This is a genomic window from Enterobacter sp. UPMP2061, assembly GCF_053709615.1.
Genome location: NZ_JBSKJP010000006.1, coordinates 114,356 through 216,707 on the forward strand (window position 1 = coordinate 114,356; position 102,352 = coordinate 216,707).

The following is a 102,352-nucleotide window of genomic DNA, read 5'->3' on the forward strand; positions in this document are numbered from 1 at the left end:
AGCCCCATAAAGGCGCCGAACGCGCAGCCCATGACCAGCACCAGCGGAAAAGCCAGCAGCGGCGAAATCCCCCAAAAGCCAATCGCCTTGGCAAGGAACACGCCGGTAAAGGCGATCACCGACCCAACGGAGAGGTCGATCCCGCCGGAGAGGATCACAAACGTCATGCCGACGGCGATAATGCCTAAAAAGGCATTGTCGGTCAGGATGTTGCAAATCACCCGCGTGGAGGCGAAGCCCGGGAACTGGGTCAGGCAATAGAGGTACCCCAGCACGAACACGCCCAGCGTGATCATTAACGGCAAATTACGTTTTATCATGACCGCGGTTCCCCTTAATGAGAGTGATAAAGCGCGGCGACTGCACGATAAGTACGATAAGCACCACGACCGCTTTGACGACCTGATTCAGCTCCGGCTGGAACCCGGAGAGCAAAATACCGGTATTCATACCCTGAATAATCAACGCCCCCACCACCGAGAGCAGCAGATTAAAACGTCCGCCCATCAGCGATCCACCGCCGATAACCACCGCGAGGATCGCATCCAGCTCGAGCCAGAGTCCGGCGTTATTGGCATCCGCTCCGCGAATATCGGCGGCCACGATCACCCCGGCAATCGCAGCACAGACGCCGCTCAGCACGTAAGTCAGCATCACCATCAGCCGCGTATTTACCCCGGCGTTTTTCGCGGCCCGAATGTTAATCCCCACCGCTTCGATGAACATCCCGAGCGCCGTTTTGCGGGTGAAAAGCCAGAACACCACCAGCGTCACCAGCGCGACGATCACCGGCGTCGGGAAGAACAGAAAATTACCGCTGCCGATCCACGCCAGGCTCGGGGAGTTAAAGGTGACGATTTGACCGGAGGTGATAAGCTGCGCCACACCGCGCCCGGCCACCATCAAAATCAACGTCGCGACAAACGGCTGGATCTTGAGCACTGCGACCAGAATGCCGTTCCATAGCCCGGCTAATACACCGGAGCCCAGCGCGGCCAGCAGGACCACCGGCAGGCTGTGCCCGGCGACGGTCATCGAGGCGGCGGTGGCGCCCGCAATCGCCATTACCGCACCGACGGAGAGGTCGATCCCGCCGGTGGCAATGACCAGCGTCATACCAATCGCCAGCAGCGCCACGGGCGCGGCACGGTTTAAGATGTCGATCGGGCTACCAAACAGGCGGCCATCCTGCACGACGATCTGAAAGAAATGCGGAGCCACCAGGCTATCCACCAGCAGCACCAGCAGCAGCGCCACGATTTGCGGCGTGCCGGTCGGCCAGGTGAAGCGGCGCTTCGCTTCGCCAGTTTGCGAAAGAGAACGGGACATCACATTTGACTCCTTACGCCGCGATGGCATTCATGATCGCCGGTACCGACAGTTTATCCAGCGGGATCTCTGCCACCTGCCTGCGATCGCGCATGATGATGACGCGATCGGCATAGCCGACCAGCTCCTCCAGCTCGGACGAGATCACCAGCAGCGCCAGACCGTCGGCGCAGAGCGTTTCGATAAGCCGGATGATTTCGGCGTGCGCGCCCACGTCGATACCGCGCGTGGGCTCGTCGAGGATCAGGAATTGCGGCTTGGTGAGCAGCCAGCGCGAGAGGAGAACCTTCTGCTGATTACCGCCCGAGAGGAACTCGATGGGCTGTTCCGCGCTCGGGGTACGTATACCGAGCTGGCGGATGAAGCGCTCGGCAATCGCGTTCTGCTCGCGCTTAGGGATCGGACGCAGCCAGCCGCGCTGGGCCTGTAGCGCCAGAATGATGTTTTCCCGCACCGAGGCGGCGGCAATAATCCCGTCCGTTTTCCTGTCCTCCGGACAGAAGCCCACGCCGAGGCACGACGCCTGATGCGGTGAACGTAGCGTTTGTGGTTTGCCTTTGATCAGCGCCGTTCCGCTGTCGGCAGGTTTGATCCCGAAGATGACTTCGGCGGTTTCGGTGCGCCCGGAGCCTAACAGCCCCGCCAGACCCACAATTTCACCGGGGCGTACCTCGAGGTTAAACGGCGCGATGGTCCCTTTTCTGCCGTAATCGTGAAACGCGGCGATCGGTTTTTCGCTCAGCAGCGTACGGCCCGCGCGCTGAAGCGCGTTGGTCTCGAGCTCGCGGCCCAGCATCATTTTGACCAGCTCTATCTGCGGCAGCTCGCGGGTTTCCCGGCAGCCGACAAAGCTGCCGTTGCGCAGCACCGTTATACGGTCGCTCACCTCGTAAACCTGATCGAGGAAATGCGTCACGAAAATCAGGCTGACGCCCTGATTACGCAGCTGGCGCATCAGGGTAAAAAGCATCTCCACTTCCTGGGTATCGAGGCTGGCGGTGGGTTCATCGAGGATCAGCACTTTCGCCGAGAGATCGATAGCGCGACAGATCGCGACGATTTGCTGCATCGCTACGGAAAAACGGTTCAGCGGTTCGCGCACGTCGAGAGAGAAGCCATACGATTCCATCAGCTTCGCGGCGCGCCCTTCCATCTCTTTGCGGCGCAGCAGGCCAAAACGTCTGGGTTCGCGGCCAATAAACAGGTTATCCGCTACCGACATGTTTGGCAGCAGGTTCACTTCCTGGTAGACCGTGCCGATCCCCAGTTGCTGGGCATGCGCGGTGTTTTTGGGCGAAATGGCGTTACCTTCCAGCCAGATAGCGCCGCGATCGGCGTGATAGACCCCGGTCAGGGTTTTAATCAGCGTCGACTTCCCCGCCCCGTTTTCGCCGAGCAACGCCATGATCTCCCCACGCCGCAGGCTGAAATCAACGTTATCCAGCGCCTTAACGCCAGGGAAAAATTTACTCAGGCCCTCTGTGCGGAGGATTTCCTGGTGTTGTTCGGTGGTCATGGTTTCCCCCTGCATCAGGCCGGATGACGCTACGCTTATCCGGCCTACAAAAGAGCGTATCGTAGGCCGGGTAAGCGCAGCGCCACCCGGCAATTTCACTGGATCAGTAGCCCATATTTTTCTTCTTCTCTAACTCTTCTTTCGCCGTGTCCGGCAGGTAGAGCGTGGATTTGGTGATGGTCAACTTCTCAGGCTGGGTGCCGTCTTTCTTGAATTTCTCCAGCGCATCGAATGCCGGGCCCGCCATATTTGGCGTCAGCTCCACGCTGGCGTTTGCTTCGCCGTCAATCATCGCTTTGTAGATGTCCGGTACGCCGTCGATCGAGCCGGTGAGGATATCTTTGCCCGGCTTCAGGCCCGCTTCTTTGATGGCCTGGATGGCGCCGATCACCATGTCGTCGTTGTGGGCGTAAACCATGCAGATATTTTTGCCGTTATTTTCTGCCTTGATGAAGCTTTCCATGACCTCTTTACCCTTGCTACGGGTGAAGTCGCCGGACTGAGAACGGATGATTTTGATGTTTGGTGCTTTGGCGATGGCCTCCGCGAAACCTTTCTTACGGTCGATAGCCACGCTCGCTCCGACGGTGCCCTGCAACTCAACCACGTTACACGGCTTGCCATCCACCTGCTTCACCAGCCAGTCACCAATCAGTTTGCCTTCCAGCACGTTATCGGCGGTGACGGTGGTCATATAGAGAGATTTGTCTTTTACGTCGATGGAACGGTCGAGCAGGAAGACCGGAATTTCAGCATCTTTGGCTTCCTTCAGCACCGGCTCCCAGCCCGTGGCGACAACCGGGGCAATAAAGATGGCATCCACGCCCTGAGCGATAAACGAACGCACCGCTTTAATCTGGTTCTCTTGCTTTTGCTGACCATCGGCGATTTTCAGCGTAATACCGCGCTTTTCGGCCTCACTTTTCGCCACATTCGTTTCAGCGGCGCGCCAGCCAGATTCAGATCCGACCTGCGAAAATCCAACGGTTAAGGGTGCGGCCATCGCCATAGACGACATGGCTGCCGAAACTGCTGTAACAAGAAGTAAGCGCTTCCACATATGAACGTCCTCGTAGGGTAGGTTATTGTTGGTTAAAAGATGTTCCGCGGATGAACTATAGCCAATGGAATATGTTACGGATTGCGTTACATCACACTTCAGAAAAGTGAATAAAACGTTAATCACAAGTTTGTAATCGCTTTCATTTCAACATTTAAAATGCGGCTGAGTTTATGGATTATCCTGTCATGGAAACGGTCTGAAAAGTGAAGGCGCGAGGGAGAGAAGACGAAAACAGGCGGAGACTTTCAGCGCCAGTTGGCTATAATACCTGCCACTTGTTTACCATCCATTTTAAAGGACACCGACATGAGCTTACTCAACGTCCCTGCGGGTAAAGAACTGCCAGAAGACATCTACGTTGTGATCGAAATCCCGGCCAACGCAGATCCAATCAAATACGAAATCGACAAAGACACCGGTGCGCTGTTCGTTGACCGTTTCATGTCTACCGCCATGTTCTATCCGTGCAACTACGGCTACATCAACCACACTCTGTCTCTGGACGGTGACCCGGTTGACGTACTGGTCCCAACGCCATATCCATTGCAGCCAGGCTCCGTCATTCGCTGCCGTCCTGTTGGCGTGCTGAAAATGACTGACGAAGCGGGTGAAGATGCGAAACTGGTTGCCGTACCGCACACCAAGCTGAGCAAAGAGTACGATCACATTAAAGATGTGAACGACCTGCCAGAGCTGCTGAAAGCGCAGATCGCCCACTTCTTCGAGCACTACAAAGATCTCGAAAAAGGCAAATGGGTTAAAGTTGAAGGCTGGGATAACGCAGAAGCGGCGAAAGCAGAAATCATCGCCTCTTTCGAGCGTGCGGCTAAGAAGTAATTCTTACTGCTGAGACTAAGCCCCGCGCGTCGGGGCTTTTTTGTGGCTGTCGCTCCAGGTAACCCGTGCGATTGGGGAGTATCGCCCGGCGGCGCTACGCTTGCACGGGCCTACGGCGCAAAACGACAACGCCACCTTACGGTGGCGTTGTCGTTTTTCAGAACTGGTCTCTGTCTAACCAGTTACCGCTTTCAATCAACGTTAACCCGTCGACCGAACGTTGGTACACGTACATCCATGCACTGCCGTAAGGCGTCTGGATCAACTGGCGAGCGTATTCACCGCCCCTGGTGCGCAAGGCATCAAGTTCGGCCAGCGTGGCATTATCAATACGATAAACCTCACCCTGTACCGTTCCGTTCCCCGGAACCGCGCCTGGATAGTGGCCCAGACTGTACAACTGGTAGTTTTCGATTGTGTAATTTCCCAGCAACTGGGCGTTGGTCATCCAGTGGCTGTTGCCTTGCCTGGTTCGTAAACTGCCGTAAACAAATATTCGCATTGCTAAAACTCAAACTGATAGAGCAGATCAAGTGCCTGGTCTACGCCGGACACTGCTTCCAGATATAGCTTAGGCATCAGGCGATAACGTAACGTGAGTGTAGCCAGTGAGTCAAAGATCCCCACGCCATATTTTACCTGTAGACCCGGCAGTACATAGCCGCTGACCACTACCTGCGAAGAGTCACCCACGCCCTGAGTGTCCAGCGCCAGATTGCTTACGCCAAACGTCTCGCCGATTTTACCCACAACCTGACCACTTTGTGCAACCCCCAGACCGACTAACATTGATGTCATTGCCGCACCATCGCCCTGTTGGCTATCCAGACCCTGGCCGCGAAGGAGGTAAGAGAGCGCTTCCTGTTGCGACATGGCCGGGTCAGAGAAGATCTCTGCCTTAGGTTCATCGGCGGAGCCCGTCACGCGCACGCCTGCAATCACATCATCTTCGGTGGCTTCCGGGTTACGGATCGCTTCGATATTGAGTACTGGCTGATCCGGTGGACCGGAGAACAGCAGCTCGCCTTTACGCACAATCAAATCCTGACCGTAGGCATGGAAGCGCCCTTCAGGAATATTGATTTGTCCATTGAGGCCAAGTCCCTGTTGATCCTGCGCCACTTTCAGGTCACCCGTGAGTCTCGCCTTCAGCCCAAACGCGTCCAAACGCACGTTATTCCCCACGTGCACGATAAGATTACTATTGATCGGTATGCCAGCGCTCTTCTGTTCAACAGGTTTCAGATTTTCATTGAGCATAACTTCGTCACTGGAGACGCCAACCGCGCTTTCCGGCACCTCGTGAACCACGATGCGCGCCCACGGTACGTCAACACGGCCGTCCAGGGTGAAGAGACTCGGCGTTGCCTCAAAGACCACGTCTGGCGACACGTCCAGGCGCACCATCGGCGGTACCGTGATACGCACCCTGCTGCCCTTGGCCGCAATACGGGCGCGCCAGTTGTCGAGCTGGCTCCAGTCTGCGTCACCGCTCAGGTTGATTTGTCCCTGCTGCGTCAGTACTGAGCCACTGAGGGTTGAGCTTTGGCCGTTAAAGTTCATCGCCAGCTGGCTTGGCTGCATATCGAACGGCATAAAGTTACCGTCAATGTCCACGCCGTTTAACCGCATCTGGCCAAACAGCTGTGGGCTTTGCGCATCCCCCGCCAGACGCAGGTTGGCGCTGAGCATCCCCGCCGCCTTTTCTCCCCGCGAGAAGATCGGATTCACCATCGCCAGGTTGAAGTTGCGAATATTGACGTTGCCGCCGAGATTGCGCCGCCCTTGCGGATCGGTAATTTGCACCTGTCCGTCAAACTGACCGTTGTTGGTCAGGCGGATCAGCCATCCCAGTTCCGCACGATTGTTACGCAGGTCAGCGTTCACATTCAGGGTGTCGAACGCCACCGGCAGCGGCGCGTCATTGACCTCCTGCGTCACCTTCACGTTACGTCCGGAGAGGGTAACGCTGCCCTGCGGCAGTCCCTCTTTGGTGGTGTCCCACGCGACGTCCGCTTTGCCGCTGAAGACCCCGCTGGCCTGGGTGGTTTCCGGCATAAACGGTTTCAGCATCGCCAGGTCGAAACGGTTGAGGTTGATCTGCGCGCGTCCTTCCGCGCCCGCATCAATGGTCTGCGGCACGCACAGCTCAGCATTCGGGTTGGTCCAGCAGTGTGGCCCAATGCTGATCTTTTGCTCCGCGTTGCGGTAATCCAGCGCGACAGACCGCGACAGCACCAGCGGGCCGACCGGCGTGCTGAAGCGGGTGTTATCCAGCACGCCTTTCCAGCGCGTCGCCTGGCGGTCAAAACTGCCCGTCAGGTGCAGCTGCCCGGAGACCGGCTCGCCCTGCACGCGTAGCTGGAGATCGTGCTGCTTTTCGTTACCTTTTGCCGCCAGCGTGACCAGACTGATGTTCACGTCCGGCTGAGAGATACGCTCCACGCGCAGATCCAGGTTTCCGCCGATCTGATCGGTGGATTTCACGTCTCCCTCGACACGCACGCGGGCAATAGAAAGTTCCTGCCAGCGCAGGTTATTGGCGGTGATGTCCGCCAGCAGCTGCGGCGCCTCCACCGTACCGCGAACCTTCACTAACCCCTTCGCCGTGCCGCCAAGACCCGGCAGGGCGTTATCGAGATTTGGCGCGTCGATGGTGGCATCCAGATTGAGGTCTTTTACGCCCAGCTCGCCTTTGATATCCGCCGTGTTGCGACCCAGCGCCACGTGCAGGCCCGGGATCACCCACTGGAGATAGCTGTTGCCCTTAAGCGAGCCCTCTACGTTGACTTTGTTCTGCTTCACGTTGCCGGTGAGCTTGAGTTCCGGCACGTCCATCTGCCAGGTGCCACCGTACAGGCTACCGCGGGTTTTGATCAGGCCATCCAGTTTTGACGGCCAGTCCGGGACCTCTTTAGCGGTGTTGATCCCGGTCAGCTTCAGCTCGCCGCGCCAGCTGATCGCCTGCTGCCAGTCGAGCAGCGCGGTCAGCTCGGTTTTTCCTTCCAGCGCCGCCACGGTCAGCTTGTCGAGGTTAACCTGCAACTCGTTACCCTTCGCATCCAGGGTGATATCGGCGGGCGGTACCCCCTGCCCCTTCACTGCCGTGCGGAACGACAGCGTGTAGTCGGTCATTTTGCCACTCAGCTTCAGCTTCAGATCGTCAGCCTGGAACTGTTTTTCGCCGGTGAACGGCCAGTAAAGCTGCTTGCTGACAACCTCAAGGTTGAGCGGTAAACCGGCCTCTGCCAGCTGGGTTTGCCCGCGCAGCACCATATCCACCGGTCCGGAGAGGTTCACGCCGAACTCCAGCTTCTCGCGCAGCGCGCCGCCGACTTTCACCTTCACCTTTTCGCCTTTCAGCGGATCGATGTTCAGGGCGCTGTTCAGCGTAATATCTACCGGCCAGTTGTCACGCAGTAGCGCATTGCCTGAGGCGTTGACCGACCCCTGGTTAGTATCAATATCCAGCGCGTCGAGCTTCATGTTGCCGTCGATACTGCTGACTTTAAGCAGCATGTTGAAGACCGTCAGATCGGTATCGCCGGTCAGACGCAACTGCTCGCCCTTAAACTCTTCGATATTGAGGTTCAGCGGCAGATGCACGTCGGTCATCTCCGGCAGAACCGGTTTCGAGAAGAGATCTTTCAGCGTTTCGCCCAGCGGTTTTTCTTCCGGCTGCGGGTTCTGGATCTTCGGCTCGACGATCTCTTCCTGCGCCACGTCGGCCACCTTCGGTAGCGCAATCAGCAGCCCTTGCAGGGAGGTTGGGGTCAGAGTGAGGTTTTTCTCCTGCCAGCGCAGACCAGAGGTGAAATCCATCACGGATACCGTCGTGTCGTCGATTTTGATATTCACGTTATCCAGTGCGACCCGGTAAAGCGCAATCGGGTACGGCGTGGAGAGGTTCAGCGGGCCGCTGTCCTCTTCTTCGACAGGCTCGGACTTCGGCATTTTTTTGGAATCTATCGCCACGTTAACGTCTTTTAGCGACAGATCGTTTACGCACAGCTGGCTGTCCCGCAGGCAGCCGAGCTTGACCGCCAGATGAAACTCGCCCGCATTCACCGCCACACCGGGCTGTTCATAACGGATATTTTTCAGGCGCAGATCGCGCCAGCCGCCCGTTACCTGGCCGATTTCCAGCCCCGGCACCCAGCGGTTCGCGGCGTTAAACAGCAAATGCAGGCCCGTGGTGGTGCCCACCAGAAACGCCACCGTACCGAGCAGTAATACGATAAAAATCAGCACCCCGAGGCTTATCTTCTTCCATAAACTCATAATTCAGGCCCCAGACCGATGTAAAACTGTAAACCGTGTTCGTCTTTGTCGCCCACCGGAACGGCGAAATCGAGCTTGATGGGCCCGACCGGTGACTGCCAGCGCACGCCTACGCCCGCGCCGGTTTTGAAATCGCTGCGGCGGATATCGTTCACCGCTTCACCGCCGTCAACGAACATCGCTCCCCACCACTTGCCGCTGACGTTGTACTGGTACTCCAGCGAGCCAGTCGCCAGTTTTGACGCCCCGGTCAACTGGCCTTTGTCGTTTTCAGGTGAGATCGATTTATACTTATACCCGCGAATGCTGCGGTCGCCCCCGGCGAAGAAGCGCAGATCCGGCGGGACGCGTTCGAAGTCACCGGTTTCGATCCAGCCGAGATTACCGCGCATCACAAAGCGGTGTTTGTCGTACAGCGTGCGGATCCAGACGTTTTGCGCCTGAAAGACGGAGAAGTCTACGTCGGAGCCCCAGGCGGTGTTGGAGTAATCGATGGAGTAGCGCTGAGAATCGCCCCAGGTCGGCATCAGGCCACCGCGCGAGCGGGTACGGCTGATCATCACGCCCGGATAAAGCAGCATGGTGGTGTTGGTGACGTTTGCCTGGGTAAAGTGGTCGAGGCTCCAGCGCAGGTTAATGGCGCGCTGCCAGCCGCTGGAGAGATCCCAGAAGCGTGATACCGCAAGCGTCGTCGAGTCCTGCTCGGTATCGTTCAAATCGGTACGCTTAAAGCCGCCCTGCACGAGGTAGTATTGCTCAAGCGGATTTTTCAGCAGCGGCATTTTATAGCTGAAGTCCAGCTGCTGTTCAGGCGCAGACAGGCTGACGCTGGTGGTCAGGCTGTGGCCGTAGGAGTTCATCCACGGTTTTTTCCATGAGGCTTTCACGCGCGGGCCGACGTCCGTGGAGTAGCCAACACCGGTCTCAATGGTGTTCTCGGTGCGCGGAGAGACCACGCCATGCAGCGGTAACACTTTCGTTTTACGGGATTTATCAAATTCCGGCGCTACCACCACGGAGTTAAACCAGCCCGTCGCGGACAAACGACGGTTCAGCTCGCCCAGGTCGCTGGACTGGTAGTAGTCGCCCTTTTTAAACGGCACCAGATTTTGCAGATACTCGTCACGGATTTGCGATCCTTCGAAGGTCACATCGCCAAACCGGTAGCGCTCGCCGCTGTCGTAATCGATATCCCAGAATGCCTGACGTCGCTCAAGCGCAACGCCCAGCTGGCTTTTGTTGAACCGGCTGTCGAAGTAGCCTTTGCGCAGCGAAACGCTGGTTAAGGATTTTTTAAAACGATCGTAATCCCCGTGATTGAGCACGGTGCCCACTTTCGGACGGGTGCTGAGCAGATCCAGGTAGTCCCGATCGGTGCGCGCACCGCCGCGCAGCACCACGTTCGTGCCGCCAATCAGGACGGGTTCGCCCGGCGAGACGCGGGCAATCAACACCTGGCGTCCTTTCGCCGGCGGCGGGCGTAAATCGAAATCGATGGTGGGTTCGTAGTACCCCAACGCCTTTAAGCCTTCGCGGATGGCGTCATCCACGCGCGCGCGAAAACGCCGATCCGGCGTGACCTCATCGCTCTGGATGGTAGAAAGCTGCGCACGCACGTTTTTTTCCAGCGCCCCGGATAACCCCTCAACCTGCAAACGGACATTCGCCGCGCTGGCAATCCCGCTGGTCAGCATTAAACTGACTAAACATAACTGGCGGATCTTTGTCACGTTTTCTCCTGAATATCCCTGTTTCCACCCTGGAAGCAAATGCAGTGCCGCTCCGCGGCAAAATACGGCCTGAAAGCCAAAAACCCAAATTACGGGTTGAAAAAGGGTGTAACACCCAAATATTTCTTATGATTAAATCTAGACTCATTCATCGCATTTATTGTGTTCAATTAAACGCTTCGTGACAACCTTAACCGAAACAACGCTACCCGGGAGGCCCCACCGTGAGTTTATTCGATAAAAAGCATCTGGTATCACAAGCCGATGCGTTACCGGGACGCAACACCCCTATGCCAGTGGCAACATTACACGCCGTAAACAACCATTCAATGACAAACGTTCCTGATGGAATGGAGATCGCCCTGTTTGCCATGGGCTGCTTCTGGGGCGTAGAACGCCTGTTCTGGCAACTGCCGGGCGTGTACAGCACCGCTGCGGGCTACACCGGAGGATATACGCCTAACCCAACCTACCGCGAAGTCTGTTCCGGTGAGACCGGTCATGCTGAAGCGGTGCGTGTGGTGTATGACCCGAGCGTCATTAGCTATGAACAGCTGCTCCAGGTGTTCTGGGAAAACCATGACCCGGCGCAGGGCATGCGTCAGGGTAACGATCACGGCACCCAATACCGTTCGGCCATCTACCCGCTCACCCCAGAGCAGGAGGCCGCCGCCCACGCCAGCCTGACGCGTTTCCAGGAAGCGATGCAGGCGGCCGGTGATAAACGTCAGGTCACGACGGAAATCGCTACCGCGAAACCGTTCTACTATGCCGAAGACGACCACCAGCAGTACCTGCATAAAAATCCGTACGGCTACTGCGGTATCGGCGGCATTGGCGTTTGCCTGCCTCCCCAGCAGGCCTGATTACTGCAACAGCGCCACGCGAGCCGCGTGGCGCGTGGCATTACTCACCGAACCGTAATCAATGACTTTCCCCTGCAACAGCAGGTTAAACACTGGCGCCTGTGGTCGGTTGAGCCGCGTTTGCAGCAAATGCACCGCTTCTATACCCAAATCCCGACAGGGCACCGTGATCCCCGTAATGGGCTTTTCAAGCCGGTTTGCTAAATTCCACGCAAAATCGGTGGTGATGATGGAGATGTCTTCCGGCACGCGCAGCCCATGCCGCTGTAACGCCTTCAGCACACCCTCGGTCATGCTGGTGCTGTTGGGAAAAATGACCTCAGGCCACTGCGCTCTGTCGTGACGTAACAGCCACGCATCCAGCTCGCGCTCAGCCTCTTCAGCGGTAAACCACTCCGTGACCAGTAAATCCCGCTGCGGCTCAAACGCCACATGAAAATGCCGGTACGCTTCTTTAATTCCATCCAGCCGGGCATAGAGCGTGTCCCGGCGTAAACAGGTGATGGTCAGCACCCGGCGATGCCCCTGCTCGAAAAGATATTGCATCGTGGTAAAGCCGATTGCGCGATGATCGGGGGAAACCGAATCCAGCACCCGGTCCCGGTCAACGGAATTAATTAATACACAGGGTTTATTCAGCGTGCTGGCCAGCTTAAATATGGTGGAATCATCCGTACCAATGATAATTATTGCGTTAATATTTTTATGGCTTGCCTTTTCCATAAATAATTTCACGTCCGCATTCTGTTCCTCTAATCCGCAATAACTGATCCAGACATTATGTGGCGCGCTGGCTTCCGCAATGCCTTTGGTCACTTCCAGATAAAAAATATCCCCACGCCCCTGAAACGTTCTTTCAGGCGCAAATACAGCGATTCCGTTAATTAAAAGCCGTCCGCTCGCCATCGACTCCAGCACGCCAAGCTCCCGTGCGATGCGGACAATGGCTTCCCGGGCCTTATCGCTGGTATAAGACTTGCCGCTCAACACCCTGGAAACCGTGCTCACGGAATATCCCGTCAGGGATGCGATCTCCTCCATTTTTAACTTGCCCGGCATAGTGTGACCTCGCTCTCAATCAGTTTTTGCAAATATTTGCAGAAACAGCGCTTTGATTTTAAAACCAAATTTCAAAATGGTTGGAGTTTACTTATTCACCTTGCGAGTATTCTCACAAAAACACATTGTCGCTACGTCTCGCCTTTCCTATTTTTCGGTCATCACGCTTTTTGACTGAAATTAAGGTGAGACATGGAGAAGGTACGTTTTGGCATTATTGGTATAGGTAATATCGGTACGGTCCACGCACGCTATTTACTGGCCGGAACCGTCAGCGACGCCTGCCTTACGGCGGTGTGTGATAACGCGCCGGAAAAGCATCCGGCCATTCGGCAGCTGGTTGGCGGCATTCCGCTGTTCAGTGATGCGCAGGAGATGCTCCAGAGCGGGCTTATCGATGCGGTCATTGTCGCCACGCCGCATTACGATCACCCGCACCTGTCGATGCTGGCGATGCGCCACGGCATTCATACCCTGTGTGAGAAGCCAGCAGGCGTCTACACCGCGCAGGTCCAGGAGATGAACGCCTGCGCCCGGGAGTGCGACGTGGTGTTCGGCATCATGTATAACCAGCGGCCCAACCCGCTGTATCAGAAAGTGAAAGATCTGATCGACAGCGGCGAGCTGGGCGAGATCCGCCGCTCCAACTGGATCATCACCAACTGGTATCGCTCGCAGAGTTACTACAACTCCGGCGGCTGGCGCGCCACCTGGAAAGGGGAAGGCGGCGGCGTGCTGCTCAACCAGGACCCGCACCAGCTCGATCTCTGGCAGTGGCTGGTGGGCATGCCGGTTCGTCTGCGCGCGTTTTGCCAGTTCGGTAAGCATCGCGATATCGAAGTGGAAGACGAGGTGACAGCCTACGCCGAATATGCCAGTGGCGCGACCGGCGTGTTCATCACCACCGTCGCGGAAACACCGGGTACCAACCGCCTGGAGATTGTCGGCGATCGCGGCAAAGTGGTCGTCGACGAGGGCAAACTGCGCTACTGGCGGCTGCGCGAATCGGAAACCGAGTTTAACGCTCGCTGGCAGAATGGCTTCGGTGAGCCGGAATGCTGGGAGGTTTCTGTCCCTGTTGCCCCGGAATACAGCGAGCACCACGTCATCACCGCCAACTTCTGCGCCGCCGTGCTGCGCGGCGAGCCGTTGATTGCACCGGGTCTGGACGGCATTCGCGGTTTAACCCTCTCTAACGCCATGCACCTCTCCACCTGGACGGACGACTGGGTTGAGCTACCGCTGAACGAAAAGCAATACCTGCGCCTGCTTCAGCAGCGCATCAGCACCTCTGTAGATAAAGGAGCCACCAGCATCACGCTGGATGCCGCGGGTACCTGGTAACACCGGAGAAAATCGATGTTAAATGTCGCCATTGTGGGAACAGGAAATATCTCCCATAACCATATTCAGGGTTATTTGCAGTTTGGACAGCGCTGCCGGATCGTTGCGCTGGTTGATATCTATCCGGAGAAAGCGGAAGAGAAAAAAGCGCGTTACGGCCTGACGGACGCCCGCGTGTACGCCAGCCACCGGCAGTTGCTGGAGGATGCGCTTCCCATCGATATCGTTGACGTCTGCACCCCGCCCTATGTCCATGCGGAGATCAGCATCGATGCGCTTCATGCCGGCTGCCATGTGCTGTGTGAAAAACCGATGGCCGCCTCGCTGGAGGAGTGTGATGCGATGATCGCCGCCCAGCAGGCCAGCGGAAAAACGCTCTCCATTATTGCCCAGAACCGCTTTACCGATGCCTTCTGGCGCTTAAAAGCGGCGCTGGATTCCGGCCTCGCCGGAAAAATATGCCATGCGCAGGTGGATTCCTTCTGGTGGCGCGGACATTGCTACTACGACCTGTGGTGGCGCGGCACGTGGGAAAAGGAAGGGGGCGGCTGCACGCTGAACCACGCGGTGCACCATATTGACGCCATTCAGTGGATGCTCGGCTTCCCGTCTGAGGTGGTGGCGATGATGACCAACGTGGCCCATGACAACGCCGAAGTGGAAGACCTTAGCGCCGCGATATTCAAATACCCCAACGGCGCACTCACCCAGCTTACCGCCTCGGTAGTACACCACGGGGAAGATCAGAAGATCATTATCCAGGGTGATAAAGCGCGCATCTCCGCCCCATGGCAGGCTTATGCCAGCGTGAGTGCTGACAACGGCTTCCCGCAGGAGACCAACGATATTGAGCGAGAAGCCCGGCTTGATGCCGTTTTCCAGGCGACGCCCAGGCTCGAATGGACTCTGCACACCGGGCAGATTAACGACCTGCTTCAGAGCATTGAGCGCGGTACGGCCCCGCTGGTGGACGGCGTGCAGGGTAAGCGCTCGCTGGAGCTGATTACTGCGATGTATAAATCAGCCATTACCCGCAGTGTCGTTTCCCTGCCTGTTGGTCGCGATGATCCGTTTTACCGTACCGGCGGGACGAACGCTCTCGCCCCCCGTTTTTATGAAAAATCCGCAAGCGTCGCCAACTTCAGCGAAGTGGGCGCTATCCCTCTGGGTAAAGATCTGGATCGAGGACTGTAACCATGAACAAGAATGACGGAATGAACTACGCGCCGGTGGGCAAACCGCAGCCGGTGGTGCAGGCGGGTGAATTTGTATTTGCCGCCGCCGCGCTCGACCACGGCCATATCTACGGAATGTGTAATGGCCTGATTGAAGCAGGTGCCACGCTGAAGTGGGTTTACGATCCCGATCCGGCGAAAGTGGACACGTTTGTTCAGCAGTACCCGCAGGTGAAGGTGGCTGATTCCCTGGACGTTATTCTCGCCGATGGCGACGTGCGCCTGGTGGCCGGGGCGGCCATCCCCTCCGAACGCTGTGCGCTGGGGCTGAAGGCGATGACGGCTGGCAAAGACTACTTCACGGACAAAGCGCCGCTCACCACCCTTGAACAGCTGGCAGACGCCAAAGCGATGGTGGAGAAAACCGGGAAAAAATACGCGGTCTACTACAGCGAGCGTCTGCACGTGGAAAGCGCGGTCTTTGCCGGGCAGTTGGTACAGCAGGGCGCCATTGGTCGCGTGGTGCAAACCCTGGGCATGGGGCCGCACCGGGAAGGGACTGGCCGCCCGGACTGGTTCTACGATCGTCGCTATTTCGGCGGCATCCTGTGCGACATCGGCAGCCACCAGATCGAGCAGTTCCTGTTTTATACCGGCAACCGCAACGCTACCGTGGTCGCCAGCCAGGTGCGCAACGTTAACCACCCGCAGTATCCCGCATTCGAAGATTTTGGCGACGCCATGCTCAAAGGAGAAAACGGCGCCAGCGGCTATTTCCGTTGTGACTGGTTCACTCCTGACGGGCTCTCTACCTGGGGCGATGGTCGCCTGACGCTGCTCGGTACCGACGGGTATATCGAGATCCGTAAATATGTCGATCTCACCCGGGGCGAGCAGGATGTCGTCTACCTCGTCAATAACGAGGGCGAGTTCCGCTATCCTGTGGCCGGGCAGGTTGGGTTCCCGTACTTTGGCGAACTGATCCTCGACTGCCTGCACCGCACCGAAAATGCCATGACTCAGGCGCACGCTTTCAAAGCTGCCGAACTGTGCGTGAAAGCACAAATGCTCGCAAACGCAGCTGACTAAGGGGACGACATGAACATCCTGAACACGGCGATTATCGGTGCCGGGGCTATTCACAGTTGCCATGTGAATGCCCTGAGGCAAATCCCCAATGTCGCGCTGCGCGCGCTGGTCGATATCGACAGCGTCAAAGGACTGAAGCTGGCGATGAACTATCAGTGCCGCTTTTATCAGGATTACCGGGAAATGCTGCTGGATGACAGCATCGACGTGGTGCATATCTGCACGCCCCACTTCGAGCACAAAAACATGATTCTGGCGGCGCTGGCCGCCGGGAAACATGTCTTTTGCGAAAAACCGGTGGGCATGAACAGCAGCGAGCTTGCCGACATTGCCTCTGCCGCCGCGCAGGCACCCGGCAGGCTCGGCGTCTGCTACCAGAACCGGCTCAATCCGACCAGCCTGCGCATTCGCAAGGAGCTGGCGGAAGGCGTACTGGGAAAGATGTTAAGTATCAAAGCTGTGCTGACCTGGTCCCGCTCGGGGGCGTATTACACGGAAAGCCCGTGGCGCGGGCAGCTGGCAACGGAAGGCGGAAGCCTGCTAATCAACCAGGCGATCCATACCCTCGATCTGATGCAGTGGTTCGCGGGTGGCGTCACGCGGCTGAAGGGGGTAGTCGACAGCGGGGAACTGGCTGACGTCACGCAAGGGGAAGACAGCGCGATGGCCACGCTTCACTTTACCAACGGTGCGCGCGGTCTGTTTTATGCCAGCAACTGCCACACCACGGATTCCCCCCTCTGTCTGGAGATCCAGTGCGAGCGCGGCTCACTGCTGCTCAACGACAACACGCTCTGGCGCATAACGCCCGGCGAACGATTTCGCCTGGAAAGCGATGCCTCTCCCGATGGCACCGCAAAAAGTTACTGGGGATTAGGACACCAGCAGGCGATCCGCCGTTTTTATCACGCTATTCATCACCCGGAGAGTACGGATTTTACCGATATTTGTACCGCCGGAAAATCACTCAAGATTGTGGAGGCTTTTTATCGGTCATCTCAGTTAAGACAATGGATAGATATTAATAATTAGAACGTCACGTGTAGTCCAGCAGTGCAATAAAAATACAACCTCTACATCTACCCTACACTGGATATTATTATGGTTAAACCAACTGAACGCAGAGTGGGTTATGGCGTGGCGCTTGGCTACGGCATAACCGACCTCTTTGGCGGAGGCGCTTTCGCCATTATCGGCACCTGGCTGTTATTTTTTTACACCACCTATTGCGGATTATCCGTCGTGGAAGCCGGCTCTATATTTGCTATTGCCCGCGTCATTGACGCGGTATTAAGCCCGATAATGGGTTACATCACCGACAATTTCGGCGACACCTGGCTTGGGCGTAAATTTGGCCGTCGCCGTTTCTTCTTATTACTCAGCTCTCCCTTAATGTTCCTCTATGCTCTGCTGTGGCTGACGGACATGGGTTACTGGTATTACCTGGGCACCTATCTTTCCATCGAACTGCTTTCAGCGATGGTGCTGGTGCCGTGGGAAACCCTCGCCGCGGAGATGACCAACCGCTATGAAGAGCGCAGCCGCCTGTCGGGCGTACGGATGATCTGCTCGCAATTGGGCGGTTTTCTTGCGGTGTCGGTTCCGGGCGTGATTATGCAATTTACCGGCAAAGATAATTCCTTTACCTACACGCTAACCGGACTGATATTTTCCTGCGTCTTTTGCATCGCGGTATTTATTACCTGGTACAGCACCTGGGAAGCAAAAGATGTGCATCAGGAGTATGACTTCAAAGTTGATACCCAGCGCAGCAGCGGAGTAATTAATCACCTCAAATATCTGGTGCTGGATCTCTTCTCTTCTTTTCGTATTCGCGCTTTCCGCCTGCATATTCTTATTTATATTTTCTCCTTCACCGCGATGGACGTATTTGGTTCAGTCTTTACCTATTACGTGGTGTATTGCCTGAGTCAGGATGCGGCAGCAGTGTCCGGCTGGCTAAGTATTGCGGCTTTTGCCTCCGTGCCGGGCACGTACGGATTTATGCTGTTACTCAACAGGCTGAACATGACCCCTTCCGCCGCACTGCGCCTTTCGTATAGCTGCATTTTCCTGGTGCTGGCATTCCTGTTTACGGTTTATCTCACCAAAACAGAGGTGCCAACGCTGCTGTTCTCCGCCGTCTTCATCCTGCTGGGTGCAGCCCGTTCCGGCCTCTATTACATTCCGTGGAATATTTATAGCTTTATTCCGGATATCGACGAGATCGTCACGCAGCAGCGCCGGGAAGGCATTTTCGCTGGCGTAATGGTGTTGACCCGCAAAAGCACCGTCGCCATTGCGATTATGATTATCGGCCTGGTGTTGCAGGAGTCCGGTTTTGTGAAAGGCAGTGGCGCACAGCCTGAAAGCGCGCTGGGAGCAATAATTGGCCTGATGATTTTTGCCACCGCCGCGCTGCTGGCAGTGAGCTTCTTCGCGACCTACAAATTTAAGCTGACCCGCGAGACGCATAAGGTGCTGCTCAAGGAGATCGCGCGTCGGAAGCTCGGTGGCGACTATCGCGACTGCGACGCCAGCACCCGTGTGGTCATCAAACAGCTGACAGGCTATGAGTACGATCAGGTCTGGGGCGGCGATGCCACACGCCTGGCTGTGGGCGAAAACTTATCCACCGTGAAATAGCCCTTCCCGCCGGATCGGCCCCATGCCGGTCCGGCTTTTTTTGCCGAAAACGTGACCTCTGGCAGGTTTACACGTCTTTACGCTATACTACCGCTGAAATAATCGGCTCAACGCTACGAGCTGAGTTCAATGTGTCTTCACACGAATGGTATCAACTCCCCTTCTGAGGATCTGGCGAGAAGCCGGATAAACTATGTTAAACAGTATTTTAGTAATACTTTGTCTTATTGCCGTCAGTGCATTTTTCTCGATATCGGAGATCTCGCTGGCTGCCTCCCGTAAAATCAAACTGAAGCTGCTTGCCGACGAGGGCAACATCAACGCATCACGCATTCTGAAAATGCAGGAAAACCCCGGCATGTTCTTTACCGTGGTGCAGATTGGCCTGAACGCGGTCGCCATCCTTGGCGGTATCGTGGGCGATGCAGCGTTTTCTCCGGCGTTTTATAGCCTCTTTGTTAAGTACATGTCCGTAGAGCTGGCCGAGCAGTTGAGCTTCATCCTCTCCTTCTCCCTGGTCACCGGCTTGTTCATTTTATTCGCGGACCTGACCCCGAAACGCATCGGTATGATTGCGCCAGAAGCTGTGGCTTTGCGTATCATCAACCCGATGCGCTTCTGCCTGTATGTCTTCCGTCCGCTGGTGTGGTTCTTTAACGGCCTGGCGAACGTCATTTTCCGCATCTTCAAGCTGCCGATGGTGCGTAAAGACGACATCACCTCCGACGATATTTATGCGGTGGTGGAAGCCGGGGCGCTGGCAGGCGTGCTGCGTAAGCAGGAGCACGAGCTGATTGAGAACGTTTTCGAACTGGAATCCCGTACCGTGCCGTCCTCCATGACCGGCCGTGAAAACATCATCTGGTTCGATCTGCATGAAGACGAGCAGAGCCTGAAGACCAAAGTGGCGCAGCATCCGCACTCCAAGTTCCTGGTCTGTAACGAAGATATCGACCATATCATCGGCTATGTGGACTCCAAAGACCTGCTGAACCGCGTGCTGGCAAACCAGAGCCTGGCGCTGAACAGCGGCGTGCAGATCCGCAACACCCTGATAGTGCCGGACACCCTGACGCTCTCCGAAGCGCTGGAAAGTTTCAAAACCGCCGGGGAAGACTTCGCGGTGATCATGAACGAATACGCGCTGGTGGTGGGCATTATCACCCTCAACGACGTTATGACGACCCTGATGGGCGACCTGGTCGGCCAGGGGCTGGAAGAGCAGATTGTTCAGCGTGACGAAAATTCATGGCTCATCGATGGCGGTACGCCGATTGAAGACGTCATGCGCGTACTCGACATTGACGAGTTCCCGCAGTCCGGCAACTACGAGACCATCGGCGGCTTTATGATGTTTATGCTGCGTAAAATCCCGAAACGTACCGACTCGGTGAAGTTCTCCGGCTTCAAGTTTGAAGTGGTGGATATTGATAACTACCGCATCGACCAGCTGCTGGTAACGCGTATTGATAGCAAACCGACCATGCTGGTGCCGAAACTGCCGGATGCCGAAGAGAAGGTGTCGGCGTAATCCTTTGTGTGCCCCACAAACATCAACGGCTCCCATCGGGAGCCGTCTTTTTAACTACTACTGCATAGCACGTTGGTTAAGCCATCTCAGTTTGCAGACGCATAACCTGACGGTTGACTTCGGACATCACAGACAAGTGCTGTTTGTCCTTCACTTTTGGGATAAGGATTTTGCCCTTATCGAACTCAAAAGCGCCAACATCCTTGATGTACAACCGTCCACGGAACAGGATCTTCACGTACTTCGCCACCTGAAGCGGGTTGTAGCGTTGGAAAATTTTCATTCTTGTATCTCCTGCGAATCATACGCTCTTGCGGTGCCACAATCGGCCCGACTGTCCTGAGCGCAAATTTTGATGCCCAATGACTATAGACCAGAACCTCGTACTTACCCAGTGTGCATAAGTTTATTTACCGTTTGATTACAATTATTCAGAATAATCTTTGCAAAGCGTGATACAGCGCAGTATATGCCGTCGTTTTTGCATGGATATGTGCGTTCGCCCGCAAACTGGCATCGGGATTGCGGGAAAAGCCTATTGATCGCACTTATGATTAAAAGCGCATGACCAAGTGGTCGGATCACCTGCTAACAATAAGGAAACACCATGACCCTACGTAACCTCCTGGCAGCAGCTTGCCTGTTGCTGCCGCTGATGGCTTCCGCACACAACATTGAAAAAGGACAACGTGTCCCGCCGGTCGGGATTGCTGACCGGGGAGAATTGATTCTCGACAATGATAAGTTTAGCTATAAAACCTGGAATAGCGCGCAGCTTGCGGGCAAAGTGAGAGTTGTACAACATATTGCCGGGCGTACATCCGCTAAAGAGAAAAACGCTACCCTCGTGGAAGCGATCAAGGCCGCAAAACTCCCGCACGATCGCTACCAGACCACCACCATCGTGAACACCGACGACGCGATTCCCGGCTCCGGGATGTTTGTGCGCTCAAGCCTTGAGAGCAATAAGAAGCTCTATCCCTGGTCGCAGTTTATTGTCGACAGCAACGGCGTGACGCGTAAGGCGTGGCAGCTGGAAGAAGAGAGTTCAGCGATTGTCGTGCTGGACAAAAACGGTCGCGTACAGTGGGTTAAAGACGGCGCGCTGACGCAGGATGAGGTGCAGCAGGTGGTTGCCCTGCTGCATAAGCTACTGACTCAGTAAAGTGATACCCGGAAGCCCGGATTCAGGAATGACTCGCGCGGGGTGTAGTCCAGTGGCTTACCCTGCCAGTCATGCACATGCGCGCCAGCCGCCGCCGCCACCGCATGCCCTGCCGCCGTATCCCAGACGTTCGTCGGCCCGAAACGGGGGTACAGCTGCGCCTGCCCTTCCGCCACCAGACAGAACTTCAGCGACGAGCCAATCGACGTCGTCTGGTGTTCACCCAGCTGTTGCAGATACTCCTCCAGCTCGCTGTCACTGTGCGAGCGGCTGATCACCACCAGCGGAGGACGAGCATCACGCACCTGGATCTGCTTACGCACGCCGCACTCTTCCTTCCAGGCTTTACCTTCCGCCGCGCTGTACATTACTTTCATCACCGGGGCGTAAACCACGCCAAGCACCGCTTTTCCTTTTTCAATGAGGGCGATGTTGACGGTGAATTCACCGTTACGCTTGATAAACTCTTTCGTGCCGTCCAGCGGGTCGACAAGCCAGTAACGCTGCCAGTGCTGACGTTCATCCCAGCTCTGGGGCGCTTCTTCAGAAAGGACCGGAATATCCGGCGTCAGGGCCTGCAAACCTTTCAGGATCACCGCATGCGCCGCGATATCCGCCGCCGTCACCGGGGAGTCATCCGCTTTGCTGACAACATCCATCGGTTTCGCACCGTCGTACACCTGCATAATGGCATCACCCGCATCCCGTGCGAGCTGACAAATTTTATCTAACATTCTCCACCTCTTCGTTAACGCAGTGGGCATAACTTATTGTTTTAGTTATATCGTAATGTGAACAATTCCGCTATCTGTGAAGCAATTCTGGTTTCAGCGCCCTTTTTTCTGGCAGCATTCACACTTCTGTAAGCAACAAATACTACATACATATTCTTTTGTGGCTTGGATCGAAAAAAGGACTCCTCAGATGATTAAGTTTAGCGCAACGCTCCTGGCAACGCTGATTGCGGCAAGCGTTCAGGCGGCGACGGTGGATCTCCGTATTCTGGAAACCACCGATCTGCACAGCAATATGATGGACTTCGATTACTACAAAGATACCCCTACGGAAAAATTCGGACTGGTACGCACGGCAAGTTTGATCAACGCCGCCCGCGGTGAAGTGAAAAACAGCGTGCTGGTCGATAACGGGGACTTAATTCAGGGCAGTCCGCTCGGCGACTACATGGCGGCGAAGGGGCTGAAAAAAGGCGAGGTCCACCCTGTCTATAAAGCGATGAACACCCTGGATTATGCGGTTGGCAATCTGGGCAACCACGAATTTAACTACGGCCTGAAATACCTGCACGACGCGCTGGCAGGGGCAAAATTCCCGTACGTTAACGCCAATATCATCGACGTTAAGACGAAGAAGCCGCTCTTTACCCCTTATCTGATTAAAGAGACCGAGGTTGTCGACCAGGACGGTAAAAAACAGACGCTGAAAATCGGCTATATCGGTTTTGTGCCGCCGCAGATCATGACGTGGGATAAAGCCAACCTCGACGGGAAAGTGACCGTCAACGACATTACCGAAACCGCGCGCAAATACGTGCCGGAGATGCTGGCGAAAGGGGCGGATGTGATCGTCGTCGTGGCGCACTCTGGCCTCTCGGCCGACCCGTATCAGGTGATGGCTGAGAACTCCGTGTACTATCTCAGCCAGGTGCCGGGCGTGGATGCGATCCTGTTCGGTCACGCCCACGCCGTCTTCCCGGGTAAAGATTTCGCTGATATCAAAGGCGCGGACATCGAAAAAGGGACGCTCAATGGTGTGCCATCGGTGATGCCGGGCATGTGGGGCGACCACCTTGGCGTGGTGGATCTGGTGCTGAATAACGACAGCGGAAGCTGGAAAGTCGCGCAGTCGAAAGCGGAAGCGCGTCCGATCTACGACGCAGCGGCCAAAAAATCTCTGGCAGGGGAAGATAAAAAGCTGGTCGACGTCCTGAAGCATGACCACGACGCGACGCGTGAATTTGTCAGCAAGCCGATCGGTAAATCGGCTGATAACATGTACAGCTTCCTCGCGCTGGTACAGGATGACCCGACCGTGCAGGTAGTCAACATGGCGCAGAAAGCCTATGCGGAGCACTATATTCAGGGCGATCCGGATCTGGCAAATCTGCCGGTCCTGTATGCCGCGGCGCCATTCAAAGTGGGCGGACGGAAGAACGATCCGGCCAGCTACGTTGAGGTGGAAAAAGGCCAGCTGACCTTCCGTAATGCCGCCGATCTCTACCTCTATCCCAACACCCTCGTGGTGGTGAAAGCTACCGGGAAAGAGGTGAAGGAGTGGCTGGAGTGCTCTGCCGGGCAGTTCAACCAGATCGATCCGCACAGCAGCAAACCGCAGTCGCTGATTAACTGGGACGGTTTCCGCACCTACAACTTCGACGTGATCGACGGCGTGGAATATCAGATTGACGTTACCCAGCCCGCGAAATATGACGGCGAATGTCAGGCCATTAATCCGCAGGCAGAACGCATCAAAAACCTGACCTTCAACGGCAAAGCGATTGATCCGAATGCCACTTTCCTGGTGGTGACCAACAACTACCGCGCCTATGGCGGCAAGTTTGCCGGTACGGGTGACAGCCACATCGCCTTTGCCTCGCCGGATGAGAACCGTTCGGTGCTGGCGGCGTGGATCAGCGCGGAGTCGAAAAAGACGGGTGAAATTCATCCGGCGGTGGATAACAACTGGCGACTTGCGCCGATCCACAGCGACACTAAGCTGGATATTCGCTTTGAGACATCTCCGTCCGATAAAGCAGCCGCGTTTATCAAGGATAAGGCGCAGTATCCGATGCAAAAGGTCGCGACGGATGATATTAGGTTCGCGATTTATCAGGTGGATTTGAGCAGGTAGCGATGATTGTGCCGGGTGGCGGCTTCGCCTTACCCGGCCTACCCGCAATCCTCGATCCCGTAGGCCGGGTAAGCGCAAGCGCCACCCGGCATTTCATGCCGCACGCTCTTCCCGGTTTGCCATCACCTGCGGCGTATTGACCTCAATCCAGTCGGCCAGCGCGGCCACCTTCTCGCTTACCTCCTGCCCCATCGGCGTCAGGCTATACTCCACATGCGGCGGCACGACCGGATACGACACGCGATCGACAAACCCGTCATGCTCCAGCGCCTGTAAAGACTGAGCCAGCATCTTCTCGCTGACGCCGCCCATCTTGCGGCGCAGATCGCTGAAGCGATGCGTCCCCTGACGTAACGCCACCAGGATCAGCACGCCCCAGCGGCTGGTTACGTGTTTGAGCACCTCCCGTGACGGGCACTGTTCCGCAAAGAGGTTGCCATCGCGCATTTGCTCGCTGAGCGTTGGTATTGTTGTTTTCATACTTACCTTTTTGTACGTACTTACTAAAAGTTAGTTATGGTGATAGTGTGCCACAACACCAGACAAACACGAAGGAGATTCGTCATGATCGCGATTACCGGCGCAACCGGCCAGCTTGGCCAACACGTTATTGAAGAACTGCTGAAAACCGTTCCGGCCAGCCAGATCGTGGCTATTGTGCGTAACCCGGCGAAAGCCGAATCGTTGCGTCAGCAAGGGGTCGTTGTGCGTCAGGCGGATTACACCGATGAAGCCGCATTTACCACCGCGCTGAACGGCGTGGATAAACTACTGCTCATCTCCTCCAGCGAAGTGGGCCAGCGTGCCGTACAGCACCAGAACGTGATAAACGCCGCCAAAGCCGCCGGGGTGAAATTCATCGCCTATACCAGCCTGCTGCATGCTGACAAATCTCCGCTGGGTCTGCACGTTGAGCACGTCGAAACCGAAAATGCCCTGGCGGCCTCCGGCGTGCCTTACGCTCTGCTGCGCAACGGCTGGTACACCGAAAACTACCTGGCAAGCGCACCGCCAGCGCTGGAACACGGCGTATTTATGGGTGCCGCAGGCGAAGGCAAAATTGCCTCTGCGACCCGTGCGGATTACGCGGCGGCGGCAGCGAAAGTGATTTCTGAAGAGGGTCATGCCGGCAAGGTGTATGAACTGGCGGGTGATAATGCCTGGACGCTGAGCGAACTGGCTGCGGAACTGAGCAAGCAGAGCGGTAAGCCGGTAACGTATCAGAACCTCAGCGAAGCCGATTTCGCCGCTGCGCTGAAGGGCGTTGGTCTGCCTGCCGGGCTGGCGGAGATGCTGGCGGACTCCGACACCGGCGCGTCCAAAGGCGGCCTGTTCGACGACAGCCGTACCCTGAGCAAACTGATCGGCCGCCCAACCACATCACTGGCGGAAAGCGTCAAAGCCATCCTGTAGTTGTTAAAAATTGGTTATTTTTTGTGGCATCCCCTCGGGTCATCTCTGATAATGAAGCGATGACCCACAAGGAGGCTCACCGTGCAAGGCGTACCGGAACAGTTCACTGATGAGAGAGACAGCGCGCGCTTTCGCCATCTGGCGCAGCTGCCGGGCCTGGAGCTTTATCACGCCCATATCTCTGACTACGCCTTTGAGCCTCACACTCATGAAGCCTTCGGTATCGGCACCATCGAAACCGGTGCCGAACGCTTCCGCTATCGCGGTACCCAGCATCTTGCCGCGGAAAAATCCGTCGTGACCATGAACCCGGACGAGATCCACACCGGGGAATCCGCCACCGAAGGCGGCTGGCGCTACCGGATGGTCTACATCGAACCCGACCTGCTGGAAGAGGTCACCGGCCTGCGTCACTGGTGGTTTAATGACGTCACGCGCCACGACCCTTTGCGCTCGCAGCAGATTGGCCGGTTAATTTACGGCTTGTGGCACACCAACGATCCGCTGGCGCAGAAGGGGCTGCTACTGGATTTGATTCAGACTTTTCAGCCACTGGCCCATCATGCGCCGGTGGTGCAGGAGGCCGCGCACCGCTTCGAACGCGTTCGCGATTATCTGCACGACAACTATATGCGCTCGCTGACCCTGGACGAGCTGGCTAACGTTGTCTCGCTCAGCCCGTACCATTTTCAGCGCCAGTTCAAAGCCCATTTCCACGTTACGCCCCACCAGATGCTGATGGCCATCCGGCTGTGGCGCGCAAAAGCATTCCTCACCCACGGCATGCCTGCCGCCGAGGTGGCCGCCGCGACCGGGCTGACCGATCAGTCGCATTTAACCCGCGCATTCACCCGTCGCTACGGCATCACGCCCGTGCGCTACCAGAAACAGGTTATGCCGCGCTAATGCGCAACCTCATACAATACGCGCGCGTTTTGCCCTCCTACACTGATCGCAAAGTGAATCAAGATGGATGGAAAAATGATTAGCGGCGTGTTGTATGCCCTGCTTGCGGGTTTGATGTGGGGGCTGATTTTTGTCGGCCCGCTGATTGTGCCGGAGTACCCGGCAATTTTGCAGTCGACCGGACGTTACCTGGCGCTGGGGCTGATTGCCGTGCCGCTGGCGTGGCTGGGGCGCGCGCGTCTGCGTCAGCTGGGCCGCCAGGACTGGCTCACCGCGCTGGCGCTGACCATGATGGGTAATCTGATCTACTACGTCTGTCTGGCGAGCGCCATTCAGCGCACCGGTGCGCCGGTGTCGACCATGATTATCGGCACGCTACCGGTGGTCATCCCGGTTTTCGCGAACCTGCTTTACAGCCAGCGTGACGGCAAACTGGCGTGGTCAAAAATGGCGCCCGCTCTGGTCTGCATCGCCGTGGGGCTGGTGTGCGTGAATATTGCCGAGCTTCGCCACGGCCTCGAAAACTTCAGCTTGTGGCGTTACGGTTCAGGGATCTTTCTGGCGTTTATCTCGGTTGTCTGTTGGGCCTGGTATGCCCTGCGCAACGCACGCTGGCTGCGGGAAAACCCGGATAAACATCCGATGATGTGGGCGACGGCGCAGGCGCTGGTCACCCTCCCTGTCTCGTTGCTGGGCTATGTGGGCGCGTGTGTCTGGCTGGGTAGCCAGCAACCGGCATTTACCCTGCCCTTCGGACCGCGCCCGTGGGTATTCGTCGGGTTAATGGTCGCCATTGCCGTGCTCTGTTCGTGGGTGGGCGCGCTGTGCTGGAACATTGCCAGCCAGAAGCTGCCGACGGTGATACTGGGGCCGCTGATTGTCTTTGAGACGCTGGCAGGGCTGCTCTATACCTTCCTGATGCGTCAGAGCGTGCCGCCGCTGCTAACGGCCTGCGGGATCGCGCTGCTGGTCGTTGGGGTGGTGATTGCGGTGAGAGCGAAGCCGGAAAAACCGATGGTCGTTCCGGCGTCGGAGGGGTGAGCTTTTCGCCCAGCGGCGCTTCGCTTGCAGGGCCTACAAACCGTAGGCCGGGTAAGCGTCAGCGCCACCCGGCACAGTATCAGAACGTTTCCCAGTTCGCTTCAGACGCCGCCGCGAGGGGCTGCGCTTTAGGTGCATAGGTCTTAACCGGCGCGGCTTTCACCGCCTGGTTGCGGGTGATCTTAAACACCGCCACCGCGTCGTTCAGGCGTGCAGCCTGATCTTCCAGCGCCGCAGCTGCCGCCGCAGACTCTTCCACCAGCGAGGCGTTCTGCTGGGTGACGCGATCCATCTCCGCCACCGCCTGACCCACCTGGTCGATACCGCGGCTCTGTTCGTCGGAGGCCGACGCAATCTCACCCATGATGTCCGTCACGCGCGTAACCGCATTGACGATCTCCGCCATCGTCGCGCCCGCTTCATTTACCAGCTGAGAACCCGCGTTGACGCGTTCGCCGGAATCATCGATCAGCGCTTTGATCTCTTTCGCCGCCTGCGCGCTGCGCTGGGCAAGGGTACGCACCTCGCCCGCGACAACCGCGAAGCCACGTCCCTGCTCGCCCGCGCGCGCCGCTTCTACCGCCGCGTTCAGCGCCAGAATATTGGTCTGGAAAGCAATGCCGTCGATCACGTTAGTAATTTGCGCGATTTTGCTGGAACTGGTGGCGATTTCGTCCATGGTGCGCACAACGCCCTCGACCACGTCACCGCCCTTCTTCGCGGTGGAGGAGGCGTCCAGCGCCAGACGCGACGCCTGACGCGCGTTATCGGCGTTTTGCTTCACGGTGGCGGTTAACTGTTCCATGCTGGCTGCCGTCTCTTCCAGAGAAGCGGCCTGTTGCTCGGTACGGGAGGAGAGATCGTTGCTGCCCGCCGAGATTTCACCCGCGCCGGTGTAGATGGTATCAGCGCCTTCACGCACCACGCCCACCGTGTTGGCCAGCGCAGTCTGCATCTCCTGAACGTTGCGCGCCAGGATCGCCATTTCATTTTTACCCTCAGCCTGAATCGGCTGGGTTAAATCCCCTGCGGCAATGGCGCGGATATGGTTGATCACCTCTTCCAGCGGCAGCAGCAGCACACGGCGCATCGCAATCCAGCTGGAAATAATCACCGCGATCACCAGCAGCATCACCGCAGAAAGGATCCACAGAATGCGTTTGTAGTCGCTTTCATTGTCCTGGATACCTTTGGCGGTCAGCGCGGCCTGCGCCTCACGCCACTCGCGATAAACCTTTTGCATCGCGGTCTGCTTCTGTTCGGCATTTTGTTTGAACATATCTTCCAGATTGCCCTGCCCCAGCAGAACGTTCATTTGCGTCAGCGTGGCGGAGTAGACGCGGTATTGCTCTTCCAGACGATCGGCCAGGTGCTCGTCCATACCCGGCGTTTCCGGCAGCGCGTAGTATTTATCGTAATGGATCTGGGCATCGGCCAGCAGGTTTTTCGCGGTATTGACCAGCTCGTTCAGCTGCCCGCCGTTAATCTGCGACGCCATGCTGCTTTGCAGGCGCAGCATACCGCGGTTGAGAGTGACGCGCGCCTGGTTCAGGCTGATCCAGGCGTCGGTAAACTCCGCGACGTTCTGGCTGGAAAGCTGAGAAACGGTGAAGTTCTCTTTATCGTTATTGAGTGCGTTAATGAAAATGCCAGCGGAGATCAGCTGCATGATGCCGAGCACAAGCAGCACCGAAATCAAAAGAGTAATGACTTTTATACGTTTAAACATGCGTTGCCTTTTTTATATACAGGTATTGTCTGACCTGTATCTATCGGCACGCGCGGCAGGTTGTTTACTGTTTCTCCACCTTTAAAAACTTTCGAAAGCCCTTTTCTGCATTCAATCAGCAAGTTAAAAGCACGCTTTTTTTGTGATCCCCTTCTCATTTTCACCCTTGCCTCTAAAGGGTTATAGTATCCACCTAAAGATGCATTTAAAATGCATCTTATATTTCTGATGATGAGGTAACTGCTATGGCCTTCCGCGACCAACCCTTAGGCGAGCTGGCGCTCTCCATCCCTCGCGCTTCTGCGCTGTTCCGTAAATACGATATGGATTACTGCTGCGGTGGTAAGCAAACGCTGGCGCGCGCAGCGTCGCGTAAAGAGCTGGATGTGGAGGCTATCGAAGCGGAGCTGGCTCAGCTGGCTGCACAGCCCGTCGACAAAGACTGGCGCACCGCGCCGCTGGCTGAAATCATCGACCATATCATTGTGCGTTACCACGACCGTCACCGCGAGCAGCTGCCGGAGCTGATTTTACAGGCGACCAAAGTTGAACGCGTTCATGCCGATAAACCTTCCGTACCGCGCGGCCTGGCGAAATATCTGACCATGCTGCACGAAGAACTTTCCAGCCACATGATGAAAGAGGAGCAGATCCTCTTCCCGATGATCAAACAGGGCATGGGCAGCCAGGCCATGGGGCCCATCAGCGTGATGGAAAGCGAACATGATGACGCCGGCGAACTGCTGGAAGTGATCAAACACACCACCGACAACGTCACACCGCCGCCAGAAGCGTGCACCACCTGGAAAGCCATGTACAACGGCATTAATGAGATGATCGACGATCTGATGGAACACATTAGTCTTGAGAATAACGTTCTGTTCCCGCGTGCATTATCGGGTAAATAAAAAAGCCCGGTGGCGCTAGCGCTTACCGGGCCTACAACATCCGCGAACGTAGGCCGGGTAAGCGTCAGCGCCACCCGGCAACATGCTTAGCGCATGCCCGCCATACGTTTCTTACCGATAAATAGCCAGCCCAGCCCCAGCGCGATAAACCACAGCGGCGTGACCATCAGCGCCTGTCGGGTATCTTCTTCCAGCGTCAGCAGCACCAGCACGAAGACAAAGAACGCCATGCACACCCAGCACATCAGCTTGCCCAGCGGCATCTTGTAGATCGACTTCTCGTGCAGGTGTGGACGCTGCTTGCGGTACACCAGGTACGAGCAGAGGATGATGGTCCAGACGAACATAAACAGGATCGCCGACACCGTGGTGATCATGGTGAACGCGCCGATTACGCTCGGGTTGACGTAGAGCATCACCACACCACCCAGCAGACAGATGCAGGAGAAGGTCAGCCCTTTCGCCGGTACCGCGCGTTTAGACAGTTTGGCAAACGCGCTCGGAGCAACGCCCTCCTGCGCCAGGCCGAACAGCATACGGCTGGTGGAGAAGACGCCGCTGTTCGCGGAAGAGGCCGCAGAGGTCAGCACCACGAAGTTAATCAGGCTCGCGGCAGCAGGCAGCCCCACCAGCACGAACAGCTCGACGAACGGGCTCTTGGTTGGCACCACCGAGCTCCATGGCGTCACGGACATAATGACGATCAGCGCGAACACGTAGAACATGATGATACGCAGCGGAATGGAATTGATCGCACGCGGCAGGGATTTCTCCGGATCTTTGGTTTCCGCCGCCGTGGTACCGACCAGCTCAATCCCGACAAACGCAAACACCGCAATCTGGAAGCCGGCAAAGAAGCCGCTGATACCTTTCGGGAACCAGCCGCCGTCATTCCACAGATGGGCAAACGAGGCCTGTACGCCGGTTGGCGACTGGAAGTGCGTCAGCACCATCACCAGCCCGACGACAATCAGCGCGATGATGGCGACGATTTTGATCATCGCGAACCAGAACTCCATCTCACCGAACATTTTAACGGTGGCGAGGTTCAGGCTCAGCAGCAGAACAATCACCGCCAGCGAAGCCACCCAGTCCGACAGGCCGGGGAACCAGAATTGGGCGTAGGCCGTAATAGCGACAACATCCGCCATGCCGGTAACCACCCAGCAGAACCAGTAGGTCCAGCCGGTAAAATAGCCCGCCCACGGGCCGAGCAGGTCTGACGCGAAGTCGCTGAAAGATTTGTATTCGAGATTCGACAGCAGCAATTCACCCATTGCACGCATCACGAAAAAGAGCATAAAACCGATGATCATATAAACGAAGATGATCGACGGGCCGGCAAGACTGATGGTTTTGCCCGAGCCCATAAACAGCCCGGTGCCGATGGCTCCACCAATGGCAATAAGCTGAATGTGACGGTTCGTGAGATTTCGCCGTAGCGACTGTTCAGACGTCGCCTCTTCTGCGGCGGCGACTTTGACCTGATCTACCATGTGATATTTTCCTGTTTATGCCTGTCTGTGTTGTTAAGGCTCTTCTGGCCTTTATATACGCCAAATAAATGACGGACCCTGTGTAAGGACTAATCGATAGTAGGTAAGAATCGGCGGGATGAATACTATGATTTGAATATTATGTTAATAATATGTTGAAAGTGAGTGTCATATCACTCATACAGCGCGAAACAGCTCACAAAAATACACGTAACAGTTTCGTTTGCAATACAAAATGTTGATTTCGTCGTAACTCCGGGTTTTATCGCTATTTTCCTCTCCCCGATCGGAGAGAGGAAAATAAGAAAAACCGATTACAGGATTTCCAGCAGCTCGACTTCAAACACCAGGGTGCTGAATGGCGGAATGGACGCGCCAGCGCCACGCTCGCCGTAAGCCAGGTTGTGCGGGATAGTGAGTTCCCATTTGGAACCTACTGGCATCAGGGTCAGGGCTTCGATCCAGCCTGCGATAACGCCGTTGACCGGGAATTCAGCCGGTTCGCCACGCGCGACGGAGCTGTCGAACACGGTACCGTCGATCAGCTTACCGGTGTAGTGTACGCGAACGTGGTCGGTACGCGCCGGGATTGCGCCATCACCCTGATTGATTACGCGGAACTGCAAGCCGGACTCGGTGCTGTTCACGCCTTCACGCTCACGGTTCTCTTCCAGATATTTCACGCCTTCTGCCGCCATCTCTTCGAAACGCGCGCGACGTACGGCGTCAGCACGTTCGTGGATTTCACGCAGCGCACGGTGCACAACGTCAACCGGCACAGCGGGCTGCTTGCCTTCCAGCGCGTCAGCGATACCCGCCACCAGCGCTTCCGGTAACAGACCTTCCAGGCCGGATTCGCTCAGCTGCTGTCCTACCTGCAAGCCGATGCCGTAGCTTGCCTGCGCTTCGATAGTGTCAAAAGTCGGGGTGGTCATGGGTTTTCCTTCCATCACATTTAAAGTAGCGGGCAGCATATCAGCCATGCCCTTATGGGTAAAACTTTGTCTTAAGTAAAGGTGACAAACTGCGACGAAACGGAAACAATGGTAGCCGTCAGGATTTTCCCTAATATATGTCACGAAAGCTGGCTTTGTTACGCCCATCAGGCAGTTAGCAAACTACACTTCTCAGGACAGGATAAAAAGACGCGGAGCAGGAGGAGAGCCATGCCCGGGCGATTTGAACTGAAACCTACCCTGGCGAAAATCTGGCATGCGCCGGATAACTTTCGCATCATGGACCCGCTGCCGCCTTTGCACCGCAGAGGCATTATTATCGGCGCGTTGCTGATCGTCATCGGCTTCCTGCTTCCTTCCGGCAGTGACAACGTTGATACCGCGCCGGTCAGCCGGAATGCTGAGCTGGATATCCAGTCGCAAAGCCAGCCGCAGCCTGATTCACAGCCGATGCAGACGCAGCTGGTCACACCGACTAACGATCCGGGCCAGGTTGCGCCGGTTGAACCTGAACCTGTTCAGGAAGATCAGGAGCAGGCCGCCGCCCCTTCAGAGCCACAGGCGCAACAGCCCACCGGCATTGAGCAGCAGTGGCGTTCGTATCGCGTAGAGCCTGGGAAAACTCTTGCCCAGCTGTTCCGCGACCACAATCTGCCAGCAACGGATGTGTATGCCATGGCGCAAGTCGAGGGGGCAGGCAAACCGCTCAGCAACCTGCAAAATGGTCAGATGGTGCAGATCCGCCAGAATGCCAGCGGGGTGGTGACCGGGTTAACGATCGATACCGGAAACGGGCAGCAGGTACTGTTTACCCGTCAGCCGGACGGCAGTTTCATCAGAGCACGTTAATGGCCCAGGCCGGGTAAGGCGATGCCGCCACCCGGCACTTTTGTTCTCAGGCACGCCGTTTATTCACCCACCAGATCCCCGAGCAGACCAGCACCAGCGCAATCGCGTATTTGATGTCCAGAATGTTTTCGCCGAGGAAGATGGCGGAGAGCACCGTCCCTGCTACAGGTATGACAAAGTTGAACGGGGCAATCATACTCACGCGGTTTACTTTCAGCAGCGCGCTCCACAGGGCGAACGCCACGGATGAGAGCAGCGTCAGATACCCCAGCACGGCGACGGCTTTCATGCTGTGCACCTCCAGCGTCCCGCCCGTGGCATAGCCTCCCGCAACCAGTGCCGCCCCGCCTATCCCCAGCTGCCAGCCAGTCATCACCGTCGGGTCAACGGTCTGGGAAATGCGTTTCCCGTAAAGCGTGGCCGCAGAGAGAATAAAGGCGGCCAGCACCACAAATCCGTCACCTTTCCAGACAAACTGGAACTCACTTAACCCGCTGTGGAAGTTCACCAGCATCACCCCGGCAAAGCCCAGAACACATCCCAGCGTTTTGTTATAGCTGAGTTTGTCGTTGTGGTAGATAAAGTGCGCCAGCAGCACGCTGAAGAAGGTCCCGGTGGCATTCATGATGGAGCCGTTCACCCCGGTCGTGTAGGCCAAGCCGATATAAAAGAAGGTGTACTGGAGGGAGGTCTGCGTCAGTCCGAGGATCGTGAGCTGGCCAAACTGCGTGGGCGTGAGCCTGCCAATCGGTTTTCGCTGGGCCAGGGCAAAAAGCAGCAGCAACGCGCCGGCAAACAGAAAACGGTATCCGGCAAAGACGACTTTGGAGGGGATATCATCGGTCGCGATCTGAAAGAGTTCGTAGCCACTTTTAATGGCCGGGTACGAGCTTCCCCAAAGCAGACAGCAGAGCGTGGCGCAGGCATAGGCCACATTGCGACGGGCAAAGACGGGCGTGGGCAGAGCAGTATCCATGACAAATCTCATAAATAAAATTGCGTTTCAATTTATTATCAGAGAATGCGTCAGGAATAGCGACCTTACAAGAGCAAAAGATGACGCAGGGTCACGCTAAAAAGCAAAACGCCGGCACAAGGCCGGCGCTTCGACGCGAGCAGAGTAAAAAATTACTCAGCTACTACGTTAACAACCAGTTTAGCGAACACTTCGCTGTGAACCTGGAAGTCAACTTCGTGCTCACCAGTGGTACGCAGAACGCCGTTCGGCATACGAACTTCGCTCTTAGCCACTTTAACGCCTGCCGCAGTAACTGCATCAGCGATATCGCGGGTACCGATGGAACCGAACAGTTTACCTTCGTCGCCAGCTTTAGACGCGATAGTAACGGTGCCCAGTGCGTTGATTGCTTCAGCGCGAGCGTTAGCAGCCGCCAGAACGTCAGCCAGTTTGGCTTCCAGTTCAGCACGACGTGCTTCGAAAAACTCTACGTTTTTCTTAGTAGCTGGAACAGCTTTACCCTGTGGAACCAGGAAGTTACGAGCGTAACCCGCTTTAACGTTTACCTGATCACCCAGGCTGCCCAGGTTTGCTACTTTATCAAGCAGAATAACTTGCATTACCTTATCCTCTTAAAGTCGTATTAATGGACCGTGCCCGATTACTGATGACGATCAGTGTACGGCAGCAGAGACAGGTAGCGAGCGCGTTTGATAGCGCGAGCCAGCTGACGCTGATATTTTGCACGAGTACCGGTGATACGGCTTGGGACAATCTTACCGCTTTCGGTGATGTAGTTTTTCAGCGTTGCGATATCTTTATAGTCGATCTCTTGAACGCCTTCCGCGGTGAAACGGCAGAACTTGCGACGACGGAAATAACGTGCCATATGGCTAGTCTCCAGAATCTATCAAATCAATCTGCTCGGCATGCAGAACCATTTTGCTCAGGCCGTTCTTTGCCTTGTGGCAAGAAATGAACCCCTGAACGATTACTGCGCTACCGACCGTTAAACTGTGAGTAATGGCCTGGTTTTCGTGTCCGCTAATAATCACGGGCATTTGGCACCACGCCTGCCGGTGAAACCCGGCTTCCTCTTGCACAGAACGATGCTCAAGCACGAACTGGCAATGCGGAATTCCTGATGGGCTGACCTTTCGAAGGGGGGTCCTGCACACGGTGCCGGACAACACCAGACGGTTGGTCATCAGAAATTACTCTTCAGAATCCCCAGCATCAGAATCATCTGCGGTTTCGTTTGCGAAATCATCGCGACGCTCACGGCGCTCGTCTTTCGCTTTAACCATCGGAGATGCTTCGGTCACTGCGTGTTTGGTACGCATAACCATGCTGCGGATAACGGCATCGTTGAAGCGGAAGGTAGTTTCCAGCTCATCGATCACTTCCTGCGGAGCTTCAACGTTCATCAGAACGTAGTGTGCTTTGTGCAGTTTGTTGATCGGGTAAGCCAGCTGACGGCGGCCCCAGTCTTCCAGACGGTGGATCGTGCCTTCTGCACCAGTGATGGCAGCAGAGTAACGCTCGATCATGCCCGGAACCTGTTCGCTCTGGTCAGGGTGGACCATAAAAACGATTTCGTAATGACGCATCGAATTGCTCCTTACGGATTATTCAGCCTCCTGTCTGGGTCAGCCGAGGCCCGGGGAGGCAAGGAACGTGTTAAAGGTCGGCTGAAAAATTGACGCGTCATAATACTTGCGCCCCCCAGGAAACTCAAGCTGATTGCACAAATAATTCGCACAAAGGGTAAAGCTGTTCTAAGTGGGTGATTTAAAATCGCACTCATCAGAAGCGCTGTTTTTTTGAACAACACCATCAGAAATGGTCACCCATCGCAATCCGGGTAGCGATTACACTTTAATCAGAGACACTGAACAGAGAAGGAGAACATTACCCCGTATCACAGCACGCAGTCGTGGAGCGCATATCATGAAAAGAATCGCAATCGCCATTTTGGCTGCGCTTTTGCTCAGTGCAAACGCGATGGCAGCCATCAGAATAGACAGCCAACAGGCCAGAAACATGGATGATGTGCAGAGCTTAGGCGTTATTTACATCAATCATAACTTCGCCACTGAAAGTGAAGCAGATCAGGCGCTTAATGAAGAAACCGATGCGCAGGGCGCAAAATACTATCACGTCATGCTGACACGTGAGCCCGGCAGCAACGGTAATATGCACGCCAGTGCAGATATTTACCAGTAAGGCTTTATCGCTAGCACCAGGAAAGCCAACGAAAATCAAAGCCATATATAATTTGCCCCCTGCCCGGGGGCTTTTTTTATGAATGGCTCCGGAATACCACCGGTTACAACTGTTTCGGTATTCCAGAGCACTTATTCACTTCTGCCCGTAATAAGCATTCGGGCCGTGCTTACGCATGAAATGCTTGTTCATCAGGTAATCATCAATGCCCTGAAGCTGTGGGTTAATGCCGCGCGCAATCCACGCCATTCTGGCCACCTCTTCCATCACCACCGCGTTATGCACGGCGTCATGCGCATCTTTACCCCAGGAGAACGGACCATGCTGGTACACCACAATACCCGGCGTATGCAGTGGTTCCGTCTCACCCAGCGTTTCGATAATGACCCTGCCGGTGTTTAGTTCGTACTCGCCTTCGACCTCAGCCTGCGTTAACGCTCGCGTGCAGGGAATATCGCCGAAGAAGTAATCTGCGTGCGTCGTACCCAAAGCAGGGATCGCCAGCCCGGCCTGTGCCCAGGCGGTGGCGTGCGTGGAATGGGTATGCACAACGCCACCCAGAGACGGGTAACGCTGATACAGCGCCAGGTGGGTTGCCGTATCTGAAGAAGGGCGCCATTTGCCTTCAACGACGTGTCCTTCCAGGTCAACCACCACCATATCGTCCGCTTTCATGGCGTCATAGGCCACGCCGCTCGGCTTAATCACCACTAGCCCCTGCTCGCGATCGATGGCGCTTACGTTGCCCCAGGTAAACGTCACCAGTCCATAGCGCGGGAGATCCATATTGGCTTCAAAGACCTGCTGTTTCAGCTTAAGCATGTTCCGCCTCCATCAGCCCTGCCCGCGCCATGCGCTCGCGCACCCAGTCCCGGGCTTTCGCCACTTCTGCCGCCGGGTCGTCCGCGGTTTCGCTCCACATCTCAATCAGGTAAGGCCCGCAATAACCTGTCTGTTTGAGCGTCTGGAAGCACCGTTCGAAATCCACCACCCCGGTGCCGAACGGTACGTTTTTAAACACGCCAGGACGGGTATCTTTAACGTGCACCGCCACGATATGCCCGATGCCCGCCTGAAGCTCCATCTGTACGTCGTTATCCCATGCCGACAGGTTTCCGATATCCGGATAAAGCTGGAACCATGGGTTGTTCAGATAGTGCGCATAGCCCAGCGCCTTGCTGATGGAGTTCATCAACGGATAATCCATGATCTCCATCGCCAGCGTCACCTGCGCACGGCTTGCCATCTCAACGCTCTCTTTCAGGCCCTCCCGGAAACGACGGCGCGTTTCATCGTTGGCTTCCTGATAGTAAACATCGTAACCCGCCAGTTGAATCACGCGGATGCCGACATCCTGTGCAAAGCGAATGGCTTTACGCATGATCTCCAGCCCTTCGGCGCGTACGGCATCATCTTCGCTGCCAAGCGGAAAACGACGATGAGCGCTCAGGCACATGGATGGCACGCGTACGCCGGTTTCGGCAATGGCGCTCACCAGCGCCAGACGCTGGTCGCGGCGCCAGTCCAGGCGAGAAAGACGCTCGTCCGTCTCATCCACAGACATTTCGACAAAATCGAAACCCAACTGCTTCGCCAGCTGTAACCGCTCCAGCCAGCACTCCCCCGCAGGGAGTGCCTTTTCATAGATGCCAAGCGGGACCTGTTTTGACAACATACCCGCTCCTTAACCCCAAAGCTGAGCGATTGAGCGTTTGAACTGACGCGCCGCTTCCACCGGAGACGCAGCATCACGAATGCTACGACCGGCAATAAAGACGTGAATCGGGATACCCTGGAACAGCGGCAGATCCTCCAGCGCCAGGCCACCGGTGACGGTCACTTTGAAGCCCATATCGGCCAGACGTTTGATCGCGCTGATATCGGCTTCGCCCCACGCCACGCCTGCGGCCTGCGCATCACGGCTACGGTGATAAACCACCTGCTGGATACCCGCTTCGCGCCACTCCTGCGCCTGCTCCCAGGTCCAGAAACCAGTCAGTTCAATCTGCACGTCGCCGTTGAACTCTTTCGCCACGTCCAGCGCGCCTTTCGCGGTGTTGATATCCGCACAGCAGATCACGGTGACCCAGTCGGCGTTGGCTTCAAAGCACATGCGAGAGAGGATTTTGCCCGCGTCGGCGATTTTGGCATCCGCCAGCACGATTTTATGCGGATAGAGCGCCTTCAGGTCACGAACCGCACGAACGCCTTCGCCCACGCACAGAATGGTGCCGACTTCGATGATGTCCACTTCTTCCGCAATCAGACGGGTGGTTTCGTAAGCGTGAGACAGAGTCTGGTTATCCAGCGCGACCTGCAACATTGGTAATGACATTTTCAATTCCTCTTAAACGGCCGCCGCAGTGGCGTTATCAATTAAATCCAGCACGTCCTGCGCGGTACGACAGGCGCGTAAACGGTCAAAATTAGCTTCATCATCAAACAGATTGACGATCTGCATGATCCCCACCTCCTGGTGGGTGTTGGCATCGACAGCCGCCATGGTGATCAGAATGTCGACCGGGTCGTTATCTTCGTGGTTGAACACCAGTGGTTTTTTCAACGTCACCAGCGCAAAACCGGTTTTCTTGACGCCCTCTTCGGGACGGCCATGCGGCATTGCCAGCCCCGGGGCAATCACAAAATAGGGTCCAAACTGCGCCACGCCATCCAGAATGGCCTGGTAATAATGCGGCTCGACAACGTCCGCCTTAACCAGCAGGTCCACGCCCAGCTTCACCGCTTCCTGCCAGGTGCTGGCTTCGGCCTGTAAAAGGATGGAGTTATTCTCTGCCAGCGAATCACGTAGTTTCATGTGGCATCCTTACTTCACGTCTTGTGGGAAGTGTTCTTTGATCACTTCCAGCAGCTTTGGTCCGAAATCCGCAGGCGACAGCATGTTGCGTACACCTACCACGTATTTGTTGCCCGACACGCTAATCTCGCCGGCAATGTGCGTTGAGGCGATGATGATGTCCGCGCCGTTCAGTTCACTTTTGTATTCACCCACTGCGCAGCTGTTCACCGTGTGGTCAATGTTTGACTGGGTTAAAAACTGGTCCACTTTCATCTTCATGATCATGGAGCTACCTTGCCCATTGCCACACACAGCCAGGATACGTACGGTCATAATCGAAACTCCTTAATGAGCAGACACTTCTGCTGTTTGTTTTTCTGCATCTTCTTCAGCCCGCAGCGAACGGCCAGCGAAGAACATATAAGCCAGGGCAATCAGGATGATGACGGCCATAAAGACCAGCCCGATGGACGCAAAGCCCTGCATCATCGGCGGCGCCAGAATTGACCAGTCCGCCATGCCCATCCAGGCGCTCATGCCAGTGAGCTTGACCGCCCACACGCACCCGAAGATTTCAACCATGCCCATCACCAGGCAGATCTTGAGCGCTGCGCGCCATCCGCCGAAGTGGTTAGCAAACACGCCGATAGTGGCGTTGGAGAAGAACATCGGGATAAAGCCAGGAATAATCAGGATTGAGGAGCCACAGCCCACCAGGATGCCGACCGCAATCAGCTGGCCGATGGTGCCCCACATAAAGCCCCAGACGACGGCGTTTGGCGCAAAGCTATAGATAGCCGCACAGTCAATCGCCAGCACCGCGCCAGGGATCAGGCGCTGGGAGATGCCGTTAAACGCTTCCGACAGTTCAGCGACGAACATACGCACGCCCTGGGTGATGATGAAAATGGCCACAGCGAAGGAGAAACCGGTTTGCAGGATATAGACCGTCCAGTGGGTTTTACCCGCCATTGCCTGCACCACGTCAATGCCAAAGGAGAGCAGGATGGCACCGAAGAAGATGGTCATCACAATTGCCGTGGAGACGATGTTGTCGTGGAAGATATTCAGCCAACCAGGCAATTTGAGGTCTTCAACACTCTCCTCTTTTTTGCCCAGGTACGGCGCAACTTTGTAAGCAATCCAGGAGGCGAACTGCTGCTGGTGACCGATGGAGAAGCCGCAGCCGTCCGTAACGTCCTGCGTTGGCTTATACATCATGTTGGAGGTGATGCCCCAGTAAAGTGAGACCAGCACTGCCGTACAGATGACCGTGGTCCACATTGGGTAGCCGAAGATATAGAGAGAAACCGCAATCAGCCCCGCCTGCTGGAACATGATGTGCCCGGTGAGCATGATGGTGCGAATACCGGTGATGCGGCGCAGGAGCACGTAAATGATGTTCAGCGCCAGCGCGAGCAGTACCGCATACCCAACCCAGCTGTACGCATCTCCCATGCGATCGATGGTGGCCATCATGGACGCGTAAGTGTCAGAGATGGCGCCGTTAATGCCGTATACCTCTGACATTTTGGCAACAACCGGCTTAAACGTGCTGGTCAGAATGCCAGACCCCGCCTGCAACAGCATAAAACCAATGATGGTTTTGATGGTGCCTTTGATAATCACGCTGACGCTTTTGCGCAGCAGGATGTACCCCAGGCACGTCACGATACCCAGCAACAGCGGGGCGTTGGTCATTACCTGATTAAAGAACACGGTAAAGACGTTGTAGAGGATCTCCATAACTCTCTCCAGAAAATGAGAACACGAGGGGCAATCCCTGTGTGGTTGGTGTCATCACTCTATTAATCACAAATAATCATCACAAGATTGCACTTGATTATTTGTGACGGATCACGCAATTTATTTCCATGGTATTAGTAATGATTTTCACTACCAATCCAACCAAATAAATAAATTATTAAATTTCAATACATTAATCATTTATAACGGTTATCTTAACAACGTCATGAAGTTTTTCCTGTGAGGTGGCGAGGGGAATTTTCCGCAAATCAGCCATTGCAAATCGATTAAAACAGTGCCAGCATTAATCACAACAAGTCATATAGTGATTACTTTTGATTAAAACCAGGAGTCAAACGATGAGTAAAGTGAAAACCATCACCCGTGAATCATGGATTCTGAGTACCTTTCCGGAGTGGGGTAGCTGGCTGAACGAAGAGATCGAGCAGGAACAGGTTGCTCCTGGCACATTTGCGATGTGGTGGCTGGGCTGCACCGGGATCTGGCTGAAATCAGAAGGCGGCGCCAACATTTGTGTTGATTTCTGGTGCGGCACCGGCAAACAGAGCCACGGCAATCCACTGATGAAAAAAGGCCACCAGATGCAGCGTATGGCCGGCGTTGAAAAGCTCCAGCCGAACCTGCGCACCACGCCTTTCGTGCTGGATCCTTTTGCCATTCGTCAGATCGACGCCGTACTCTCTACCCACGATCACAACGATCATATCGACGTGAACGTGGCGGCAGCGGTAATGCAAAACTGCGCGGACGACGTACCGTTTATTGGGCCGCAGACCTGCGTGGATTTGTGGATTGGCTGGGGCGTGCCAAAAGAGCGCTGCATCGTGATGAAGCCGGGCGACGTAGTGAAAATCAAAGACATTGAAATTCACGCGCTGGATGCCTTTGACCGTACCGCGCTGATCACCCTGCCTGCCGACCAGAAAGCCGCAGGCGTACTGCCAGACGGGATGGATGAGCGCGCGGTGAACTACCTGTTCAAAACGCCTGGCGGTTCCCTGTATCACAGCGGTGACTCCCACTACTCCAACTATTACGCGAAGCACGGTAACGAGCATCAGATTGACGTGGCGCTTGGCTCTTACGGTGAAAACCCGCGCGGGATCACCGACAAAATGACCAGCGCGGACATGCTGCGTATGGCCGAAGCGCTGAACACCAAGGTGGTGATCCCGTTCCACCACGATATCTGGTCAAACTTCCAGGCCGATCCGCAAGAGATCCGCGTCCTGTGGGAGATGAAAAAAGACCGCCTCAAGTATGGCTTCAAGCCGTTCATCTGGCAGGTTGGCGGCAAGTTCACCTGGCCGCTGGATAAAGACAATCTTGAGTACCACTACCCGCGTGGTTTCGATGATTGCTTTACGATTGAACCCGATCTGCCGTTCAAATCCTTCCTCTGATTCTGAGGCCCAATCGCCAGACCTTGCGTCTGGCGATGTCATATTTATCTTAGTAATTTCACGCTATTTCAAATATCATCTTTTCAAATCAATTCTTATCGGAATAGCTCATGACGGAAGCGCAACGGCATCAAATTTTACTGGAACTCCTGGCGCAAACAGGGTTTATCACCGTCGAGAAAGTGATCGAACGTTTAGGGATCTCCCCCGCTACCGCGCGGCGGGACATTAACAAGCTGGATGAGAGCGGCAAGCTGAAAAAAGTCCGCAACGGTGCAGAGGCCATCAGCCAGCAGCGTCCACGCTGGACGCCGATGAACATCCACCAGGCGCAGAATCACGATGAAAAGGTGCGGATTGCCAGAGCGGCATCACAGCTGGTAAATCCTGGAGAAAGCGTGGTGATCAACTGCGGTTCGACGGCGTTTCTGCTGGGCCGTGAGATGTGCGGCAAGCCGGTGCAAATCATCACCAACTATTTGCCGCTGGCCAACTATCTCATTGACCAGGAACATGAAAGCGTGGTGATCATGGGCGGCCAGTATAACAAGAGCCAGTCCATCACCCTGAGCCCGCAGGACAGTGAAAACAGCCTCTACGCCGGGCACTGGATGTTTACCAGCGGCAAAGGTCTGACGGCGGATGGCCTGTATAAAACCGATATGCTCACCGCAATGGCAGAACAGAACATGCTTAACGTAGTGGGCAAACTGGTGGTGCTGGTCGACAGCAGCAAGGTCGGTGAACGCGCCGGCATGCTTTTCAGCCGCGCCGAGCAAATCAGCATGGTGATCACCGGCAAAAACGCCAACCCCGAGATCCTCAGCAAGCTGGAGGATCAGGGTGTCACAGTGCTGCGCGTTTAAAGGTGCTGACGGAAGAATTCCACGGTTGACTCCAGCGCGGCCGGGGTAATACGGTGCCGGACACCTGCTCCCCACAGGCAGGTCAGATTGCTGTCCAGCCCTTCACGCTGTAGCGCCTGTTGCAGGCGGAACGTTTCACCGGGCGGTACGACGTCATCGGCGTCCCCATGCCACAGAAGCAGCGGACGATCGGCCAGCTGCGAAAGCGCATGGCTGACGTCCCATTCAGACAACAGGGCCTCAATCTCCTGAGGGGCCTGCGGTGGGAACAGCGTCTTTGCCAGTGACGTAAAGTAGCCCGATCCCATCAGGCAAGCGACAGACGTCACCTCCGGATGCCTGGCCATGATCCCCAGCGCCGTCATTCCGCCCATTGATGCGCCTGCGACCGCCAGCCGTTTCCCCTCCACCAGCCCGGCCTGCAAGAGCGCGTCACGCAGCCCGGCGAACTCGGTCAGATTGCCGTGCAGCGTTTGCCAGAACAGCTCCAGCCGCGCCTGCTCATCGCCCGTAAAGCGTGCCCCATGATTCGGCGCATCAGGCATGACCACCCGGAAACCGGCCTGCGCCAGCGCGACGGCAAAATAGCTGTAGACCAGCTTCGAGGAGAGAAAGCCATGATAGAAAACTACCGTCGGCAGCGGCTGTTCACCTTTACCAGCCGAAAAAGCATGGATGATTTCATGCCCACTCAGCTGGCGAGTTTCAATTTCAATCATTGTCGATCCTGTGCTGATGAATGATTCATAATGTTGAGAGCTGGATTACGGTTTCACGATATTTTCATTCGAAATCTACGTCCCAGATAACACTTCGGGAACATTCCCCCAAAACTAAATTCGCAGACAACTACACTATGGCTATCAGGAAAAGAGACAGGTTTATGCGCAGGCTTACGGCTTTATTGCTGGTCTCACTGCTCAGCGGATGTTCCATATTGCAGGGTACGCCAGAACCGGCGCCGCCGGTTACCGATCATCCTCAGGAAATTCGTCGTAATCAGACGGAAGGATTACAACGCCTGGGTACCGTATCCGCGATGGTTCGTGGTTCCCCGGATGATGCAGAAGACGCAATTGAAGCACAGGCCGTTGCCGCAAAAGCAGATTATTACGTCATCACGATGATTGATGAAACCATTATTACGGGACAGTGGTACGCCCAGGGAATTTTGTACCGTAAGTAAGCATCATCATTTGAACGACTTTTACACTGCTTTGCGTCCGTAGACATTTTCCTGTCCACAATAAACTCCATGCCAGCAACAATGGAAATGAGTTTATTCGCGAAGGATTGCCCGGCGGATACCGGAGACACGTGAAAAGGAGCTGACGATGAAACGAACCCTTGCTTTAACGACGCTATTGCTTTCAGCGGGCCTGCTGAGCACCACGGCGCAGTCGGCCGAATTTGCCAGCGCGGATTGCGTCACGGGCCTGAACGAGATTGGTCAGATCTCCGTCAATAATATCACGGGAAGTCCGCAAGACGTTGAACGTGTCGTCGCCCTGAAGGCCGATGAACAGGGCGCATCCTGGTATCGCATCGTCCAGATGCAGGAAGATAACCATGTTAATCACTGGCGCGTGCAGGCCATTCTTTATGCATAATCCCTTCCGATAAAAGCCACTTAATTTTAGTGGCTTTTCACTTTTGCAAATTTTTTACCTCTCCCGAAACTTAATAAAAACAAATATGTAACATTCAGTTACATTAAACAGATAAACGTTCTCTTCGCTCTGCCGTTGAACAGCCATCACTTTTCAATAATGAGCAATTTATGATCACCTTTTTCCGCCGGGCAGGTCTGGGCACGAAGCTATCGCTGCTAACAGGTGCAAGTGTCGCCACGCTTTTTTTGCTGTTCACTTTTCTGTTGAGCCACAACGCCAGCCAGCAGCTTGAAGATCTTGCGGTTGAAGACCTGCATAACCAGTCCACCGGCATGGTGGATATGGTAAAGATGTTCAACACCAGCCTGAGCGAAGAGGTTGAAAGCTATACCCGTCTGTTCACCACCTTTTTGCCACAGCCGCTGAACAGCGACAGCAGCCAGAGCCGGACCATAAACGGGCTTACCGTTCCTCTGCTGAAAGGCGGCGAAACGGAGTTGCATGAAAACAATACGCTTTCTGATGACTTCCTGAGCCGAACGGGCGCCATCTCGACGCTGTTTGTCCGCAGCGGTAACGATTTTATCCGCGTGGCCACGTCGCTGCGCAAAGAGAATGGCGACCGCGCCATCGGAACCGTTCTTGATACCACCAGCCCGGCATTTGCGGCTGTCACCAAAGGGGAGGTCTATCGTGGCCTCGCGCTTCTGTTCGGCAAGCGCTATATCACGCAGTACCAGCCTGTTAAAAATGCGGAAGGCCAGGTTATCGGGATTATCTTTGTCGGCGTGGACATCACCCATTCGTGGAACGTCATGCGCGAGAAAATCCTTAACCGTCGTCTGGGCGAGAGCGGCCACTTCTTTGTACTGGATCGCAGCAGCGGCAAAACGCGCGGACAGTATCTGTTCCATGCCAGCGATGAGGGCAAACTGCCCAACTGGGACACGGCGACACAGCAGCAGCTTCTGAGTGATAAAGCCGGCACGCTGGAGCGCGTGAGCGCAGATGGCCGTACGCTCAAAGTTGCCTACACGCCGCTGCCGGGCTGGAACTGGACCATCGTGGGTGAAGTGGATAAAGCCGTACTGCTTTCAAGCGTCACCACGCTGCGCGATCGCTTCCTGATGGCGGGCGTGGTGCTATCCGCGCTCTTCGCGGGCCTGTTCGTTATCCTCATTCGCCGGATGCTAACCCGCCCACTACGCGCAGTGATCGCGCTTGCCCGGCAGTATGCCGCAGGCGATCTGCGCGCCAGCCTGCCGGTAACCCGCCAGGATGAGGTCGGCCAGCTGATTGATGCCATCAACGGGATCGGGGGCGGCCTGCAAAAAATTGTGTTGCAGGTCCGCGAGGCCGCAAGCGAAATCCATCTGGGGACTAACGCGCTGGCTTCAGACACCGGCGAGATCTCTGAACAGATCAACAAACAGGCCAGCAGCGTTGAGGAGACCTCCGCCAGCATGGAGCAATTAGCCGCCACCGTGCAGCAAAATGCCGCCAACATGGAGCAAACTCAGCAGCTGGTGGGGGAAACCTCACGCGCGGTGCATCAGGGTGGAGAGACGGTGACCCACGCTGTTTCCACCATGGATGATATTCGTGATGCATCGAAACGCATTGAAGACATTACCCGCGTGATTGAGTCCATCGCTTTCCAGACCAATATCCTGGCGCTCAATGCGGCGGTTGAAGCGGCGCGGGCGGGCGAGCACGGGAAAGGTTTCGCAGTGGTGGCGCAAGAGGTGCGCGCCCTGGCCGCACGCAGCGCCAACGCGGTAAAAGAGATTGAACAGCTGATTGGCGACACGCTGAACAAGGTGAGCGAAGGCCATGCGCTGTCTGAGCAGACGCGTCTGGCGATGGATGCCATCATTGTTCATATCGATAACATCAGCCAGCTTGTCACCGAGATCAACCACGCCTCCCGCGAGCAGTCTGCGGGGATTGGTCAGGTGAATCTGGCGATGACGCACATCGGTGAGGCATCGCACATCAATGCCGATCGCATCTCACGCAGCGAGCAGACGGCACAGACGCTGCGCGAGAAGGGTTCACATCTCACCCGGCTGGTGAGCCTGTTCCAGCTGAAGGCTTAACCGACCCGGCCCGTGGCGCGCAGCAGCAGGTCGGTTTGCACCTGTTCGCTCATCAGCGTGCCGCCTCGGGTATCCAGCATCATGCGGCACCACGCCTGCGCCACGGGCGGCGATGCGTGCCGTAGCATCTGGCTTCCGGCCCCGAGTAAAAAGAGCTGCCGCGCGATCTCCCTGCCCTGCGCTTCCTGCGGTTTACGCAGCTTCTGCTGTAGCTGCCGCCAGCTGCGATCGAAGTGCCTGTCCTGACCTTTGACCTGCACGAAATCATCGGCGAGCAGGTCGAGAATGCCCGACTGCTTCGCCAGCACGCGCAGTACATCCAGGCACATAATATTGCCAGAGCCTTCCCAGATGCTGTTGACGGGCATTTCACGGTACAACCGCGGAAGTTCACTCTCTTCGCAATAGCCTGCACCGCCCAGCACCTCCATTGCCTCTGCCACAAACGGTATGCCCGCTTTGCAGACGCTGTATTTTGCCGCCGGAGTGAAAAGCCGCGCCCATGCGGCCTCCTGCGGGTCGGTGCGGTTGTCCCACGCCCTGGCGAGTCGGAACAGCAGTGCCGTGTGTCCCTCCAGCACCAGCGCCATACGGCTTAGCACGTCGCGCATTAACGGCTGGTCGATCAGATTTTTGCCGAAGGTCTGCCGCTGATGGGCATGATAAAGCGCCACCGAGAGCGCACGGCGCATCAATCCGTGGCTGCCAAGCGCACAGTCAAAGCGCGTCAGCCCGCCCATCTTCAGAATTTGCCGGACACCTTCACCCTCTTCGCCCAGCAGCCAGCCGTAAGCATCAAGGAACTCAGCCTCACTGCTGGCATTTGAACGGTTACCGAGCTTGTCCTTCAGACGCTCAAGGCGCACGGCATTACGTTGCCCGTCGGGTAAAAAACGCGGAACAAAAAAGCAGGAAAGCCCGCCCTTCGCCTGCGCCAGCACCAGATGCGCATCGCTCTGCGGCACGGAGAAAAACCATTTGTGCCCCACCAGCCGGTAACTGCCATCACTGCATTTCTCTGCTTTGGTGGTATTACTGAGTACGTCCGAACCGCCCTGCTTTTCCGTCATCCCCATGCCGATCAGCAGGCCGCGCTTTTGCGCCCCCGGTGCGAGATGGGGATCGTAGCGATCGCTCATCAGCGGCGTTAACCAGTCGTCAAACGGTTTGGGCAGCGACTGTAGCAACAGCGGCGTGGCGGCGAAGGTCATGGTCACCGGGCATAGCGTTCCCGCCTCCACCTGAGCATGCAGCACAAAACGCGCGGCCCGGGCGACGAACGATCCTTTCCGCGCCTCCTCCTCCCACGCCAGGTTGTGCACCCGGTTGGCGCAAAGCCCCTGCATCAGAAGATGCCATGCCGGATGAAAGCGGACGTCATCCAGCCTCGCTCCCGTGGCGTCATAACGCAGCAGCTCCGGCGGATTAACGTTCGCCAGCCTGCCCAGCTCCAGCGACTCCGCCGTACCCAACTGCTGTCCGATGCTGGCAAGAAGATCCACATCCCACTCAGCCCCTTCGCGCGCTACCGCATCGCGCAGGGCGCAATCAGAGAGAAAAAGGTTGCTGTTCGATAGCGGTGCAGGTTGATTAAAAACGGTATGTGTCTGCCAGTGCATGCTGTCTCCCTCCTTTCATTGGCAATAAAGGTAAGTATGGACAGAGGGCATGCACGCTGCATGGGAGGGGGGTCACACGATGACGATCGTGTTGATATCATTCGTGAAATAGCTCACAGAACATAAGAATAAACTATTTCATTACTTCACTAATGCTGAATAATTTATTCTTACCCCGTTTTTGTGAGGATCGTTATGCAACAGGATGCGCACAAGCGTGCATTAATTGCAGGCTCCATCGGTAATTTCATCGAGTGGTATGAATTTGCGGTCTACGGTTTTCTGGCAACGGTGATTGCCAGAAACTTCTTCCAGCTTGAGGGGGAAGCGGAGCTCACCAGCCTGATCCTCACCTGGGCCTCGTTCGCCATCGCTTTCTTCTTCCGTCCGCTGGGTGCGGTGGTCTTTGGCCGCATTGGCGACAGGATTGGCCGCAAACCGACGCTGATTATAGTGCTGGTATTGATGACGCTCGCCACCGCTGCCATCGGTATTGTGCCGGTCTACGCTAGTATCGGGATTGCCGCGCCGCTGATCGTTACGCTCCTGCGTATTCTGCAAGGACTGTTCGCGGGCGGTGAGTATGGCGGTGCGGTCTCATTGATGACGGAGTTCGCCCCGCGCGGCAAGCGCGGTCTTTACGGGGCATGGCAGTCCTTTACCGTGGCGCTCGGGCTGTTAGCGGGCGCAGGCATTGTCGCGTTGCTCTCTGCCCTGCTCTCCCCTGAAGCCTTGCACGACTGGGGCTGGCGCATTCCGTTCTTCCTGGCGCTGCCGATGGGTGCGGTCGCGCTATGGCTGCGGGTGAGCATGGAAGAGACGCCGAGCTTTGTGCAGCAACGGGAAAAACCGGTTGTTACTCAGGCCAGCACCGCCGCCACGTTCAAAACCATCCTGATGGGCATTGGCCGCGTGATGGTCTGGTCTGCGGCGGGTTATACCTATCTGGTGATTATGCCGACCTATCTGCAATCTGCGCTGCACACCGGTTTTAACCAGGCGTTACTGATTGCGGTGATTTCTAACATTGGGTTTGCGCTCACGATCATTCCGTCGGGCATGCTGAGCGACAGGATCGGGCGGCGCACGGTGATGATTATCGCCACCGTGCTCCTGCTGATCCTCGCCCTGCCGCTGCTGAAAATTTTGCAGGCGGAATCCAGTACGCTGGCAGTCAAAGCGATTGTGGTGCTGATTGCGGGGGGGCTGGTTGGGATGCTGGCAGGGCCGGGGCCGGCAATGCTGTCTGAGATGTTCCCGACGCGCGTGCGTTATACCGGGCTGGGGCTGGCCTATTCTCTGTCGAATGCGATCTTCTCGGGCTGTGCGGGGCTGATCATTACCGGGCTGATTAAAGAGACGGGCAATCTGGATATTCCGGCGTACTACGTGATGGCAACGGCGGTGGTGAGTATTTTCGCGCTGATGACGTTGAGAAAGGATGACCATTTACGGTCGTTAGAGGAGTGAGATTGTTGCCCGGTGGCGCTGCGCTTACCGGGCCTACGGTACCATGCTTTTGTAGGCCGGGTAAGGCGAAGCCGCCACCCGGCACAACAGGCTACCCGCGCTGACGCACCGCTTCAAACAGGCAGATACCCGTCGCAACAGAAACGTTCAGGGACGATACGCTGCCCGCCATCGGGATGCTGATCAGCTCATCGCAGTGCTCGCGCGTCAGACGACGCATACCTTCGCCTTCCGCTCCCATCACCAGCGCCATACGGCCGGTCATTTTGCTCTGGTACAGGGTGTGATCCGCTTCACCGGCTGTTCCCACGATCCAGATATTTTCTTCCTGCAACAGACGCATGGTGCGCGCCAGGTTAGTCACGCGGATCAACGGGACGTTTTCCGCCGCGCCGCAGGCGACTTTTTTAGCGGTAGCGTTAAGCTGCGCGGAGCGATCTTTTGGCACAATCACCGCATGCACGCCTGCTGCATCGGCGCTACGCAGGCACGCGCCCAGGTTATGTGGGTCGGTTACGCCATCGAGGATCAGGAAGAACGGGTTCTCCAGCCCGGCGATCAGATCCGGCAGATCGTTCTCCTGATACTGACGGCCTGGCTTCACGCGCGCGATAATGCCCTGGTGTACAGCACCTTCGCTTTTCTCATCCAGATACTGGCGGTTCGCCAGCTGGATCACTACGCCCTGCGCTTCCAGCGCGTGGATCAGCGGCATCAGACGTTTATCTTCACGCCCTTTCAGAATAAAAACTTCCTGAAAACGCTCCGGCGCGCGCTCCAGCAGGGCCTGCACCGCGTGGATGCCGTAAATCATTTCACTCATTGATGGTTCTCGTAATAAATATTTTCCCTCTCCCGTTGGGGAGAGGGTCAGGGTGAGGGGAAATTACTCCGCCTGCTGTTTCTTCGCCGCGCGCTTCGCTTTGGTCGCGGCCGCTATTTTTTGGGTCTTGGTCGACGGTTTTTTCGCTTTACGAGCGTCTTTTTTCGCCGCCTTGGGCTTCTGTTTCTTCTCGCCACGGAAAGCACTGTCTGGCTCAAAGTTTACTCTTTTACCTGCCTGACGTCGCTTACCGCCCGCTTTACCGTTACCGCCTTTTTTCGCTTTCTCACGCTCGGTTTTGCCGACGTTACGCGGAGCACGCTCGCTGGAGATGAGGCTGAAGTCGATTTTACGGTCGTCCATATTCACGGCTTCAACCTTCACTTCCACCCGATCGCCCAGACGGTAGGTCTGGCCGCCGGATTCGCCGATCAGACGTTGTCCGACCTGGTCGAAGCGGTAGTAATCGTTATCGAGGCTGGAAACGTGCACCAGACCGTCGATAAACAGCTCATCCAGACGCACGAAGAAGCCAAAGCCGGTGACGCTGGCAATCACGCCTTTAAAGACGTTACCCACCTGATCCAGCATAAAGTCACACTTCAGCCAGTCCGCCACGTCGCGCGTCGCTTCATCCGCACGACGCTCGGTCATGGAACAATGCTGGCCCAGTTGCAACATCTCGTCCATGGAGTAGTGATACCCTCCGGTTTCGGTCGTGTTGCCTTTATGACCCTGCTCGTGCGCCAGCAGATACTTGATCGCACGGTGCAGGGACAGATCCGGATAACGGCGGATCGGCGAGGTAAAGTGCGCGTACGACTGTAACGCCAGACCAAAGTGGCCCCGGTTTTCAGGATCGTAAATCGCCTGCTTCATGGAGCGCAGCAGCATGGTTTGCAGCATTTCCGCGTCAGGACGATCGCTGATGGATTCCAGCAGCTCGGCGTAATCGCGTGGCTCAGGCTTATTACCGCCAGGCAGCTCCAGGCCGAGTTCAGCCAGCACGGAGCGGAACGAGGTTACGGCCTCCGTGGTTGGCTTGTCGTGAATACGGAACAGCGCAGGCTCTTTGGCTTTCTCAACGAAACGTGCCGCCGAGATGTTCGCCAGGATCATACACTCTTCAATCAGCTTGTGCGCATCGTTACGCTGAGTCTGTTCGATACGCTCGATACGACGCTCAGCGTTAAAGATAAACTTCGCCTCTTCACTCTCAAACGAGATCCCACCGCGCTCTTCGCGCGCCTGATCCAGCGTTTTGTAGAGGTTGTGCAGCTCTTCGATGTGTTTGACCAGCGGCGCGTACTGTTCGCGAAGATCCTGATCGCCCTGCAACATATGCCAGACCTTGGTATAGGTCAGGCGCGCATGAGAACTCATCACCGCTTCGTAGAACTTATAGCCCGTCAGACGTCCCTTGCTGGAGATGGTCATTTCGCAGACCATACACAGGCGGTCCACCTGCGGGTTGAGGGAACACAGGCCGTTGGAGAGCACTTCTGGCAGCATCGGTACAACCTGCGACGGGAAGTAGACCGACGTACCGCGGCTGCGCGCTTCGTTATCCAGCGGCGTGTGCGGACGCACGTAATAGCTCACATCCGCGATAGCCACCCACAGACGCCAGCCGCCAACGCGTTTTTTCTCGCAATATACGGCATCATCGAAGTCACGGGCGTCTTCACCATCAATGGTGACCAGCGGCAGATCGCGCAGATCCACGCGGCCTGCTTTGGACTCTTCCGGCACTTCTTCACGCAGGTTTTCAATCTGATCTTCAACCGCTTTCGGCCAGACATACGGAATTTCATGGGTACGCAGCGCCATATCGACGGCCATGCCGGTGCCCATGTTATCGCCCAGCACTTCGACGATTTTACCCACCGCTTTGGTGCGACGGGTTGGGCGCTGGGTGAGTTCCACCACCACCACAAAGCCCATGCGTGCGCCCATCACCTCTTCAGGCGGGATGAGAATGTCGAAGCTCAGACGGCTGTCATCCGGCACCACAAAGCCTACGCCCGCATCGGTAAAGTAACGGCCCACAATCTGGCTGGTTTTCGGCACCAGCACGCGGACCACGCGCGCTTCGCGGCGGCCTTTACGGTCTGCACCCAGCGGCTGCGCCAGGATCTGGTCGCCGTGAATACACATCTTCATCTGTTCGGATGAGAGGTACAGGTCGTCTTTACGGCCTTCCACGCGCAGGAAGCCGAAGCCATCGCGATGACCAATAACGGTGCCTTTCAGCAGGTCGAGGCGTTCTGGCAGCGCGTAGCACTGGCGACGAGTAAAGACAAGTTGCCCGTCACGTTCCATGGCGCGCAGGCGGCGGCGAAGGGCTTCAATTTGCTCTTCACCTTCAATGTTCAGTTCAACGGCAAGTTCTTCACGATTGGCGGGTTTTTCGCGTTTTGTTAAGTGTTCAATGATGAACTCGCGGCTGGGGATAGGATTCGCGTATTTTTCGGCTTCGCGTTCCTGGAAAGGATCTTGTGACATGTCGGTTCCTCCGTTGTCAGCTCCGGTGGAATTTTTCTTCATTCCACCAGCAATAATTTATAAAGCGGTTGATTCTCTTCAACCAAATCGGCCAGCGTGTAGTTATCCAGTTCCTTGAGAAAACTTTGCACGGCCTTTGAAAGCGCCTGTTTCAGGCGGCAAGCGGGCGTAATGTGGCAGAACGCGCTGCTACAGTTCACCAGAGAGAGCGGCTCCAGTTCACGTACCACATCGCCAATACGGATACTCTGCGCCGGTTTACCGAGACGGATCCCTCCATTCTTCCCGCGGACGGCAGCAACGTATCCGGCACGACTAAGTTGATTGATTATTTTGACCATATGATTACGGGACACACCGTACACCTCTGTGACTTCAGAGATGCTGGTCATCTTCCCATCGGGTAACGACGCCATGTAAATCAGCGCGCGTAAGCCGTAATCGGTGAAACTTGTTAACTGCACATCAACCTCAGGAAAAAGGGAAAACGCGGTCAAACCGCAGAGATATTCATTAATGATGATAAACCAGCCAGATAGTTAGCGGCTAATTTATTTGACAGACGGGGCGAAAAAGCGGAGATCCAGGAGCGGTCGCCGGATGGCGCTGCGCTTATCCGGCCTACGGGTTTCCCCGCAGGCCAGCAGTCACGAAGATTATGCGTCGAACGGGTCGCGCAGGATCATCGTTTCAGTACGATCCGGGCCGGTAGAAATAATATCGATCGGCACTTCGGTCAGTTCTTCAATGCGCTTGATGTAGTCCAGCGCGGCTTTTGGCAGGCCACTACGCTCTTTCACACCAAAGGTAGTCTCAGACCAGCCCGGCATGGTTTCGTAGATTGGCTCAATGCCTTCCCAGTCGTCAGCAGCCAGCGGAGTGGTGGTCACTTCGCGGCCATCAGGCATACGGTAGCCTACGCAGATTTTCACTTCTTTCAGGCCGTCCAGTACGTCCAGCTTGGTCAGGCAGAAGCCAGACAGGGAGTTGATCTGCACTGCGCGACGTACGGCAACGGCGTCCAGCCAGCCGGTACGACGACGACGACCGGTGGTCGCGCCAAACTCGTTACCCTGCTTGCAGAGGAACTCGCCGGTCTCATCAAACAGTTCGGTCGGGAATGGACCTGCACCCACGCGAGTGGAGTACGCTTTGATGATGCCCAGAACGTAATCGACATAACGCGGGCCCAGACCGGAGCCGGTTGCCACGCCACCCGCGGTGGTGTTAGAGGACGTTACGTACGGATAGGTACCGTGGTCGATGTCCAGCAGCGTACCCTGCGCACCTTCAAACATGACGAAATCGCCACGCTTGCGCGCCTGGTCCAGCAGATCGGACACATCAACAACCATACCGGTCAGAATATCAGCAATCGCCATGACGTCATCCAGCACTTTCTGGTAGTCAACGGCTTCGGCTTTGTAGAAGTTCACCAGCTGGAAGTTGTGATATTCCATCACTTCTTTCAGTTTTTCAGCGAAGGTCGCTTTGTCGAAGAGGTCACCCACGCGCAGACCGCGACGAGCCACTTTATCTTCGTAAGCCGGGCCGATACCACGACCGGTGGTGCCGATCGCTTTCGCGCCACGCGCTTTTTCACGCGCCACGTCCAGCGCCACATGATAATCCAGGATCAGCGGGCAGGCTTCGGAGAGCAGCAGACGCTCACGAACAGGGATACCACGGTCTTCCAGACCTTTCATCTCTTTCATCAGCGCAGCGGGAGACAGCACAACGCCGTTACCGATGATGCTGGTGACGTTTTCGCGAAGAATGCCTGATGGAATAAGATGGAGGACGGTTTTTTCACCGTTGATTACGAGAGTATGGCCCGCGTTGTGACCGCCCTGGTAGCGTACAACATATTTGGCCCGTTCAGTCAGAAGATCAACAATCTTCCCTTTACCTTCGTCACCCCATTGGGTGCCCAGTACGACGACGTTGTTACCCATTTTTTCAAAATCACCGTTTGCTTAAAAATGGATTCTACCATCGCTTTTTCAGATATACAGCACTTTTTGACCCTAAAATATGCCAATTGCGGTTAGTTTTTGATCAGCCAATCGTTTTCCTCAACATTTAGTAGATAACGATACCGGCAACCACAAGACCACCGCCAAAACGACGCAAAATATTGTCCGGGAGTTGGCTCATTGTCGCGATCATCCGGCGCCATGCGCGCGGATAGAGCATCGGGCCGAGGCCTTCCAGCACCAAAACCAGGGCCAGTGCGAGCCAGATCGTGGAGTTCATTTTTCATCCTTATAAAAGAAAACCACCGCTCCGTGAAGAGCGGTGGTTTGAATACTCAAACGAGCCTGAGTTTATCGCGTTGCGTTGGTCGGCGTCTTCATATAACGGAAGAAATCGCTGTCCGGGCTGAGCACCATCACATCCTGGTTGCTCTTGAAGCTATTCTCGTAAGCGCGAAGGCTACGGATGAAGGCGTAGAAGTCTGGATCCTGGCTGAATGCATCAGCAAACAGTTTAGCCGCTTCGGCATCACCTTCACCGCGCAGGATACGACCCTGGCGCTCAGATTCCGCCAGCGTCTTGGTGACTTCATAGTCCGCTGCCGCGCGCAGTTTTTCCGCTTCTTCCTGACCCTGTGAACGGTGACGACGGGCTACCGCTTCACGCTCGGCGCGCATACGGTTGTAGATCGCCTCGGACACTTCCGCTGGCAGGTTGATCTGCTTGATGCGCACGTCAACCACTTCGATGCCCAGCGCCGCCATACTGTTCGGGTTGATCACCGGCACTTTACCGTTGGTTTCAGCCTGAACACGTTCAGCCGCTTTGGCAATCGCATCGTCTGCCGCCGGGGTTTCAACTTCATCCTCGGTGCCCGCAGAGCCGGAGTTCAGCGCATCACGCACTTCCAGCGTCAGACGACCACGGGAGTCGGTCACAATGTCTTTCACATCCAGACGACCAATTTCAGAACGCAGACGGTCAGAGAACTTACGTTTCAGCAGCACTTCTGCCTGAGAAACGTCGCCACCCCCGGTTGCCAGGAAGTAGCGGCTGAAATCGCTGATGCGCCATTTGATATAGGAATCAACGATCAGGTCTTTCTTCTCTTTAGTCACGAAACGATCGGCCTGGTTATCCATGGTCTGGATACGCGCATCGAGCGTTTTCACTGACTGAATGAACGGGATCTTAAAGTGCAGACCCGGCTCATAAATCACCGGACGCTTGTCGCCATCACGCACGACGCTGCTGAACTGGAACTTGATCCCACGCTCGCCCTCTTTCACCACAAAGATGGAGGTGTAGAGCACGACCAGTACGATGATGATGATCGCAATAACTGACTTACGCATCCTTATTCCCCCTGACGCTGGTAGTCGTTACGCTGCGCGTTAGCACGGCGTTGGTCCATAATGTCACCATCGTTCGAAGAAGGCGTTGTGTTCGCGCTGGCGCTGCCAGACGAGGCCGGTGGCAGACGCAGCAGGTTGTTCGCACCGCTGTTGTCTTTTGCTGCCGGTGCAGAACCGCCTTTCAGCATCTGATCCAGCGGCAGGACCATCAGGTTTCCGCCTTTGTTGTCGTTAACCAGCACTTTACGCGTATGGCTCAGCACTTTTTCCATGGTCTCGATATAGAGACGCTCACGGGTAATTTCCGGCGCGGCTTTATATTCCGGCAGGATCTTCGCGAAGCGAGCCACTTCACCCTGTGCTTCCAGGATGGTCTGGGTCTTATACGCACGCGCTTCTTCCAGAATACGCTGCGCCTGACCGTTTGCACGCGGCTGAACTTCGTTGGTGTACGCTTCCGCTTCACGGATGTACTGCTGTTCGTTTTCACGCGCGGCAATCGCATCGTCAAACGCGGCTTTCACCTCTTCCGGCGGACGTGCAGCCTGGAAGTTGACGTCCAGCAGGGTGATACCCATGTTGTACGGACGGATGGTCTCTTCCAGCTCACGCTGGGTATCGCTACGAATAACGGTACGACCTTCGGTCAGGATACGGTCCATGGTGTATTTACCGATCACGCCACGCAGGGCGCTGTCGGTCGCCTGACGCAGGCTGTCATCGGCGCTGGTCACGCTAAACAGATAACGTTCCGGATCGGTCACGCGGTACTGTACGTTCATCTCAACGCGCACCACGTTCTCGTCAGAGGTCAACATCACGCCAGAGGCGGCCAGTTCACGGACGGACTCCACGTTAACCGCGGTCACGTCATCAATGAAGGTCGGCTTCCAGTTCAGGCCCGGTTCAACCAGATGGCTGAACTTACCGAAACGGGTGACCACGCCGCGTTCTGCTTCTTTAATGGTGTAGAACCCGCTGGCTGCCCAGATGATTACCACCGCAGCGGCGACAATGCCCACCACGCGGCCACCCATTGGCGGGCGCGGACTCTGAGTGGAATTGCCACCCGAGCCAGAACCTTTTCCTCCGCCAAGGCCACCAAGCTTTTTGCTCAGTTTGCGGAAGATATCATCCAGATCCGGCGGCCCCTGCTCGCGACCACCTTTGTTGCCATTTCCCCCAGAGTTGCCGCCTTGATTATTGCTGCTTCCCCACGGGTCGCGGTCTTGTCCGTTATTACCGGGCTGATTCCACGCCATGTATATGCTCCATATTTGTTATGCAAGGGCGAATTTTTCAGGCTTCCCCTTTCTGATCAGACGATATAGTCCGCCAGCGCAGGTTCTTGTTTACAGAGGCGACGCCAGTCAACGATCGGCATACGCACCTGCATCCCCACGCTGCCGTCATCCTCCATCCACTCTTTTTCTATCGCCTGAAGCTGATAAAACCGGCTGCGCAGCCTGCCTTCCTGTGGCGGCAGTCGCAGCGTGTGCTGAGCTACCTCACCGGAAAGACGTTCTGTCAAAGCCTGGAAAAGCAGTGGCACACCAATCCCGGCCTGAGCAGACAGCCAGACCCGAATCGGTTTGTTCTCTTCGTCTCGGTCGATACGCGGTTCGAAATCGTCCAGCATATCGATCTTGTTCATCACCAACAGGGTGGGAATTTCGTGGGCGTCGATCTCTTCGAGCACCACGTTCACCGCGTCGATGTTCTCCTGCACGCGTACGTCAGCCGCATCAATCACATGCAGCAGCAGGGTCGCCTGACGCGTCTCCTGCAACGTCGCTTTAAACGCCGCGACCAGATCGTGCGGCAGATGGCGGATAAACCCTACGGTATCCGCCAGCACCGTTTCACCCACGTCTGCGACGTCAATACGGCGCAGGGTTGGGTCCAGGGTCGCAAACAGCTGGTCTGCGGCATACACCTGGGCCTCGGTTATCTGGTTAAACAGGGTGGATTTACCGGCGTTGGTATAACCCACCAGCGACACCGTTGGGATATCGGCTTTCGTTCGCGCCCGACGCCCCTGTTCGCGCTGTTTCTCTACACGTTCCAGACGTGAAAGGATCTGGGTTATACGCCCACGCAGCAAACGGCGGTCGGTTTCGAGCTGGGTTTCACCCGGGCCGCGCAAACCAATCCCGCCTTTTTGTCTTTCAAGGTGTGTCCAGCCACGCACCAGACGCGTCGCCAGATGGCGCAACTGCGCCAGCTCAACCTGCAACTTACCCTCGTGGGTACGCGCACGCTGAGCAAAAATATCTAAGATCAACCCCGTGCGATCGATTACACGGCATTCGCAGAGAGCTTCCAGGTTACGTTCCTGAGCCGGAGACAGCGCATGATCAAACAGCACAACGGATGCGCCGGTTGCTTTTACGGCATCCGCAATTTCAACTGCTTTACCTTCACCAACAAAGTACTTCGGGTGCGGCGCTTTACGGCTACCGGTAATCACCTGCATTGCTTCGACACCGGCGGAAGAGACCAGAGATTCAAACTCCTGGAGGTCTTCCATATCTTTGTCTTGCGAAAAATAGATGTGTACCAGCACCGCCTGCTCACCGGCGTCATAACGGTCAAACAAGCGTAAACCTCTCTAAAAAGATCAGCGGGGAACGCAGGATCCCTGGCTCCCCGTGTGGATAACAGCCCAAAACCTTATTCGGTTTCTTCGCTGTCCTGCGCTGGTGTTGAAGAACCCTGCGCGTTGCTGCCGTGATGGTAGTTACTGCCAGTGCCGCCGCCAGCGTTATTGCTGTGATGAGATACCGGACGGGACGGAACAACAGTAGAAATCGCGTGCTTATAGACCATCTGGCTGACCGTGTTTTTCAACAGGATCACGAACTGATCGAAAGACTCAATCTGACCTTGCAGCTTAATACCATTCACCAAATAAATAGAAACTGGAACACGCTCCCGACGCAATGCGTTCAGGAACGGATCTTGTAAAGATTGCCCCTTAGCCATTCTATCTTTTCCTTATATGCTTGTTTTGTACTTAGAACCTTGCGATTCTGAAAAATTGCGCACGATACGGCTTAATTGTACACATTCAGTCAGCGATATCACCAATAACCTCAATCACTTCGTTTAACGCCTGTTGTGGTTTTTCACTGTCTAACCAGTGAACACCCTCCCAACCGCGTAACCAGGTGATCTGGCGCTTCGCTAACTGTCTCGTGGCGCAAACACCTCGATAAACCATTTCATCGTATGAAATCTCACCTTCAAGATACGACCACATCTGGCGGTATCCCACACAACGAATGGAAGGCATGTCCGTATGCAAATCTCCACGGGCAAAAAGCGCCCGCACTTCTGCTTCAAAATCTGAAGCCAACATCTGATGAAAACGCTGCTCAATTCGTTGATGGAGCAGTTCACGGCTCGCCGGGGCGATGGCGAACTGATGCACCTGATACGGCAGAGCGTCTCCTGACGTTTGCGTCAGTTCCGTTAAAGTTTTACCCGAAATGAAAAAAACTTCCAGTGCCCGGGAAAGCCTTTGCGGATCGTTTGGGTGGATCCGCGCTGCGGCAACCGGGTCAATCTCTTCCAGTTGCCTGTGCAAAGCGTCCCACCCCTGCTCTGCCGCCTGCCGCTCAATCTTCGCTCTCACTTCCGGATCGGCCGATGGCAGAGGCGATAACCCCTCCAGCAGCGCCTTAAAGTAGAGCATCGTGCCGCCAACTAACAGCGGTATGCGTCCCGCGGCGGTAATCTCGGCCATCTCGGCTAAGGCGTCGCGGCGAAAATCTGCCGCGGAGTAAGCCTGTGCCGGGTCGAGAATATCCAGTAAACGGTGCGGTGCCGCACGCAGTTCGTCTGCGTTGGGCTTCGCCGTGCCGATGTCCATCCCTCGGTAGATGAGGGCTGAATCAACGCTAATCAACTCTACTGGCAAAACTTTACGTAACTCAATGGCTAACGCCGTTTTACCGGAGGCCGTTGGCCCCATTAAAAAAATCGCCTTTGGCAGGCTCGCCTTACTTACATCAGTCATGTTTCAGGGCGGTCATCGCCGTTTGTAAATCAACAGGTTGTAACAAACCACCTGGAGGCGCTTTCACCAGCTGTGGACAGAGGCGCTCCACCTCCGCCAGAACGGTAATCGCCTGCGCCATACTCCACGGTGCATGCTCGCTGGCCAGATGGCGGGCGATCCACTGCGCGGTATCGGCGGCATCAAACGTCGTTTGCTGCGCCAGGTAGCCTATCAGTTCAGGAATCAAGTTTTGTAAATTTTGTTGGCGTAAGGGTAAAGGCACTGCGCGAATTGTCACATGCTGCGCGTCCAGTACGATTTCAATCCCCATTTCGGCCAGTTGCGTCTGCACGCGCCGCAAAACCCCTGTTTCTTCAGGGGATATTTTCAGGCGAACGGGGATCAACAGCGGCTGCGCGCAGGCGGCATTCACCCCCGGGGTTAACTGCGCCTGTTTGAGCCAGCGCTCCGCCACGGAAAGCGCCAGCAACAGCAGTTTACCTTCGCGTTCAAGCAACGCCATGTCGGGAGCAATAATGGTCAATACCCGACCAAAACTCTGGCTATGCCCATCCAGAGAGGGGGTTGAAACCGTGATGTGCTCTTTATGCTCCACCGCCGGCGTATCCAGCAGTTTGCGGTACAGCGCCCCCTGCTGTTTGTGGTAGCCCGGCTGAGCGTTGGGATAGTTGGCACCGGTTGGTCGCGGCGCGTTGCCCGCCGGGGATAAACGTGGAGCAGCCGGCTCGCGCGCGACCGCCGGTTCGGCAAAATGGTTACGCCCGGCCGCCACGCGGTTTTCCGGCAGTGGGCGCGGCGCGGGCTCTTCTTTTGCCAGCGGCAACTCTGGCTTTGCCTGCTGCTGCAATACAGCGGCAACGCCCTGGTAGATGAAATCATGCACCAGGCGCGACTGGTGGAAACGCACCTCGTGCTTGGCGGGGTGCACGTTAACGTCAACCTGGTGCGGGTCGATCTCCAGATAAAGCACAAAGGCGGGCTGTTGATCGGCGCCGAGCTTATCTTCGCAGGCCTGTCGAATAGCGTGGTTAATCAGGCGGTCGCGCATCATGCGGCCGTTGACGTAGCAATACTGGATTTCTGCGAACGCGGCGCTGCTGGCGTTCGGATCGGCAACCCAGCCGCGCAGGGCCAGATCGCCATGCTGCCACTCAATGGCCAGTGCTTTTTCCAGAAACGGTGTGCCGCAGATGGCGCCCAACCGACGCTCCTTTTGTCCACCCTCCGCCACCGCGCGGTACTGGCGCATCACCTTACCGTTATGGCTGAGGTTGATGGTGACATCAAAGCGCGCCAGCGCGATGCGGCGGATGATCTCGTCGATATGTCCGAATTCGGTCTTCTCGGTTCGCATAAACTTGCGCCGGGCGGGCGTGTTATAGAAGAGATCCAGCACTTCAAGCGTGGTGCCTACCGGGTGCGCCGCAGGTTTAACCGTGACGTCCATATCACGCCCTTCGGCGTAGGCCTGCCAGGCTTCCTGCTGGTCGGCCGTGCGGGAGGTCAACGTTAAGCGGGAAACGGAGCTGATACTGGCCAGCGCTTCGCCGCGAAAACCCAGGCTGATAATCGCTTCCAGATCGTCAAGTGAGGCAATTTTACTGGTGGCATGACGCGCCAGCGCCAGCGCCAGCTCGTCCTTTTTGATGCCACAGCCGTTATCACGAATGCGGATAAGCTTTGCGCCCCCACGTTCGATATCAATATCAATGCGGGTCGCCCCTGCATCGAGGCTGTTTTCCACCAGTTCCTTCACCACCGACGCAGGGCGTTCCACCACCTCACCGGCGGCGATTTGGTTCGCGAGCTGCGGCGGTAGAACCTGAATCGGCATGAACTCTCCTTAATTAGTCGCGGTCATCTCACCCGGCAGCGCGGCGCTTGCCGTCTGGGCGGCCCCGCCCTGCGGAGCAGACTGAAGCGGATGCGCGTCAAAGTATTTACGCAGACCGTTATAAATCGCTTCGGCAATTTGCTGCTGATAGCTGTCGCTGCCCAACAGGCGCTCTTCGCCGTTGTTACTGATAAAGCCCGTCTCTACCAGAATCGACGGAATATCCGGCGAACGCAGGACACCGAGGCTTGCATGCTCAGGGCGACGCTTATGCAGCGATCCAATGCTTTGCAGCTGGCTCAGTACGTTAGTGGCGACATCATACCCGACGCGCTGAGAATGACCGAACTGTAAATCCAACACCGCCTGGCTGAGATACGGATCGGCCTGGCTGTTTGCCAGCACATCGCCTGCCCCGCCTAACAGTTCAGACTGCTTCTCGTGCTCTTCAAGCCAGTTCGCCATTTCACTGTTGGCGCGACGGTTCGACAGCACCCATACCGACGCGCCGGTGGCGTTACGGTTCGGCGCAGCATCCGCGTGAATCGACACCAGGAAGTTGGCGTTTTGCTTACGCGCCACATCCGAGCGTCCCATCACTGAAATAAAGTAGTCTCCGTCGCGGGTCATGACCCCTTTAAACATCGGATCGTCATTCAGAAGCGCACGCAGCTTACGGGCGATGGCGATAGTGACGTTTTTCTCCCGCGTGCCGCCCGGGCCAATCGCGCCAGGATCTTGCCCGCCGTGTCCGGCGTCGATGGCGATAATCACTTTGTCGCCACTGACCGGCGTACGCCGCGCGCTGACCGCCGGACGCGTCACCGTGTTGCTGCTGGTCACGGCGGTAAGTCGGTCATTTTGTGATTTAAACGGATTACGGGCTGGCTCAGACGGCCTTGGGGTATAAACCGGCGCCTCCACGCGTTTTGCTACAACAGGTGCAGGCGGTGGCGGGGGCGGAACATCAGCATTAATGGTAAAGACCACCGTATAATTGGCGCCGTTTTGCTGCTTAACCGCCTTCGTCTTGCCCTTTTCGGTGAGATCGACCACCAGACGCAGAGACTGTGCATCCTTCGGCGTCCCCGAACGGATGCTTTTCACCAGATTGTTGCCGCTGAACTGGAGCGGCAGCCCCTGGATCACCCCGGTCTGTTTAATATCGAGCGCCACGCTGCGGCTGTCGATTTGTGAGAAAGCATATTCAGGATCGCCCATAAAGCTGAACGTAATACGGGCCTGGCTATCGCCATTCGACACCTGAATATCCGAGAGGCTGGCCGCCCCGGCCTGCGCGCACAGCAGGACCGTGGCAGCCAGCACCCAACCTTTAACGCGATTAATCATCCCGTTATCCCTACGCTCAACCGGCTAAACGCGCCAGTAAGGAACAGCCTGATGAGGAAACCGCACTGATGCGCGCCTCACGCCCTTGTGCCTGGTAATCTAAGTGAATTTCGACATCCGGGTCAGGCAGCACACCCGCACCTTGTTGCGGCCACTCCACCAGGCAGATGGCGTCGTTGGCAAAGTAATCGCGGATCCCCATAAATTCCAGCTCCTCAGGATCCGCAAGACGATATAAATCAAAGTGGTACACCATGATATTTTCAAGCGTGTACGGTTCTACCAGCGTGTAGGTCGGGCTTTTTACGTTCCCGTTATGGCCTAACGCCTGCAAAAAGCCACGGCTGAAGGTTGTTTTACCCGCGCCTAAATCACCATACAGATAAATGACGGTCGCCCCCTGACAGGCCTGCGCCACGCGCTTGCCGAGATCTAAAGTGGCTTGTTCATCAGGTAAAGGAATCGCTCGATTAGTCATTTTCTACGTCAATCACATCCGGGTTAACAACACGCCGCAGCGTGCAAAAAAGATCGGTGGCCAGCATTCCGCGCGTTCCGTAACAAGCAGCCAGCCTGTCAGCCGCCACACCGTGGGCCACGCAGCCGGCACAGGCTGCATCATAAAGGGGAAGTTTCTGTCCGAGCAATGCGCCAATGATGCCAGAGAGCACATCGCCCATGCCGCCGCTCGCCATGCCTGCATTACCGGCATCAACGATGCCCATCGCACCATCGCTGGCGATAACGGTCCCCGCCCCTTTCAAAACGGCAACACCTCCGTAACGTTTTACCAGACGTTGGGCTGAAAGTAAGCGATCGCTTTCAATTTCTGCCACGCTACTGTTAAGCAGCCGTGCGGCTTCGCCGGGGTGCGGCGTCAGAATGCGATTGTGACGCTTATCCGGGTTTATTGCCAGAAGGTTAAGCGCGTCGGCATCCCAGAGCATCGGTTTACGAAAATTCTCGGCCTTTTGCAGGGCCTGTTTACCCCACTCCTGCTGACCCAGGCCCGGACCAATGACCACCACGTCCGCCCACTCAAGACCCTCTTCAATCGCCTGCGGGGTAAGCTCGTGGACCATCAGCTCCGGCCGCGCGGTAATAATGGGCGGGATGTTTTCGCTGCGGGTCAGCACGCGTATTAATCCGGCGCCGCTGCGCAACGCGGCCTCTCCTGTCATACGAATCGCACCTGCCGTGCCGCGATCGCCGCCGATAATCAGCAGTCGGCCATGGTCGCCCTTATGGGACGTGGGACGGCGCGGCGGCAGCCACTGTGCAAGCAGGGAGGCATCAAAGCGGGTGATGTGGGTATCCTGTCCGGCCAGCCAGTTTTCCAGCCCCAGGGCGTTGTGGTGTAACGTGCCCACGACATCCCGCGCTTTACCGGTCAGTAAACCCGGCTTCAGGGCGATAAAGGTCACGGTGCGCGCCGCCTCAATCGACACGCCCGGCGTCACGCCTGTTTGCGCCATCAGGCCGGAGGGAATATCCAGCGCTACCACCGGGGCGGGGTGCGCATTAGCGCGCGTAATCAGCGCGGCGACGTCATCGCGAGGCGCGCGCATCAGTCCCGTCCCCAGCAGACCATCAACAATCACGTCGACATCCTCGGGCCAGACGATATCAGGCGCATGAATAATGCCCCCCGCATTCAGCCAGGCCTCTCTCGCCATGCCTGCTTCTTCCGGTAACGGCTTGTCGCTCTCCAGCGCCAGCAGGGTGACGCGCAGCCCCGCCGCCACCGCAAGACGAGCCACCACATAACCATCGCCACCGTTATTGCCGTGCCCGCACAGGATCAGATAGTGCGAAGCATTCGGATAAGCCGTACGCGCCACGTTAAACGCCGCCTCGCCCGCGCGCTGCATCAGTTCGTAAAGGGTAATGCCCAGGCTATCTGCGGCCTCTTTCTCGGCCCGACGGAGGTCATCCGCATGCCAGATGGAATGTGGTATACTTGCGGGGTTTTTCTTCACAGTATGGTCCGTCATGTCACAGCCCCTCAATCTCAATGAATTAGCGCAAAAAATAAAACAGTGGGGTGCTGAACTGGGCTTCCAGAAGGTCGGTATTACTGACACCGACCTCTCTGCCAGCGAGCCTAAGCTCCAGGCATGGCTGGATAAACAATACCACGGCGAGATGGAGTGGATGGCGCGTCACGGTATGATGCGTGCCCGCCCCCACGAGCTGTTGCCGGGTACGCTGCGCGTTATTAGCGTACGCATGAACTATCTGCCTGCTAACGCGGCCTTTGCGCGCACGCTAAAAAATCCTTCGCTGGGTTACGTCAGCCGATACGCTCTGGGACGTGACTACCATAAACTTCTGCGCAACCGTCTAAAAAAGCTCGGGGAAACCATTCAGCAGCACTGTGTTTCGCTGAATTTTAGACCCTTTGTCGATTCTGCGCCTATTCTTGAGCGCCCGATCGCCGAAAAAGCCGGGCTCGGCTGGACAGGTAAGCACTCACTTATCTTAAGCCGCGACGCGGGCTCATTCTTTTTCCTGGGTGAACTGCTGATTGATTTACCCCTGCCGGTAGACGGTCCGGTGGAAGAAGGCTGTGGTCGCTGTGTGGCCTGTATGACCATCTGCCCAACGGGCGCTATTGTCGAACCGTATACCGTTGATGCGCGCCGCTGTATCTCTTATCTCACTATCGAGCTGGAAGGCGCCATTCCAGAGGAATTTCGTCCGCTTATCGGCAACCGCATCTACGGCTGTGATGACTGTCAGCTGATTTGTCCGTGGAACCGTTATTCACAGTTGACGGACGAAGAAGACTTCAGTCCGCGCAAGGCGTTACATGCCCCGCAGTTGATCGAACTGTTCGCCTGGAGCGAAGCCTGGTTCCTGAAGGTGACGGAGGGTTCCGCCATACGTCGTATCGGCCACCTGCGCTGGCTGCGTAATGTGGCTGTTGCGCTGGGGAATGCCCCGTGGGATGAAGCAAATCTTCAGGCGCTCGAAAGTCGTAGAGGTGAGCACCCACTTCTTGATGAGCACATAGAATGGGCGATTGCGCAGCAAATTGAGAAGCGAAATGCGGGTGTGGTTGAAGTGCAGTTACCGAAGAAACAGCGCCTGGTCAGGGTGATTGAAAAAGGGCTGCCGCGGGATGTGTGATATATTCACAGGCTGTGAATAAAAATAAGAATTCAGGCGCCATCAGCTCTGGCAAACAGGTCAAGTGATCTCAATAACATTTTGAAATCAAATTTTCTTCATAAATTACAGGGAATTACGAAGATATTATTCACCCTGCTAACATTTCGTACAGACTGGTTTTAACACGGCTTCTGTGGATAACTCTGTTCACAAGAGTATTTCAGACATAATAGAAAACGTCCCCAACGAAGCACTTCGCTGTGGATAATCTGGAGATGAAGAAGAATTTGGAGCGGGAAACGAGACTCGAACTCGCGACCCCGACCTTGGCAAGGTCGTGCTCTACCAACTGAGCTATTCCCGCTTGGGTGTTCTGGTGCTATGCGTATCTTGCGATACTTTCAAATTTTGGAGCGGGAAACGAGACTCGAACTCGCGACCCCGACCTTGGCAAGGTCGTGCTCTACCAACTGAGCTATTCCCGCTTGGGTGTTCTGGTGCTGGCGTATCTTGCGATACTTTTCAAATTTTGGAGCGGGAAACGAGACTCGAACTCGCGACCCCGACCTTGGCAAGGTCGTGCTCTACCAACTGAGCTATTCCCGCAAATCTGTACTGCTTTTGTTGCTGTCGTAACGTGTAATTCTCTGTCGTTACGGGAGGCGCATTATACGAGAAATCCGTTTAGCTGCAACCCCCCTCAAAGCGATTTTTTTGAAATTCAGTTCAAGTGCTTATTTAATCGGCAAGCTGAACAATTTAGCGACAAAAACCCGGCCACGCAAGGCGCCGGATCGCAAAATCAGAGCTTAATGAAGTTTTCGCGATAGTACGCCAGCTCCGCAACAGACTCACGGATGTCGTCCATCGCCTGGTGCGTCCCCTGCTTTGTAAAGCCGTCGAGAATTTCCGGTTTCCAGCGACGGGCCAGCTCTTTCAGGGTGCTCACATCCAGATAGCGGTAGTGGAAGTAGGACTCCAGCTCCGGCATGTACTTAAACAGGAAACGACGATCCTGACCAATGCTGTTGCCACAGATAGGCGATTTTCCTGCCGGCACCCACTGCTTCAGAAATTCAAGCGTCGCCAGCTCCGCTTCGCGGTCGCCCAGGGTGCTGGCCTTCACGCGTTCCACCAGCCCGCTGCCGGTATGGGTACGCACGTTCCACTCATCCATCAGCGCAAGCTGGTCATCGGACTGGTGAACGGCAATCGTTGGGCCTTCCGCCAGAATATTGAGATTGGCATCGGTGACCAGTGTGGCGATCTCAATAATGCGATCGCGCTCGGGATCCAGGCCGGTCATCTCCAGATCGATCCAAATCAGGTTGTTTTCGTCCGCGCTCATGTTATTTTCCACCCTTCTCGCATAACCGGCAGTAGCAGGTTAACTAGTATTAATTAGAGTGTATCATAGAGGTTTTGCCCGCTACGGGCGACCAGGAGCCAGCGCGATTGAGTAAAAATAAACTCTCCAAAGGGCAGCAGCGCCGCGTGAATGCAAATCACCAGCGCCGTCTTAAAACCACTACGGAGAAGCCCGATTACGACGACAACCTGTTTGGCGAAGCGACAGAAGGCGTTGTGATTAGCCGCTTCGGCATGCACGCCGATGTCGAATCCGCCGACGGGGATATCCACCGTTGCAATATCCGTCGCACCATCCGTTCCCTGGTGACCGGTGACCGCGTGGTCTGGCGTCCAGGCAAAGAGGCGGCGGAAGGGGTAACGGTTAAAGGTATCGTTGAAGCCGTGCATGAACGCACGTCGGTTCTGACCCGTCCGGATTTCTACGACGGCGTGAAGCCTATTGCCGCCAACATCAACCAGATAGTGATCGTTTCGGCGATTTTGCCTGAGCTTTCGCTCAATATTATTGACCGTTATCTGGTGGCCTGCGAAACGCTACAGGTTGAGCCGCTCATCGTGCTGAATAAAATCGATCTGCTGGATGACGAGGCCATGGCCTTTGTAAATGAGCAGATGGATATTTACCGCAACATTGGCTATCGCGTGTTGATGGTTTCCAGCCGCACCAAAGATGGCCTGAAGCCGTTAGAAGGTGCGCTGACCGACCGCATCAGCATCTTTGCGGGGCAGTCCGGCGTAGGTAAATCGAGCCTGCTTAACAACCTGCTCGGCCTTCAGCAGGAGATCCTGACCAACGATGTGTCTGACGTCTCGGGCCTGGGCCAGCACACCACCACTGCCTCACGTCTCTATCACTTCCCGCACGGTGGCGATGTGATTGACTCCCCGGGCGTGCGTGAGTTTGGTCTCTGGCACCTCGAGCCGGAACAAATCTTTAACGGATTTGTCGAATTCCATGACTATTTAGGCGCTTGCAAATACCGCGACTGTAAACATGACAACGATCCGGGCTGCGCTATCCGCGAAGCGGTAGAGAACGGAGAAATTGCGGAAACCCGTTTCGAAAATTACCACCGTATTCTCGAAAGCATGGACCAGGTAAAAACGCGTAAAAACTTTTCTGATTCTGATAACTGACAACTAAGCTAAGCGTCGCTAAAATCGTCCCCTTTTTTCAGGTTCCGGCAGCGTAATGCCGGATCAGGAACGACAAAACAATGGCCTGGAGGCTACCTTGTTAAACTCATTTAAACTTTCGCTTCAATACATTCTGCCGAAACTGTGGCTCACTCGCCTGGCGGGCTGGGGCGCGAGCAAACGAGCGGGCTGGCTGACCAAACTGGTCATCGACCTGTTCGTGAAATACTACAAGGTCGACATGAAAGAAGCGCAGAAGCCGGATACGGCAAGCTACCGCACCTTCAACGAATTTTTTGTGCGTCCGCTGCGCGACGAAGTGCGCCCGCTGAATACCGACCCGAACGTGCTGGTGATGCCAGCGGACGGCGTGATCAGCCAGCTGGGTAAAATTGAAGACGACAAAATTTTGCAGGCAAAAGGCCATAACTACAGCCTGGAAGCGCTGCTGGCCGGTAACTACATAATGGCCGATCTGTTCCGTAACGGGAATTTCGCGACCACCTATCTCTCCCCACGCGACTACCACCGCGTGCATATGCCGTGTAATGGTATTCTGCGCGAGATGATCTACGTGCCGGGGGATCTGTTCTCTGTAAACCACCTGACGGCGCAAAACGTTCCTAACCTGTTTGCCCGTAACGAGCGCGTCATCTGCCTGTTTGATACTGAATTTGGCCCAATGGCGCAGATTCTGGTGGGTGCTACCATTGTAGGCAGCATCGAAACCGTCTGGGCGGGCACCATTACGCCGCCGCGCGAAGGCGTGATCAAGCGCTGGACCTGGCCTGCCGGCGAAGAAGAAGGTTCTGTGGCCCTGCTGAAAGGTCAGGAAATGGGTCGCTTCAAGCTGGGCTCAACGGTCATCAACCTGTTCGCACCGGGCAAAGTTAACCTGGTCGACGAGCTGGAAAGCCTGTCCGTGACCAAACTCGGCCAGCCTCTGGCAGTATCGACGGAGGTCTTTGTGACGCCAGAGGTTGCGCCTGCCCCGTTGCCGGAAGAAGAGATCAAAGCCGAGCACGACGCCAGCCCGCTGGTTGACGACAAAAAAGACGAAGGCTAACAACAGAAGGATCGCTGACGTGCGCCCGATTATCGTATTACTGATGGCCTGGTGCCTCAGCATGGGGGCGTACGCAGCGACGGCCCCTGACGCCAAACAGATAACCCAGGAGCTGGAGCAGGCAAAAGCGGCGAAACCCGCTCAGCCGGAGACCGTTGAGTCGCTCCAGTCTGCACTGAACGCGCTTGAGGAACGAAAGGGTTCCCTTGAGCGCGCGCAGCAGTACCAGCAGGTTATCGACAACTTCCCCAAACTCTCTCAGACCCTGCGCTCGCAGCTAAACAACCTGCGCGATGAACCACGCCAGGTCCCCGCGGGGATGACGTCCGAGGCGCTGAATCAGGAGATCCTGCAAGTCAGCAGCCAGCTGCTGGAAAAAAGCCGGCTGGCGCAGCAGGAGCAGGAACGGGCGCGTGAAATTGCCGATTCCCTCAGCCAGCTTCCACAGCAGCAAACCGATGCCCGCCGTCAGTTAAATGAGGTGGAACGTCGCATCGGGACGCAGACAGGCAGCACACCGCAGAATCAGGCGCAAAATCTTGGGTTACAGGCGGAATCCGCCAGACTAAAAGCGCTGGTTGATGAACTGGAGCTGGCGCAGCTTTCCGCTAACAACCGCCAGGAGCTGTCGCGGATGCGTTCCGAGCTGGCGCAGAAGCAGAGCCAGCAGCTGGATGCATATCTCCAGGCGCTGAGAAATCAACTCAACAGCCAGCGTCAGCGTGAAGCTGAACGTGCGCTGGAAAGCACCGAGTTACTGGCCGAAAACAGTGCTAACCTGCCCGACAGCATCGTCGCCCAGTTTAAGGTTAACCGCGAGCTTTCTGCCGCGCTGAATCAGCAGGCGCAGCGCATGGATTTGGTGGCCTCGCAGCAGCGTCAGGCCACCAATCAAACCCTCCAGGTTCGTCAGGCGCTCAACACGCTGCGTGAACAGTCCCAGTGGCTTGGCTCGTCTAACCTGTTGGGCGAAGCGTTACGCGCGCAGGTGGCTCGTCTGCCAGAGATGCCAAAACCGCAGCAGCTTGATACGGAGATGGCGCAGCTGCGCGTTCAGCGTCTTCATTATGAAGATCTCCTCAACAAGCAGCCGCAAATCCGCCAGATCCGTCAGGCTGACGGACAGCCGCTCACCGGCGAGCAAAGTCGTATTCTGGAAGCGCAACTGCGCACCCAGCGCGAACTGCTCAATTCCCTGTTGCAGGGAGGCGATACGCTGATCCTTGAGCTGACTAAGCTGAAAGTCTCGAATAGCCAGCTGGAGGATGCGCTGAAAGAGGTCAACGAAGCCACGCACCGTTACCTTTTCTGGACGTCCGACGTGCGGCCGATGACCTTCGCCTGGCCGATTGAGATTGTGCAGGATCTGCGCCGCCTCATTTCATTGGACACCTTCAGCCAGCTGGGCCTCGCCAGCGTAATGATGATAACCAGCAAGGAGACCATCTTCCCGCTGCTGGGGGCGCTGATTCTGGTGGGCTTCAGTATTTATTCCCGTCGTCACTTCACCCGTTTCCTTGAGCGCTCCAGCGCCCGAGTGGGAAAAGTAACCCAGGATCACTTCTGGCTGACCTTGCGTACTGTGTTCTGGTCAATTCTGGTCGCGTCTCCGCTGCCGGTGCTGTGGATGACGCTCGGATACGGCCTGCGTGAAGCCTGGCCCTACCCGCTTGCCGTCGCGATTGGCGATGGCGTGACCGCCACCGTTCCGCTGCTGTGGGTGGTGATGATTTGCGCCACGTTTGCGCGGCCAAATGGTCTGTTCATCGCTCACTTTGGCTGGCCGCGTAATCGCGTTGCGCGGGCGATGCGTTACTACCTGATGAGTATCGGGCTGATTGTGCCGCTGATTATGGCGTTGATCATGTTCGATAATCTCAATGACCGGGAGTTCTCCGGCTCGCTGGGACGGCTGTGCTTTATGCTGATCTGCGGAGCGTTAGCGGTAGTGACGCTCAGCCTGAAACGCGCCGGGATCCCGCTCTATCTCGACAAGACCGGCAGCGGCGATAACATGTTTAACCGTCTGCTGTGGAACCTGCTGCTCAGCGCGCCGCTGGCGGCGATGCTGGCGGCAGCGGTCGGTTATCTCGCCACGGCGCAGGCGCTGCTCGCCCGACTGGAAACGTCGGTGGCTATCTGGTTCCTGCTGCTGGTGGTCTACCATGTTATTCGCCGCGGCATGCTGATCCAGCGTCGTCGTCTGGCGTTTGACCGTGCCAAACACCGTCGCGCAGAAATTCTGGCCCAGCGCGCGCGGGGTGAAGAAGAGCCGAACCACATCAACAGCACCGAAGGGACCACAGACGCCGATGACGTCGAACTGGATCTGGATGCGATCAGTACCCAGTCCCTGCGGCTGGTACGCTCAATTCTGATGCTGGTTGCCCTGCTGTCGGTGATCTTCCTGTGGTCGGAAATCCACTCCGCGTTTGGCTTCCTGGAGAACATCTCTTTATGGGATGTGACGTCCACGGTGCAGGGGGTCGAAAGCCTGGAGCCCATCACCTTAGGGGCCGTGCTGATTGCGATTCTGGTGCTGATCATCACCACGCAGCTGATCCGTAACTTCCCTGCCCTGCTGGAGCTGGCGCTGTTGCAGCATCTGGATTTAACCCCCGGCACGGGCTATGCGATCACCACTATCACCAAGTATTTAATCATGCTGTTTGGTGGGCTGGTTGGCTTCTCGATGATTGGTATCGAATGGTCAAAACTGCAATGGCTGGTTGCCGCCCTGACCGTAGGCCTGGGCTTTGGTTTACAGGAGATTTTTGCCAACTTCGTTTCTGGTCTGATCATTCTGTTTGAAAAGCCGATTCGAATTGGCGATACGGTGACCATCCGCGATCTCACCGGCAGCGTCACCAGGATCAACACCCGCGCCACCACCATCAGCGACTGGGACCGTAAAGAGATCATCGTCCCGAACAAGGCGTTTATCACCGAGCAGTTTATCAACTGGTCGCTGTCCGACTCCGTCACGCGTGTGGTGCTGACCGTACCCGCTCCGTCGGATGCCAACAGCGAAGAGGTGACGCAGATCCTCTATACGGCTGCTGAACGCTGTTCGCTGGTAATCGACAACCCGCCGCCGGAAGTGTTCCTGGTTGATTTGCAGCAGGGGATCCAGATTTTCGAGCTGCGTATCTACGCCGCCGAGATGGGACACCGTATGCCGCTGCGCCATGAGATCCACCAGTTGATTCTGGCTGGCTTCCGCGAGCACGGAATTGATATGCCGTTCCCACCGTTCCAGATGCGTCTGGAAACGCTGGACGGACGTAAGACGGGAAGAACGTTGACGTCAGCGGCGCGTACGCGCCCGGCGGGAAGTTTGTAATCCTTTCCCCCTCCCCGTCGGGAGGGGGTCAATCCTTTACGCCACTTCTGCTACACAGGCCGTCGAGCGACGACGGTAATGCTCATAAATCCCCATTGCCAGCAGCGAGAAGAAGATCGGTCCGCCAACCATCCACAGCGTGCTGTTCCAGTCATTTGCCTCAACCACGGGCTGAATGACGGTAAAGATGTTGGCGAACGCGACGACCAGCACCACAACAGTGGTCGCCAGCAGCGTCGCCGCGCGGGTTTTGAAGATCACAAACGGCCGCTCCAGATCCCGCTTCGCCTTAAAGAACGGGAACGCCAGGGTCAGGAACAGATACGGAAGCGTCATCGATACGTTCGCCATCAGGGTCAGCTTGTTATAGAACGCCGACGCGGTATCACCGCCGAAGGACACCAGCAGAATGAACACGCACACCAGCAGGCACTGCATCCACATCGCGTTGGCAGGCATACCGGCAGCGTTCAGCTGCGTCATACGTGCGGGCCACAGCGCCTTTGGCGTCCCCTGAATAATCGCTTTCAGCGGCGAGTAGATCAGCGTGAAGAATGCGCCAGTATAGGCGAGGAACATCGACAAGCCAGTAATCCGCGCAAACCAGATCCCCAGGGTGGCCGACGTTTCCGGCGCGAGATCCATGGCGTTGCCCAGCGTCACCCCCAGGCTTTTCATCAGCACGTAGGTAATGTTGCCGAGGTTGGTGGTGTTATTACTTAACATCTGCTGCCAGTTGGTGCTGACGCCCCAGAGGAAAATCGCCAGTGAGTAGCCAATGGAAATGACGATGGCGGCAAAGATAATGCCTTTAGCGAAGTTCTTTTCCGGATTTTCGGTTTTGTCGACCAGCCCGCCCACGGCTTCAATTCCACCGTAAGCAAAGATGGCAAACACCACGAAGGAGAGCATGGCCAGCCCGGACTGGTAACCCGGATTAGGCGATGAAACGAAGTTGACTTCCTGTGCGAAATGCCCGCCGTTCAGGCACAGAATGGCGATGCTGACCAGCAGCAGCACCAGGTTCAGGCACATCACGGAAATACCGCCAACGGCAGTGATACGGGCAATTTTGTTGATGCCTTTCGAGGCCACCAGGGTGACCACCACCATCCAGCACACTGCCAGAATACCGACCACCTGCGTGGAGCTCAGCCCCGCCAGAGACCAGACCTGCGTTTTATCCGCACCGAAGAGAAACGTTGAGAACGGCACCCAAACCTTGGCCGCCGTGCTGACCATCCAGACGACGTAGGATGAAAACCACATGAACGTACCGATAAACGCGTAACGCGGACCGACGCTGTTGTTCATCCACGAATAGATGCCGCCTTCTTCTTTCCGGTACGCCGAGCCCATCTCCGCCATCATCAGCGCAAACGGGATAAAGAAGAACAGAGCGGAAACGATATAAAACGGCGTCGCGCTGTAGCCCATCAGATAAAACGCGGACGGGCTATTGGCAAAGCCAAAGACTGACGTAAAAATCATCAGAATGAGCCCGGTAAGGGTCATTTTTTTGAGTGAGTGAGACATATAACCATCCGAAACGGAATTAAACTGCGCGGATGGTAGCAGATGACCAGACAAACAATGTGGCTATCCGAGTCAAATTAAGAAAAAGACCCGTATAGAGAGAAATGAGCAGTTTTTAATGTGGCAGAGTTAAATGACCGAGCAGGCCGGGTAAGCGCAGCGCCACTCGGCATTTTTTCAGGCGCGATCGACCGTAAAGGCAATCACATCGCCCAGGTGCTCGGCACCCAGCGCCAGCATGACCAGGCGATCCACACCCAGCGCCACGCCGGAGCAGTCCGGCAGACCGGCTTTAAGCGCTTCCAGCAGATGAGTATCAATCGGCTGCTGCGGCAGACCGCGCGCGTTGCGCTTGCGGTTATCCTGCTCGAAACGCTGCTGCTGTTCGCGCGCGTCGGTCAGCTCGTGGAAACCGTTCGCCAGCTCGATGCCTTTGAAATACACCTCAAAACGCTCCGCCACGCGGTGATCTTCGGTGCTGATCTGCGCCAGTGAGGCCTGGCTGGCCGGGAAGTGATAGACAAACGTCGGACGATCTTTGCCAATCTGCGGTTCAACACCAAAGGTGAACAGCAGTTGCAGCAGCGTGTCGCGATCCTCTTCGCTATCCGCCACGTTGCTCAGATCCAGTTTTGCCGCCACTTCACGCAGCTGTGTTTTATCAGCCGACAGCGGATCGATTTCCAGATGGCGCTGGAAGGCCTGCTGATAGGAGAGCGTTTCAGCTTCCGCGCAATCCAGCACCTGTTGCAGCAGATCGTCAACTTCGTTCATCAGACGATACATGTCGTAGTGCGGGCGGTACCACTCCAGCATGGTGAATTCCGGATTATGGTGTCGGCCCATCTCTTCATTACGGAAGCTACGGCACAGCTGATAGACCGGACCACACCCGGCCGCCAGCAGACGCTTCATATGGTATTCCGGGCTGGTCATCAGATACAGATTCATGCCCTGAGAGTGGCCTGGGCCAACAAAACGGGTTTCAAACGGGACCAGATGAATATCCGTGACCGTCGCCTGACTCATGCACGGCGTTTCCACCTCCAGGACGCCGCGATCGGCAAAGAAACGGCGGATCTCCGCCATAATTGCTGCGCGCTTTAGCAGGTTTGGAATGGATGCGCTCGGCTGCCAGGTGGCCGTTTCGCTCATGAGTTATTTCTCCGTTTTCAGACAAGGGCACGAAGTCTACTCGTAAGCCGGGGCAGAGACAAATTTTGCACAGTAAAAGTCCTTTTTCATTGCACAGAGAAATACTGTGACGCCATTCATTAATCACGATGATAAATCACCGCACAGAACAGCAAAAAAATCGAACACGTCAAATTTCCCTCACTTCTACGCGGTTATACTGTTTTACCCATAAAGGAGCAGTGGAATCGCTTCCGCAATCGCCCGTTCGGGCAGGTGAACGTCCTTTAGTTCATCCCGTTGCGGGAAAACAAAAATCTGGAGGAATGTCGTGCAAACTTTTCAAGCCGATCTTGCCGTAATAGGCGCTGGCGGGGCTGGATTACGCGCTGCAATTGCTGCGGCACAAGCCAATCCGAACGCTAAAATCGCATTGATTTCAAAAGTCTATCCGATGCGCAGCCACACGGTAGCCGCAGAAGGAGGATCCGCCGCCGTCGCGCAGGATCATGACAGCTTCGAATACCATTTCCACGACACGGTTGCAGGGGGCGACTGGCTTTGCGAACAGGATGTCGTTGATTACTTCGTGCACCATTGCCCAACGGAAATGACCCAGCTGGAACAGTGGGGATGCCCGTGGAGCCGCCGTCCGGACGGGAGCGTCAACGTCCGCCGCTTCGGTGGCATGAAGATCGAACGCACCTGGTTTGCCGCCGATAAGACCGGCTTCCACATGCTGCACACCCTGTTCCAGACCTCCCTCCAGTTCCCACAAATCCAGCGCTTTGACGAACATTTCGTTCTCGACATTCTGGTCGACGACGGTCATGCGCGCGGACTGGTGGCGATGAACATGATGGAAGGCACGCTTGTCCAGATCCGCGCTAAGGCGGTGGTGATGGCAACGGGCGGTGCGGGTCGCGTATACCGCTACAACACCAACGGCGGCATCGTCACCGGTGACGGTATGGGCATGGCACTCAGCCACGGCGTCCCGCTGCGTGATATGGAGTTCGTCCAGTATCACCCAACCGGCCTGCCGGGCTCCGGCATACTGATGACGGAAGGCTGCCGCGGTGAAGGCGGTATTCTGGTCAACAAAAACGGCTATCGCTATTTGCAGGATTACGGCATGGGTCCGGAAACCCCGCTTGGCGAGCCGAAAAACAAATACATGGAACTCGGCCCACGCGACAAAGTTTCTCAGGCTTTCTGGCACGAGTGGCGCAAAGGCAACACCATCTCAACGCCGCGCGGCGACGTGGTGCATCTCGACCTGCGTCATCTCGGCGAGAAGAAACTGCTGGAGCGTCTGCCGTTTATCTGCGAGCTGGCGAAAGCCTATGTGGGCGTCGATCCGGTGAAAGAGCCGATCCCGGTGCGTCCAACCGCGCACTACACCATGGGCGGTATCGAAACCGACCAGCAGTGCGAAACCCGCATCAAAGGGCTGTTTGCGGTGGGCGAGTGTTCCTCCGTCGGTCTGCACGGCGCAAACCGTCTGGGCTCGAACTCGCTGGCTGAGCTGGTGGTCTTTGGTCGCATGGCGGGCGAACGTGCGATGGAGCGTGCCGCAACGGCAGGTGAAGCTAACAGCGCGGCGCTGGATGCGCAGGTTGCAGACGTCGAAAAACGCCTGAAAGACCTGGTGAACCAGGAAGGTAACGAAAACTGGTCGAAGATCCGCGACGAAATGGGGCTGTCGATGGAAGAAGGCTGCGGGATCTACCGTACGCCAGAGCTGATGCAGAAAACCGTCGACAAGCTGGCGGAACTCCAGGAACGCTTCAAGCGCGTGCGTGTCACCGACACCTCCAGCGTCTTCAATACCGATCTGCTTTATACCATTGAACTGGGCCACGGCCTGAACGTCGCAGAGTGTATGGCCCATTCCGCCCTGGCGCGTAAAGAGTCCCGCGGCGCGCACCAGCGCCTGGATGAGGGCTGCACCGAACGTGACGACGTCAATTTCCTTAAACACACTCTCGCCTGGCGCGATGCGGATGGCACTACGCGACTGGACTACAGCGACGTGAAAATCACCACGCTGCCACCGGCGAAACGCGTGTACGGTGCAGAAGCAGAAGCCGCCGATAAGAAGGAGAAGGCGAATGGCTGAGATGCAAAAACTGAAAATTGAAGTGGTGCGCTACAATCCGGAAGTGGACGCCGCGCCGCACAGCGCTTTCTATGAAGTCCCTTACGACGAGCAAACCTCCCTGCTGGATGCGCTCGGCTATATCAAAGATAACCTGGCCCCAGACCTGAGCTACCGCTGGTCCTGCCGCATGGCAATTTGCGGCTCCTGCGGCATGATGGTCAACAAGGTGCCAAAGCTGGCGTGTAAAACCTTCCTGCGTGATTACACCAAAGGTATCAAGGTTGAAGCGCTGGGCAACTTCCCGATTGAGCGCGATCTGGTGGTCGACATGACCCACTTTATCGAAAGCCTCGAAGCGATTAAGCCGTACATCATCGGCAACCCGCGCACGCCGGATCAGGGGCCAAACACCCAGACGCCCGCGCAGATGGCGAAATACCATCAGTTCTCCGGCTGCATCAACTGCGGCCTGTGCTACGCCGCCTGTCCGCAGTTTGGCCTGAACCCTGAGTTTATCGGCCCGGCCGCCATTACCCTGGCGCACCGCTATAACGAAGACAGCCGCGACCACGGCAAAAAAGAACGTATGGCCCAGCTGAACAGCCAGAACGGGGTCTGGACCTGCACGTTTGTCGGTTACTGCTCCGAAGTCTGTCCGAAGCATGTCGACCCGGCCGCCGCTATTCAGCAGGGGAAAGTGGAAAGCTCGAAAGACTTTCTTATCGCTACCCTGAAACCACGCTAAGGAGTGCATGATGACGACTAAACGCAAAGCCTACGTGCGGCCAATGCCGTCCACCTGGTGGAAAAAACTGCCGTTTTATCGCTTCTATATGCTGCGTGAAGGCACGGCTGTTCCCGCGGTCTGGTTCAGCCTCGAACTGCTGTACGGGGTTTATGCCCTCAAGCACGGCCCGGAAGCCTGGGCCAGTTTTGTGGGCTTCCTGCAAAACCCAATCATCGTTGTGCTGAACCTGATTGTGCTCGCCGCCGCGCTGCTTCATACCAAAACCTGGTTTGAACTGGCGCCAAAAGCAGCGAACATCATTGTAAAAGGCGAAAAAATGGGGCCAGAGCCGGTCATTAAAGGGCTCTGGGCAGTGACGGCAGTTGTCTCTGTGGTCATTCTGTTTGTCGCACTGTTCTGGTAAGGAGACTACTGTGATCAATCCAAATCCAAAACGTTCAGACGAGCCGGTCTTCTGGGGGCTGTTTGGCGCAGGCGGCATGTGGAGCGCCATTATTGCCCCGGTCATTATCCTGCTGGTCGGGATCATGCTGCCGCTGGGGTTGTTCCCGGGCGATGCGCTGAGCTATGAGCGCGTACTGGCCTTTGCGAGCAGCTTTATTGGCCGCGTGTTCATCTTCCTGATGATCGTCCTGCCGCTGTGGTGTGGTCTGCATCGTATCCACCATGCGATGCACGATCTGAAAATCCATGTGCCAAGCGGTAAATGGGTCTTCTACGGTCTGGCGACCATTCTGACGGTCGTCACGTTGATTGCCGTGGTCACCATCTGACTGAACAGGCCCGCCATCCGGCGGGCTTTTTACTTTTTCATCTTCTCCACCAGCCACCGGGAAAATTCGCGCATGGCTGGCGTTTCTGCCCGGGACTGCAATCGGGTCAGCCAGTAACTGCCGAGCTCAATCTGCGTCGCAAAGGGCTGCACAATGCGCTCGCTGGCTAACAGATGGGTAAACATATCGACAGGCGCAATAGCAATGCCCACCCCTGCCTGAGCGGCCTCCAGCATGGTCACGGACGAATCAAATACCATCACGCGGTGCGTTGGCGAAGGGGGATGCTCGCCGGCCGCCTGCATCCACGCGGTCCACTCGTCGCGTCGGTAGGAGCGCAGCAGCGTAAACCTGAGGATGTCGGCCGGACTGTGCAGACTGGCGGCGATATCAGGTGTACATAGCGGCGCGAGCGGCGCATGACAAAGAAATTCAGCCTCGGTACCGTGCCACGCCCCGCCACCGTAGCGGATCGTATAGTCAAGCCCTTCGGCAGCCGGATCAACGCGGTTGTTATGGGTGGAAAGCTGAAGATCGATGTGTGGATAGCCACGGCGAAAATCCTCCAGCTGCGAGAATAAGACCCCGGTGGCAAACGTACCCACCACGCCGATTTTCAGCTTCTCCTGCGCACGATGGTTAGCGAAGCGATCCAGCATTCCGGCTATACGATCGAACGAATCATTCAGCACCGGCAGTAAATTTTCGCCCTCGGTAGTCAACATCAGCCCGCGCGACACGCGAATGAACAGCTGACAGTTCAGGTGCTGCTCCAGCGTTTTCACATGCTGGCTAATAGCCGAATGCGTCACGTTCAGTTCAATGGCCGCATGCGTAAAGCTGAGATGTCTTGCGGCGGCCTCAAAAGCCCGAAGCGAATTGAGGGGGAGATAGCTTCGCGTCATGGTCGCTTCCGTTAGAAAAATTAACAGCTAATGCTAAATTTAACCGTTTGTCAGGCACAGTCAAATCCAACAGACTACGCCTGTCTGACGGGCCCGGACATCCCCTTGACTCGCTATTACGGAAGATTACTGATGATGAAAAAATCCCTTTGCTGCGCCCTGCTGCTCGGCATCTCTTGCTCTGCTCTCGCCGCGCCAGTGTCAGAAAAACAGCTGGCGGAGGTGGTCGCGAATACGGTTACCCCGCTGATGAAAGCCCAGTCTGTTCCAGGCATGGCGGTGGCCGTTATTTATCAGGGAAAACCGCACTATTACACGTTTGGCAAGGCCGATATCGCGGCGAATAAATCCGTTACGCCTCAGACCCTGTTCGAGCTGGGTTCTATAAGTAAAACCTTCACCGGCGTTTTAGGTGGGGATGCCATTGCTCGCGGTGAAATTTCGCTGGACGATCCGGTGACCAGATACTGGCCACAGCTGACGGGCAAGCAGTGGCAGGGTATTCGTATGCTGGATCTCGCCACCTACACCGCTGGCGGCCTGCCGCTACAGGTACCGAATGAGGTCACGGATAACGCCTCCCTGCTGCGCTTTTATCAAAACTGGCAGCCGCAGTGGAAGCCTGGCACAACGCGTCTTTACGCCAACGCCAGCATCGGTCTTTTTGGTGCGCTGGCGGTCAAACCTTCTGGCATGCCCTATGAGCAGGCCATGACGACGCGGGTCCTTAAGCCGCTCAAGCTGGACCATACCTGGATTAACGTGCCGAAAGCGGAAGAGGCGCATTACGCCTGGGGCTATCGTGACGGTAAAGCGGTGCGCGTTTCGCCGGGTATGCTGGATGCACAAGCCTATGGCGTGAAAACCAACGTGCAGGATATGGCGAACTGGGTCATGGCAAACATGGCGCCGGAGAACGTTGCTGATGCCTCACTTAAGCAGGGCATCGCGCTGGCGCAGTCGCGCTACTGGCGTATCGGGTCAATGTATCAGGGTCTGGGCTGGGAGATGCTCAACTGGCCCGTGGAGGCCAACACGGTGGTCGAGGGCAGCGACAGTAAGGTAGCGCTGGCGCCGTTGCCCGTGGTAGAAGTGAATCCACCGGCTCCCCCGGTCAAAGCGTCCTGGGTCCATAAAACGGGCTCTACTGGCGGGTTTGGCAGCTACGTGGCCTTTATTCCTGAAAAGCAGATCGGTATTGTGATGCTCGCGAATACAAGCTATCCGAACCCGGCACGCGTTGAGGCGGCATACCATATCCTCGAGGCGCTACAGTAAAACATTGCCGGGTGGCGCTGCGCTTACCCGGCCTATACAACGCGTGAACTTTGTAGGCCGGGTAAGGCGAAGCCGCCACCCGGCAAAACACCCTGCACAATCTCCCGCATTTTCCTTGCTGTCATCTACACTTAACAAAAAACAGTAAGGAAACTCCTATGCGCATTCTGCCTGTTATTGCCGCAGTAACAGCCGCGTTTTTAGTGGTTGCTTGCAGTTCCCCTACTCCTCCGCCTGGCGTCACGGTAGTCAGTAATTTCGACGCACAGCGCTTCCTCGGCACCTGGTATGAAATCGCCCGAATGGACCATCAGTTCGAACGGAGCTTAGAAAAAGTCACGGTCAGCTACAGCGCGATGGATGACGGCGGGATCCGGGTCATTAACCGCGGCTATAACCCGGATCGCCAGATGTGGCAGCAGTCAGTTGGTCAGGCCTATTTCACCGGCGCGTCTAACCGCGCGGCCATGAAAGTCTCTTTCATCGGCCCATTCTATGGCGGGTATAACGTCATTGCGCTGGACAGAGAGTACCGCCATGCGCTGGTGTGTGGGCCGGATCGCAACTATCTATGGCTCCTCTCCCGCACGCCAACGATCTCGACGGAAATGAAACAGCAGATGCTGGACATAGCGACCCGGCAAGGGTTTGACGTGACGAAATTAATCTGGGTAAAACAGCTGCATTAGTGCGTACTGAGTTTTAACCCGATGATACCCGCGACGATTAACGCGAGGCTGGCGATGCGCGCCAGACTCGCAGACTCCCCCAGCAGCAGAATGCCGGTAATGGCAGCCCCTACCGCGCCAATTCCAGTCCAGACAGCGTAAGCCGTTCCGACTGGCAAGGTTCGCATCGCCCATGACAGCATGACGATACTGACAATCATTGCGGCGATAGTGATGACGCTGGGCGTCAGGCGGGTAAAACCGTGGGTATATTTCAGGCCAATTGCCCATACCACTTCGAGCAAACCGGCAATAACAAGAACGATCCAGGACATATCAGGCTCCTTAACTTAACGACAAGTTGGGGCCGTCCCCGATGAATGAAGCGCTTACGGGTCGTCCCGCAAGGCTGAGGTTGCGCCTTATATTTTGGTTAGCATGGAATTTTTTTTCAAACTTTTTCTGCTGAACACGTTAAGGCAAGAAATAGCCTCAGTAAGGCACGGAGTTCAGGCATTTATGACTCATCCGACTTCTCTATGATGATAGGCTTTCTGATGGCAGGAAGCCAAACCACTAGCCGACTGCGAAAATTATATGTTCAAAATTCTTTTGATTGACCGTTGTCACTTCACCCGCACGGGATTTGAAGCCTGGCTCAATCATTCAGACCTGTTTTCGGGTCATTTCGTCGTAACCGGGGTAAATAATCTTTTCCTCGCCAGAGAGCATATCCTGCAATGGAAACCTGCGCTGGTCATCGCTGATTTATCGGGCTTCCGGCAGGATTTACACCATTTTCAGCAGCTATCTTCCCTGCTTATTGCCAGCGAAACATTGCCTTTTATTATGCTGCAATCGGGGCAGGAGCAGGAGATGACAGATTATCTTGCGCAGTTCCCGATATGGTCTTCACTCTCCAAAAATACCGATCTGGAAAAACTGGCGGCGGTGATAAACGACGCGCTAACGACATGCGTAAGCGCGGAGCTTCCGGAAATGGCGGCACCGTTACTGACGCGTCAGGAAGAGAGAGTACTGACCCTGTGGATGGATGGTGCGAGCAACCAGAAAATTGCCAGCAATCTGCGCATTAACGGAAAAACGGTGTATACGTACAAACGCAATATCCGCATGAAGCTTCATATGGATACGCGTTACTCCCCGTTTTTATCGCTACAGGAAGTGGAGAATTGACGGTACGGTGAAGTTAGCTGCCGTACCGTCGCTTTCATTAGTTCTGAGCTTTAGTTGCTGCGCCAGAAATCGCGTTACCACCGTCGGAGATATCTTCCCCTACGCCACGGGTGGTGTTACATGCAGTCAGTACCGAAGAAAGCACCAGAACAGAAAAGATCGCTGCAATTGTTTTCTTAACCATAATATCTTCCTTTTATAGCCAAAGTTATTTTGTGTATAGCAACTTAAGAATAGACAAGATCTTGTCGTTTGACGGAAAAGGAAGAATTTTTAGGAAAATTAGACGGAATTAGCTGGCCGCATGGGAAATGATATGGCCGAGATCCTGAATATCTTCGCCCACGCCACGCGCGGTGTTGCAACCGGAGAGAATTGCGCTGGAGAACGCTAACAGAAGCAGAATTTTAACGGTACGTTTCATCTTCCCTGCCTGCAAAATCAGGCGCAGCGGGCGCTGCGCCTTTAATCATGACGTAAATTACTTCACGCGGGATACGTATTCGCCGGAGCGGGTATCCACTTTGATCACTTCACCGATCTGTACGAACAGTGGCACTTTAACCACCGCGCCGGTAGACAGGGTGGCAGGCTTGCCGCCAGTACCTGCGGTATCACCTTTCAGACCTGGATCGGTTTCAACGATTTCCAGCTCAACGAAGTTCGGAGGCGTAACCGCGATAGGCTGACCGTTCCACAGGGTAACGATGCACTCAGCCTGATCCAGCAGCCACTTGGCGTTGTCGCCAATCGCTTTCGCGTCCGCAGACAGCTGCTCGAAGGTTTCGTTGTTCATGAAGTGCCAGAACTCACCGTCGTTGTACAGGTAAGTCAGGTTCATATCGACAACATCAGCGCCTTCAGCGGAGTCAGTAGATTTGAAGGTTTTCTCAACACGGGTACCGGTCAGCAGGCGGCGCAGCTTAACGCGTGCGAATGCCTGGCCTTTACCTGGTTTAACGAATTCGCTGGCTTCAACCGCGTACGGTTCGCCGTCCATCATGATTTTAAGACCAGCACGAAAATCGTTGCTATAGTACGTTGCCATAAGGCCCTCTAAATTTGTTAACTGGTAGCTAAGCCACAAAATGGCGCATATTGTAACCCTAAACACCCCGTCCAGAGAAGATTGGTTATCGCAACTTGCCGATGTAATCACCAGTCCTGATGAATTGCTGCGTCTTTTAGACCTCGAACAGCACGAAGCGTTGCGTGCAGGTCGTGAGGCGAAGCGCCTTTTCGCCCTGCGCGTTCCCCGCGCGTTTGTTGCCCGAATGGAAAAGGGTAACCCTGATGATCCATTATTAAAACAAACCCTTACCTCTCAGGATGAGTTTATTACCGCCCCCGGATACAGCACCGATCCGCTGGAAGAGCAAAACAGTGTCGTACCGGGTTTGCTGCATAAATACCGTAATCGCGCCCTGCTGCTGGTTAAGGGTGGTTGCGCGGTAAATTGCCGCTATTGCTTCCGTCGCCACTTCCCGTACGCCGAAAATCAGGGCAATAAACGCAACTGGCAGGTGGCACTGGACTACATCGCGGCGCACCCGGAGCTGGATGAAATCATCTTTTCCGGCGGCGACCCGCTGATGGCAAAAGATCATGAGCTGGACTGGCTGCTGACTCAGCTTGAGACCATCCCGCACATTAAGCGTCTGCGCATTCACAGCCGTTTACCGATCGTCATCCCGGCGCGTATCACCGACGCCCTGGTCACGCGCCTGGAGCAGTCCCGTTTGCAGGTGCTGCTGGTGAACCATATCAACCACGCGAATGAAATTGACGCGGACTTTCGTGCGGCGATGGCGCGTATGCGAAAGGCAGGCGTGACGCTGCTCAACCAGAGCGTATTACTGCGCGGCGTGAACGACAGCGCCCGCGTGCTGGCCGATCTCAGCAATGCCTTATTTGATGCGGGCGTAATGCCCTATTACCTGCATGTTCTGGATCGCGTCCAGGGCGCGGCGCACTTCATGGTGACGGATGAAGAGGCCCGGAAGATTATGCGCGAGCTGTTAACGCTGGTTTCGGGTTATATGGTGCCGAAGCTGGCACGTGAGATTGGCGGAGAGCCGAGTAAGACGCCGCTGGATTTGCAGCTGCGGCAGCAGTAAAAAGGCAGGTGGCGCTACGCTTACCTGCCCTGGAGATAAAGCGGCAGCGCCATCAAAAAGTTATCTCAGTTCGGGCACTTATAGACCTGGCCGTTCATCTGGCTGGCGGTTGGCACAAAGCTGGACAGCATCCCCTGCGTCGGGCTGCTCACCCCGTAAATGACGTTGCCGCCCATTGCCGCAGCCTGATTACGCAGGGCATTGGCCGCACCGCGCATAGAGCCGCCCTCTTCGCCGTGCTGCCCCGACATCCAGTTGCTTTGCTCGCCAGTGGCGGTGCCTAACAGCTGGCATTCGCTGCCCGGCTTATCTTCCACAAAGCGAACGCTCTGGCCCGCTGCCGTCAGCTCATTGCTGGTGCTACAACCCACCAGCAGCAATGCTGCACCTACAATCCCTGCACAGACTTTTATGCGCATGTTATTCCTCGTTTTCAATAAGCTGGACAGTAGTTGTCCGCGTGTAAACCTTATACTAAAAAGATGACCAAAAGAAAAATGCTGAGCATTTCTGCGAGCCAGATTCCGCTGGCACTCCTCCGACATCTTAAATGAATTCTGATAATAACCTTTGGGATATCGTGTTTTAGCCCCCGATCGTTTTTAGTGATGCGACGTACAACTTTTGTACGCGACTCAAAAAAGGGGGTTTCATGAGTGCATCATCCTCAGGAGAGGAAAAAGTAACCTGGGTGGGCTATCTGGCGTTCGTGCTCACCATCGTATTTTTCTCAGGTTTTTTCGCCAAAAGTACCGAATGGTGGCGCGTGCTGGATTTTACCGTGCTGAACGGCAGCTTTGGACCGGTGAACGGCGCGCTGACGTTTCGCGGTGAGGGCGGCACAGGAGCGAAAGACGGTTTTTTATTTGCCCTTGAACTGGCGCCCTCGGTCATTTTATCGCTCGGGATCATTGCCGTTACCGAGGGGCTGGGCGGGCTGCGTGCCGCACAACAGCTCATGACGCCCATTCTGCGCCCGCTGCTCGGCGTGCCGGGCATCTGCTCTCTGGCGCTTATCGCCAACCTGCAAAATACCGATGCAGCCGCAGGGATGACCAAAGAGTTGACTGACGAAGGGGCGATTACTGACCATGAACGCGCCATTTTCGCCACCTTCCAGACCAGCGGTAGCGCCATTATTACCAACTATTTTTCTTCTGGTGCCGCACTCTTTACCTTTATTACCGTCCCGGTGATCACGCCGCTTGCCGTCATTCTGGTGTTCAAATTTGTTGGCGCGAACTTCCTGCGACTGTGGATCGCCCACATGGAAGTTCGCCGCGTTCAGGAGGAAAGATGATCGCCCAGCCGCGTAAAAATATCATGGACCTGTTTATCGATGGCGCCCGCCGCGGCTTTACCATCGCCACCACCAGCCTGCTGCCGAACGTGGTCATGGCGTTTGTCATCATTCAGGCGCTCAAGGTAACCGGCCTGCTGGATATTGTCGGCAGGGTATGCGAGCCCATCATGGCCCTGTGGGGGCTTCCGGGTGCGGCGGCAACGGTTCTTCTGGCCTCGGTAATGAGCATGGGCGGCGGTGTGGGGGTCTGCGCCAGTCTGGTCGCTGCCGGCACGCTCAACGGTCACGATGCCACCATCCTGCTGCCCGCCATCTATCTGATGGGTAATCCGGTGCAAAACACGGGCCGTTGCCTTGGCACCGCAGGCGTCAACCCGAAGTATTATCCGCACATCATCACTATCTGCGTCATTAACGCCCTGCTCTCAATGTGGGTGATGCAGCTACTCTTCTGAGGAGATAAAAATGGATTTTTCAGTGCTGGAACCGCACCTTTTCCGCAATGCGCAGCTTTACGCTCCCGAGGATCTTGGGCATTGCGATCTGCTGATTGCCGGAGGAAAAATCGTCGCAGTCGAAAAAGCGGGCCACGCCACAACGAGGCCAGACTGTCCTGAAAGCGATCTCGCCGGAGCGGTGGTTTGTCCGGGGTTTATCGATCAGCATGTACACCTGATTGGCGGCGGCGGTGAAGCCGGTCCCCACACCCGGACGCCAGAGGTGCGATTGTCTGCGCTGGTGGCGGCTGGCATCACCTCCGTTGTTGGCCTGCTGGGCACCGACGGCGTGACCCGCCATCCCGAGTCGCTGCTGGCGAAAACGCGGGCGCTTGAGCATGAAGGGATCAGCACGTGGATGCTGACAGGCGCGTATGGCCTGCCTTCTCCGACGATTACCGGCAGTATCGAAAAGGATGTGGCGCTGATTGATAAAATCATTGGCGTGAAATGCGCGATTTCCGACCATCGCTCTTCCGCGCCGGCAGATGACCAGCTCGCGAATATGGCCGCCCAGTCACGCGTCGGCGGGCTGCTGGGCGCCAAAGCGGGGATATCCGTGTTTCACCTCGGCAACAGCCCGAAACTGCTGGAGCCGCTGCTTAACATCCTGAATAACGCCGACGTGCCCCGCACGAAGCTGCTGCCAACTCACGTCAACCGCGCCCAGGCACTGTTCCACGCCGCACTGGACTATGCCCGCGAAGGGGGGTACATCGACATCACCACCAGCATCAGCGAGCCTGTTGATGCCGCCACCGCTATCGCGACGGCCCGTGAAGCACAGGTGCCGTTTAACCGGCTCACGCTCAGCTCGGATGGCAACGGCAGCCAGCCGAATTTTGACGCAAATGGTAATCTTGTTGGCATTGGCGTGGCGGGATTTGAGTCCCTGCTTGAGACGCTACAGCAGCTGGTCGGCCGGTATCACCTGCCGCTGGAGGAGGCGCTTCTGCCGTTTACGCGTAACGTGGCGGAGTTTCTCGGCCTGGAGCATAAAGGGCGGATCGCGCCCGGATGCGATGCCGACGTCCTGGTGCTGACCGATGATCTTAAGATCCGTGAGGTCTGGGCGAAAGGCCGCCAGATGGTGCGTGGAGGCGTTGTGTGCGTGAAAGGCACCTTTGAGTAGAAGACAATAAAAAACCCCGGGCATTGCTGCCCGGGGTTCGTTCTGAGAGGTTCAGAACAACATGATTACATCATGCCGCCCATGCCACCCATGCCACCCATGCCGCCCATACCACCAGCAGCACCTAAGTCAGGCGCGTCGCCTTTAGGCAGGTCGGTCACCATGCACTCGGTCGTGATCATCAGACCAGCTACAGATGCCGCGTATTGCAGTGCAGAACGGGTCACTTTAGTTGGATCCAGGATACCGAAGTCGATCATGTTGCCGTATTCTTCAGTTGCCGCGTTGTAACCGTAGTTACCTTCACCCGCTTTCACGTTGTTCGCAACCACAGACGGCTCTTCACCGGCGTTGGACACGATCTGACGCAGAGGAGCTTCCATCGCGCGCAGCGCAACTTTGATACCCACGTTCTGGTCTTCGTTCTGAGCAGTCAGGCCAGCCAGTTTAGCGGCTACACGCACCAGCGCGACACCACCACCAGCAACCACGCCTTCTTCTACCGCAGCACGGGTCGCGTGCAGGGCGTCGTCAACGCGTGCTTTCTTCTCTTTCATTTCAACTTCGGTAGCCGCACCGACTTTGATTACCGCTACGCCGCCTGCCAGTTTCGCTACGCGCTCCTGGAGTTTTTCACGGTCGTAATCGGAAGTTGCTTCTTCGATCTGCTTACGGATCTGACCAACACGGCCCTGAATAGCAGCTTCTTCACCCACACCGTCGATGATGGTGGTGGTGTCTTTGTTGATCACAACGCGTTTCGCCTGGCCCAGGTCTTCCAGGGTCGCTTTTTCCAGCTCCATACCGATCTCTTCGGAGATCACGGTACCGCCAGTCAGGGTAGCGATATCCTGAAGCATCGCTTTACGACGATCGCCGAAGCCAGGTGCTTTAACCGCTGCCACTTTCACGATGCCACGCATGGTGTTAACCACCAGAGTCGCCAGCGCTTCGCCTTCAACGTCTTCAGCAATGATTACCAGCGGCTTGCCTGCTTTCGCAACGGCTTCCAGCACTGGCAGCATTTCGCGGATGTTGGAGATTTTCTTGTCAGCCAGCAGGATGAACGGGCTTTCCAGCTCAACAGCGCCAGTTTCTGGCTTGTTGATGAAGTATGGAGACAGGTAACCGCGATCGAACTGCATACCTTCAACCACGTCCAGTTCGTCTTCCAGACCAGTACCGTCTTCAACGGTGATCACGCCTTCTTTACCGACTTTATCCATCGCTTCAGCGATCAGTTTACCTACGGTTTCGTCGGAGTTAGCGGAGATAGTACCAACCTGAGCAATGGCTTTAGAGTCAGAGCACGGTACGGACAGCGCTTTCAGTTCTTCAACAGCGGAAGCGACAGCTTTGTCGATACCACGTTTCAGATCCATTGGGTTCATGCCCGCAGCAACGGCTTTCAGGCCTTCGGTGATGATCGCCTGCGCCAGTACGGTCGCGGTGGTGGTACCGTCACCAGCAGCGTCGTTCGCTTTAGAGGCAACTTCTTTCACCATCTGTGCGCCCATGTTTTCGAACTTGTCTTCCAGCTCGATTTCACGTGCAACAGAAACACCATCTTTGGTGATGGTTGGCGCGCCGAAGGATTTGTCCAGCACTACGTTACGGCCTTTCGGGCCCAGAGTGACTTTCACTGCGTCTGCCAGTACGTTTACGCCGCGGAGCATTTTTACACGAGCGTCGTTACCGAATTTTACGTCTTTAGCTGCCATGTTCTTATTTCCTCAAATTCGTACAGTTTTCGTGCGTTAATTACGCTTCAACAATTGCCAGAATGTCGCTCTCGGACATGATCAACACTTCTTCATTGTCGATCTTCTCGGATTTCACGCCGTAGCCATCGTTGAAAATGACGATGTCACCAACTTTAACGTCCAGTGGCTGCACAGTTCCGTTTTCCAGGATGCGGCCCTTACCGACAGCGATGATTTCGCCACGCGTTGATTTTGCTGCTGCTGAACCGGTCAGAACGATGCCGCCAGCAGACTTGGTTTCAACTTCTTTACGTTTGACGATCACACGATCATGTAACGGACGAATACTCATTGATAGCTCTCCTTTGAGAAAGTCATTATCAGTTATGGATGACGCCGGTCCGCATGCGGTTTTCCGGCTAGTGCCCTGAGAGATGGGGATAGCTTTTTACCCCTTCAAGGGGTAATCGAAAAAAAATTTGCGAAAGTGTTACCATCCACTCTCTTTTGATGGTGGCGGGACGAGGTAAATGAGTGGACTCAGGCAGGAGTTGGGGCTGGCGCAGGGCATTGGCTTACTCTCAACGTCTTTATTAGGCACGGGGGTATTTGCGGTTCCCGCGCTGGCGGCATTGGTTGCCGGCAATAACAGTCTTTGGGCATGGCCGGTGCTGATCGTACTGGTGTTTCCGGTGGCGATTGTCTTTGCCATACTCGGGCGGCACTTCCCGAGCGCAGGCGGCGTAGCGCATTTTGTCGGCATGGCGTTTGGGCCGCGGATGGAGCGCGTCACCGGCTGGCTATTTTTGTCGGTGATACCCGTTGGCCTTCCGGCAGCCCTGCATATCGCAACCGGCTTCGGACAGGCGCTGTTTGGCTGGCACGATGAACAACTGCTGCTGGCTGAACTCGGTACGCTGGCGATTGTCTGGTGGGTAGGCTCGCGCGGGGCCAGTTCCAGCGCCAATCTGCAAACGCTGGTCGCCGTGTTAATTGTCGCGCTGATCGTCGCCATCTGGTTTGCGGGTGACATTACCGTGGCGGATATTCCTTTCCCCGCGATTAACGACATCGACCACGCACAGCTTTTCGCTGCACTATCCGTTATGTTCTGGTGTTTCGTCGGTCTGGAGGCGTTCGCTCATCTGGCATCCGAGTTTAAACAGCCCGAGCGTGATTTCCCCCGCGCCCTGATGATTGGCCTGCTGCTGGCGGGTACCGTGTACTGGGCCTGTACCGTGCTGGTGCTGCACTTCAATGCGTTCGGTGAAGAGAAAGCCGCCGCCGCGTCGCTGCCGGGCATCGTGGTGCAGCTGTTTGGCGTTAAGGCCCTGTGGGTAGCCTGCGTGATTGGCTATCTCGCCTGCTTTGCCAGCCTCAACATCTATATTCAGAGCTTCGCCCGGCTGGTGTGGTCTCAGGCACTTTATAAACCGGATAGCCCCCTCTCACGCCTGTCAAAGCGTCAGCTTCCGGTGAATGCGCTGAATAGCGTACTGGGCTGCTGCGTGGTGAGTTCCCTGGCCATTTATCTCCTCGACATCAACCTTGACGCGCTGATTGTCTACGCCAACGGTATTTTCATCATGATCTACCTGCTGTGCATGCTGGCGGGCTGTCGGCTACTGAAAGGACGCTTTAAGGCGCTGGCGGCTGTCGGGTGTGTCCTGTGCCTGATGCTGCTGGCGATGGTGGGATGGAAGAGCGTGTACGCCATCGTCATGCTGGCGGGGCTGTGGGTGTTTTTACCGAAGCGGCAAAAGCCGCAGGCCCGGTGAGCGAGCGCCACCGGGCCACAAACTCACCGATCGTCTTTATGATCTAACCGGTCGCGCTGCTCATCCTTACGCTGATATTCCCCTTCAAAGGTATCCCCCGGGCCGGTGCTGAAACCACCGCCTGGCATACGGCTGAAACGCAGGTGCGGCAGCAGCTTCATGGTCAGATGCTTCTGCACCGGCGGCAACAGCAACAGCAGGCCGAGGAAGTCGGTGAAGAAACCAGGCAGGATCAGCAGCAAACCAGCAATAATCAGCGACACGCTTTTGATCATCTCGGCGGCCGGGCTTTCGCCTGCGGCCATCTTCTGCTGCATTAACAGGAAATTTTTGAAACCCTGATTGCGCACCAGCGACATGCCGATGACGGAGGTGAAGATCACCAGAATCAGCGTCAGCAGGACGCCCAGCACATGGGCAACCTGGATGAAAATCGAAATCTCAATGTAAACATAAAGAAAGAAAGCAATAAATGGTATCCAGCGCACTGGCATCTCCTGTGTGGCAGGTGCCTTCAGGCCCCTGACTGAATGTGTTCGCGAAGCGCGTAGATAAGAAATGGTGACGGTTAGCCAAAATTCAATCGGTTTGCACGGATATTTTTTCTGGAAATATTAAAGCGGTGACATATTTCACAGATTAATAATTATCATGAAATCGGGTCGATAATAAGTGATCCAGCTTACGGCAATTCGCTATCATCAGCATATGATCTCGAACATCTGGCCGATTGAGGGAATAATCGTCGGTCATAAAATATTCAAAACCACATATATACTGTGTGTTTAGTACAATCCATCGGCAGCTTGAAAAGAAGGTTCACATGTTAAACAACATTCGTATCGAAGAAGATTTGTTGGGTACCAGGGAAGTTCCAGCGGATGCCTACTATGGTGTTCACACTCTGAGAGCGATTGAAAACTTCTACATCAGCAACAGCAAAATCAGCGACATCCCTGAATTTGTGCGTGGCATGGTGATGGTAAAAAAAGCCGCGGCTCTGGCGAACAAAGAGCTGCAAACCATTCCTAAAAGCGCTGCAAATGCGATTATCGCCGCGTGCGATGAGGTGCTGAACAACGGCAAATGCATGGATCAGTTCCCGGTCGACGTCTATCAGGGCGGCGCGGGCACCTCTGTCAACATGAACACCAACGAAGTGCTGGCAAACATCGGCCTGGAGCTGATGGGTCATCAGAAAGGTGAATACCAGTACCTGAACCCGAACGACCACGTTAACAAATGTCAGTCCACCAACGACGCCTACCCAACCGGCTTCCGCATCGCGGTGTATGCCTCTATCGTCAAACTGGTCGACGCGATTAATCAGCTGGGCGATGGCTTCCAGCGTAAAGCCGTTGAGTTCCAGGATATCCTGAAAATGGGCCGTACCCAATTGCAGGACGCGGTGCCAATGACCCTCGGACAGGAATTCCACGCGTTTAACGTGCTGCTGAATGAAGAGACGAAAAACCTGCTGCGCACGTCCGAACTGTTGCTGGAAGTGAACCTGGGCGCAACCGCCATCGGTACACGCCTGAACACACCAGATGGCTATCAGCAGCTGGCGGTACAGAAGCTGGCTGAAGTTTCCAACCTGCCGGTTGTGCCTGCGGAAGACCTGATTGAAGCTACCTCAGACTGCGGCGCCTATGTGATGGTACACAGCGCCCTGAAACGTCTGGCGGTGAAACTGTCCAAAATCTGTAACGACCTGCGCCTGCTCTCCTCCGGTCCGCGCGCTGGCCTGAATGAAATCAACCTGCCAGAGTTGCAGGCGGGTTCATCCATCATGCCAGCTAAAGTGAACCCGGTGGTGCCAGAGGTGGTGAACCAGGTGTGCTTCAAGGTTATTGGTAACGATACGACCGTCACCATGGCCTCCGAAGCCGGTCAGCTCCAGCTGAACGTGATGGAGCCGGTGATTGGCCAGGCAATGTTTGAATCTATCCATATTCTGACCAACGCCTGCTACAACCTGCTGGAAAAATGCATCAACGGCATCACCGCGAATAAAGAAGTGTGTGAAGGCTACGTCTATAACTCCATCGGCATCGTCACCTACCTCAACCCGTTCATCGGCCACCACAACGGCGATATCGTCGGGAAGATTTGTGCCGAAACCGGTAAGAGCGTGCGTGAGGTGGTTCTCGAGCGAGGATTGTTGACCGAAGCCGAACTGGACGATATCTTCTCCGCCCAGAACCTGATGCACCCGGCATATAAAGCGAAACGATATACCGATGAAAGCGAACAGTAACCGTTCAGGCTAAGCTTCCGAAAGGCACGTCACTTGTGACGTGCCTTTTTTCTTTATGGGCGTTACCAAAACACAACAATTCAATATCAACTTGTTAATGAGCAAGGCAGGTCTTTATGTTTGGAGCAGAACTCGTCATCGTCCTGTTGGCGATTTATTTGGGCGCACGACTCGGGGGTATCGGCATCGGTTTTGCCGGCGGTCTCGGAGTGCTTGTACTTACCCTGATCTTTCAGATTAAACCCGGCGCAATCCCTTTTGACGTTATCGAAATCATCATGGCGGTTATTGCTGCTATCGCGGCCATGCAGGTCGCGGGCGGTATGGACTACTTGGTGAGCCTGGCGGAGCGAATGCTGCGTCGCCATCCGAAATACATCACCTTCCTTGCCCCGCTGGTGACCTGGTTTATGACCATCCTCGCCGGTACTGGCCATACCGCTTTCTCCACGCTGCCGGTAATCACCGAAGTGGCGAAAGAGCAGGGTATTCGCCCGTCTCGCCCTCTTTCTATTGCCGTGGTCGCCTCCCAGATTGCGATTACCGCCTCGCCCATTTCCGCGGCGGTGGTCTTCTTCGCGGGTATCCTTGAGCAGATGGGCGTAAGTTACCTGACGCTGCTGGCAATCTGTATTCCGGTGACGCTGATTGCGGTAATGATCACTGCCGTGCTGTGTAACTTCCTCGGCGCCGAGCTGAAAGACGATCCGGTTTACCAGGAGCGTCTGGCAAAAGGTGAAGTGAGCCTGCGCGGTAGCCAGGTCTTCGAGCTGAAGCCGCATGCAAAACGCTCCGTGCTGCTGTTCCTGATTGGTATCGTCGCCGTGATGTTCTACGCGACCGCCATCAGCGATACGGTAGGTCTGATCCAGAACCCGGTTCTGCCGCGTAACGAAGCCATTGTGGTGTTTATGCTGACCATCGCGACGCTGATCAGCATCACCTGTAAAATCGACACCAGCGAAGTGCTGAACGCCAGCACCTTCAAATCCGGTATGAGCGCCTGCGTATGCGTGCTGGGCGTGGCGTGGCTCGGTGATACCTTTGTGAAAGCGCACATCAGCGATATCCAGACCGTTGCAGGCGACCTGCTGCACAACTATCCGTGGCTGCTGGCAGTAGTGCTGTTCTTTGCCGCGACGCTGCTGTACTCCCAGGCTGCGACCACCAAAGCGCTGATGCCTGCGGCACTGATGCTGGGCGTGACGCCGCTGACAGCGATTGCCTCTTTTGCAGCGGTTTCCGCCCTGTTCGTTCTGCCCACCTATCCAACCCTGCTGGCCGCGGTTGAGATGGATGACACCGGCTCAACCCGTATTGGTAAGTACGTGTTTAACCACGCGTTCCTGATCCCGGGCGTGGTGGCGATTACGCTCTGCGTGATCCTCGGCTTTATCATCGGCGGCATTGTGCTGTAAACGATTAGCCGTTGTAAAAATAGTTAAAATCGGGCCGCTCTGCGGCCCGTTTCATTAATGACCAACCGCCTTGCGTGATATAGTGAAGACTTTCGTGATGAGGAGGTCGACTTGTGAACACGCCTGATGCTGTTGTTGTACTGTGCACCGCCCCTGATGAAGCTTCTGCCCAGGATCTGGCCGCCAAAGTGTTGGCCGAAAAACTGGCTGCCTGTGTCACACTTCTTCCCGGCGCTACCTCCCTTTATTACTGGGAAGGCAAGCTGGAGCAAGAGTACGAAGTCCAGATGTTGCTCAAAACCAACCTGACAAACCAGCAGGCGCTCCTCGACTGCCTCAAGTCTCATCATCCATACCAAACCCCGGAGCTGCTGGTTCTGCCAGTGGTCCACGGCGATAACGATTATCTCTCATGGCTCAACGCTTCATTACGCTGATCCTGCTGCTGTGCAGCACGTCAGCTTTTGCCGGATTGTTTGACACACCCGGCCGTTCGAACTTTATTCCTGCCGACCAGGCGTTCGTTTTCGACTTTCAGCAAAACCAGCACGATCTCAGTCTCACCTGGCAGGTGAAAGAGGGTTACTACCTCTATCGCAAGCAGGTCAGCATCACGCCGGCAAAGGCGAACGTCGGCGCATTGCAGATGCCCGCTGGCGAGTGGCACGAGGACGAGTTCTACGGTAAGAGTGAAATTTATCGTCAGCGCTTAAGCGTGCCCGTCACGGTGAATCAGGCGGATAAAGGCGCTACCCTGACGGTGACGTATCAGGGCTGCGCCGATGCGGGCTTCTGCTATCCCCCTGAAACAAAGGTCGTTCCGCTTAGCGAAGTGAAAGCGGCGGCCTCCCCTCACCCCTCAGGGGAAATGGCCAGTGTGAGGGGTGAAGGCAAAGCCGCTTCAGACCTTCCGTTCTCAGCGCTTTGGGCGTTATTGATTGGTATCGGCATCGCCTTTACGCCCTGCGTGCTGCCCATGTACCCGCTTATCTCTGGCATCGTGCTGGGCGGTAAACAACGCCTTTCCACTACCCGCGCGCTGTTGCTGGCCTTTATCTATGTGCAGGGCATGGCGTTAACCTATACGGCGCTCGGCCTTGTGGTCGCCGCTGCCGGGTTGCAGTTCCAGGCCGCCCTTCAGCACCCTTATGTGCTTATCGGACTGTCAGCGGTGTTTATTCTGCTGGCGCTGTCGATGTTTGGCCTGTTCACCCTGCAACTGCCCTCTTCCCTGCAAACCCGTCTGACGCTAATGAGCAACCGTCAGCAGGGTGGCTCTGCGGGCGGCGTGTTCGCCATGGGTGCCATCGCCGGGCTGATTTGCTCCCCCTGCACCACTGCGCCGTTGAGCGCCATCCTGTTATACATTGCTCAGAGCGGCAACCTGTGGCTCGGCGGCGGCACGCTGTACCTCTACGCGCTCGGCATGGGCCTGCCGCTGATCCTGATGACGGTGTTTGGCAATCGTCTGCTGCCGAAGAGCGGCCCGTGGATGGAGACGGTGAAAACCGCGTTTGGTTTTGTCATTCTGGCGCTGCCGGTATTTCTGCTGGAGCGCATCATCGGTGATGTGTGGGGTACGCGTCTTTGGGCGATGCTCGGCGTGGCCTTCTTCAGCTGGGCGTTTATCGTGAGTCTGGGGGCGAAGAAACCGTGGATGCGCCTGCTACAGATCCTTCTGCTGGCGGCCGCGCTGGTGAGCGTCCGTCCACTACAGGACTGGGCGTTTGGCACCCCGGCAGGTCAAACGCAGGCTCATCTGAATTTTATACAGATTAAGAACGTGGATGACCTTAACCGCGCCCTGGCGCAGGCGAAAGGCAAACCGGTCATGCTCGATCTCTACGCAGACTGGTGCGTGGCCTGCAAAGAGTTTGAAAAATACACCTTCAGCGATCCGCAGGTACAACACGCGCTGAGCGATACCGTTCTGCTCCAGGCGAACGTTACCGCCAACAGCGCGCAGGATAAGGCTCTGCTGAAGCAACTTAATGTGCTCGGGCTGCCTACCATCCTGTTCTTCAATAAACAGGGGGAAGAACAGCCGACGCAACGTGTAACCGGGTTTATGGACGCGACGGCATTCAACGCGCATTTGCGCAATCGCCAACCGTAAACAACACTTTAGACGGGACAAACCGTTGGGAATAGCGGAGGAGATAACCGTGCAACGCGAAGACGTACTGGGACAAGCCCTGCAATTGCTTGAGATTCAAGGGATCGCCAGCACCACGCTTGAGATGGTCGCCGACCGTATCGATTACCCTCTGGATGAACTTAAGCGCTTCTGGCCGGATAAAGAGGCGCTGCTGTACGATGCCCTGCGCTATCTCAGCCAGCAGGTGGATATCTGGCGCAGGCAGCTGATGCTGAATGAAGAGCTGACCACCGAGCAAAAGCTGCTGGCGCGCTATACCGCACTGACGGAGTGTGTAACCAACAACCGTTACCCAGGCTGTCTGTTTATCGCCGCCTGCACCTACTATCCGGATCCCGGGCACCCCATCCATCAACTGGCAGATCAGCAAAAACGTGCCGCGCACGAGTTCACACACGAGCTGCTGACCACGCTTGAAGTGGATGACCCGGCAATGGTCGCGAAGCAGATGGAGCTGGTGCTGGAAGGTTGCCTGAGCCGCATGCTGGTGAACCGTAGCCAGGCGGATGTGGATACAGCGCACCGTCTGGCGGAAGATATTTTGCGGTTTGCGCAGTGTCGTATGGGTGGTGCTCTGACCTAAGCCAGCATTCCCGTCCAGGCGGAAATAAACAAGCACAGCGCCATCGCGCGCTGAAATCGCACCATCGCCACGGTGGTGCGGAAAATCCGGTTCACCGCCTTCCCCAGCCACGCCCAGCACAACAAACAAGCCACAGAGATCGCCAGAAACCCTAGCGCCATCAGCGCAACATCCCGAAATGCATGGTCGCTTGCCGGAGCAAACAGGCTGACAACTGCCAGCGCCATCATCCACGTTTTTGGGTTTACAACCTGTAATAACGCCGCCGCCCGCGCGGTAAACCGGACATGGCGTCTGGAGGAGAGATTCGCGGCCGGGGCGCTAAACAGCTGCCAGCTCATCCAGGAAAGCCACAGCACGCCCGCCCAGCTCATTACCTGACGTATCAGCGGATACTGGCGTAACACTTCTCCTGCCCCAGCACCTGAAACCAGAACAATAGCGCTGGCGGCAATACACCCGCCCAGGATCGCAGGAACCGTATTTTTTACGCCAAAGTGCTGACTGTTAGCCAGTACCAGAATATTGGTTGGCCCCGGTATAATCGAGGCGACAAATGCAAACAGCAGGAAGGGTAATAAATTCACAGGTGACTCCTTTTTTATTAGAGCCACGAATGTGCCGTTATTTTCTGGAAACGTCTGGAAGGTTTGTGCACAACCGACGGTAGTGTGCCGGAGAAATACGGTATGCCCGCTGGAACCAGCGACCAAGATGGCTTTGATCGGCAAACCCCACTGCCGTTGCAACATCGACAGGCAGTTCCCCACACGCCAGCATCTGTCGGGCCTTTGCCAGGCGCAGCTGGATAAGCCAGGCGTGCGGTGCCAGGTGAAATTCGCGCTTAAAACAGCGGGTGAGCGTAAAGCGATCCGTACCCGTCTCACGGGCAAGGTCTGAAAGCCCCACGTTCTCGCCGATATGCGCATAGAGATAGTCGCGGGCACGATGCGCCACGGCGGAGCTTTGTAGCTGAGACGGGAGTTTCTTACGCCAGTGGCAGTGGGCAGTGATCTGAGAGAGCAGGTTATCCATTGTGCTCTGTTGGACGATCTTCATTTCATCGTTATGCAACGAGGCAAATGTATCACCGATAGCGCGCACCAACTGAGGCTCTCGCGTCAGCGTTTGGGCAAAGTGGAGGGTGTAGCTCCCGGGAGTAGAGTCGTACAGCCCTTGAAGCGTACGGGTGAGCCAGTGTTCATCCAGATAAAAGGTCAGATAAGTAAAGCCCCCCTCTATCGGTGCATCACCGTCATGGATCTCCCCGGGCTCAAGTAAAAAAGCATCGCCCGGCTGGCTACGGTGGCGTTCACGGCGACAGTGGAACTGCTGCGTGCCGGAAAGGGTTATTCCGACCAGATAGCTATCATGCCAGTGGGGATCAAAGGCATGTCCTTCGAAATGCGCCTTAATTGTCTCAATACCTGTTTCTGCATGCTGACGCAGCTCAAGCCAGTCGTTTGCCATACTGCCCTCCTCTTACCGCCAGCATTGTCACATCTTGCCTGAACTGTCTGGAAGATTTGTGCAATTCCAGGGCACAAACGGACAGATTGCCGCAAACTTAAGCAGTTGAACAGCTTTTCCCGAAATAATGTTGACGATCGCGCGCGATTGCGGTTTAATGCGCTCCGTTGCCCGGATAGCTCAGTCGGTAGAGCAGGGGATTGAAAATCCCCGTGTCCTTGGTTCGATTCCGAGTCCGGGCACCACTATTTAAAGAACCCAGCCTATGGTTGGGTTTTTGCTTTTCTGTATCCGCTACGCATTGAATTTTCCCTTCTGTCAGGTAATAGTGATTTTTTCCCCTGACAATGAAAATGATATGACCTTATCTGCTTTAAAAGTCGGGTCACTGCTCCTGCTGTTGATCCTGTTTTATACCGGCCTGTTCACGAGCGATCGCATCACCTGGCTGATGGAGGTGACGCCCGTCATTATCATCATCCCACTTCTGCTTGCCACGCACCGGCGATACCCCCTGACTCCCCTTCTCTATACCCTGGTTTTCTTCCACGCCATCATTCTGATGGTTGGTGGTATGTACACTTATGCAAAGGTTCCGGTTGGTTTTGAGGTTCAGGAGATGCTCGGGCTTAGCCGAAATCCGTATGACAAGCTCGGTCACTTCTTCCAGGGGCTGGTTCCCGCACTGGCAGCGCGAGAAATTCTGCTGCGCGGTGGGTATGTTCGTGGACATAAGATGACGGGATTTCTGGTGTGCTGTGTTGCTCTGGCCATTAGCGCCACCTATGAACTCATTGAGTGGTGGGCAGCTTTGGCAATGGGACAGGGTGCGGATGATTTTCTTGGGACGCAGGGCGATCCATGGGATACCCAGTCTGATATGTTTTGCGCGCTGCTTGGTGCGTTAACGACGGTGCTGATCCTTGGGCGTTTCCATCAGCGGCAATTGCTTCGTTTGAATGTTTGTCAGGGATAGTACGCTCTGAGTTGCCGGGTGGCGGCTTCGCCTTGCCCGGCCTGCCGTTTTTCGACGTACAAACGCAAAAAGGCCATCCTTCCGGATGGCCTCTTCACTT

99 protein-coding genes and 4 tRNA genes (1 of these 103 only partly in view) are annotated in these 102,352 nt (G+C 56.0%); 45 read left to right on the forward strand and 58 right to left on the reverse strand.

Annotation, left to right across the window (positions count from 1 at the left end; translation table 11 throughout):
* From yjfF to ytfQ, 4 genes are all read right to left on the reverse strand, one after another.
* A protein-coding gene (gene yjfF, locus ACWKXX_RS14000) for a galactofuranose ABC transporter, permease protein YjfF (RefSeq protein WP_017383921.1) crosses the window boundary here: on the reverse strand, positions 1 to 320 show its beginning. 682 nt of this gene lie to the left of the window's left edge; only the first 320 of its 1,002 coding nucleotides appear in the window; it begins with the start codon at positions 318 to 320; its stop codon lies off the left edge, out of view.
* The gene (gene ytfT, locus ACWKXX_RS14005) at positions 307 to 1,332 is read right to left on the reverse strand and encodes a galactofuranose ABC transporter, ATP-binding protein YtfT (protein WP_017383922.1); all 1,026 of its coding nucleotides are present in this window, start codon (positions 1,330 to 1,332) and stop codon (positions 307 to 309) included. The genes yjfF and ytfT overlap by 14 nt, the downstream gene beginning before the upstream one ends.
* Positions 1,333 to 1,342: 10 nt before the next feature.
* On the reverse strand, positions 1,343 to 2,845 hold the full coding sequence (gene ytfR, locus ACWKXX_RS14010; protein ID WP_196359045.1) for a galactofuranose ABC transporter, ATP-binding protein YtfR: 1,503 nt from the start codon (positions 2,843 to 2,845) through the stop codon (positions 1,343 to 1,345).
* A gap of 103 nt (positions 2,846 to 2,948) precedes the next feature.
* The gene (gene ytfQ, locus ACWKXX_RS14015) at positions 2,949 to 3,905 is read right to left on the reverse strand and encodes a galactofuranose ABC transporter substrate-binding protein YtfQ (RefSeq protein ID WP_017383924.1); all 957 of its coding nucleotides are present in this window, start codon (positions 3,903 to 3,905) and stop codon (positions 2,949 to 2,951) included.
* A gap of 309 nt (positions 3,906 to 4,214) precedes the next feature.
* Here ytfQ and ppa point away from each other — a divergent pair, with 309 nt between their 5' ends.
* The gene (gene ppa, locus ACWKXX_RS14020) at positions 4,215 to 4,745 is read left to right on the forward strand and encodes an inorganic diphosphatase (protein WP_006810347.1); all 531 of its coding nucleotides are present in this window, start codon (positions 4,215 to 4,217) and stop codon (positions 4,743 to 4,745) included.
* Positions 4,746 to 4,902: 157 nt separating this feature from the next.
* Here the strand turns inward: ppa and ACWKXX_RS14025 are convergent, their stop codons facing one another.
* From ACWKXX_RS14025 to tamA, 3 genes are read right to left on the reverse strand one after another with little or no spacing between them, the layout of a single operon-like run.
* Positions 4,903 to 5,247: a gamma-glutamylcyclotransferase family protein gene (locus ACWKXX_RS14025; RefSeq protein WP_017383925.1), complete on the reverse strand. Its 345-nt coding sequence runs from the start codon at positions 5,245 to 5,247 to the stop codon at positions 4,903 to 4,905.
* A gap of 2 nt (positions 5,248 to 5,249) precedes the next feature.
* Entirely contained in the window at positions 5,250 to 9,026 is a 3,777-nt protein-coding gene (gene tamB, locus ACWKXX_RS14030; protein WP_057056940.1) for an autotransporter assembly complex protein TamB, read from the reverse strand.
* Positions 9,023 to 10,756 carry an autotransporter assembly complex protein TamA gene (gene tamA, locus ACWKXX_RS14035; protein WP_017694656.1) on the reverse strand — a complete coding sequence of 578 codons (1,734 nt, stop codon included), beginning with the start codon at positions 10,754 to 10,756 and terminating at the stop codon, positions 9,023 to 9,025. The genes tamB and tamA overlap by 4 nt, the downstream gene beginning before the upstream one ends.
* 224 nt (positions 10,757 to 10,980) lie before the next feature.
* Between tamA and msrA the strand changes: the two genes are divergently transcribed.
* Positions 10,981 to 11,622, forward strand: coding sequence for a peptide-methionine (S)-S-oxide reductase MsrA (msrA, locus tag ACWKXX_RS14040; protein ID WP_006810351.1), 642 nt, complete (start codon positions 10,981 to 10,983; stop codon positions 11,620 to 11,622).
* Here the strand turns inward: msrA and ACWKXX_RS14045 are convergent, their stop codons facing one another.
* A complete protein-coding gene (locus ACWKXX_RS14045) occupies positions 11,623 to 12,681 on the reverse strand; it encodes a LacI family DNA-binding transcriptional regulator (protein ID WP_039271936.1) in 1,059 nt (352 codons plus the stop codon). It lies immediately after the preceding gene.
* A gap of 192 nt (positions 12,682 to 12,873) precedes the next feature.
* Between ACWKXX_RS14045 and ACWKXX_RS14050 the strand changes: the two genes are divergently transcribed.
* The 6 genes from ACWKXX_RS14050 (at position 12,874) to ACWKXX_RS14075 (ending at position 20,466) form a co-directional block, all read left to right on the forward strand.
* The gene (locus ACWKXX_RS14050; RefSeq protein WP_015572494.1) at positions 12,874 to 14,025 is read left to right on the forward strand and encodes a Gfo/Idh/MocA family protein; all 1,152 of its coding nucleotides are present in this window, start codon (positions 12,874 to 12,876) and stop codon (positions 14,023 to 14,025) included.
* A gap of 15 nt (positions 14,026 to 14,040) precedes the next feature.
* Positions 14,041 to 15,219 carry a Gfo/Idh/MocA family protein gene (locus tag ACWKXX_RS14055; RefSeq protein WP_045339362.1) on the forward strand — a complete coding sequence of 393 codons (1,179 nt, stop codon included), beginning with the start codon at positions 14,041 to 14,043 and terminating at the stop codon, positions 15,217 to 15,219.
* Between the two features lie 2 nt (positions 15,220 to 15,221).
* Entirely contained in the window at positions 15,222 to 16,289 is a 1,068-nt protein-coding gene (locus ACWKXX_RS14060; protein ID WP_261665775.1) for a Gfo/Idh/MocA family protein, read from the forward strand.
* 9 nt (positions 16,290 to 16,298) lie between these two features.
* A complete protein-coding gene (locus ACWKXX_RS14065) occupies positions 16,299 to 17,321 on the forward strand; it encodes a Gfo/Idh/MocA family protein (protein ID WP_045339546.1) in 1,023 nt (340 codons plus the stop codon).
* 69 nt (positions 17,322 to 17,390) lie between these two features.
* A complete protein-coding gene (locus ACWKXX_RS14070) occupies positions 17,391 to 18,935 on the forward strand; it encodes an MFS transporter (protein ID WP_017383932.1) in 1,545 nt (514 codons plus the stop codon).
* Between the two features lie 193 nt (positions 18,936 to 19,128).
* Entirely contained in the window at positions 19,129 to 20,466 is a 1,338-nt protein-coding gene (locus ACWKXX_RS14075) for a hemolysin family protein (protein ID WP_017383933.1), read from the forward strand.
* 76 nt (positions 20,467 to 20,542) lie between these two features.
* On the opposite strand, the gene ACWKXX_RS14080 is transcribed toward ACWKXX_RS14075, so the two are convergent.
* Entirely contained in the window at positions 20,543 to 20,749 is a 207-nt protein-coding gene (locus tag ACWKXX_RS14080) for a DUF1107 domain-containing protein (protein WP_003856054.1), read from the reverse strand.
* A 324-nt stretch (positions 20,750 to 21,073) separates the two neighbouring features.
* Here ACWKXX_RS14080 and ACWKXX_RS14085 point away from each other — a divergent pair, with 324 nt between their 5' ends.
* A complete protein-coding gene (locus ACWKXX_RS14085; RefSeq protein WP_017694658.1) occupies positions 21,074 to 21,631 on the forward strand; it encodes a YtfJ family protein in 558 nt (185 codons plus the stop codon).
* Here the strand turns inward: ACWKXX_RS14085 and cysQ are convergent.
* Positions 21,625 to 22,365 carry a 3'(2'),5'-bisphosphate nucleotidase CysQ gene (gene cysQ / locus ACWKXX_RS14090; RefSeq protein WP_015572488.1) on the reverse strand — a complete coding sequence of 247 codons (741 nt, stop codon included), beginning with the start codon at positions 22,363 to 22,365 and terminating at the stop codon, positions 21,625 to 21,627. The two genes, ACWKXX_RS14085 and cysQ, sit on opposite strands and share 7 nt — an antisense overlap.
* Positions 22,366 to 22,555: 190 nt before the next feature.
* On the opposite strand from cysQ, the gene ACWKXX_RS14095 reads away from it, so the two are divergent.
* Positions 22,556 to 24,499: a bifunctional 2',3'-cyclic-nucleotide 2'-phosphodiesterase/3'-nucleotidase gene (locus tag ACWKXX_RS14095; protein ID WP_261665777.1), complete on the forward strand. Its 1,944-nt coding sequence runs from the start codon at positions 22,556 to 22,558 to the stop codon at positions 24,497 to 24,499.
* Positions 24,500 to 24,592: 93 nt separating this feature from the next.
* Here ACWKXX_RS14095 and ACWKXX_RS14100 read toward each other — a convergent pair whose 3' ends face one another.
* The gene (locus ACWKXX_RS14100; protein ID WP_017694660.1) at positions 24,593 to 24,979 is read right to left on the reverse strand and encodes a winged helix-turn-helix transcriptional regulator; all 387 of its coding nucleotides are present in this window, start codon (positions 24,977 to 24,979) and stop codon (positions 24,593 to 24,595) included.
* 84 nt (positions 24,980 to 25,063) lie between these two features.
* On the opposite strand from ACWKXX_RS14100, the gene ACWKXX_RS14105 reads away from it, so the two are divergent.
* The 3 genes from ACWKXX_RS14105 to ACWKXX_RS14115 all read left to right on the forward strand — a co-directional run bounded on the left by ACWKXX_RS14105 (position 25,064) and on the right by ACWKXX_RS14115 (position 27,859).
* Positions 25,064 to 25,912, forward strand: a complete 849-nt coding sequence (locus ACWKXX_RS14105; RefSeq protein ID WP_261665779.1) for an SDR family oxidoreductase — start codon at positions 25,064 to 25,066, stop codon at positions 25,910 to 25,912.
* A gap of 81 nt (positions 25,913 to 25,993) precedes the next feature.
* Complete coding sequence (locus tag ACWKXX_RS14110) at positions 25,994 to 26,818, forward strand: AraC family transcriptional regulator (RefSeq protein ID WP_017694662.1); 825 nt, start codon at positions 25,994 to 25,996, stop codon at positions 26,816 to 26,818.
* 75 nt (positions 26,819 to 26,893) lie between these two features.
* Positions 26,894 to 27,859, forward strand: a complete 966-nt coding sequence (locus tag ACWKXX_RS14115) for a DMT family transporter (protein WP_017383939.1) — start codon at positions 26,894 to 26,896, stop codon at positions 27,857 to 27,859.
* A 79-nt stretch (positions 27,860 to 27,938) separates the two neighbouring features.
* Here ACWKXX_RS14115 and ACWKXX_RS14120 read toward each other — a convergent pair whose 3' ends face one another.
* The gene (locus ACWKXX_RS14120; RefSeq protein WP_261665780.1) at positions 27,939 to 29,588 is read right to left on the reverse strand and encodes a methyl-accepting chemotaxis protein; all 1,650 of its coding nucleotides are present in this window, start codon (positions 29,586 to 29,588) and stop codon (positions 27,939 to 27,941) included.
* Between the two features lie 245 nt (positions 29,589 to 29,833).
* Here ACWKXX_RS14120 and ytfE point away from each other — a divergent pair, with 245 nt between their 5' ends.
* Positions 29,834 to 30,496 (forward strand): iron-sulfur cluster repair protein YtfE, encoded by a 663-nt coding sequence (ytfE, locus tag ACWKXX_RS14125; RefSeq protein ID WP_063659280.1) that lies wholly within the window; start codon positions 29,834 to 29,836, stop codon positions 30,494 to 30,496.
* Positions 30,497 to 30,582: 86 nt separating this feature from the next.
* Here the strand turns inward: ytfE and cycA are convergent, their stop codons facing one another.
* Positions 30,583 to 31,992 carry a D-serine/D-alanine/glycine transporter gene (gene cycA, locus ACWKXX_RS14130; RefSeq protein ID WP_015572483.1) on the reverse strand — a complete coding sequence of 470 codons (1,410 nt, stop codon included), beginning with the start codon at positions 31,990 to 31,992 and terminating at the stop codon, positions 30,583 to 30,585.
* A 314-nt stretch (positions 31,993 to 32,306) separates the two neighbouring features.
* Positions 32,307 to 32,927: an FKBP-type peptidyl-prolyl cis-trans isomerase gene (gene fklB, locus ACWKXX_RS14135; RefSeq protein ID WP_008502892.1), complete on the reverse strand. Its 621-nt coding sequence runs from the start codon at positions 32,925 to 32,927 to the stop codon at positions 32,307 to 32,309.
* A gap of 231 nt (positions 32,928 to 33,158) precedes the next feature.
* Here fklB and ACWKXX_RS14140 point away from each other — a divergent pair, with 231 nt between their 5' ends.
* On the forward strand, positions 33,159 to 33,797 hold the full coding sequence (locus ACWKXX_RS14140) for an OapA family protein (RefSeq protein WP_045141839.1): 639 nt from the start codon (positions 33,159 to 33,161) through the stop codon (positions 33,795 to 33,797).
* Between the two features lie 46 nt (positions 33,798 to 33,843).
* Here the strand turns inward: ACWKXX_RS14140 and ACWKXX_RS14145 are convergent, their stop codons facing one another.
* The 5 genes from ACWKXX_RS14145 to rpsF all read right to left on the reverse strand — a co-directional run bounded on the left by ACWKXX_RS14145 (position 33,844) and on the right by rpsF (position 36,365).
* Positions 33,844 to 34,773, reverse strand: a complete 930-nt coding sequence (locus tag ACWKXX_RS14145) for a DMT family transporter (RefSeq protein WP_017383942.1) — start codon at positions 34,771 to 34,773, stop codon at positions 33,844 to 33,846.
* A gap of 152 nt (positions 34,774 to 34,925) precedes the next feature.
* The gene (rplI, locus tag ACWKXX_RS14150) at positions 34,926 to 35,375 is read right to left on the reverse strand and encodes a 50S ribosomal protein L9 (RefSeq protein ID WP_006810372.1); all 450 of its coding nucleotides are present in this window, start codon (positions 35,373 to 35,375) and stop codon (positions 34,926 to 34,928) included.
* Positions 35,376 to 35,416: 41 nt separating this feature from the next.
* A complete protein-coding gene (gene rpsR, locus ACWKXX_RS14155) occupies positions 35,417 to 35,644 on the reverse strand; it encodes a 30S ribosomal protein S18 (RefSeq protein WP_000135199.1) in 228 nt (75 codons plus the stop codon).
* A 4-nt stretch (positions 35,645 to 35,648) separates the two neighbouring features.
* Complete coding sequence (priB, locus tag ACWKXX_RS14160) at positions 35,649 to 35,963, reverse strand: primosomal replication protein N (RefSeq protein ID WP_003856035.1); 315 nt, start codon at positions 35,961 to 35,963, stop codon at positions 35,649 to 35,651.
* Between the two features lie 6 nt (positions 35,964 to 35,969).
* Positions 35,970 to 36,365, reverse strand: a complete 396-nt coding sequence (rpsF, locus tag ACWKXX_RS14165; protein WP_003856034.1) for a 30S ribosomal protein S6 — start codon at positions 36,363 to 36,365, stop codon at positions 35,970 to 35,972.
* Between the two features lie 340 nt (positions 36,366 to 36,705).
* Between rpsF and yjfY the strand changes: the two genes are divergently transcribed.
* The gene (gene yjfY / locus ACWKXX_RS14170; protein WP_017383944.1) at positions 36,706 to 36,981 is read left to right on the forward strand and encodes a DUF1471 family protein YjfY; all 276 of its coding nucleotides are present in this window, start codon (positions 36,706 to 36,708) and stop codon (positions 36,979 to 36,981) included.
* Between the two features lie 135 nt (positions 36,982 to 37,116).
* On the opposite strand, the gene ACWKXX_RS14175 is transcribed toward yjfY, so the two are convergent.
* From ACWKXX_RS14175 to ulaA, 6 genes are read right to left on the reverse strand one after another with little or no spacing between them, the layout of a single operon-like run.
* Positions 37,117 to 37,803 carry an L-ribulose-5-phosphate 4-epimerase gene (locus ACWKXX_RS14175; protein ID WP_017383945.1) on the reverse strand — a complete coding sequence of 229 codons (687 nt, stop codon included), beginning with the start codon at positions 37,801 to 37,803 and terminating at the stop codon, positions 37,117 to 37,119.
* The gene (locus tag ACWKXX_RS14180) at positions 37,796 to 38,656 is read right to left on the reverse strand and encodes an L-ribulose-5-phosphate 3-epimerase (RefSeq protein ID WP_015572478.1); all 861 of its coding nucleotides are present in this window, start codon (positions 38,654 to 38,656) and stop codon (positions 37,796 to 37,798) included. Before ACWKXX_RS14180 ends, ACWKXX_RS14175 begins: the two co-directional genes overlap by 8 nt.
* A gap of 9 nt (positions 38,657 to 38,665) precedes the next feature.
* Entirely contained in the window at positions 38,666 to 39,316 is a 651-nt protein-coding gene (gene ulaD, locus ACWKXX_RS14185; protein WP_017694667.1) for a 3-keto-L-gulonate-6-phosphate decarboxylase UlaD, read from the reverse strand.
* A 12-nt stretch (positions 39,317 to 39,328) separates the two neighbouring features.
* Positions 39,329 to 39,796, reverse strand: a complete 468-nt coding sequence (ulaC, locus tag ACWKXX_RS14190) for a PTS ascorbate transporter subunit IIA (RefSeq protein WP_017694668.1) — start codon at positions 39,794 to 39,796, stop codon at positions 39,329 to 39,331.
* Between the two features lie 9 nt (positions 39,797 to 39,805).
* Positions 39,806 to 40,111 carry a PTS ascorbate transporter subunit IIB gene (gene ulaB / locus ACWKXX_RS14195; RefSeq protein WP_003856022.1) on the reverse strand — a complete coding sequence of 102 codons (306 nt, stop codon included), beginning with the start codon at positions 40,109 to 40,111 and terminating at the stop codon, positions 39,806 to 39,808.
* 12 nt (positions 40,112 to 40,123) lie between these two features.
* A complete protein-coding gene (ulaA, locus tag ACWKXX_RS14200; protein WP_150326233.1) occupies positions 40,124 to 41,524 on the reverse strand; it encodes a PTS ascorbate transporter subunit IIC in 1,401 nt (466 codons plus the stop codon).
* 359 nt (positions 41,525 to 41,883) lie between these two features.
* Here ulaA and ulaG point away from each other — a divergent pair, with 359 nt between their 5' ends.
* Positions 41,884 to 42,948: an L-ascorbate 6-phosphate lactonase gene (ulaG, locus tag ACWKXX_RS14205; protein WP_006810379.1), complete on the forward strand. Its 1,065-nt coding sequence runs from the start codon at positions 41,884 to 41,886 to the stop codon at positions 42,946 to 42,948.
* A gap of 110 nt (positions 42,949 to 43,058) precedes the next feature.
* The gene (gene ulaR / locus ACWKXX_RS14210) at positions 43,059 to 43,814 is read left to right on the forward strand and encodes an HTH-type transcriptional regulator UlaR (protein ID WP_003856014.1); all 756 of its coding nucleotides are present in this window, start codon (positions 43,059 to 43,061) and stop codon (positions 43,812 to 43,814) included.
* Here ulaR and yjfP read toward each other — a convergent pair.
* Complete coding sequence (gene yjfP, locus ACWKXX_RS14215) at positions 43,811 to 44,533, reverse strand: esterase (protein ID WP_261665781.1); 723 nt, start codon at positions 44,531 to 44,533, stop codon at positions 43,811 to 43,813. The two genes, ulaR and yjfP, sit on opposite strands and share 4 nt — an antisense overlap.
* Before the next feature lie 137 nt (positions 44,534 to 44,670).
* Here yjfP and bsmA point away from each other — a divergent pair, with 137 nt between their 5' ends.
* The 3 genes from bsmA (at position 44,671) to ACWKXX_RS14230 (ending at position 47,526) form a co-directional block, all read left to right on the forward strand.
* Entirely contained in the window at positions 44,671 to 45,000 is a 330-nt protein-coding gene (bsmA, locus tag ACWKXX_RS14220) for a biofilm peroxide resistance protein BsmA (RefSeq protein WP_017383949.1), read from the forward strand.
* A gap of 148 nt (positions 45,001 to 45,148) precedes the next feature.
* Complete coding sequence (gene yjfN, locus ACWKXX_RS14225) at positions 45,149 to 45,424, forward strand: DUF1471 family protease activator YjfN (RefSeq protein WP_017694671.1); 276 nt, start codon at positions 45,149 to 45,151, stop codon at positions 45,422 to 45,424.
* A gap of 170 nt (positions 45,425 to 45,594) precedes the next feature.
* Positions 45,595 to 47,526, forward strand: coding sequence for a methyl-accepting chemotaxis protein (locus ACWKXX_RS14230; RefSeq protein WP_063931656.1), 1,932 nt, complete (start codon positions 45,595 to 45,597; stop codon positions 47,524 to 47,526).
* On the opposite strand, the gene ACWKXX_RS14235 is transcribed toward ACWKXX_RS14230, so the two are convergent.
* Positions 47,523 to 49,145 (reverse strand): isovaleryl-CoA dehydrogenase, encoded by a 1,623-nt coding sequence (locus ACWKXX_RS14235; RefSeq protein WP_047728111.1) that lies wholly within the window; start codon positions 49,143 to 49,145, stop codon positions 47,523 to 47,525. The genes ACWKXX_RS14230 and ACWKXX_RS14235 overlap by 4 nt on opposite strands.
* Positions 49,146 to 49,340: 195 nt before the next feature.
* Between ACWKXX_RS14235 and ACWKXX_RS14240 the strand changes: the two genes are divergently transcribed.
* Positions 49,341 to 50,615: an MFS transporter gene (locus ACWKXX_RS14240; RefSeq protein WP_015572471.1), complete on the forward strand. Its 1,275-nt coding sequence runs from the start codon at positions 49,341 to 49,343 to the stop codon at positions 50,613 to 50,615.
* Positions 50,616 to 50,706: 91 nt separating this feature from the next.
* Here ACWKXX_RS14240 and rlmB read toward each other — a convergent pair whose 3' ends face one another.
* The 14 genes from rlmB to nnr all read right to left on the reverse strand — a co-directional run bounded on the left by rlmB (position 50,707) and on the right by nnr (position 66,477).
* Complete coding sequence (gene rlmB, locus ACWKXX_RS14245; RefSeq protein ID WP_015572470.1) at positions 50,707 to 51,438, reverse strand: 23S rRNA (guanosine(2251)-2'-O)-methyltransferase RlmB; 732 nt, start codon at positions 51,436 to 51,438, stop codon at positions 50,707 to 50,709.
* A 63-nt stretch (positions 51,439 to 51,501) separates the two neighbouring features.
* Positions 51,502 to 53,943, reverse strand: a complete 2,442-nt coding sequence (gene rnr, locus ACWKXX_RS14250) for a ribonuclease R (RefSeq protein WP_261665782.1) — start codon at positions 53,941 to 53,943, stop codon at positions 51,502 to 51,504.
* Positions 53,944 to 53,981: 38 nt separating this feature from the next.
* Positions 53,982 to 54,407 carry a nitric oxide-sensing transcriptional repressor NsrR gene (gene nsrR, locus ACWKXX_RS14255; RefSeq protein ID WP_003855998.1) on the reverse strand — a complete coding sequence of 142 codons (426 nt, stop codon included), beginning with the start codon at positions 54,405 to 54,407 and terminating at the stop codon, positions 53,982 to 53,984.
* Between the two features lie 192 nt (positions 54,408 to 54,599).
* Complete coding sequence (locus ACWKXX_RS14260) at positions 54,600 to 55,898, reverse strand: adenylosuccinate synthase (RefSeq protein ID WP_003855997.1); 1,299 nt, start codon at positions 55,896 to 55,898, stop codon at positions 54,600 to 54,602.
* Between the two features lie 127 nt (positions 55,899 to 56,025).
* Positions 56,026 to 56,199, reverse strand: a complete 174-nt coding sequence (locus ACWKXX_RS14265) for a DUF2065 domain-containing protein (protein ID WP_261665784.1) — start codon at positions 56,197 to 56,199, stop codon at positions 56,026 to 56,028.
* 71 nt (positions 56,200 to 56,270) lie between these two features.
* Positions 56,271 to 57,275 carry a protease modulator HflC gene (hflC, locus tag ACWKXX_RS14270; protein ID WP_003855994.1) on the reverse strand — a complete coding sequence of 335 codons (1,005 nt, stop codon included), beginning with the start codon at positions 57,273 to 57,275 and terminating at the stop codon, positions 56,271 to 56,273.
* A 2-nt stretch (positions 57,276 to 57,277) separates the two neighbouring features.
* The gene (gene hflK, locus ACWKXX_RS14275) at positions 57,278 to 58,537 is read right to left on the reverse strand and encodes an FtsH protease activity modulator HflK (RefSeq protein ID WP_003855992.1); all 1,260 of its coding nucleotides are present in this window, start codon (positions 58,535 to 58,537) and stop codon (positions 57,278 to 57,280) included.
* 56 nt (positions 58,538 to 58,593) lie between these two features.
* The gene (hflX, locus tag ACWKXX_RS14280) at positions 58,594 to 59,874 is read right to left on the reverse strand and encodes a ribosome rescue GTPase HflX (protein ID WP_003855991.1); all 1,281 of its coding nucleotides are present in this window, start codon (positions 59,872 to 59,874) and stop codon (positions 58,594 to 58,596) included.
* Between the two features lie 74 nt (positions 59,875 to 59,948).
* On the reverse strand, positions 59,949 to 60,260 hold the full coding sequence (gene hfq, locus ACWKXX_RS14285; RefSeq protein ID WP_003855990.1) for an RNA chaperone Hfq: 312 nt from the start codon (positions 60,258 to 60,260) through the stop codon (positions 59,949 to 59,951).
* A gap of 85 nt (positions 60,261 to 60,345) precedes the next feature.
* Positions 60,346 to 61,296 (reverse strand): tRNA (adenosine(37)-N6)-dimethylallyltransferase MiaA, encoded by a 951-nt coding sequence (miaA, locus tag ACWKXX_RS14290; RefSeq protein WP_017383956.1) that lies wholly within the window; start codon positions 61,294 to 61,296, stop codon positions 60,346 to 60,348.
* On the reverse strand, positions 61,289 to 63,133 hold the full coding sequence (gene mutL / locus ACWKXX_RS14295) for a DNA mismatch repair endonuclease MutL (RefSeq protein WP_017694677.1): 1,845 nt from the start codon (positions 63,131 to 63,133) through the stop codon (positions 61,289 to 61,291). The genes miaA and mutL overlap by 8 nt, the downstream gene beginning before the upstream one ends.
* A gap of 9 nt (positions 63,134 to 63,142) precedes the next feature.
* Complete coding sequence (amiB, locus tag ACWKXX_RS14300) at positions 63,143 to 64,483, reverse strand: N-acetylmuramoyl-L-alanine amidase AmiB (protein WP_023295800.1); 1,341 nt, start codon at positions 64,481 to 64,483, stop codon at positions 63,143 to 63,145.
* A 16-nt stretch (positions 64,484 to 64,499) separates the two neighbouring features.
* Positions 64,500 to 64,961 carry a tRNA (adenosine(37)-N6)-threonylcarbamoyltransferase complex ATPase subunit type 1 TsaE gene (gene tsaE, locus ACWKXX_RS14305; protein ID WP_003855970.1) on the reverse strand — a complete coding sequence of 154 codons (462 nt, stop codon included), beginning with the start codon at positions 64,959 to 64,961 and terminating at the stop codon, positions 64,500 to 64,502.
* Positions 64,954 to 66,477 carry a bifunctional ADP-dependent NAD(P)H-hydrate dehydratase/NAD(P)H-hydrate epimerase gene (gene nnr, locus ACWKXX_RS14310; protein WP_261665786.1) on the reverse strand — a complete coding sequence of 508 codons (1,524 nt, stop codon included), beginning with the start codon at positions 66,475 to 66,477 and terminating at the stop codon, positions 64,954 to 64,956. Before nnr ends, tsaE begins: the two co-directional genes overlap by 8 nt.
* Between nnr and queG the strand changes: the two genes are divergently transcribed.
* Positions 66,476 to 67,615, forward strand: a complete 1,140-nt coding sequence (gene queG / locus ACWKXX_RS14315; protein ID WP_047637851.1) for a tRNA epoxyqueuosine(34) reductase QueG — start codon at positions 66,476 to 66,478, stop codon at positions 67,613 to 67,615. The two genes, nnr and queG, sit on opposite strands and share 2 nt — an antisense overlap.
* Before the next feature lie 270 nt (positions 67,616 to 67,885).
* Here the strand turns inward: queG and ACWKXX_RS14320 are convergent.
* The 4 genes from ACWKXX_RS14320 to orn form a co-directional block, all read right to left on the reverse strand.
* Positions 67,886 to 67,961, reverse strand: a tRNA-Gly gene (locus ACWKXX_RS14320).
* 45 nt (positions 67,962 to 68,006) lie between these two features.
* A tRNA-Gly gene (locus tag ACWKXX_RS14325) sits at positions 68,007 to 68,082 on the reverse strand.
* A gap of 45 nt (positions 68,083 to 68,127) precedes the next feature.
* A tRNA-Gly gene (locus tag ACWKXX_RS14330) sits at positions 68,128 to 68,203 on the reverse strand.
* 196 nt (positions 68,204 to 68,399) lie between these two features.
* Positions 68,400 to 68,945, reverse strand: coding sequence for an oligoribonuclease (gene orn, locus ACWKXX_RS14335; protein ID WP_003855965.1), 546 nt, complete (start codon positions 68,943 to 68,945; stop codon positions 68,400 to 68,402).
* 107 nt (positions 68,946 to 69,052) lie between these two features.
* Between orn and rsgA the strand changes: the two genes are divergently transcribed.
* From rsgA to mscM, 3 genes are all read left to right on the forward strand, one after another.
* Entirely contained in the window at positions 69,053 to 70,105 is a 1,053-nt protein-coding gene (rsgA, locus tag ACWKXX_RS14340; RefSeq protein WP_261665787.1) for a small ribosomal subunit biogenesis GTPase RsgA, read from the forward strand.
* Positions 70,106 to 70,202: 97 nt separating this feature from the next.
* A complete protein-coding gene (gene asd / locus ACWKXX_RS14345) occupies positions 70,203 to 71,171 on the forward strand; it encodes an archaetidylserine decarboxylase (RefSeq protein ID WP_261665788.1) in 969 nt (322 codons plus the stop codon).
* A gap of 19 nt (positions 71,172 to 71,190) precedes the next feature.
* The gene (gene mscM, locus ACWKXX_RS14350) at positions 71,191 to 74,514 is read left to right on the forward strand and encodes a miniconductance mechanosensitive channel MscM (RefSeq protein WP_261665790.1); all 3,324 of its coding nucleotides are present in this window, start codon (positions 71,191 to 71,193) and stop codon (positions 74,512 to 74,514) included.
* A 36-nt stretch (positions 74,515 to 74,550) separates the two neighbouring features.
* On the opposite strand, the gene yjeM is transcribed toward mscM, so the two are convergent.
* Positions 74,551 to 76,050 (reverse strand): glutamate/gamma-aminobutyrate family transporter YjeM, encoded by a 1,500-nt coding sequence (gene yjeM / locus ACWKXX_RS14355; protein ID WP_015572460.1) that lies wholly within the window; start codon positions 76,048 to 76,050, stop codon positions 74,551 to 74,553.
* A 177-nt stretch (positions 76,051 to 76,227) separates the two neighbouring features.
* Positions 76,228 to 77,205 (reverse strand): elongation factor P--(R)-beta-lysine ligase, encoded by a 978-nt coding sequence (gene epmA, locus ACWKXX_RS14360; RefSeq protein ID WP_039271975.1) that lies wholly within the window; start codon positions 77,203 to 77,205, stop codon positions 76,228 to 76,230.
* 310 nt (positions 77,206 to 77,515) lie between these two features.
* Here epmA and frdA point away from each other — a divergent pair, with 310 nt between their 5' ends.
* From frdA to frdD, 4 genes are read left to right on the forward strand one after another with little or no spacing between them, the layout of a single operon-like run.
* Positions 77,516 to 79,306, forward strand: coding sequence for a fumarate reductase (quinol) flavoprotein subunit (gene frdA / locus ACWKXX_RS14365; protein WP_110871181.1), 1,791 nt, complete (start codon positions 77,516 to 77,518; stop codon positions 79,304 to 79,306).
* On the forward strand, positions 79,299 to 80,033 hold the full coding sequence (gene frdB / locus ACWKXX_RS14370; RefSeq protein ID WP_006810403.1) for a fumarate reductase iron-sulfur protein: 735 nt from the start codon (positions 79,299 to 79,301) through the stop codon (positions 80,031 to 80,033). Before frdA ends, frdB begins: the two co-directional genes overlap by 8 nt.
* A 10-nt stretch (positions 80,034 to 80,043) precedes the next feature.
* Complete coding sequence (gene frdC / locus ACWKXX_RS14375) at positions 80,044 to 80,439, forward strand: fumarate reductase subunit FrdC (RefSeq protein WP_017383964.1); 396 nt, start codon at positions 80,044 to 80,046, stop codon at positions 80,437 to 80,439.
* 10 nt (positions 80,440 to 80,449) lie between these two features.
* Positions 80,450 to 80,809 (forward strand): fumarate reductase subunit FrdD, encoded by a 360-nt coding sequence (gene frdD / locus ACWKXX_RS14380; protein ID WP_000609653.1) that lies wholly within the window; start codon positions 80,450 to 80,452, stop codon positions 80,807 to 80,809.
* Positions 80,810 to 80,838: 29 nt separating this feature from the next.
* On the opposite strand, the gene ampR is transcribed toward frdD, so the two are convergent.
* Positions 80,839 to 81,714, reverse strand: coding sequence for a LysR family transcriptional regulator AmpR (ampR, locus tag ACWKXX_RS14385; protein WP_023302952.1), 876 nt, complete (start codon positions 81,712 to 81,714; stop codon positions 80,839 to 80,841).
* Between the two features lie 132 nt (positions 81,715 to 81,846).
* On the opposite strand from ampR, the gene blaACT reads away from it, so the two are divergent.
* Both blaACT and ACWKXX_RS14395 read left to right on the forward strand, forming a co-directional pair.
* Complete coding sequence (blaACT, locus tag ACWKXX_RS14390; protein ID WP_261665791.1) at positions 81,847 to 82,992, forward strand: ACT family cephalosporin-hydrolyzing class C beta-lactamase; 1,146 nt, start codon at positions 81,847 to 81,849, stop codon at positions 82,990 to 82,992.
* Between the two features lie 158 nt (positions 82,993 to 83,150).
* Positions 83,151 to 83,681, forward strand: a complete 531-nt coding sequence (locus ACWKXX_RS14395; RefSeq protein WP_045911896.1) for a lipocalin family protein — start codon at positions 83,151 to 83,153, stop codon at positions 83,679 to 83,681.
* Here ACWKXX_RS14395 and sugE read toward each other — a convergent pair.
* The gene (gene sugE / locus ACWKXX_RS14400; protein WP_015572453.1) at positions 83,678 to 83,995 is read right to left on the reverse strand and encodes a quaternary ammonium compound efflux SMR transporter SugE; all 318 of its coding nucleotides are present in this window, start codon (positions 83,993 to 83,995) and stop codon (positions 83,678 to 83,680) included. The genes ACWKXX_RS14395 and sugE overlap by 4 nt on opposite strands.
* Positions 83,996 to 84,257: 262 nt before the next feature.
* On the opposite strand from sugE, the gene ACWKXX_RS14405 reads away from it, so the two are divergent.
* Entirely contained in the window at positions 84,258 to 84,857 is a 600-nt protein-coding gene (locus ACWKXX_RS14405) for a helix-turn-helix transcriptional regulator (protein ID WP_032104122.1), read from the forward strand.
* 37 nt (positions 84,858 to 84,894) lie between these two features.
* Here the strand turns inward: ACWKXX_RS14405 and ecnB are convergent, their stop codons facing one another.
* The 3 genes from ecnB to efp all read right to left on the reverse strand — a co-directional run bounded on the left by ecnB (position 84,895) and on the right by efp (position 85,905).
* Positions 84,895 to 85,041, reverse strand: a complete 147-nt coding sequence (gene ecnB / locus ACWKXX_RS14410; RefSeq protein ID WP_003855942.1) for a lipoprotein toxin entericidin B — start codon at positions 85,039 to 85,041, stop codon at positions 84,895 to 84,897.
* A 108-nt stretch (positions 85,042 to 85,149) separates the two neighbouring features.
* Positions 85,150 to 85,281 carry an entericidin A/B family lipoprotein gene (locus ACWKXX_RS14415; protein ID WP_015572451.1) on the reverse strand — a complete coding sequence of 44 codons (132 nt, stop codon included), beginning with the start codon at positions 85,279 to 85,281 and terminating at the stop codon, positions 85,150 to 85,152.
* 57 nt (positions 85,282 to 85,338) lie between these two features.
* Positions 85,339 to 85,905: an elongation factor P gene (gene efp / locus ACWKXX_RS14420; RefSeq protein WP_003855940.1), complete on the reverse strand. Its 567-nt coding sequence runs from the start codon at positions 85,903 to 85,905 to the stop codon at positions 85,339 to 85,341.
* A 40-nt stretch (positions 85,906 to 85,945) separates the two neighbouring features.
* Between efp and epmB the strand changes: the two genes are divergently transcribed.
* Entirely contained in the window at positions 85,946 to 86,974 is a 1,029-nt protein-coding gene (gene epmB, locus ACWKXX_RS14425; RefSeq protein WP_023295789.1) for an EF-P beta-lysylation protein EpmB, read from the forward strand.
* 65 nt (positions 86,975 to 87,039) lie between these two features.
* Here the strand turns inward: epmB and ACWKXX_RS14430 are convergent, their stop codons facing one another.
* Positions 87,040 to 87,393 (reverse strand): DUF4156 domain-containing protein, encoded by a 354-nt coding sequence (locus ACWKXX_RS14430; RefSeq protein WP_040117105.1) that lies wholly within the window; start codon positions 87,391 to 87,393, stop codon positions 87,040 to 87,042.
* 233 nt (positions 87,394 to 87,626) lie between these two features.
* Here ACWKXX_RS14430 and ACWKXX_RS14435 point away from each other — a divergent pair, with 233 nt between their 5' ends.
* From ACWKXX_RS14435 to iadA, 3 genes are read left to right on the forward strand one after another with little or no spacing between them, the layout of a single operon-like run.
* Positions 87,627 to 88,274 (forward strand): nucleoside recognition domain-containing protein, encoded by a 648-nt coding sequence (locus ACWKXX_RS14435; RefSeq protein WP_015572449.1) that lies wholly within the window; start codon positions 87,627 to 87,629, stop codon positions 88,272 to 88,274.
* Positions 88,271 to 88,732: a YjiG family protein gene (locus tag ACWKXX_RS14440; protein WP_015572448.1), complete on the forward strand. Its 462-nt coding sequence runs from the start codon at positions 88,271 to 88,273 to the stop codon at positions 88,730 to 88,732. Before ACWKXX_RS14435 ends, ACWKXX_RS14440 begins: the two co-directional genes overlap by 4 nt.
* 10 nt (positions 88,733 to 88,742) lie before the next feature.
* The gene (iadA, locus tag ACWKXX_RS14445) at positions 88,743 to 89,906 is read left to right on the forward strand and encodes a beta-aspartyl-peptidase (RefSeq protein ID WP_047728104.1); all 1,164 of its coding nucleotides are present in this window, start codon (positions 88,743 to 88,745) and stop codon (positions 89,904 to 89,906) included.
* Between the two features lie 65 nt (positions 89,907 to 89,971).
* Here iadA and groL read toward each other — a convergent pair whose 3' ends face one another.
* Positions 89,972 to 91,627 (reverse strand): chaperonin GroEL, encoded by a 1,656-nt coding sequence (groL, locus tag ACWKXX_RS14450; protein ID WP_261665792.1) that lies wholly within the window; start codon positions 91,625 to 91,627, stop codon positions 89,972 to 89,974.
* 40 nt (positions 91,628 to 91,667) lie between these two features.
* The gene (locus ACWKXX_RS14455) at positions 91,668 to 91,961 is read right to left on the reverse strand and encodes a co-chaperone GroES (RefSeq protein WP_003855929.1); all 294 of its coding nucleotides are present in this window, start codon (positions 91,959 to 91,961) and stop codon (positions 91,668 to 91,670) included.
* Between the two features lie 178 nt (positions 91,962 to 92,139).
* On the opposite strand from ACWKXX_RS14455, the gene yjeH reads away from it, so the two are divergent.
* Positions 92,140 to 93,387, forward strand: a complete 1,248-nt coding sequence (yjeH, locus tag ACWKXX_RS14460) for an L-methionine/branched-chain amino acid transporter (protein ID WP_032104117.1) — start codon at positions 92,140 to 92,142, stop codon at positions 93,385 to 93,387.
* 23 nt (positions 93,388 to 93,410) lie between these two features.
* On the opposite strand, the gene ACWKXX_RS14465 is transcribed toward yjeH, so the two are convergent.
* Complete coding sequence (locus ACWKXX_RS14465) at positions 93,411 to 93,875, reverse strand: FxsA family protein (RefSeq protein WP_003855925.1); 465 nt, start codon at positions 93,873 to 93,875, stop codon at positions 93,411 to 93,413.
* 335 nt (positions 93,876 to 94,210) lie between these two features.
* Between ACWKXX_RS14465 and aspA the strand changes: the two genes are divergently transcribed.
* From aspA to ACWKXX_RS14490, 5 genes are all read left to right on the forward strand, one after another.
* Positions 94,211 to 95,647: an aspartate ammonia-lyase gene (aspA, locus tag ACWKXX_RS14470; protein WP_015572444.1), complete on the forward strand. Its 1,437-nt coding sequence runs from the start codon at positions 94,211 to 94,213 to the stop codon at positions 95,645 to 95,647.
* Positions 95,648 to 95,763: 116 nt separating this feature from the next.
* Positions 95,764 to 97,065 carry an anaerobic C4-dicarboxylate transporter gene (locus tag ACWKXX_RS14475; RefSeq protein ID WP_261665793.1) on the forward strand — a complete coding sequence of 434 codons (1,302 nt, stop codon included), beginning with the start codon at positions 95,764 to 95,766 and terminating at the stop codon, positions 97,063 to 97,065.
* Between the two features lie 113 nt (positions 97,066 to 97,178).
* Complete coding sequence (gene cutA, locus ACWKXX_RS14480; protein ID WP_003855908.1) at positions 97,179 to 97,502, forward strand: divalent cation tolerance protein CutA; 324 nt, start codon at positions 97,179 to 97,181, stop codon at positions 97,500 to 97,502.
* Positions 97,478 to 99,181, forward strand: a complete 1,704-nt coding sequence (locus tag ACWKXX_RS14485; protein WP_261665794.1) for a protein-disulfide reductase DsbD — start codon at positions 97,478 to 97,480, stop codon at positions 99,179 to 99,181. Before cutA ends, ACWKXX_RS14485 begins: the two co-directional genes overlap by 25 nt.
* A 49-nt stretch (positions 99,182 to 99,230) precedes the next feature.
* A complete protein-coding gene (locus ACWKXX_RS14490; RefSeq protein ID WP_017383972.1) occupies positions 99,231 to 99,806 on the forward strand; it encodes a transcriptional regulator in 576 nt (191 codons plus the stop codon).
* Here ACWKXX_RS14490 and ACWKXX_RS14495 read toward each other — a convergent pair.
* Together ACWKXX_RS14495 and ACWKXX_RS14500 are read right to left on the reverse strand one after the other, a co-directional pair.
* Positions 99,803 to 100,393 (reverse strand): LysE family translocator, encoded by a 591-nt coding sequence (locus ACWKXX_RS14495; RefSeq protein WP_261665795.1) that lies wholly within the window; start codon positions 100,391 to 100,393, stop codon positions 99,803 to 99,805. The genes ACWKXX_RS14490 and ACWKXX_RS14495 overlap by 4 nt on opposite strands.
* A 37-nt stretch (positions 100,394 to 100,430) precedes the next feature.
* Entirely contained in the window at positions 100,431 to 101,276 is an 846-nt protein-coding gene (locus ACWKXX_RS14500; RefSeq protein WP_023302948.1) for an AraC family transcriptional regulator, read from the reverse strand.
* A 169-nt stretch (positions 101,277 to 101,445) separates the two neighbouring features.
* Here ACWKXX_RS14500 and ACWKXX_RS14505 point away from each other — a divergent pair.
* Together ACWKXX_RS14505 and ACWKXX_RS14510 are read left to right on the forward strand one after the other, a co-directional pair.
* Positions 101,446 to 101,521 (forward strand) — tRNA-Phe (locus ACWKXX_RS14505).
* Between the two features lie 113 nt (positions 101,522 to 101,634).
* Entirely contained in the window at positions 101,635 to 102,252 is a 618-nt protein-coding gene (locus ACWKXX_RS14510) for a DUF2238 domain-containing protein (protein WP_026094410.1), read from the forward strand.
* The last annotated feature ends 100 nt before the right edge of the window (positions 102,253 to 102,352 follow it).

What these genes read in the sequence shown, in the direction of transcription:
- ytfR (WP_196359045.1), bottom strand. Translation starts at nt 2,845, where the DNA reads ATGACCACCGAACAACACCAGGAAATCCTCCGCACAGAGGGCCTGAGT.
- ytfQ (WP_017383924.1), bottom strand. Translation starts at nt 3,905, where the DNA reads ATGTGGAAGCGCTTACTTCTTGTTACAGCAGTTTCGGCAGCCATGTCG.
- ppa (WP_006810347.1), top strand. Translation starts at nt 4,215, where the DNA reads ATGAGCTTACTCAACGTCCCTGCGGGTAAAGAACTGCCAGAAGACATC.
- ACWKXX_RS14025 (WP_017383925.1), bottom strand. Translation starts at nt 5,247, where the DNA reads ATGCGAATATTTGTTTACGGCAGTTTACGAACCAGGCAAGGCAACAGC.
- tamB (WP_057056940.1), bottom strand. Translation starts at nt 9,026, where the DNA reads ATGAGTTTATGGAAGAAGATAAGCCTCGGGGTGCTGATTTTTATCGTA.
- ACWKXX_RS14045 (WP_039271936.1), bottom strand. Translation starts at nt 12,681, where the DNA reads ATGCCGGGCAAGTTAAAAATGGAGGAGATCGCATCCCTGACGGGATAT.
- ACWKXX_RS14050 (WP_015572494.1), top strand. Translation starts at nt 12,874, where the DNA reads ATGGAGAAGGTACGTTTTGGCATTATTGGTATAGGTAATATCGGTACG.
- ACWKXX_RS14055 (WP_045339362.1), top strand. Translation starts at nt 14,041, where the DNA reads ATGTTAAATGTCGCCATTGTGGGAACAGGAAATATCTCCCATAACCAT.
- ACWKXX_RS14060 (WP_261665775.1), top strand. Translation starts at nt 15,222, where the DNA reads ATGAACAAGAATGACGGAATGAACTACGCGCCGGTGGGCAAACCGCAG.
- ACWKXX_RS14065 (WP_045339546.1), top strand. Translation starts at nt 16,299, where the DNA reads ATGAACATCCTGAACACGGCGATTATCGGTGCCGGGGCTATTCACAGT.
- ACWKXX_RS14070 (WP_017383932.1), top strand. Translation starts at nt 17,391, where the DNA reads ATGGTTAAACCAACTGAACGCAGAGTGGGTTATGGCGTGGCGCTTGGC.
- ACWKXX_RS14075 (WP_017383933.1), top strand. Translation starts at nt 19,129, where the DNA reads ATGTTAAACAGTATTTTAGTAATACTTTGTCTTATTGCCGTCAGTGCA.
- ACWKXX_RS14080 (WP_003856054.1), bottom strand. Translation starts at nt 20,749, where the DNA reads ATGAAAATTTTCCAACGCTACAACCCGCTTCAGGTGGCGAAGTACGTG.
- ACWKXX_RS14085 (WP_017694658.1), top strand. Translation starts at nt 21,074, where the DNA reads ATGACCCTACGTAACCTCCTGGCAGCAGCTTGCCTGTTGCTGCCGCTG.
- cysQ (WP_015572488.1), bottom strand. Translation starts at nt 22,365, where the DNA reads ATGTTAGATAAAATTTGTCAGCTCGCACGGGATGCGGGTGATGCCATT.
- ACWKXX_RS14095 (WP_261665777.1), top strand. Translation starts at nt 22,556, where the DNA reads ATGATTAAGTTTAGCGCAACGCTCCTGGCAACGCTGATTGCGGCAAGC.
- ACWKXX_RS14100 (WP_017694660.1), bottom strand. Translation starts at nt 24,979, where the DNA reads ATGAAAACAACAATACCAACGCTCAGCGAGCAAATGCGCGATGGCAAC.
- ACWKXX_RS14105 (WP_261665779.1), top strand. Translation starts at nt 25,064, where the DNA reads ATGATCGCGATTACCGGCGCAACCGGCCAGCTTGGCCAACACGTTATT.
- ACWKXX_RS14115 (WP_017383939.1), top strand. Translation starts at nt 26,894, where the DNA reads ATGATTAGCGGCGTGTTGTATGCCCTGCTTGCGGGTTTGATGTGGGGG.
- ACWKXX_RS14120 (WP_261665780.1), bottom strand. Translation starts at nt 29,588, where the DNA reads ATGTTTAAACGTATAAAAGTCATTACTCTTTTGATTTCGGTGCTGCTT.
- ytfE (WP_063659280.1), top strand. Translation starts at nt 29,834, where the DNA reads ATGGCCTTCCGCGACCAACCCTTAGGCGAGCTGGCGCTCTCCATCCCT.
- cycA (WP_015572483.1), bottom strand. Translation starts at nt 31,992, where the DNA reads ATGGTAGATCAGGTCAAAGTCGCCGCCGCAGAAGAGGCGACGTCTGAA.
- fklB (WP_008502892.1), bottom strand. Translation starts at nt 32,927, where the DNA reads ATGACCACCCCGACTTTTGACACTATCGAAGCGCAGGCAAGCTACGGC.
- ACWKXX_RS14140 (WP_045141839.1), top strand. Translation starts at nt 33,159, where the DNA reads ATGCCCGGGCGATTTGAACTGAAACCTACCCTGGCGAAAATCTGGCAT.
- ACWKXX_RS14145 (WP_017383942.1), bottom strand. Translation starts at nt 34,773, where the DNA reads ATGGATACTGCTCTGCCCACGCCCGTCTTTGCCCGTCGCAATGTGGCC.
- rplI (WP_006810372.1), bottom strand. Translation starts at nt 35,375, where the DNA reads ATGCAAGTTATTCTGCTTGATAAAGTAGCAAACCTGGGCAGCCTGGGT.
- rpsR (WP_000135199.1), bottom strand. Translation starts at nt 35,644, where the DNA reads ATGGCACGTTATTTCCGTCGTCGCAAGTTCTGCCGTTTCACCGCGGAA.
- priB (WP_003856035.1), bottom strand. Translation starts at nt 35,963, where the DNA reads ATGACCAACCGTCTGGTGTTGTCCGGCACCGTGTGCAGGACCCCCCTT.
- rpsF (WP_003856034.1), bottom strand. Translation starts at nt 36,365, where the DNA reads ATGCGTCATTACGAAATCGTTTTTATGGTCCACCCTGACCAGAGCGAA.
- yjfY (WP_017383944.1), top strand. Translation starts at nt 36,706, where the DNA reads ATGAAAAGAATCGCAATCGCCATTTTGGCTGCGCTTTTGCTCAGTGCA.
- ACWKXX_RS14175 (WP_017383945.1), bottom strand. Translation starts at nt 37,803, where the DNA reads ATGCTTAAGCTGAAACAGCAGGTCTTTGAAGCCAATATGGATCTCCCG.
- ACWKXX_RS14180 (WP_015572478.1), bottom strand. Translation starts at nt 38,656, where the DNA reads ATGTTGTCAAAACAGGTCCCGCTTGGCATCTATGAAAAGGCACTCCCT.
- ulaD (WP_017694667.1), bottom strand. Translation starts at nt 39,316, where the DNA reads ATGTCATTACCAATGTTGCAGGTCGCGCTGGATAACCAGACTCTGTCT.
- ulaC (WP_017694668.1), bottom strand. Translation starts at nt 39,796, where the DNA reads ATGAAACTACGTGATTCGCTGGCAGAGAATAACTCCATCCTTTTACAG.
- ulaB (WP_003856022.1), bottom strand. Translation starts at nt 40,111, where the DNA reads ATGACCGTACGTATCCTGGCTGTGTGTGGCAATGGGCAAGGTAGCTCC.
- ulaA (WP_150326233.1), bottom strand. Translation starts at nt 41,524, where the DNA reads ATGGAGATCCTCTACAACGTCTTTACCGTGTTCTTTAATCAGGTAATG.
- ulaG (WP_006810379.1), top strand. Translation starts at nt 41,884, where the DNA reads ATGAGTAAAGTGAAAACCATCACCCGTGAATCATGGATTCTGAGTACC.
- ulaR (WP_003856014.1), top strand. Translation starts at nt 43,059, where the DNA reads ATGACGGAAGCGCAACGGCATCAAATTTTACTGGAACTCCTGGCGCAA.
- yjfP (WP_261665781.1), bottom strand. Translation starts at nt 44,533, where the DNA reads ATGATTGAAATTGAAACTCGCCAGCTGAGTGGGCATGAAATCATCCAT.
- bsmA (WP_017383949.1), top strand. Translation starts at nt 44,671, where the DNA reads ATGGCTATCAGGAAAAGAGACAGGTTTATGCGCAGGCTTACGGCTTTA.
- yjfN (WP_017694671.1), top strand. Translation starts at nt 45,149, where the DNA reads ATGAAACGAACCCTTGCTTTAACGACGCTATTGCTTTCAGCGGGCCTG.
- ACWKXX_RS14230 (WP_063931656.1), top strand. Translation starts at nt 45,595, where the DNA reads ATGATCACCTTTTTCCGCCGGGCAGGTCTGGGCACGAAGCTATCGCTG.
- ACWKXX_RS14235 (WP_047728111.1), bottom strand. Translation starts at nt 49,145, where the DNA reads ATGCACTGGCAGACACATACCGTTTTTAATCAACCTGCACCGCTATCG.
- ACWKXX_RS14240 (WP_015572471.1), top strand. Translation starts at nt 49,341, where the DNA reads ATGCAACAGGATGCGCACAAGCGTGCATTAATTGCAGGCTCCATCGGT.
- rlmB (WP_015572470.1), bottom strand. Translation starts at nt 51,438, where the DNA reads ATGAGTGAAATGATTTACGGCATCCACGCGGTGCAGGCCCTGCTGGAG.
- rnr (WP_261665782.1), bottom strand. Translation starts at nt 53,943, where the DNA reads ATGTCACAAGATCCTTTCCAGGAACGCGAAGCCGAAAAATACGCGAAT.
- ACWKXX_RS14260 (WP_003855997.1), bottom strand. Translation starts at nt 55,898, where the DNA reads ATGGGTAACAACGTCGTCGTACTGGGCACCCAATGGGGTGACGAAGGT.
- ACWKXX_RS14265 (WP_261665784.1), bottom strand. Translation starts at nt 56,199, where the DNA reads ATGAACTCCACGATCTGGCTCGCACTGGCCCTGGTTTTGGTGCTGGAA.
- hflC (WP_003855994.1), bottom strand. Translation starts at nt 57,275, where the DNA reads ATGCGTAAGTCAGTTATTGCGATCATCATCATCGTACTGGTCGTGCTC.
- hflK (WP_003855992.1), bottom strand. Translation starts at nt 58,537, where the DNA reads ATGGCGTGGAATCAGCCCGGTAATAACGGACAAGACCGCGACCCGTGG.
- hfq (WP_003855990.1), bottom strand. Translation starts at nt 60,260, where the DNA reads ATGGCTAAGGGGCAATCTTTACAAGATCCGTTCCTGAACGCATTGCGT.
- miaA (WP_017383956.1), bottom strand. Translation starts at nt 61,296, where the DNA reads ATGACTGATGTAAGTAAGGCGAGCCTGCCAAAGGCGATTTTTTTAATG.
- mutL (WP_017694677.1), bottom strand. Translation starts at nt 63,133, where the DNA reads ATGCCGATTCAGGTTCTACCGCCGCAGCTCGCGAACCAAATCGCCGCC.
- amiB (WP_023295800.1), bottom strand. Translation starts at nt 64,483, where the DNA reads ATGATTAATCGCGTTAAAGGTTGGGTGCTGGCTGCCACGGTCCTGCTG.
- tsaE (WP_003855970.1), bottom strand. Translation starts at nt 64,961, where the DNA reads ATGACTAATCGAGCGATTCCTTTACCTGATGAACAAGCCACTTTAGAT.
- queG (WP_047637851.1), top strand. Translation starts at nt 66,476, where the DNA reads ATGTCACAGCCCCTCAATCTCAATGAATTAGCGCAAAAAATAAAACAG.
- nnr (WP_261665786.1), bottom strand. Translation starts at nt 66,477, where the DNA reads ATGACGGACCATACTGTGAAGAAAAACCCCGCAAGTATACCACATTCC.
- orn (WP_003855965.1), bottom strand. Translation starts at nt 68,945, where the DNA reads ATGAGCGCGGACGAAAACAACCTGATTTGGATCGATCTGGAGATGACC.
- yjeM (WP_015572460.1), bottom strand. Translation starts at nt 76,050, where the DNA reads ATGTCTCACTCACTCAAAAAAATGACCCTTACCGGGCTCATTCTGATG.
- epmA (WP_039271975.1), bottom strand. Translation starts at nt 77,205, where the DNA reads ATGAGCGAAACGGCCACCTGGCAGCCGAGCGCATCCATTCCAAACCTG.
- frdB (WP_006810403.1), top strand. Translation starts at nt 79,299, where the DNA reads ATGGCTGAGATGCAAAAACTGAAAATTGAAGTGGTGCGCTACAATCCG.
- frdC (WP_017383964.1), top strand. Translation starts at nt 80,044, where the DNA reads ATGACGACTAAACGCAAAGCCTACGTGCGGCCAATGCCGTCCACCTGG.
- ampR (WP_023302952.1), bottom strand. Translation starts at nt 81,714, where the DNA reads ATGACGCGAAGCTATCTCCCCCTCAATTCGCTTCGGGCTTTTGAGGCC.
- blaACT (WP_261665791.1), top strand. Translation starts at nt 81,847, where the DNA reads ATGATGAAAAAATCCCTTTGCTGCGCCCTGCTGCTCGGCATCTCTTGC.
- ACWKXX_RS14395 (WP_045911896.1), top strand. Translation starts at nt 83,151, where the DNA reads ATGCGCATTCTGCCTGTTATTGCCGCAGTAACAGCCGCGTTTTTAGTG.
- sugE (WP_015572453.1), bottom strand. Translation starts at nt 83,995, where the DNA reads ATGTCCTGGATCGTTCTTGTTATTGCCGGTTTGCTCGAAGTGGTATGG.
- ACWKXX_RS14405 (WP_032104122.1), top strand. Translation starts at nt 84,258, where the DNA reads ATGTTCAAAATTCTTTTGATTGACCGTTGTCACTTCACCCGCACGGGA.
- ecnB (WP_003855942.1), bottom strand. Translation starts at nt 85,041, where the DNA reads ATGGTTAAGAAAACAATTGCAGCGATCTTTTCTGTTCTGGTGCTTTCT.
- ACWKXX_RS14415 (WP_015572451.1), bottom strand. Translation starts at nt 85,281, where the DNA reads ATGAAACGTACCGTTAAAATTCTGCTTCTGTTAGCGTTCTCCAGCGCA.
- efp (WP_003855940.1), bottom strand. Translation starts at nt 85,905, where the DNA reads ATGGCAACGTACTATAGCAACGATTTTCGTGCTGGTCTTAAAATCATG.
- epmB (WP_023295789.1), top strand. Translation starts at nt 85,946, where the DNA reads ATGGCGCATATTGTAACCCTAAACACCCCGTCCAGAGAAGATTGGTTA.
- ACWKXX_RS14430 (WP_040117105.1), bottom strand. Translation starts at nt 87,393, where the DNA reads ATGCGCATAAAAGTCTGTGCAGGGATTGTAGGTGCAGCATTGCTGCTG.
- ACWKXX_RS14435 (WP_015572449.1), top strand. Translation starts at nt 87,627, where the DNA reads ATGAGTGCATCATCCTCAGGAGAGGAAAAAGTAACCTGGGTGGGCTAT.
- ACWKXX_RS14440 (WP_015572448.1), top strand. Translation starts at nt 88,271, where the DNA reads ATGATCGCCCAGCCGCGTAAAAATATCATGGACCTGTTTATCGATGGC.
- iadA (WP_047728104.1), top strand. Translation starts at nt 88,743, where the DNA reads ATGGATTTTTCAGTGCTGGAACCGCACCTTTTCCGCAATGCGCAGCTT.
- groL (WP_261665792.1), bottom strand. Translation starts at nt 91,627, where the DNA reads ATGGCAGCTAAAGACGTAAAATTCGGTAACGACGCTCGTGTAAAAATG.
- ACWKXX_RS14455 (WP_003855929.1), bottom strand. Translation starts at nt 91,961, where the DNA reads ATGAGTATTCGTCCGTTACATGATCGTGTGATCGTCAAACGTAAAGAA.
- yjeH (WP_032104117.1), top strand. Translation starts at nt 92,140, where the DNA reads ATGAGTGGACTCAGGCAGGAGTTGGGGCTGGCGCAGGGCATTGGCTTA.
- aspA (WP_015572444.1), top strand. Translation starts at nt 94,211, where the DNA reads ATGTTAAACAACATTCGTATCGAAGAAGATTTGTTGGGTACCAGGGAA.
- ACWKXX_RS14475 (WP_261665793.1), top strand. Translation starts at nt 95,764, where the DNA reads ATGTTTGGAGCAGAACTCGTCATCGTCCTGTTGGCGATTTATTTGGGC.
- ACWKXX_RS14485 (WP_261665794.1), top strand. Translation starts at nt 97,478, where the DNA reads ATGGCTCAACGCTTCATTACGCTGATCCTGCTGCTGTGCAGCACGTCA.
- ACWKXX_RS14500 (WP_023302948.1), bottom strand. Translation starts at nt 101,276, where the DNA reads ATGGCAAACGACTGGCTTGAGCTGCGTCAGCATGCAGAAACAGGTATT.
- ACWKXX_RS14510 (WP_026094410.1), top strand. Translation starts at nt 101,635, where the DNA reads ATGACCTTATCTGCTTTAAAAGTCGGGTCACTGCTCCTGCTGTTGATC.